This window comes from Nocardia aurantiaca, from assembly GCF_009708175.1.
GTDB classification, from domain to species: domain Bacteria; phylum Actinomycetota; class Actinomycetes; order Mycobacteriales; family Mycobacteriaceae; genus Nocardia; species Nocardia aurantiaca.
Map to the genome: position 1 here is coordinate 1 of NZ_WMBB01000004.1, position 115,343 is coordinate 115,343.

At 68.7% G+C, this 115,343-nt stretch carries 103 protein-coding genes and 2 pseudogenes (1 of these 105 running past the window's edge); 33 read left to right on the plus strand and 72 right to left on the minus strand.

Features of this window, described 5'->3' with window-relative positions; translation table 11 throughout:
- Positions 1-202: 202 nt before the first annotated feature.
- The 7 genes from GLP40_RS08780 to mqo all read right to left on the minus strand — a co-directional run bounded on the left by GLP40_RS08780 (position 203) and on the right by mqo (position 7,385).
- On the minus strand, positions 203-571 hold the full coding sequence (locus GLP40_RS08780; protein ID WP_154787392.1) for a cobalamin biosynthesis protein: 369 nt from the start codon (positions 569-571) through the stop codon (positions 203-205).
- A complete protein-coding gene (locus tag GLP40_RS08785; RefSeq protein WP_154787393.1) occupies positions 558-1,943 on the minus strand; it encodes a cobyrinate a,c-diamide synthase in 1,386 nt (461 codons plus the stop codon). The genes GLP40_RS08780 and GLP40_RS08785 overlap by 14 nt, the downstream gene beginning before the upstream one ends.
- Positions 1,937-2,557, minus strand: coding sequence for a cob(I)yrinic acid a,c-diamide adenosyltransferase (cobO, locus tag GLP40_RS08790; protein WP_154787394.1), 621 nt, complete (start codon positions 2,555-2,557; stop codon positions 1,937-1,939). Before cobO ends, GLP40_RS08785 begins: the two co-directional genes overlap by 7 nt.
- A gap of 75 nt (positions 2,558-2,632) precedes the next feature.
- Positions 2,633-2,851 carry a hypothetical protein gene (locus GLP40_RS08795; protein WP_154787395.1) on the minus strand — a complete coding sequence of 73 codons (219 nt, stop codon included), beginning with the start codon at positions 2,849-2,851 and terminating at the stop codon, positions 2,633-2,635.
- Positions 2,852-2,905: 54 nt separating this feature from the next.
- Entirely contained in the window at positions 2,906-5,023 is a 2,118-nt protein-coding gene (locus tag GLP40_RS08800) for a magnesium chelatase subunit D family protein (protein ID WP_328289892.1), read from the minus strand.
- A gap of 370 nt (positions 5,024-5,393) precedes the next feature.
- Positions 5,394-5,843 carry a GNAT family N-acetyltransferase gene (locus tag GLP40_RS08805; protein ID WP_154787396.1) on the minus strand — a complete coding sequence of 150 codons (450 nt, stop codon included), beginning with the start codon at positions 5,841-5,843 and terminating at the stop codon, positions 5,394-5,396.
- A gap of 18 nt (positions 5,844-5,861) precedes the next feature.
- Complete coding sequence (gene mqo, locus GLP40_RS08810; protein WP_328289893.1) at positions 5,862-7,385, minus strand: malate dehydrogenase (quinone); 1,524 nt, start codon at positions 7,383-7,385, stop codon at positions 5,862-5,864.
- 197 nt (positions 7,386-7,582) lie between these two features.
- On the opposite strand from mqo, the gene GLP40_RS08815 reads away from it, so the two are divergent.
- Positions 7,583-8,587 (plus strand): alpha/beta hydrolase, encoded by a 1,005-nt coding sequence (locus GLP40_RS08815; protein WP_154787719.1) that lies wholly within the window; start codon positions 7,583-7,585, stop codon positions 8,585-8,587.
- On the opposite strand, the gene GLP40_RS08820 is transcribed toward GLP40_RS08815, so the two are convergent.
- The 3 genes from GLP40_RS08820 to map all read right to left on the minus strand — a co-directional run bounded on the left by GLP40_RS08820 (position 8,567) and on the right by map (position 11,912).
- Positions 8,567-9,130, minus strand: coding sequence for an alpha/beta hydrolase (locus tag GLP40_RS08820; RefSeq protein ID WP_154787398.1), 564 nt, complete (start codon positions 9,128-9,130; stop codon positions 8,567-8,569). The two genes, GLP40_RS08815 and GLP40_RS08820, sit on opposite strands and share 21 nt — an antisense overlap.
- A 66-nt stretch (positions 9,131-9,196) precedes the next feature.
- Positions 9,197-10,738 (minus strand): cobyric acid synthase, encoded by a 1,542-nt coding sequence (locus GLP40_RS08825; RefSeq protein ID WP_328289894.1) that lies wholly within the window; start codon positions 10,736-10,738, stop codon positions 9,197-9,199.
- A 310-nt stretch (positions 10,739-11,048) separates the two neighbouring features.
- Positions 11,049-11,912, minus strand: a complete 864-nt coding sequence (gene map, locus GLP40_RS08830) for a type I methionyl aminopeptidase (protein WP_154787399.1) — start codon at positions 11,910-11,912, stop codon at positions 11,049-11,051.
- Positions 11,913-12,041: 129 nt separating this feature from the next.
- On the opposite strand from map, the gene GLP40_RS08835 reads away from it, so the two are divergent.
- Positions 12,042-13,055, plus strand: a complete 1,014-nt coding sequence (locus GLP40_RS08835; protein WP_328289895.1) for an LLM class flavin-dependent oxidoreductase — start codon at positions 12,042-12,044, stop codon at positions 13,053-13,055.
- 9 nt (positions 13,056-13,064) lie between these two features.
- Here the strand turns inward: GLP40_RS08835 and GLP40_RS08840 are convergent, their stop codons facing one another.
- Positions 13,065-13,757, minus strand: a complete 693-nt coding sequence (locus GLP40_RS08840) for a GntR family transcriptional regulator (protein WP_154787721.1) — start codon at positions 13,755-13,757, stop codon at positions 13,065-13,067.
- Between the two features lie 199 nt (positions 13,758-13,956).
- On the opposite strand from GLP40_RS08840, the gene GLP40_RS08845 reads away from it, so the two are divergent.
- The 7 genes from GLP40_RS08845 (at position 13,957) to GLP40_RS08875 (ending at position 22,037) form a co-directional block, all read left to right on the plus strand.
- Positions 13,957-15,072 carry a TIGR03364 family FAD-dependent oxidoreductase gene (locus GLP40_RS08845; RefSeq protein ID WP_154787401.1) on the plus strand — a complete coding sequence of 372 codons (1,116 nt, stop codon included), beginning with the start codon at positions 13,957-13,959 and terminating at the stop codon, positions 15,070-15,072.
- A gap of 9 nt (positions 15,073-15,081) precedes the next feature.
- Positions 15,082-15,768: a phosphonatase-like hydrolase gene (locus GLP40_RS08850; protein ID WP_154787402.1), complete on the plus strand. Its 687-nt coding sequence runs from the start codon at positions 15,082-15,084 to the stop codon at positions 15,766-15,768.
- An 81-nt stretch (positions 15,769-15,849) separates the two neighbouring features.
- Complete coding sequence (locus tag GLP40_RS08855) at positions 15,850-16,920, plus strand: 2-aminoethylphosphonate ABC transporter substrate-binding protein (RefSeq protein WP_407671558.1); 1,071 nt, start codon at positions 15,850-15,852, stop codon at positions 16,918-16,920.
- Between the two features lie 28 nt (positions 16,921-16,948).
- Positions 16,949-18,136, plus strand: a complete 1,188-nt coding sequence (locus tag GLP40_RS08860; protein ID WP_154787403.1) for an ABC transporter ATP-binding protein — start codon at positions 16,949-16,951, stop codon at positions 18,134-18,136.
- Between the two features lie 313 nt (positions 18,137-18,449).
- Positions 18,450-19,343 (plus strand): 2-aminoethylphosphonate ABC transporter permease subunit, encoded by an 894-nt coding sequence (locus GLP40_RS08865; protein ID WP_154787404.1) that lies wholly within the window; start codon positions 18,450-18,452, stop codon positions 19,341-19,343.
- Positions 19,344-19,346: 3 nt separating this feature from the next.
- Positions 19,347-20,144 carry an ABC transporter permease gene (locus GLP40_RS08870; RefSeq protein WP_328289896.1) on the plus strand — a complete coding sequence of 266 codons (798 nt, stop codon included), beginning with the start codon at positions 19,347-19,349 and terminating at the stop codon, positions 20,142-20,144.
- Between the two features lie 189 nt (positions 20,145-20,333).
- On the plus strand, positions 20,334-22,037 hold the full coding sequence (locus tag GLP40_RS08875) for a phosphotransferase (protein WP_154787405.1): 1,704 nt from the start codon (positions 20,334-20,336) through the stop codon (positions 22,035-22,037).
- Positions 22,038-22,168: 131 nt separating this feature from the next.
- Here GLP40_RS08875 and GLP40_RS08880 read toward each other — a convergent pair whose 3' ends face one another.
- Positions 22,169-22,531, minus strand: a complete 363-nt coding sequence (locus GLP40_RS08880; protein WP_154787406.1) for a hypothetical protein — start codon at positions 22,529-22,531, stop codon at positions 22,169-22,171.
- A 352-nt stretch (positions 22,532-22,883) separates the two neighbouring features.
- Positions 22,884-23,327, minus strand: a complete 444-nt coding sequence (locus GLP40_RS08885) for a DUF4254 domain-containing protein (RefSeq protein WP_154787407.1) — start codon at positions 23,325-23,327, stop codon at positions 22,884-22,886.
- Between the two features lie 179 nt (positions 23,328-23,506).
- Here GLP40_RS08885 and GLP40_RS08890 point away from each other — a divergent pair, with 179 nt between their 5' ends.
- The 8 genes from GLP40_RS08890 (at position 23,507) to GLP40_RS08925 (ending at position 42,202) form a co-directional block, all read left to right on the plus strand.
- Positions 23,507-24,370, plus strand: coding sequence for a helix-turn-helix domain-containing protein (locus GLP40_RS08890; protein WP_154787408.1), 864 nt, complete (start codon positions 23,507-23,509; stop codon positions 24,368-24,370).
- Positions 24,371-24,517: 147 nt separating this feature from the next.
- A complete protein-coding gene (locus tag GLP40_RS08895; RefSeq protein WP_154787409.1) occupies positions 24,518-24,925 on the plus strand; it encodes an AMP-binding protein in 408 nt (135 codons plus the stop codon).
- A 39-nt stretch (positions 24,926-24,964) separates the two neighbouring features.
- Positions 24,965-38,446: a non-ribosomal peptide synthetase gene (locus tag GLP40_RS08900; RefSeq protein WP_154787410.1), complete on the plus strand. Its 13,482-nt coding sequence runs from the start codon at positions 24,965-24,967 to the stop codon at positions 38,444-38,446.
- A 65-nt stretch (positions 38,447-38,511) separates the two neighbouring features.
- Complete coding sequence (locus tag GLP40_RS08905) at positions 38,512-39,552, plus strand: ATP-binding cassette domain-containing protein (protein WP_328289990.1); 1,041 nt, start codon at positions 38,512-38,514, stop codon at positions 39,550-39,552.
- On the plus strand, positions 39,549-40,382 hold the full coding sequence (locus GLP40_RS08910; RefSeq protein ID WP_154787411.1) for an ABC-2 transporter permease: 834 nt from the start codon (positions 39,549-39,551) through the stop codon (positions 40,380-40,382). The genes GLP40_RS08905 and GLP40_RS08910 overlap by 4 nt, the downstream gene beginning before the upstream one ends.
- Positions 40,383-40,414: 32 nt before the next feature.
- Positions 40,415-41,203 (plus strand): ABC transporter permease, encoded by a 789-nt coding sequence (locus GLP40_RS08915; RefSeq protein WP_407671570.1) that lies wholly within the window; start codon positions 40,415-40,417, stop codon positions 41,201-41,203.
- A 77-nt stretch (positions 41,204-41,280) separates the two neighbouring features.
- Positions 41,281-41,790 carry a peroxynitrite isomerase gene (locus GLP40_RS08920; protein ID WP_230329430.1) on the plus strand — a complete coding sequence of 170 codons (510 nt, stop codon included), beginning with the start codon at positions 41,281-41,283 and terminating at the stop codon, positions 41,788-41,790.
- 211 nt (positions 41,791-42,001) lie between these two features.
- Positions 42,002-42,202, plus strand: a complete 201-nt coding sequence (locus GLP40_RS08925) for a hypothetical protein (protein WP_154787414.1) — start codon at positions 42,002-42,004, stop codon at positions 42,200-42,202.
- Positions 42,203-42,229: 27 nt separating this feature from the next.
- Here the strand turns inward: GLP40_RS08925 and GLP40_RS08930 are convergent, their stop codons facing one another.
- The 3 genes from GLP40_RS08930 to ispG all read right to left on the minus strand — a co-directional run bounded on the left by GLP40_RS08930 (position 42,230) and on the right by ispG (position 46,295).
- Positions 42,230-44,017, minus strand: coding sequence for a penicillin-binding transpeptidase domain-containing protein (locus tag GLP40_RS08930; RefSeq protein ID WP_154787415.1), 1,788 nt, complete (start codon positions 44,015-44,017; stop codon positions 42,230-42,232).
- An 88-nt stretch (positions 44,018-44,105) separates the two neighbouring features.
- Entirely contained in the window at positions 44,106-44,969 is an 864-nt protein-coding gene (locus GLP40_RS08935) for a GNAT family N-acetyltransferase (RefSeq protein ID WP_328289898.1), read from the minus strand.
- 168 nt (positions 44,970-45,137) lie between these two features.
- Positions 45,138-46,295, minus strand: a complete 1,158-nt coding sequence (gene ispG, locus GLP40_RS08940) for a flavodoxin-dependent (E)-4-hydroxy-3-methylbut-2-enyl-diphosphate synthase (RefSeq protein WP_328289899.1) — start codon at positions 46,293-46,295, stop codon at positions 45,138-45,140.
- 183 nt (positions 46,296-46,478) lie between these two features.
- Here ispG and GLP40_RS08945 point away from each other — a divergent pair, with 183 nt between their 5' ends.
- Entirely contained in the window at positions 46,479-47,177 is a 699-nt protein-coding gene (locus tag GLP40_RS08945; protein WP_328289900.1) for an endonuclease V, read from the plus strand.
- A gap of 14 nt (positions 47,178-47,191) precedes the next feature.
- Here the strand turns inward: GLP40_RS08945 and GLP40_RS08950 are convergent, their stop codons facing one another.
- The 3 genes from GLP40_RS08950 to dxr all read right to left on the minus strand — a co-directional run bounded on the left by GLP40_RS08950 (position 47,192) and on the right by dxr (position 51,387).
- Entirely contained in the window at positions 47,192-48,832 is a 1,641-nt protein-coding gene (locus GLP40_RS08950; RefSeq protein WP_328289901.1) for a TerD family protein, read from the minus strand.
- 190 nt (positions 48,833-49,022) lie between these two features.
- Positions 49,023-50,225 carry a M50 family metallopeptidase gene (locus tag GLP40_RS08955; protein WP_154787418.1) on the minus strand — a complete coding sequence of 401 codons (1,203 nt, stop codon included), beginning with the start codon at positions 50,223-50,225 and terminating at the stop codon, positions 49,023-49,025.
- Between the two features lie 22 nt (positions 50,226-50,247).
- Positions 50,248-51,387 carry a 1-deoxy-D-xylulose-5-phosphate reductoisomerase gene (gene dxr, locus GLP40_RS08960; RefSeq protein WP_328289902.1) on the minus strand — a complete coding sequence of 380 codons (1,140 nt, stop codon included), beginning with the start codon at positions 51,385-51,387 and terminating at the stop codon, positions 50,248-50,250.
- A gap of 206 nt (positions 51,388-51,593) precedes the next feature.
- Here dxr and GLP40_RS08965 point away from each other — a divergent pair, with 206 nt between their 5' ends.
- Complete coding sequence (locus GLP40_RS08965) at positions 51,594-51,878, plus strand: DUF2631 domain-containing protein (RefSeq protein WP_328289903.1); 285 nt, start codon at positions 51,594-51,596, stop codon at positions 51,876-51,878.
- Positions 51,879-52,420: 542 nt separating this feature from the next.
- Here the strand turns inward: GLP40_RS08965 and GLP40_RS08970 are convergent.
- The 5 genes from GLP40_RS08970 to GLP40_RS08985 form a co-directional block, all read right to left on the minus strand.
- On the minus strand, positions 52,421-53,116 hold the full coding sequence (locus tag GLP40_RS08970; RefSeq protein WP_154787420.1) for a hypothetical protein: 696 nt from the start codon (positions 53,114-53,116) through the stop codon (positions 52,421-52,423).
- A gap of 260 nt (positions 53,117-53,376) precedes the next feature.
- Positions 53,377-53,502, minus strand: coding sequence for a hypothetical protein (locus GLP40_RS34390; RefSeq protein ID WP_268867089.1), 126 nt, complete (start codon positions 53,500-53,502; stop codon positions 53,377-53,379).
- 162 nt (positions 53,503-53,664) lie between these two features.
- Complete coding sequence (locus tag GLP40_RS08975; RefSeq protein ID WP_328289904.1) at positions 53,665-54,651, minus strand: cytochrome c oxidase assembly protein; 987 nt, start codon at positions 54,649-54,651, stop codon at positions 53,665-53,667.
- Between the two features lie 63 nt (positions 54,652-54,714).
- Entirely contained in the window at positions 54,715-56,400 is a 1,686-nt protein-coding gene (locus GLP40_RS08980) for a metallophosphoesterase (protein WP_154787422.1), read from the minus strand.
- Positions 56,401-56,501: 101 nt separating this feature from the next.
- A complete protein-coding gene (locus tag GLP40_RS08985; protein WP_328289905.1) occupies positions 56,502-57,197 on the minus strand; it encodes a TetR/AcrR family transcriptional regulator in 696 nt (231 codons plus the stop codon).
- 100 nt (positions 57,198-57,297) lie between these two features.
- Between GLP40_RS08985 and GLP40_RS08990 the strand changes: the two genes are divergently transcribed.
- Positions 57,298-59,469 carry an MMPL family transporter gene (locus GLP40_RS08990; protein ID WP_154787423.1) on the plus strand — a complete coding sequence of 724 codons (2,172 nt, stop codon included), beginning with the start codon at positions 57,298-57,300 and terminating at the stop codon, positions 59,467-59,469.
- A gap of 27 nt (positions 59,470-59,496) precedes the next feature.
- Here GLP40_RS08990 and GLP40_RS08995 read toward each other — a convergent pair whose 3' ends face one another.
- From GLP40_RS08995 to GLP40_RS34750, 4 genes and pseudogenes are all read right to left on the minus strand, one after another.
- Positions 59,497-60,159, minus strand: a complete 663-nt coding sequence (locus GLP40_RS08995; protein WP_154787424.1) for a DedA family protein — start codon at positions 60,157-60,159, stop codon at positions 59,497-59,499.
- Between the two features lie 14 nt (positions 60,160-60,173).
- Entirely contained in the window at positions 60,174-61,496 is a 1,323-nt protein-coding gene (locus GLP40_RS09000; RefSeq protein WP_154787425.1) for a hypothetical protein, read from the minus strand.
- 119 nt (positions 61,497-61,615) lie between these two features.
- On the minus strand, positions 61,616-61,831 hold the full coding sequence (locus GLP40_RS33685; RefSeq protein WP_230329476.1) for a type 2 periplasmic-binding domain-containing protein: 216 nt from the start codon (positions 61,829-61,831) through the stop codon (positions 61,616-61,618).
- A gap of 116 nt (positions 61,832-61,947) precedes the next feature.
- A pseudogene (locus GLP40_RS34750) lies at positions 61,948-62,028 on the minus strand (hypothetical protein); the annotation flags it as partial.
- A gap of 13 nt (positions 62,029-62,041) precedes the next feature.
- Here GLP40_RS34750 and GLP40_RS34755 point away from each other — a divergent pair.
- Complete coding sequence (locus GLP40_RS34755; RefSeq protein ID WP_328290001.1) at positions 62,042-62,347, plus strand: Rossmann-fold NAD(P)-binding domain-containing protein; 306 nt, start codon at positions 62,042-62,044, stop codon at positions 62,345-62,347.
- A 156-nt stretch (positions 62,348-62,503) separates the two neighbouring features.
- On the opposite strand, the gene rlmN is transcribed toward GLP40_RS34755, so the two are convergent.
- On the minus strand, positions 62,504-63,613 hold the full coding sequence (gene rlmN / locus GLP40_RS09010) for a 23S rRNA (adenine(2503)-C(2))-methyltransferase RlmN (RefSeq protein WP_154787426.1): 1,110 nt from the start codon (positions 63,611-63,613) through the stop codon (positions 62,504-62,506).
- A gap of 76 nt (positions 63,614-63,689) precedes the next feature.
- Here rlmN and GLP40_RS09015 point away from each other — a divergent pair, with 76 nt between their 5' ends.
- Positions 63,690-64,082, plus strand: coding sequence for a LapA family protein (locus GLP40_RS09015; RefSeq protein ID WP_154787427.1), 393 nt, complete (start codon positions 63,690-63,692; stop codon positions 64,080-64,082).
- Positions 64,083-64,104: 22 nt separating this feature from the next.
- Here GLP40_RS09015 and GLP40_RS09020 read toward each other — a convergent pair whose 3' ends face one another.
- The 6 genes and pseudogenes from GLP40_RS09020 to rpsB all read right to left on the minus strand — a co-directional run bounded on the left by GLP40_RS09020 (position 64,105) and on the right by rpsB (position 69,149).
- Entirely contained in the window at positions 64,105-64,989 is an 885-nt protein-coding gene (locus GLP40_RS09020; RefSeq protein ID WP_154787729.1) for a phosphatidate cytidylyltransferase, read from the minus strand.
- Between the two features lie 150 nt (positions 64,990-65,139).
- Positions 65,140-65,697, minus strand: a complete 558-nt coding sequence (gene frr, locus GLP40_RS09025) for a ribosome recycling factor (protein WP_328289906.1) — start codon at positions 65,695-65,697, stop codon at positions 65,140-65,142.
- Between the two features lie 36 nt (positions 65,698-65,733).
- Entirely contained in the window at positions 65,734-66,468 is a 735-nt protein-coding gene (gene pyrH / locus GLP40_RS09030) for a UMP kinase (protein WP_154787428.1), read from the minus strand.
- Between the two features lie 157 nt (positions 66,469-66,625).
- Positions 66,626-67,110, minus strand: a pseudogene (locus tag GLP40_RS35030) (MmyB family transcriptional regulator).
- 242 nt (positions 67,111-67,352) lie between these two features.
- A complete protein-coding gene (gene tsf / locus GLP40_RS09045; RefSeq protein WP_154787431.1) occupies positions 67,353-68,168 on the minus strand; it encodes a translation elongation factor Ts in 816 nt (271 codons plus the stop codon).
- A gap of 108 nt (positions 68,169-68,276) precedes the next feature.
- Positions 68,277-69,149 carry a 30S ribosomal protein S2 gene (gene rpsB, locus GLP40_RS09050; RefSeq protein WP_154787432.1) on the minus strand — a complete coding sequence of 291 codons (873 nt, stop codon included), beginning with the start codon at positions 69,147-69,149 and terminating at the stop codon, positions 68,277-68,279.
- A 306-nt stretch (positions 69,150-69,455) separates the two neighbouring features.
- Between rpsB and GLP40_RS09055 the strand changes: the two genes are divergently transcribed.
- The gene (locus GLP40_RS09055) at positions 69,456-69,923 is read left to right on the plus strand and encodes a GNAT family N-acetyltransferase (protein WP_196054597.1); all 468 of its coding nucleotides are present in this window, start codon (positions 69,456-69,458) and stop codon (positions 69,921-69,923) included.
- Here GLP40_RS09055 and GLP40_RS09060 read toward each other — a convergent pair.
- Positions 69,893-70,231: a DUF202 domain-containing protein gene (locus tag GLP40_RS09060; protein ID WP_154787434.1), complete on the minus strand. Its 339-nt coding sequence runs from the start codon at positions 70,229-70,231 to the stop codon at positions 69,893-69,895. The genes GLP40_RS09055 and GLP40_RS09060 overlap by 31 nt on opposite strands.
- Positions 70,228-70,575 carry a YidH family protein gene (locus tag GLP40_RS09065; protein WP_154787435.1) on the minus strand — a complete coding sequence of 116 codons (348 nt, stop codon included), beginning with the start codon at positions 70,573-70,575 and terminating at the stop codon, positions 70,228-70,230. Before GLP40_RS09065 ends, GLP40_RS09060 begins: the two co-directional genes overlap by 4 nt.
- Before the next feature lie 118 nt (positions 70,576-70,693).
- On the opposite strand from GLP40_RS09065, the gene GLP40_RS09070 reads away from it, so the two are divergent.
- Together GLP40_RS09070 and GLP40_RS09075 are read left to right on the plus strand one after the other, a co-directional pair.
- Positions 70,694-71,191, plus strand: a complete 498-nt coding sequence (locus GLP40_RS09070) for a M23 family metallopeptidase (RefSeq protein ID WP_154787436.1) — start codon at positions 70,694-70,696, stop codon at positions 71,189-71,191.
- Positions 71,192-71,228: 37 nt separating this feature from the next.
- A complete protein-coding gene (locus tag GLP40_RS09075) occupies positions 71,229-71,744 on the plus strand; it encodes a DUF1990 family protein (protein WP_154787437.1) in 516 nt (171 codons plus the stop codon).
- Positions 71,745-71,781: 37 nt separating this feature from the next.
- On the opposite strand, the gene GLP40_RS09080 is transcribed toward GLP40_RS09075, so the two are convergent.
- Both GLP40_RS09080 and GLP40_RS09085 read right to left on the minus strand, forming a co-directional pair.
- Positions 71,782-72,147: a GatB/YqeY domain-containing protein gene (locus GLP40_RS09080; protein WP_154787438.1), complete on the minus strand. Its 366-nt coding sequence runs from the start codon at positions 72,145-72,147 to the stop codon at positions 71,782-71,784.
- 49 nt (positions 72,148-72,196) lie between these two features.
- On the minus strand, positions 72,197-72,436 hold the full coding sequence (locus GLP40_RS09085; protein WP_154787439.1) for a helix-turn-helix domain-containing protein: 240 nt from the start codon (positions 72,434-72,436) through the stop codon (positions 72,197-72,199).
- Between the two features lie 59 nt (positions 72,437-72,495).
- On the opposite strand from GLP40_RS09085, the gene GLP40_RS09090 reads away from it, so the two are divergent.
- Positions 72,496-72,882 carry a flavin-dependent monooxygenase gene (locus GLP40_RS09090; protein ID WP_154787440.1) on the plus strand — a complete coding sequence of 129 codons (387 nt, stop codon included), beginning with the start codon at positions 72,496-72,498 and terminating at the stop codon, positions 72,880-72,882.
- Here GLP40_RS09090 and GLP40_RS09095 read toward each other — a convergent pair.
- The 12 genes from GLP40_RS09095 to GLP40_RS09150 form a co-directional block, all read right to left on the minus strand.
- A complete protein-coding gene (locus tag GLP40_RS09095) occupies positions 72,852-73,643 on the minus strand; it encodes a siderophore-interacting protein (RefSeq protein WP_154787441.1) in 792 nt (263 codons plus the stop codon). The genes GLP40_RS09090 and GLP40_RS09095 overlap by 31 nt on opposite strands.
- Before the next feature lie 84 nt (positions 73,644-73,727).
- The gene (locus GLP40_RS09100; RefSeq protein WP_154787442.1) at positions 73,728-74,519 is read right to left on the minus strand and encodes an N-formylglutamate amidohydrolase; all 792 of its coding nucleotides are present in this window, start codon (positions 74,517-74,519) and stop codon (positions 73,728-73,730) included.
- A 5-nt stretch (positions 74,520-74,524) separates the two neighbouring features.
- On the minus strand, positions 74,525-75,448 hold the full coding sequence (locus GLP40_RS09105) for a tyrosine recombinase XerC (RefSeq protein ID WP_154787731.1): 924 nt from the start codon (positions 75,446-75,448) through the stop codon (positions 74,525-74,527).
- Positions 75,449-75,565: 117 nt separating this feature from the next.
- Positions 75,566-76,777: a DNA-processing protein DprA gene (gene dprA / locus GLP40_RS09110; RefSeq protein WP_154787732.1), complete on the minus strand. Its 1,212-nt coding sequence runs from the start codon at positions 76,775-76,777 to the stop codon at positions 75,566-75,568.
- Positions 76,778-77,013: 236 nt separating this feature from the next.
- Positions 77,014-78,522 (minus strand): YifB family Mg chelatase-like AAA ATPase, encoded by a 1,509-nt coding sequence (locus GLP40_RS09115; RefSeq protein ID WP_154787443.1) that lies wholly within the window; start codon positions 78,520-78,522, stop codon positions 77,014-77,016.
- 1 nt (position 78,523) lies between these two features.
- Positions 78,524-78,880, minus strand: coding sequence for a YraN family protein (locus GLP40_RS09120; protein ID WP_154787444.1), 357 nt, complete (start codon positions 78,878-78,880; stop codon positions 78,524-78,526).
- 86 nt (positions 78,881-78,966) lie between these two features.
- Entirely contained in the window at positions 78,967-79,272 is a 306-nt protein-coding gene (locus GLP40_RS09125; protein WP_040859817.1) for a DUF2469 domain-containing protein, read from the minus strand.
- 43 nt (positions 79,273-79,315) lie between these two features.
- Positions 79,316-80,071, minus strand: a complete 756-nt coding sequence (locus GLP40_RS09130) for a ribonuclease HII (RefSeq protein WP_328289907.1) — start codon at positions 80,069-80,071, stop codon at positions 79,316-79,318.
- Positions 80,072-80,092: 21 nt separating this feature from the next.
- Positions 80,093-80,890: a signal peptidase I gene (gene lepB / locus GLP40_RS09135; RefSeq protein ID WP_407671560.1), complete on the minus strand. Its 798-nt coding sequence runs from the start codon at positions 80,888-80,890 to the stop codon at positions 80,093-80,095.
- 121 nt (positions 80,891-81,011) lie between these two features.
- Positions 81,012-81,353, minus strand: coding sequence for a 50S ribosomal protein L19 (rplS, locus tag GLP40_RS09140; protein ID WP_033086110.1), 342 nt, complete (start codon positions 81,351-81,353; stop codon positions 81,012-81,014).
- 163 nt (positions 81,354-81,516) lie between these two features.
- Positions 81,517-83,199, minus strand: a complete 1,683-nt coding sequence (locus tag GLP40_RS09145; protein WP_154787445.1) for an alpha-keto acid decarboxylase family protein — start codon at positions 83,197-83,199, stop codon at positions 81,517-81,519.
- A 36-nt stretch (positions 83,200-83,235) separates the two neighbouring features.
- Positions 83,236-84,219: a hypothetical protein gene (locus GLP40_RS09150; protein WP_407671571.1), complete on the minus strand. Its 984-nt coding sequence runs from the start codon at positions 84,217-84,219 to the stop codon at positions 83,236-83,238.
- Positions 84,220-84,384: 165 nt separating this feature from the next.
- Between GLP40_RS09150 and GLP40_RS09155 the strand changes: the two genes are divergently transcribed.
- Together GLP40_RS09155 and GLP40_RS09160 are read left to right on the plus strand one after the other, a co-directional pair.
- Positions 84,385-84,594, plus strand: coding sequence for a TOBE domain-containing protein (locus GLP40_RS09155; RefSeq protein ID WP_154787446.1), 210 nt, complete (start codon positions 84,385-84,387; stop codon positions 84,592-84,594).
- Between the two features lie 155 nt (positions 84,595-84,749).
- Positions 84,750-85,130 carry a bleomycin resistance protein gene (locus GLP40_RS09160; protein WP_328289992.1) on the plus strand — a complete coding sequence of 127 codons (381 nt, stop codon included), beginning with the start codon at positions 84,750-84,752 and terminating at the stop codon, positions 85,128-85,130.
- A 118-nt stretch (positions 85,131-85,248) separates the two neighbouring features.
- Here the strand turns inward: GLP40_RS09160 and GLP40_RS09165 are convergent, their stop codons facing one another.
- From GLP40_RS09165 to ftsY, 15 genes are all read right to left on the minus strand, one after another.
- The gene (locus GLP40_RS09165; RefSeq protein ID WP_328289993.1) at positions 85,249-87,579 is read right to left on the minus strand and encodes a Tex family protein; all 2,331 of its coding nucleotides are present in this window, start codon (positions 87,577-87,579) and stop codon (positions 85,249-85,251) included.
- Between the two features lie 286 nt (positions 87,580-87,865).
- Positions 87,866-88,192 carry a DUF732 domain-containing protein gene (locus GLP40_RS09170; protein WP_154787448.1) on the minus strand — a complete coding sequence of 109 codons (327 nt, stop codon included), beginning with the start codon at positions 88,190-88,192 and terminating at the stop codon, positions 87,866-87,868.
- 23 nt (positions 88,193-88,215) lie between these two features.
- Positions 88,216-88,899, minus strand: a complete 684-nt coding sequence (trmD, locus tag GLP40_RS09175) for a tRNA (guanosine(37)-N1)-methyltransferase TrmD (protein ID WP_328289908.1) — start codon at positions 88,897-88,899, stop codon at positions 88,216-88,218.
- Between the two features lie 4 nt (positions 88,900-88,903).
- On the minus strand, positions 88,904-89,440 hold the full coding sequence (gene rimM / locus GLP40_RS09180) for a ribosome maturation factor RimM (protein WP_154787449.1): 537 nt from the start codon (positions 89,438-89,440) through the stop codon (positions 88,904-88,906).
- On the minus strand, positions 89,441-89,683 hold the full coding sequence (locus GLP40_RS09185; RefSeq protein WP_029930032.1) for an RNA-binding protein: 243 nt from the start codon (positions 89,681-89,683) through the stop codon (positions 89,441-89,443).
- Between the two features lie 2 nt (positions 89,684-89,685).
- A complete protein-coding gene (gene rpsP / locus GLP40_RS09190) occupies positions 89,686-90,132 on the minus strand; it encodes a 30S ribosomal protein S16 (RefSeq protein WP_154787450.1) in 447 nt (148 codons plus the stop codon).
- Positions 90,133-91,356: 1,224 nt separating this feature from the next.
- The gene (locus tag GLP40_RS09195) at positions 91,357-92,457 is read right to left on the minus strand and encodes an amidohydrolase family protein (protein WP_154787451.1); all 1,101 of its coding nucleotides are present in this window, start codon (positions 92,455-92,457) and stop codon (positions 91,357-91,359) included.
- Between the two features lie 196 nt (positions 92,458-92,653).
- Positions 92,654-93,391, minus strand: coding sequence for an MBL fold metallo-hydrolase (locus GLP40_RS09200; RefSeq protein WP_328289909.1), 738 nt, complete (start codon positions 93,389-93,391; stop codon positions 92,654-92,656).
- A gap of 10 nt (positions 93,392-93,401) precedes the next feature.
- Positions 93,402-94,349: a fumarylacetoacetate hydrolase family protein gene (locus GLP40_RS09205; protein ID WP_154787452.1), complete on the minus strand. Its 948-nt coding sequence runs from the start codon at positions 94,347-94,349 to the stop codon at positions 93,402-93,404.
- Between the two features lie 316 nt (positions 94,350-94,665).
- A complete protein-coding gene (ffh, locus tag GLP40_RS09210; RefSeq protein WP_328289910.1) occupies positions 94,666-96,237 on the minus strand; it encodes a signal recognition particle protein in 1,572 nt (523 codons plus the stop codon).
- 142 nt (positions 96,238-96,379) lie between these two features.
- Entirely contained in the window at positions 96,380-96,688 is a 309-nt protein-coding gene (locus GLP40_RS09215) for a hypothetical protein (RefSeq protein WP_328289911.1), read from the minus strand.
- 195 nt (positions 96,689-96,883) lie between these two features.
- A complete protein-coding gene (locus tag GLP40_RS09220) occupies positions 96,884-99,331 on the minus strand; it encodes a [protein-PII] uridylyltransferase (protein ID WP_328289912.1) in 2,448 nt (815 codons plus the stop codon).
- A 277-nt stretch (positions 99,332-99,608) separates the two neighbouring features.
- A complete protein-coding gene (locus tag GLP40_RS09225) occupies positions 99,609-99,947 on the minus strand; it encodes a P-II family nitrogen regulator (RefSeq protein ID WP_154787741.1) in 339 nt (112 codons plus the stop codon).
- Positions 99,948-99,952: 5 nt separating this feature from the next.
- Complete coding sequence (locus GLP40_RS09230) at positions 99,953-101,299, minus strand: ammonium transporter (protein ID WP_154787742.1); 1,347 nt, start codon at positions 101,297-101,299, stop codon at positions 99,953-99,955.
- A gap of 261 nt (positions 101,300-101,560) precedes the next feature.
- On the minus strand, positions 101,561-103,231 hold the full coding sequence (gene ftsY / locus GLP40_RS09235; protein WP_328289913.1) for a signal recognition particle-docking protein FtsY: 1,671 nt from the start codon (positions 103,229-103,231) through the stop codon (positions 101,561-101,563).
- A gap of 217 nt (positions 103,232-103,448) precedes the next feature.
- Between ftsY and GLP40_RS09240 the strand changes: the two genes are divergently transcribed.
- Positions 103,449-103,838, plus strand: coding sequence for a DUF2237 family protein (locus tag GLP40_RS09240; RefSeq protein ID WP_326357779.1), 390 nt, complete (start codon positions 103,449-103,451; stop codon positions 103,836-103,838).
- 40 nt (positions 103,839-103,878) lie between these two features.
- On the opposite strand, the gene GLP40_RS09245 is transcribed toward GLP40_RS09240, so the two are convergent.
- Positions 103,879-104,784 (minus strand): hypothetical protein, encoded by a 906-nt coding sequence (locus GLP40_RS09245; RefSeq protein WP_154787454.1) that lies wholly within the window; start codon positions 104,782-104,784, stop codon positions 103,879-103,881.
- Between the two features lie 163 nt (positions 104,785-104,947).
- Positions 104,948-105,727, minus strand: coding sequence for a TetR/AcrR family transcriptional regulator (locus GLP40_RS09250; protein ID WP_154787455.1), 780 nt, complete (start codon positions 105,725-105,727; stop codon positions 104,948-104,950).
- Between the two features lie 103 nt (positions 105,728-105,830).
- Here GLP40_RS09250 and GLP40_RS09255 point away from each other — a divergent pair, with 103 nt between their 5' ends.
- Positions 105,831-106,727, plus strand: a complete 897-nt coding sequence (locus GLP40_RS09255) for an NmrA family NAD(P)-binding protein (RefSeq protein ID WP_154787456.1) — start codon at positions 105,831-105,833, stop codon at positions 106,725-106,727.
- A 57-nt stretch (positions 106,728-106,784) separates the two neighbouring features.
- Here the strand turns inward: GLP40_RS09255 and GLP40_RS09260 are convergent, their stop codons facing one another.
- From GLP40_RS09260 to GLP40_RS09270, 3 genes are all read right to left on the minus strand, one after another.
- Positions 106,785-107,438 (minus strand): HAD family acid phosphatase, encoded by a 654-nt coding sequence (locus GLP40_RS09260; RefSeq protein ID WP_154787457.1) that lies wholly within the window; start codon positions 107,436-107,438, stop codon positions 106,785-106,787.
- A gap of 90 nt (positions 107,439-107,528) precedes the next feature.
- A complete protein-coding gene (smc, locus tag GLP40_RS09265; protein WP_328289914.1) occupies positions 107,529-111,140 on the minus strand; it encodes a chromosome segregation protein SMC in 3,612 nt (1,203 codons plus the stop codon).
- Positions 111,141-111,506: 366 nt separating this feature from the next.
- A complete protein-coding gene (locus GLP40_RS09270; RefSeq protein ID WP_230329401.1) occupies positions 111,507-111,965 on the minus strand; it encodes a DUF1707 SHOCT-like domain-containing protein in 459 nt (152 codons plus the stop codon).
- A gap of 140 nt (positions 111,966-112,105) precedes the next feature.
- Here GLP40_RS09270 and GLP40_RS09275 point away from each other — a divergent pair, with 140 nt between their 5' ends.
- Together GLP40_RS09275 and GLP40_RS09280 are read left to right on the plus strand one after the other, a co-directional pair.
- Positions 112,106-113,338 (plus strand): acyl-CoA dehydrogenase family protein, encoded by a 1,233-nt coding sequence (locus GLP40_RS09275; RefSeq protein ID WP_328289915.1) that lies wholly within the window; start codon positions 112,106-112,108, stop codon positions 113,336-113,338.
- 1 nt (position 113,339) lies between these two features.
- A complete protein-coding gene (locus tag GLP40_RS09280; RefSeq protein WP_154787460.1) occupies positions 113,340-114,464 on the plus strand; it encodes an acyl-CoA dehydrogenase family protein in 1,125 nt (374 codons plus the stop codon).
- A gap of 120 nt (positions 114,465-114,584) precedes the next feature.
- Here the strand turns inward: GLP40_RS09280 and GLP40_RS09285 are convergent, their stop codons facing one another.
- The gene (locus GLP40_RS09285) at positions 114,585-114,764 is read right to left on the minus strand and encodes a hypothetical protein (RefSeq protein ID WP_154787461.1); all 180 of its coding nucleotides are present in this window, start codon (positions 114,762-114,764) and stop codon (positions 114,585-114,587) included.
- Between the two features lie 228 nt (positions 114,765-114,992).
- On the opposite strand from GLP40_RS09285, the gene GLP40_RS09290 reads away from it, so the two are divergent.
- A protein-coding gene (locus tag GLP40_RS09290; RefSeq protein ID WP_196054598.1) for a carboxymuconolactone decarboxylase family protein crosses the window boundary here: on the plus strand, positions 114,993-115,343 show its 5' portion. The gene runs 90 nt beyond the window's last position; 351 of the gene's 441 nt are visible here — the first part of the coding sequence; it begins with the start codon at positions 114,993-114,995; its stop codon lies beyond the right edge, outside the window.

The window sequence follows — 115,343 nt, forward strand, 5'->3', positions numbered from 1 at the left end:
ATGCCACGACCTCCCCGTCGGAAAACGGGGTCAGGTTCCCATGCAGGACCGATTCGGACAGGGCCGCCACCGCGGCCGCCAATTCGGCGATACCGCACGTGTCGAATGTTTCCCCCTTCGAACCCATACACCAATTCTACCGTTGCAATTCCTGGATGAGAACCCGAAATGTCCAGTATCGCTTGATGTTTCACAACTTTGACTATGAAACACATTCTGCGGCAGCGATAACCATCCCGCATATGACCGTCTTGGCAATGACCAAATCCCCACCCCTACTGCCCAGCACAGCCGCCGCCTCCGCGACGCTCGCAGCCCCCACCGCCATCGATACCTTCCCCGACGGATTGGGAACAGCCACCGCCCCCAACTCCGCGCTGGAGAAGCCGATGAGCTCGACGCCCAACCTCACAGCGGCCGCCGCGATGCCGGGCTCGCGGATCCGCCGGTCAATGGTCGCCAAGCAGCGAATCACCCGATCCCCCACAACCTCATGAACAACGGCGACGATTTCATCGGCCGGAGTTCCAGCGCGTAATCCGACACCCACCGCCAAGTCAGGCGGGGGCATGGGTTCGCGCGAAATCGGCGGCGGCGGAAACGAATCGGCCGATGGCGGCCGGATTGCCGGCGGGATGGGTGTGCAGGTAGGACGCGTGGACGCGATGCACGGCCGCTCCCTCGCGCACGGTCTCTCCGGAGGGCGACCGCCAGGCCCAGGCCGCGGTGGCGGACCCCGGCGTCGTCAGTCGGGTGCGGTGGAATTCGTGGCCGCGTACGCGTTCGCCCGCGTTCCAGAGCGGAGAATCGGTGAGCGCCACGGCATCCCGGTAGCCGAGCGTGAGGCGCGGGCCGAACTCGGCGTCGGCGTCGATCACCCCGGCCATGCGATGCCCGTCGAGGGTGCGGGTCAGGTAGAGGAGGCCCGCGCATTCGGCGTGGATCGGCAGGCCGTGGCCGGCCTGTTCGGCGATCGCGGCGAGCAGACCCGTATTGGCCGCGAGTTCCGCCGCATGTTCCTCCGGGAAGCCACCGGGTACGACCAATCCGGCTGTGCCGGAGGGCAGTTCATCCCGCAAAGGGTCGAAGACGCACACCTGCGCACCCGCCGCTGCCAGCAGCTCGCGATGCTCCGCGTACCCGAAGGTGAAAGCCGGTCCGCCCGCGATGGCAACCACCGGCCCGGCTTCCTCCGCCGTCACCTCCGCGGCGGGATCCCAGCTCTCACCCCGCACGCTCGCCTCGGCCAAGGCGGCCACAGCACGAAGATCGACATGCGCCGCAACGAGATCCGTCATCGCATCCACGGCGGCCTGTGCCGCGGTACCGTGCTCGACGGCCGGAATCAGGCCGAGATGGCGGGACGGCACGGACAATTCGGCGAGCCTCGGCAGTGCGCCCAGCACCGGCAGGCCCACACGGGCGCAGGCCGCGCGCAGCACCTGCTCGTGCCGTTCGCTGCCCACCCGGTTGAGAATCACTCCGCCGAGCCGGATTCCGCTGTCGTAGGTGGCGAATCCGTGCAGCAGCGCCGCCAGGCTCTGGCTGTGCCCGCGCGCGTCGACGACCAGGATCACCGGCGCCCCCAGCATGGCCGCGATCTGCGCCGTCGAACCCTCGGCGATGGGTTCGGTGCTGTGCTCGTCGATGCGTCCATCGAATAGGCCCATGACGCCCTCGACCACCGCGAGGTCGCAGCCCTCGCTGCCGTATCGGTACAGCGGCACCACTCGATCGGCCCCGACCAGCACCGGATCGAGGTTGCGCCCCGGACGTGCGGCCGCCAGCCCGTGATAGCCCGGATCGATGTAGTCCGGTCCCACCTTGAACGGCGCGACCCGATGCCCGGCCCGCCGCAGCGCCCCGATCAATCCCGTGGCCACCGTGGTCTTCCCGCTCCCCGAGGCGGGGGCGGCGATCACGACCGCGGGCGTGCTCACCATTCGATGCCGCGCTGGCCCTTGCGGCCCGCGTCCATCGGATGCTTCACCTTGGTCATCTCGGTGACCAGGTCGGCGACGTCGATGAGGGCTTGCGGCGCGCCGCGCCCGGTGATCACCACATGCTGGTTTCCCGGCCGGTTGCGCAACGTCTCGACGACCTCGTCGACGTCGACCCAGCCCCACTCGAGCGGGTAGGTGAACTCGTCCAGCACATAGAAACGATGCTGCTCGGCCTCCAGCCGGCGACGAATCTCCCGCCATCCGGCCAGCGCCGCAGCCGCATGATCCTCATCGGAGCCCTGCTTCCGGGTCCAGGACCAGCCCTCGCCCATTTTGTGCCACTCCACGGCTCCCCCGACTCCGGTGTCGTCGTGCAACTTCCCGAGCGTCCGGAACGCCGCCTCCTCGCCCACCTTCCACTTCGCGCTCTTCACGAACTGGAACACCGCGACATCGAAGCCCTGATTCCACGCCCGCAGAGCCATTCCGAACGCGGCCGTGGACTTTCCCTTGCCGGGACCCGTGTGCACCGCCAGCACCGGCAGGTTGCGACGCTGCCGGGTGGTCAGGCCGTCGTCGGGGATGGACTCCGGGAGGGGAACGCCTTTGGGCATCGGTGGGGACTCCTTTCGCTGCGGCCTGGCACACCGCACTCGATGTTCACCGTGCCATACGGCGATGGCTCGACCTCACAGCGGCCCGGTCGGAATCGAGCCCGCCACTCGACTCGACATGTCTGGCGTCGAACTGCCGCGGACTCCAACCGCGCTGCCGCACCAGCCAGTGGAATTGCGGACGTCGATTGCCGGCCAGAGCACGTCCACCACCATCTCACGCGAGTAGTCGGTGCGCAGATACTCGGTCGCGACCCGATCGGCGGCGGAGGCGCTCCAGACGGCGATCCTCACCTCCGCCTCGCGGGCATGGTCTTCGCGAGATGCCTTGCGTACCTTGCCAGTAGGCTACGCAGCCCGGGTAGCGCGCACCGCATCCGCGACCGACTCGCCGGTGAGTTCGCCCAGTTGCAGGTAGCCGCCGCGCAATTCGGCGGCCACGTCGCGGGCCAGGCCCAAGCGGATCATGCCGCGTTCACAGTCGACGACCATCGAGGTGACGGCGTCGTTCGCGAGCAGGCGGGCGGCGGTGAGGGCGCGCGGGACCGGATCGGCGCCGCCGGTGGCTCGGCCGTCGGTGAGGAGGACGAGGAGGGGGCGGCGGTGAGGGTCGCGGGTGCGTTCGCGGCGGATGAGGTCGCGGGCCTTCAGGAGGCCTTGGGCGAGTGGGGTTTTGCCGCCGGTGCGGAGGTCGGTGAGGCGGCGGACCGCGATGTCCACCGAGGAGGTCGGCGGGAGGACCAGTTCCGCGGCCTGTCCGCGCATGGTGATGACGGCGACCTTGTCACGGCGCTGGTAGGCGTCGCGCAGTAGCGCCACGACGGCGTTGGTGACGGCGGAGAGGCGGTCGCGGGCGGCCATGGAGCCGGAGGTGTCGACGACGAACACGACCAGGTTGCCTTCGCGGCCTTCGCGATACGCGCCACGCAGATCGTCGGGGGTGAAGGCGAGCGGACCGGTCAGGCGGCCGCGCTCATGTTGGTGCGGGGCCGCGGCGAAGATCGTGCCCAGCAGGTGCAGGCCGGTGGAGGTGTCGTCGGTGGCGCGCACGACGCGGCCCTGGCGAGTGCGAGCGCGGGAACGGCGGCCGGGAGCGCCTTCGCCGACACCGGGGACCTCCCAGCGCGGGGGTTTGGGCAGGGTGGCGGTGGGTGCGGCGACGGGGCGCTCGCGGGCGGGACGGTCACCGGAAGGGTCCCGGTCGCCCCGGTCCGAAGTGTTCGCGCGTGCGTCGCCCGGCGGATTCCGATCTCCCCCAGGGAAATCCGCGCCACGATCCGGGAGATCGGAGTCCAGGCGGTCCGGGGCATCCGGACCGCTCGCGGATGAATCCTGCCCGGTAGCAGGTGAATTGGCGTCGTCCGGGTTCGGGGCGTGGTCCTCGGCCGAGCCATCCGCCGGATCCTGCGGTCCCGCACCGTTGTTCGGCGGGACCGCTTCACCTTTTCCCAGGCTGTCGTCCTCCTCGGCCCGAGCGGCTTGCTCGGCGGCCTGACGCATGGCGTCGTCGAGTTGGTCCTCGCTGATCCCGGGTTCATCGAAGGGGTCGCGGCGACGCCGGTGCGGCAGCGCCAGTTCGGCGGCGACGCGAACGTCGGCCTCGGTCACCGCGGTCGCGCCGCGCCAGGCCGCATGAGCGGTCGCGGTGCGCGCCACCACGAGGTCGGCACGCATGCCGTCGACATCGAAGCTCGCGCACAGGGCGGCGATACGGCGCAGCTCGACATTGTCGAGGTTGACCCCGGCGAGCCGGTCACGGGCGGTCAGAATGCGTTCGGCCACTTCACGATCCGCGGCGGCGTAACGGGTGGCGAAGGCACCCGGATCCGCCTCGTAGTCCAGGCGGCGGCGGACGACCGCCATCCGCACGTCCACATCCCGCGAGGCGACCACGTCCACGGTGAGCCCGAAGCGGTCCAGCAGCTGCGGCCGCAGCTCGCCTTCCTCCGGATTCATGGTGCCCACCAAGACGAATCGCGCCGGGTGCGTATGGGAAACACCGTCACGCTCGATGTGCACCCGCCCCATGGCCGCCGCATCCAGCAGCACATCCACCAGATGGTCGTGCAGCAGATTGACTTCATCGACGTACAGCACGCCATGATGCGCCGCGGCCAGCAGCCCCGGCTTGAACGCCTGCTCGCCATCGCGCAGCACCCGCTCCAGATCCAGTGATCCGACCACCCGGTCCTCGGTGGCCCCGACCGGCAGCTCCACCAGCCGCGCGGGCCGCGCCCCGGACTCGTCCACCACCGGCGGCAGCAGCTGGGCCAGCGCCCGCACCACGGTCGATTTCGCCGTCCCCTTCTCCCCGCGCACCAGCACCCCGCCGATCCCCGGATGCACCGCGCACAGGATCAACGCCAGCTGCAACCGCTCCTGCCCCACGACCGCGGAGAACGGAAACCCGGCCTCATCACCGGCCGCACGAACACTCTCGGAGTAAGCCACAGGGGAAACGGACACGCCCCAACTCTATGCGCGCCCGCAACGCTCACCGGCGCCGCCCCACGCACGCCGAGCCGCCACATCGGCGCCCCCTGCTCCGGCCGGGCCGCACCCCGCCCGCTCCGCCCCTCCCGTCCTGGCCCGACCACCAATCGCCGAGTCCGGCGAATCGCCTCCTCGCCATGCCACGCGGAGAATCTCCCGGCCGGCCCGCCGGATCACTCGGTCTCCGGCAGCCTCTCGCCGCTGCGGCACCGCATCGCGTGTCGGCGAGCGCAATCGCGCGAATCCCGCGCCGGCGCGCCGCCATGCGGTGCGCGGGCCTGAAACAGCCGCGCCCGCTGTGGGTTTCACAGCGGGCGCGGGGGTTGTTCCTAGGGGTGCGGGGTCAGCCGCGACGCATCGGGATGTGCGGAATGCCGTCTTCGATGTACTCCTCGCCGTCGGGCTTGAAGCCGTGCTTGGTGTACATGTCCAGCAGGTAGGTCTGGGCGTTCAGGCGTACGGTCGCCGAGCCGACTTCGGCCAGGGCGGCCTGGAGCAGGCGGGTGGTATAGCCGTGGCCACGGGCCTCCGGGGTGGTGCAGAGGCGGCCGATCCGGAAGGACTTCACGCCGTTCTCATGCTCCTCCATGAGGCGCAGGGTGCAGATGACCTCGCCCTCATCGTCGAGCCAGAAGTGACGGGTTTCCGGCAGCAGGTCGAACCCGTCTAGTTCCGGGTACGCGCACTTCTGCTCGACGACGAACACCTCGACGCGAAGTTTCAACAGCTTGTACAGCGTCGCGGTGTCCAGGTCTTGGGACCACGACCGTTTGAGAGCAACCGTTGACATCATCGCGTCTTGCTATCACATCTAGGCGTGAGAAGCGATAGCAGCGCGCTCGGGCGTGTTGTCCGGATCGAGCCGCAGGGCCTTGACGGACCAGTCCCAGACCTCGCGGTACAGGGCCTGGTTCTCCGAGAGCTTGACGCCCAGTGACGGCACCATTTCCTTGAGCTTCGGCTCCCACGTGGAGAATTCGCGCGGGAAGCACCTCTGCATGACATCGAGCATGGCGCTCACACAGGTGGACGCACCCGGAGAGGCGCCGAGCAGACCGGCGATGGTGCCATCCTCGGCCGCCACGACCGCGGTGCCCAGCTCCAGCACGCCGCCGATGCCCTTGCGGCGGATCATCTGCACGCGCTGGCCCGCGATGATCAGCTCCCAGTCGCCGCCGTCGGCACGTGGGATGAACTCCTCCATGGAGTCCACGCGACCGTGCTGGGACTTGAGCAGCTCCGAGACCAGGTAGTTGACCAGGCCCATCTCCGTGACGCCCACGCCGAGCATGGAGAACAGGTTGTTCGGCTTGACCGACTTGATGAGGTCGGTCATCTTGCCGTCCTTGAGGAACTTCGGCGTCCAGCCTGCGTAGGGGCCGAACAGCAGGCCCTTCTCACCGTCGATGACGCGAGTGTCCAAGTGCGGCACCGACATCGGCGGCGCTCCGACGGCGGCCTTGCCGTACACCTTGGCCTCGTGCTGGGCGATCAGATCCGGGTTGGTGCAGCGCAGGAACAGCCCCGACACCGGGAAGCCGCCGAAACCGCGGATCTCCTTGATGCCCGACTTCTGCAGCAGTGGCAGCGCGCCGCCGCCCGCGCCCACGAACACGAACTTGGCGTTGACGACGCGCACCTTGTGGCTGCGTAGGTTGCGCACCTTGACCAGCCAGGAGCCGTCGGACTGCTTGGTCAGGTTCAGCACCTCATGGCCGAACGCGATGTCCGCACCGGACGCGCCCAGGTAGGCCAGCAGTTCCTTGGTGAGCTCACCGAAGTCGATGTCGGTGCCCGCCTCGGTCCAGTTCAGGGCGACCGGGTCGGAGAAGTCGCGGCCCTTGGCCATGAGCGGCAGTCGCCGGCTGAATTCGGCTGCGTCGTCGATGAATTCCATGCCCTCGAACAGCGGGTGCCGCGCCAGCGCCGCATGGCGCTTGCGCAGGTACTCGACGCCGTCCGCACCGTGGGTGAAGCTCACGTGCGGGATGGGGTTGATGAAGTTCGACGGATTGGCCAGCACGCCGTTCTCGACCGCGTAGGACCAGAATTGGCGCGAGACCTGGAAGCGCTCGTTGATGTCGATGGCCTTGGCGATCTCCACCGAGCCGTCGGCGTTCTGCGGGGTGTAGTTCAGCTCGCAGAGGGCGGAGTGGCCCGTGCCGGCGTTGTTCCACGGGTCGCTGCTCTCGGCGGCGGCAGCTTCGAGGCGCTCGAAAATGGTGATCGACCAGTCCGGCTGCACCTGTCGAAGCAAGGCACCGAGGGTGGCACTCATGATGCCGGCACCGATGAGTACTACATCGGTCTTTTCAATCGTGGCAGCGTTCGACACGGCGTTGATCGACTTCCTTGTCCTTTGTTGGGTCACCAGGTGGTGGTTAGGTTACCCGTCGTTCACTTGGACTCAATTCTGCCCCTGACCATTCCCGAATCCCGCTTCGAAATCCCCGAATGTGAGAGATCCCTCCCAAATGGACAACCGTTGCCGCGGTCTATGTTGGGCGTGTGACCTCCGAAACGTCATCCACCATGTCGTCGACCACCGCCTGGCAGCCCGATGTGCTGGGCGCCGACTACCAGCAGCTGACCATTCCGATAGGTCCGGATCCGGACGGTGAGGGCGACGTGGTCGCCACCCTCGTCCGCTACGCCCCGGCCGACGCCCCGGTCGCCACCGGGGCCGTGCTGTACGTGCACGGGTTCACCGACTACTTCTTCCAGGAACACCTGGCCGAGCACCTGGCCGCCCAGGGCTACGCCTTCTATGCGCTGGACCTGCGCAAATGCGGGCGATCGCGGCGCGCTGGGCAGACCCCGCACTACGTCAGCGACCTGGAGCTCTACGACCAGGAGCTGAACCGGTCGCTGCAGGTCATCCGCGAGGAGACCGAGCTGCCGGTGCTGATCATGGCGCACTCGACCGGCGGCCTGGTGACCGCGCTGTGGCTGAACCGGCTGCAGGCCGTGGGCGGCGCTCGTGCGCAGGGCATCACGGGCCTGGTGCTCAACAGCCCCTGGTTCGATCTGCAGGGGCCGGGCTACTTCCGTTCGGTGGGCACGCCGGTGCTGGAGGGGCTGGGCCGCTTGCGCGCGTTCGCGAAGCTGCCGCTCGGTGTCTCCACCGCCTATGGCGACAGCCTGCATCGGAGCGTCTCCGGCGAGTGGGATTACGACCTGGACTGGAAACCGTTGGGCGGCTTCGCAGTTCACGCCGGATGGCTGCGCGCCATTCGCCGAGGTCAATTCCGGCTGCACAGGGGGCTGGACATCGGCGTGCCCGCGCTGATTCTGCGGTCGAAGGCCACCAAGTTCATGCGCAAATACGGGCCCGCCGCCGACGTGGCGGATCTGGTGCTCGACGTCAAGCAGATCCAGCGCTGGTCGGGCTGCCTGGGTGACCGGACCAATATCGTGCCGATCGAGGGGGCTCGGCACGATGTGTTCCTCTCCTCGGAGAAGCCGCGCACCCAGGCGTTCGCCGAGCTGGATTCCTGGCTGGAGTGGCTGGTGAAATCACCAGAGGCTGGTGCGTAGCACCACTTCGGTGGCCAGCTCATGGCCCGCCTCGGCGGCCACATCGGTGACATCCATGGGGACCAGTCGGAACTCGCCGTAGACGAACCGGCTGGAACCCTCGGCCACCGGGCGCGGCAGACGCTTGGTGGCCAGCAGGGTGGTGGGGATCTCCACCGGCGGGCAGGACGCGTCCTTGACGGCGCCGTCCGCGCCCGGCGCTGCCGGGTGGCCGCCGCCCGCCACGATCAGGCTCATGAAGCGGCCGAAGCCCCGCGCGGCCAGCTGCCAGGCCAGATCCGCGCCCGCGCCGCTGCCGACCAGGTTGGCCCACGGGACCTTCAGCTGGTCGAGGATGGCGAAAACCGTGGTGGCGTCGAGACCGTCGATCGACTCGATGACGATGGTGTGCAGGTCCGAGGTCTGCAGCCGTTCGCAGACCTGGTCGTAAACATCGGTCGGATCGCCCGCATCGGGCAGCAGCAGGACGTGGTGCCGGGTTTCGGGTCCGCCGACTCGCACCGCCCACTCGCGGTCACCGACCGTGATCCGCCGAGATTCCATGGTCATAAACGCTACAGGAGCGGCGGAGTGGCCGGACCCGAGTCGGACAGATCACCGTGACCTAGGTCACTTCTTGACGGTCAGCGTCGGAAGATCCGAGGGTGCGCCGGCCGTGATGAGCTGCTCCAGAGCGTCGGGATCGAGATGTTCTTCCATGAGGTCGGCCAGCAGATCCAGCTGGGCGGAGCGCACGTCGGCGACCGAAACATGGTCGACGACAACGAAATCGGTGCGGCCGGCCCGCTCGGCGACCTGACGCAGCCAGGCACGGCGAAACTCGTCCGATTCCAGGGCGCCATGCAGATGGGTGCCCCAGATCGCCTCGCGCACACTGCCTTCGGGAACCCCGTCGAGCTCGAACCAGGGGGTGTCGCCATTGCGGGTGACGCGGCCGTGGTGGATCTCATAGCCGTGCACTGGGAGACCGCTATCACCTTCGGGCCCAGCATGATTCGAGACACGACCGCTGGAGCGGCACAGCACCTTCGGATCGGCGAATTCGATCTCCAGGTCCAGCAGGCCCAGGCCGGGGACGGCGCCCGCGGCGGATTCGACCGAGTCGACGATGGTGCGGGCCAGCATCTGGTAGCCGCCGCAGATGGCGAGAATGGGGCCGCCCGCAGCGGCGCGGGCGGTGAGAGCGTCGGCGATTCCGGTGCGGCGCAACCACTCCAGATCGCTGACGGTGGATTTGCTGCCGGGAATGACCACCAGGTCGGCTCCGGCCAGCCGGGACGGATCACTCACCCAGCGCACGGAAACACCCGGCTCGCAGGCCAGGGCCTCGACATCGGTGGAGTTGGAGATGCGGGGCAGCCGGAGCGCGGCCACGGTCAGCCAATCCCGGCCCAGCGGCGGGCCGGAGCGGCCGACCGGCGCGTCCGCGACGGTGCCCAGGGAGTCCTCGGCGTCGATCCAGAGGTCCTCGGCGAACGGGATGACCCCGAGCGTCGGGCGTCCGGTCAGCTCGGTGAGCTGATCCAGCCCGGGCCGCAGCAGGTCCACATCGCCGCGGAACTTGTTGACGATGAACCCCGAAATCAACTGCTGGTCTTCGGGTTCCAGAATCGCGACGGTTCCGAACAGATGCGCGAGCACACCCCCGCGATCGATATCCCCGACCAGCACCACCGGCAGATCGGCGGCCCGTGCCAATCCCATGTTCGCCAGATCCGTTGCCCGCAAATTGATCTCGGCGGGCGATCCCGCGCCCTCGCAGATAACCACATCGAATTCCGCGCGCAGCGCGGCCAATTCCTCGGCGACAATGGCCCGCAACTGCTGCCGATGCCGGAAATAATCCTTCGCCCCGACGGTATCGACGACCTTGCCCCGCACGACGAGCTGCGAGCGGCGATCACTCCCGGGCTTGAGCAGTACCGGATTGAACCGCACGCTGGGCTCCAGCCCGCAGGCCCGCGCCTGCAAGGCCTGCGCCCGCCCGATCTCCCCGCCGTCGAGGGTGACGACGGAGTTGTTCGACATGTTCTGTGCCTTGAACGGCGCGACCCGCACCCCGCGCCGCGCCAGCATGCGGCAAAGCCCAGCTACGACAACGCTTTTCCCGGCGTCCGAGGTGGTTCCCGCGACCAGCAGGGCACCCTTCACCGCGGGTTGTTCCCCGCTCGATGACCGCTCGTGTAGGCGTCTCGACCGCCGCTCGTGTAGGCGTCCCGACCGCTGGTCGCGTCGACATCCCGGCCGCGAGTCGCATCGGCGTCCGACCGCTCGCCAGGGACACCGTCCGCGACCGGCAGCTGCCGACCCGCGGCCAGTTCGACGTGCCGTCTCATCGTGGCTCGGAGCGCACCCAGGCCCTCGTCTCGGGGATTCGGCGGGAGCACCCGCGAGATCTTCCGCCGCGGGCCCCGGGAGCCGATTCCCCGAGTTCTGCTACCCCGCTGGGGCATCGAGACTCTCACGGGAGCGTGAGAATCTCTGCGCCCTCGTCGGTGACGACGAGGGTGTGCTCGAACTGGGCAGTCCACTTGCGGTCTTTGGTGACCACCGTCCAGCCGTCGTCCCAGATCTCGTAGTCGATGCCGCCCAGATTGATCATGGGCTCGATGGTGAAGGTCATGCCCGGCTCGATCACCGATTCCACCGAGGGCTGGTCGTAGTGCAGGATGACCAGGCCGGAGTGGAAGGTCGGCCCGACGCCGTGGCCGGTGAAGTCGCGAACCACGCCGTAGCCGAACCGGTTGGCGTAGGCCTCGATGACACGGCCGATGACGTTGAGGGCGCGGCCCGGCTTGACGGCTTTGATGGCCCTCATGGTGGCCTCTTCGGTGCGCTCGACCAGCAGCCGCACCTCCTCGTCCACGTCACCGGCGAGGAAGGTCTTGTTGGTGTCGCCGTGCACGCCGTTGATGTAGGCGGTGACGTCGATGTTCACGATGTCGCCGTCCTCGATCACGGTCGAGTCCGGGATGCCGTGGCAGATGACCTCGTTCAGCGAGGTGCAGCAGGACTTGGGAAATCCCTTGTAGCCCAGGGTCGACGGGTACGCGCCGTGGTCGAGCATGTACTCGTGCGCGATCCGGTCCAGCTCGTCGGTGGTCACGCCCGGAGCGACGGCCTTCCCGGCCTCCTCGAGCGCCTGCGCCGCGATCTTGCCCGCGATCCGCATCTTCTCGATGGTCTCCGGCGTCTGCACCCAGGGCTCGTGTCCCTCCTTGACGGTCTTCTTCCAGACGTACTCGGGCCGCTCGATGTTTTTCGGGACCTCGCGAATGGGCGACTGCGTGCCGGGAACGAGGGGCTTGCGGGTGCGCACAGACATGAGAACAGAGTATCTGCCGGTCCGGACGGCGGTATTTCCGGAGGTCGACGCGCAAGGGAATTGTTCCGGACCATGGTCCGCTTATGCTTGCGGTTGACGTGGAAACAAGACAGGAGAGGGGTTCCGGACGTGGAACTGGGGCTGACGACATTCGCCGAAACGCATCCCGTCGGCGGGGACGGGCCGGTGCCGACCGCGGGCGAGCGGCTGCGACAGGTGGTCGAGGAGGCCGTGGCCACCGAGCGGGCCGGACTCGACGTGTACGGGGTCGGAGAGCATCACCGCAAGGACTTCGCCGCGTCCTCCCCCGCCGTCGTGCTGGCGGCCATCGCGTCGCGGACCGAGCGGATTCGGCTCACCAGCGCGGTGACCGTGCTGAGCTCCGCCGACCCGGTGCGGGTGTTCCAGGACTTCTCGACGCTCGACGGGATTTCGAACGGGCGGGCCGAATTGATGGCCGGACGTGGCTCGTTCATCGAATCGTTCCCCTTGTTCGGGTACGACCTGAGCGACTACGACGAGCTCTTCGAGGAGAAGCTGGCGCTGCTGCTGAAGATCCGCGAGGACGAGCCGGTCACCTGGTCCGGGAAGTTCCGCGCGCCGCTGCGGGACGCCATCGTCTACCCGCGGACCGATGACCGGCCGCTGCCGGTGTGGATCGCGGTGGGCGGCAGCCCCGAATCCGTCGTCCGCGCAGGGCTTTTGGGTCTGCCGCTGGCCATCGCCATCATCGGCGGCCAACCCGCGCGGTTCAAACCGCTGGTGGACCTGTACCACCGGGCGCTGGACGAGGGCGGACACCAGCCGCAGCCGGTCGCGGTGCACGCACACGGGTACATCGCCGATACCGACAACGAAGCGGTCGAGGACTTCTACGCGCCCTATGCGCGGGCCATGTCCGGCATCGGGCGCGAACGCGGCTGGGGTCCGATGACCCGCCGCCAGTTCGACGCCCTGCGCTCGCCGAGCGGCTCGCTGTTCGTGGGCACGGCGGACCGTGTGGCGGAGAAGGTCGCCGACATCCGCGACACGCTCGGACTGGACCGGTTCATGTTGCACACCAGCGTGGGGACGCTGCCGCACGAGAAGGTGCTGCACAATATCGAGCTGCTGGGCGCGAAAGTGGCTCCGCAACTGCGGTGATCGACGATCTCAGCAGTCGCTGAGCTTGGCCTGGAAGGCGATGCGGTCGCCGCGGTAGAGCGAGCGCACGCGTTCGATCGGCACGCCCTCCCCGTCCACACTGCGCCGGTGCAGCAGCAGCATCGGCAGGGCCGTCGTGCATTCCAGCAGGGCGGCCTCACGCGGTGAGGCCAGGACGGTTTCGATGCGCTCGGTGGCGACCGCGTAGACCACGCCCATGCCGCGGGTGGCGGCGTACAGGGAGGTCTCCGGGTTGTAGAACTCGCGCAGGACGGCGAAGCGGTCCAAGGGCATCCAGGTGCTCTCCAACCCGATGCGCTCCCCGTCGGCGAGCAGGATGCGCTCCAGGTGCATGACCGGCGTCCCGGGTTCCACCGCGAGGTCCCGCGCGGTGTCCGCGTCCGCCGGGATATCGGTCCATTCCACGAGCAGACGGCCCGGTTTGCGGCCGAACTTGATGGCACCCTCGGTATAGGACCGGAGCGACAGCGGCTGCACCATCTTCGGCCGCGAAACCACGGTGCCGCGACCCTGACGACGAATGCGGCCCTCCACCAACAGTTCCCGCACGGCCTGGCGCACGGTTTCCCGTGCGACGCCGCAGCGCAGAGCGAGTTCGCGCTCCGACGGCAGCGGGTCCCCCTCGGCGAGCTCGCTCAACAGCGCTTCCAGTTCCGCGCGCACCCGGTACGACTTGGGCATGCGCCCCGTGGGCGCGGAATCGGCTCCGGCGCTGGGCGTTTCGCCCTGCGGACGACCCGGCTCCACCTGGTCCTGCACCCCGACAGCCTCCCTCGTGTCCATGGCCCCAGCCTACACAAGATTGGTCTATACCAATTATTAACCTATCGTTTCCACACGAAACACTCGTAGGTCTAGACCATTGCTCACGATGATCCCCATGCGATTGGTCATCATCGGCGGAGGAATCCTCGGTACCGCCCACGCTCTCGCCGCCGTCGGGCGCGGCCATGAGGTCGTCCACCTGGAGCGCGAGGTCGAGGCGCGCGGCGCGACCGTGCGCAATTTCGGTCTGGTGTGGGTATCGGGCCGCAGCGCAGGCGAATTGGCGCTCACCCTGCGCTCGCGGCAACTCTGGGAGGAGATCGGCGGCAAGGTGCCCGGCGTCGGCTTCCGGCCGGCCGGTTCCATCACCCTGGTCCGCTCGGAGCACGAGCTCGCCGTGGCAGAGGCCGCCGCCGCCCACCCCTCGGCCGCCGAGCGTGGCTTCGAACTGCTCGATGCGGAGCGGGTGCGGGCGCTGAACCCCGCGTTGCGCGGCACATTCCTCGCGGGCCTGCACTGCTCGACCGACGCGGCGGTGGAATCGCGGCAGGCGCTGCCCGCGCTGCGCCGCTACCTGGAGGCCAGCGACCGCTACACCTTCTTCGCCGGCACCGAGGCGCGCACCGTCACCGGCACCACCGTGATCGACGACCGCGGCCGCCGCCACACGGGCGAGCTGGTGCTGGTCTGCCCGGGCGCCGCGCACACCGGCCTGACCCGCGAACTGGTGGGCGACATTCCGGTGCGCCGGGTGCGGCTGCAGATGATGCAGACCGCTCCCCTGGGCGAGCCGCTCACCACCGCCATCGCCGACGGCGACAGCTTCCGCTACTACCCCGCCTTCGCGGGCCCGGAGCTGGACCGCCTGAATCGTGAAGAGGCACAGCCGTTCACGGCCGCCCAGCACAAGATGCAGCTGCTGGCCGTGCAGCGCCTGCACGGCGGACTCACCATCGGCGACACCCACGAATACGACGAACCGTTCACCTTCGACGTGGACGAGGCTCCCTACGAGCACCTCACCGGGGTGATGGAGCGGCTGCTGGGCCGCAAGCTGCCGCCGATCGTGCGGCGCTGGGCGGGCGTGTACAGCCAGTCCATCGATCCGGGCACCATCGTCACCCGCGTGCAGGCATCCGACGGCGTCTGGGTCGTCACCGGGCCCGGCGGGCGCGGCATGACGCTGGGCCCGGCGCTGGGCGAAGAGACCGCCGACCTTCTGAACCTCTGAGGAATCACCATGTCCGACCAGCAGATCGAACTCGCCGTGCTCGACATGGCGGGAACCACCGTCGCCGATGACGGCCTCGTCGAGCGCGCCTTCGAGACGGCCATCACCGCCGCGGGCGTGCCCGCCGAGGGCCCGGAGCGCGACGCGGCCCGGACGTTCGTGCAGAACACCATGGGCCAGTCCAAGATCTGGTGCTTCCGCACTCTGCTCGGCGACGAGGACCGCGCCCAGCTCGCCAATCGCGCCTTCGAGGCCGCCTACGCCGAATTCGCCGACGCCGGGGTGAGCCCGATTCCCGGTGCCGCCGAGGCCATTTCGGCCCTGCGGGAAGCGGGCATCAAGGTGGCGCTGACCACCGGATTCAGCCGGGAGACCCAGGACAGGCTGCTGAACGCCCTGGGCTGGAACGAGATCGCGGACCTGACCCTGGCTCCATCCGATGCCGGACGCGGCCGACCCTACCCCGACATGGTGCTCACCGCGCTGCTGCGGCTCGAGGCCACGGCCGTGGATCGCGTCGCGGTGCTGGGCGATACGACCAGTGATATCGCCACCGGCCTGGCCGCGGGGGCGCGCATCGTCGCGGGCACGCTCACCGGCGCGCACGACGAGCAGCGGCTGCGGGCCGCGGGCGCGACCCACGTGGTTGCCTCCGTGGCCGAGTTCGCGCAGCTGCTGCTGGCCGAGCGCGACTAGAGAATTCCGCCGCCCTGGGCGGCGGAGTACCCCCTGTTCCTACGAGCCGTCACGTCCCCTGAACTGAAAGTTGCAGTCACCGTGCGTAATCCGAACAACCGCCTCGCACGCACCATCGCCCGCACCGCCCTGATCCTGACCTCCGCCACCGCGGTCGCCCTCAGCCTCACCGCCTGCGGCGGCACCGGCAGCGACTCGAACGACGGCAAGACGGTCACCGTTTACTCCGCCGACGGCGTCGGCGACTGGTACAAGACCCAGTTCGCGAAGTTCAAGGACCAGACCGGCATCTCGGTCAACCTGGTCGAGGCTGGGTCCGGCGAGGTCGTCAGCCGCGTCGAGAAGGAACAATCCAACCCGCAGGCCGACGTGGTCGTCACGCTGCCGCCGTTCATGCAGAAGGCCGACAGGTCCGGTCTGCTGCAGGCCTCCGGCGTCGACACCGCCGCCGTCGCCGCGGCCGACAAGGACGCGGGCGGCAAGTGGGTCACCCTGGCGGGCAACTACCTCTGCTTCATCGCCAACCCCTCGGTCGACTCGGCCAAGCTGACCTGGGACGACCTGCTCAAGTCCGAGTACAAGGGCAAGATCCAGTACTCCACGCCCGGCCAGGCCGGTGACGGCACCGCGGTGCTGATCCTGCTGCAGCAGCTCATGGGCAAGCAGGGCGCGCTGGACTACCTGACCAAGCTGCAGGCCAACAATGTCGGCCCGTCCTCCTCCACCGGCAAGCTGCAGGCCAAGGTCGACAAGGGCGAGATCCTGATCGCCAACGGCGACGTGCAGATGAACCTGGCCACCGTGAAGGAGAAGGGTTCCAAGTTCACCGTCTTCTTCCCGGCCACCGCCGACGGCAAGGTCAAGACCGTGGCGCTGCCGTACCTGATGGGCTTGGCAAAGGGCGCACCGCACTCGGACGCCGGCAAGAAGCTCATGGACTTCCTGCTGTCCGCCGACGCGCAGAAGACCCTGCCGGACGCCTACGCGGTTCCGGCCCGCCAGGACCTGAAGGACGCGCCGGCCTCCACGCCGGGCGCGGTGTCGCCGTCCTCGGTGGTGAAGAACGTCGAGATCCTGCACCCGGATTGGACCACCGTGCTGGACAGCCTGGACGCCGACGTCGCGGCGTACTCGAAGGCCACCGGTAGCTAGACACCGCACATCCCAGGAGCAGCCAACCATGTCCTCTCCGACGACGACATCCGCGGTGGTCACCGATGCCACCGCCGAACCCGCCATCGTGTTCGACCGGGTCGGTGTCACCTACGGTCGTGGCCGACGGAATTCCATTGTCGCACTGGCCGATTTCAACCTGCGGGTCGCCGCCGGGGAGACGGTCGCGCTGCTCGGGCCCAGCGGGTCCGGCAAGTCCACCGCGCTCAAGGCGCTGGCCGGATTCGTCCGGCCCACCTCGGGCGCGGTGCGGCTGGCCGGCCGCGACGTCACCGACCTCTCCCCCGCCAAGCGCGGCATCGGGGTGGTCGTCCAGTCCTACGCGCTGTTCCCGCACATGCGGGTGCGCGACAATGTGGCCTTCGGACTGAAGGCACACCGCGTGCCGCGCAACGAGATCGGGGCCCGGGTGTCCGAGGCCCTCGAAATGGTCGGTATGGGCGCCTACGCCACGCGGCTGCCGCGTGAGCTGTCCGGCGGACAGCAGCAGCGGGTCGCCATCGCGCGGGCGCTGGCCATCCGGCCCAAGGTGCTGCTGCTGGATGAGCCCCTGGCGGCGCTGGACGCCCAGCTGCGCCAGAACATGCTCGGTGAACTCCAGCAGCTGCGAAAGGCACTGCCGGGCACGGCCATGCTGTACGTCACCCACGACCAGGCCGAAGCGCTGGCGCTGGCCGACCGCATCGCGGTGATGCGCGACGCGCGGCTGGTCGACATCGACACCGCGCACAATCTGTGGCAACAGCCCGCCACGGAGTTCACCGCCTCCTTCCTGGGCGGCGCGAATCTGCTTGCGTGCGAGGTCGAACACGTCTCCGGCACGGCCGCACTGGTCACCGTCGGCGAGCACACCCTGCGCGCCGCCGCCCCGCCGCCGGGTATCGGCCGCCCCGACTGGGCGCCCAATGCCGATGCGCGATTGTGCGTCCGGCCCCACACCGTCGAGATCGTTCCGCTGACCGAACGAGATGCCCTGCGCGCCACCGTGATCGCCAACGTCTGGAAGGGCGCCTCGACCCGCCTACGCCTCGACGTGGCGGGCATCGGCGCCGAGATCACCGCGGATGTCCCGGGCCACACCGAGATCACCCCCGGCGACCATGTCGGCGTCCGCTTCCCCGATCCGGCGGGTGTGCTCATCCCGCCGGGCATCGGAACCGCCGCCGCTGCTTGCGAACCCGAGGTGCGCGCATGATCCCCAGGCTCACCCTCGTGACCGAACGACCCGCCGCGCCAGTGCTTCTACAGCGCGTCGGGGATGAATTCGCTCGCACTACACCGCTGTTCCGGGGCCCGGCCGACAGCCCTCTCCGTCATCGCGGCGCGCTTGCGACCGGAAGCCACCACACCGCCATAAATCCCGACCACAAGCATGCCGGGATGGGAAGTGGGACCTTCGACCCACCGGGCGGGAACCAGCGGCCGACGACCATGCGGTGCCCGGTCGGCGGGGATGTCCGGGCCGAGCTGTACGACGGCGTGGCGTCGGCCCGCGATGGGCGGGCGTCATGACCGCGCTGCTCGAAACTCCCTCGGCGGCTCAGCCTCCCGAAGAGCGGCAGCCCCGGCGGTCATGGCGGCCGGTGTTGTGGACAGTGCCGCCGGTGCTGGTCGTGCTGCTCATCGCGGTGTACCCGATCATGCGGGTGCTGTCGGAGTCGACGAAGACCAAGTCCGGGCGAGGGGCCGGCACCTGGTCGAAGGTGCTGGCCGAGGAATCGTTCCGGAATGCGCTGTGGCGCACCGTGACCATCGCGGTCAGCTCCACGATCGGGTGTCTGCTGCTCGGCACGTTTCTCGCGATCGTGCTGGCGTTCGTGCCTTTTCCCGGCTCGCAACTGGTGGGGCGGCTCATCGACTCGGTGCTGACAGTGCCGTCTTTCCTTGTGACGCTCGCCTTCACATTCCTATACGGGACGGCGGGCGCGGTGAATGCGCTGATCACCCAGATCACCGGTGACAAGGAGCCGGTGCTGAACTTTCTCAGCACGCCGTGGAGCGTGATCCTGGCCGAGATCACCTTCTTCACGCCGTTCGTGGTGCGGCCGCTGCTGGCGGCCTTCGCGCAGCTGCCCCGCGAGCAACTCGATGTGGCGTCGAGCCTGGGGGCCTCGCCGTGGCGGGTGCTGCGGCAGGTGGTCATGCCCGAGGCGTGGCCCGCGCTGGCGGCGGGCGGCAGCCTCACACTGCTGTTGACGCTCAACGAGTTCGGCATCGTGCTGTTCACCGGGGCCAAGGGCGTGATCACACTGCCCGCGCTGATCTATACACGCGGCATCGTCGCCTTCGATCTGCCGGGGGCCGCCGTGCTGGCCTCGGTGCAGGTGCTGCTCTCGCTCGGCCTGTACCTCGGATACCGACTGCTGTTCGCGCGCCTCACCAATGCGCGCAAGGAGGGCTGACCCGTGCTGGTGTGGACGCGTCGCGGGCGGGCCCTGGTGCTCGCCGTGTTCGGGATCATCGTCACCGTCGTATTCGTCGCGCCCATCGCGACCGTGGTGGCCGCGGGACTGGCCGGACACTGGACCGGGCCGCTGCCGTCGGATCTCGGGTTCGCCAACTTCTCGCGGGTGTTGTCGGGGGACGAGGCCGCGAGCCTGTCGGTGAGCCTGCAGACCGCGCTGCTGGCCGGGCTCCTCTCACTGGTGCTCGGCACCTGGGCGGCGCTCGCCTCGGCAGAGGCCCCGGCGTGGCCGCGGCGGGTCACCGACGCGGTCTTCCACGTGCCGGTGGCGGTGCCATCGGTGGCGATCGGCCTGGGCGTGCTCATCACCTTCAACGACCGGCCGCTGCTGCTCGGCGGCACCAAATGGATTGTGATCCTGGCCCATACGGTGCTGGTGCTGGCGTACGCGTTCAGCGGGGTCTGCGCGGCGCTGGACCGGCTCGACCCCGGCTACCGGCAGGCCGCCGAATCGCTCGGGGCAGGGCCGGCGCGCGTGCTGTTCCGGATCACGCTGCCGCTGCTGCTGCCCGCGCTGGGGGCGGCGGCCGGTCTGGCCATCGCACTGTCCATGGGTGAGCTGGGGGCGACCATCATGGTGTACCCCGCCACCTGGAAAACCCTGCCGGTGGCCATTTTCGCGGCCACCGACCGCGGCGCGGTCTTCGATGCCGCGGCCGGCACCACACTGCTGGTGCTGGTCACCCTCATCGCCCTGGTCATCCTGGGCCGCTTGAAAGGTCGTGCGGCGCTGCGCTGACTGCCGGGTCAGCATCGGGTCGCCGCACCACACCGCTGACCGCGTATGAGGGGACGGTCAGCGGTGTCTTGCGCTCGTGGGCGGGCGTGACGGACAGTGGTAACGGTATGCTCGCCGCGTTGTTGGAGTCGTTGCCCTTTTTGAAGTTTCTGTCTTTCTTGGAGTTTCTGCTCGGGCGGGGGAAGTTCGATGGTGGTCGTCGCAGGGTTGTCCGGTGAGTCCTATGACGTGGACAGCGAACCGTTCTACGCCGCGGGCAGTCGGTCGATGCAGTATCTGTGCCGGGACCCGCGCGGGCAGCAGCGGCTCTACAAGCAGTATCGGACGCCGGTCACGGCTCCCGACGCCATCGAACGAGCCCGGCAGGTCATGCTTTTCGGGCGGCAGACCGTGGTCGCCGCCGAGACGGGCGGCGCCACAGGCAATGCCGCGGAGGCCGTGAACTGGCCGATCGACCTGGTGATGCACGACGGGATGGTCGCCGGGACGGTGCTGCCGCTGATCCCGATGGACTATCTGCAACCCGACGGACGGCCACGCACGCTGGACCAGCTGTGGGCCACGCCGGGGCAGGCGGGGTCGTATTTCCGTGCCGGACTGGCCATTCGGGTGTGCGACATCGTGCGGGTGCTCGAGGATCGGCAGCTGGTGCACGGGGACCTGTCGGCCAAGAACGTGCTGTGGCAGGCGGCCGCGCCGCTGGTCTACCTCATCGACACCGCGGGGCTGACGGCGGTCGACGCCGCCTACGATCGGTTCAAGGATCGGTACGACCTGGCGGTGCTGGTGTATCGGACCCTGCTCCCGGACGCCGGGGGCGCGGCGGCGCCCGGTGCGCCGTGGCGGCCGTCCGGGGTGCCCGCCGATCTCGATCCGCGGGTGCGGACGCTGTTCGACCGCGCCTTCGGCAATGGCGGATTCCGGCCGGACGCACGGCCTTCCGCGTTGGAGTGGAGTGATGCGCTGCGGGCGGTGTATTTGACGCCGGATGGTGCGAACTATGTGCCGGAGGCGCTGGCGGTGCTGGATCGGCTCGCGGCACAGCGGCCGGCCAGTGCGCCCGCCACGCCGACGGTGGCCTTCGGACCGGCCACGGCCCCGGCGGCGCCGACAGGTTGGTCCACGCCGCAGCAGCCGGCGGTGTATCCCGTCGGCCCGCAATCGGATTCGTCCAATACCGCGCTGAAGGTGATCCTCGGCGTGCTGCTCGTGGTGCTGGTCATCGCCATCGCGGTGGGCGCGGTGGTGCTCACCGGCAAGGACTCGAGCAAGAACTCGGCGTCCGGGACGTCCACGACCACCACCACGACCACGACCGCCCCGCCGACGACCACCGCGACCTTCGACAAGACCACCCTCAACCAGCAGGCCACCGACAAGACGCCGTTCACCGCGGATGCGCTGCTGCCGCAGACCTTCACCGACACCAAGGGCGTCGTGTTCAACCGCCGCTCCTCCGGCGCCAAGGACTGCATCGCCAGCAATATGTCGCAGAACGTGAAGACCGCTCTGCAGACCAACAAGTGCCAGCAGATGATGACCGGCGTCTACATCGACCAGTCGGAGAAGATCCTGACCTCCCTCGAGGTCTTCGCCTTCCCCTCCAACTCCGAGGCCGAGACCATCTACCACGGCCTCGAGGGTCAGAACCAGACCTGGGACGTCTGGTGCCCCACCCAGGGCGTCGGTTCCAGCGTCTGCCAGGCCAACCTCGACACCATGTTCAACGCCACCTATTCGAGCTGGGGCCGCCAGCAGTACCGCTACCTCTACGAGTCCTATTCCCTCTACATCAACCTCGCGGTCGACGCCTCCCTCGAACCCAACCTCGAGGCCCCCGCCCGCACCGTCCTCCAGCTCGTAGGTCCCGACAACTACTGGAAAACCCGCTGACCCCAACCCATTCAATCGGTGAGCTTCGGCCGGGGCATCGCCGGCGGCCCGGCCGACAGCAGTCGGGCCGGTATCCGGGAGCGGATACCGGCCCAACCTTCTCCGGGTGAGGGATCAACAAACCCGAAGTCTCAGAGGCCGGCGGTGGCGGCCAGGAGGAGGCGGGAGTGGGCTTCGTCGGTGGCGTGGATGAGGCCGGCCGCCAGGAGGTAGGCGGCGGCCATGTCGAGGGCGGAGTGCTGGAGGGTGGTGAGAGCCCGGGTGAGGTGGTGGCCTTTGGTTTCGAAGCCACGGCGGAGTTGGTGGGCGGAGTCGAAATCGCCGAAGCCGGTGAGGGTGTGGGTATCGCGGCTGCGGTCGATTTGCGGGTCCAGTGCGTCTGCGAACCGCAGGAAGTCTGCCGCGCAGGCGCGAGCCGTGCCGGCATCCAGGCGGAAAGTGCCTTCCTGGGCACGTCGGTAGAGCTCAGAGGCGGTTGCCTCACCCGTGTTCATGACGAACTCCCTCCCTCGCATTGTGAAATGCCGTATTACACCCGCACTTTGCGAATTCGGCACATTGTGAACAAAACACAGCGTTAACGAAACACGGCAGTAAGGAAACGTAGCTCAATAAAGAAACCGCGCGGATGGTTTTGGGACGCTCCGCCACTCATGCAGGGCGGGCGTGCCGCGCCAGTCGACCACGCGGCACGCCGGGCGGGGCGGCCCGTTGCGCCCGCCGTCTCGGGCGGGCGACGTCCGACGGTTCGAGCGAGCTATTGTCCGATAGCACTACTCGGCTGACGTCACCGCTGACGATCAACGATCCGAGAGCGATACATCAATTGTGTCAATGCATTTGGAATCATTGTTCTGGTAAACGGCGACGGCCGCCGGCCACGTCGATTACGAGATCAGTGTAGCCGTCGACCAGTTCGGCCAGGTGGTACCAGTGTTTATGGGTGCTATCGCTGGCCGCGCCCTCATGGTCGATCGCCTGATTGGCTTCCACCCAGCTCCGGGCCATGCGGTCCACGACCGCGCCCAGGCTCTCGGTGTGCAGCGTGGCTCCGTTGCGGTGTTGCGGCAACTCCTGTTCCACCCAATCGTTGATATCGTCAACGAGTTCGCCGCGGCGGCAATCGATCTCACCGACCATCATGGGATCTCTTACCTGGGCGCGACGTTCGTGCAGTTCGGCGAGAGCGTGCGCCGACCGCAGTAATACACGATCTTGAAATCGTCGTCCCTGGAACGCACAGAGCAATTGCGGAGCGGTCGGCAGGACACCGGCTATCGACATGGTCATCGCGACTCCCTATACGCACCTGAAAGCATCACTAATCGCACCAACATGATTGGTCTCCGGATTCAGCTATACCGGTCATCAGATCGGTTGTTCACGAATAGGCTAGCTGGATCATGCTCTTACAAATGCAAGAACGCAATACTGCGTTCTAGCAAGTGCGCCAAGGCGAAAGGGTTGTCATGGCAGGCAAGCGCACCGTGCTTACCGTCCGTTTGCGGCGGCTCGCCGCGATGCTGCACGAGATGCGCGAGAACGCGCAACTCAGCAAAGAGGTGGTCAGCGCAAGGACCGGCATCAACGTGACCACGCTCTACCGCATCGAAACCGCTCAGGCCAGGCCACAGCGCCGCACCCTGACGGCCATGCTGGACCTCTACGGCATCGGCGAGCCGCAACGTTCAGATGCCTTGCAGTTGCTGGTGGATGCGCTCCGCCCCGGCATGGCACGGTCTTTCGAGGATGCCGTGTCGGAGGTCTACGGTGCGTACATCAACTTCGAGGCCGAGGCGCTGTCCGCCCGCTTCTTCCAGTCGACCTATGTCCCCGGCCTGCTACAGACCGAGGCGTACGCGAACGCGGTCTACCAGACCACCATGCCCAAGATCTCGGATCAGGTTATCGAGCAACGCATCCGGGCTCGCCAGGAGCGGGCGAATGTGCTCACCAAGGACGATCCACTGGAGCTGTGGGTGGTGCTGGACGAGGCCGTCATCCGCCGACTGGTGGGCGGACCGGAGGTGATGCGCCAGCAGTTCGACCAATTGCTCGAGCACACCGAGAAGCGCAACGTGATCCTGCAGATCCTGCCCTTCGACGCCGGCGCGCACCCGGGCATGCTGGGCTCCTTCACCCTGCTGGACTTCCCCGACCCCGCCGACCCGGAACTGGTCTACGTGGAGGGCATCGCCAGCGACGAGTTGATCGAGGGCCACCCGGAGGTGCGCCGCTACGGCGTCATGTTCGACCAGCTCAGGGCCATGGCCCTGAGCCCGCGGGACTCCATCGGCATGATCTCCCAGACCATGGACGGTCTCGGCGGCTGATCCTCCACCCACCCCAGGGTGGGTTCGACCGCACCCTCGGAGCGGATTCCGGCAGCACTGAGGTCGCTATCGGACGCGGCGCGCGGCGGCGACAGTGGATACATACCGAACGCCACCGCAAGCGCCCCTCCGAGAGGATGATGTTCGATGTGCAAGCCGGTCGATTCGCCCGCCGCCATCGTGGTGACCACCGCCGACTGCGAGCTGAACTACGCCGAGCTGGATCGCTGGAGCAACCGCTTGGCGCGGATGCTGCTGCGCCTCGGAGCCCACCCCGGCGCCCACATCGTGATCGCGGAGACCCCGCAGCTGGAGGCCGCGGTCTCCCGTCTGGCCATCATCAAGACCGGCGCGATCCCGGTACCGCTCACCACCGAGACCGCGGTGGCCCGCGCCGACTTCGGCATCACCACCAAGGCCGGCCAGGAGCTGGTCACCGATGTGAACCGCTGGCTGGTGCTCGACGACCGGTCGACGCTGGTGCAGTACCTCACCGGCTCGGACGCCCCGCTCACCGAGGCGGAACTGAATCCGGCGCGGCAGGTGGCAGCCTGACGCACCGAATCCTCGTAGCCCGCAGAATATCTCAGTAGAATGGCCTCCAGCAGCACCCTGTCCGCATCCGCCCCTGATACGTCCGCGGCCTTCGCCCTCTCCGCGGCGCAGCGCGGCATCTGGTTCGCCCAGCAGCTGGCGGGTGACACACCCGTCTCGATCGCCCAGTACGTGGAGCTGACCGGGCCCATCGACGTGGCACTGCTCGCCGACGCGGCTCGCCGCGCCGGGCGCGAGTTCGGCACCGGCTACCTGCGCCTGATCGAGGTCGACGAGCTGCCCTGGCAACTCGTCGATACCACCCTCGACGACCGGATCGAGACCGTCGACCTGACCGGCGCGCCCGACCCGGAGGCAGCCGCGCAGGCCTGGATGCGCGCCGAGTACACCGCACCCCTGGACCTCACCCGCGACCGCCTGTGCATCATGGCCATGCTGCACGTGGGCGAGGACCGCTGGTACTGGTATTCGCGCTTCCACCACATCCTGCTCGACGGCGTCGGCGCGCTCACCATGCTGCAGCGCACCTCGGAGATCTACAACGACGCCGCCGCCGGGCGCGAGATCCCGCCCGGCAAGGCCGAACCGCTGCAGCGCATCGTGGAAGCCGATGCGGCATACCGGAACTCGGACAAGCTCCAGGCCGACCGCGAGTACTGGCGCGAACATCTGGCGGGCCTGCCCGAACCGGCGCAGCTGGGCAAGCGCACCGGTGCGGTGGACGCCCATCCGCGCCTGCTCAGCGGCGCGCTACCGGAATCGACCGCGGCCCTGCTGGATTCGCTCACCGCTGTCCTGTCCACCAGTCCGGCCCCCGTCGTGGTGGCGGCCTTCGCCGCCTTTGTCGGCGCCATGACCGGCGCGGGCGAGATCGTGCTGAGCCTGCCGGTGTCCGGCCGCACCACCGCCACCCTGCGCCGCTCCGGCGGCATGGTCGCCAATGTGGTGCCGCTGCGCCTGCGCCCCTCCCCCACCGCCACCGTCGGCGATCTCGTCCGCGCCACCCAGGGTGAGCTGACCGCGGCGCTGCGCCGCCAGCGATACCGGCAGGAGGACATCATCCGCGACCTCGGCTGGTCCATGGACGAGGTGGGGGGCTTCGGCCCGACGGTCAACCTCATGCTCGCCGACACCCGGATCCGCCTGGGCGGGGTGACCGGACAGCTGCACGTGCTGACCTCGGGACTCATCGACGACCTGTTCGTGAACGTCTATCCGGGCGGCGGCGGGGAACGCACCCACATCGACTTCCAGGCCAATCCGAACCGGTACGACGAGCCCGAGCTCGCGGTGCTGCACGCGCGGTTCCTGGACTTTCTGCACCGCTTCCTGGCCGGGGGCGTCGACCAGCCCCTCGCGACGGCGACCGCGCTCTCCGAAGAGGAACGCACCGCGCTGGCGCCCGCGCTGGGACGCGACGGCTCCCGGCCACACACGCTGCCCGAGATCCTCACCTCCGGCGCCGGCCGCGCCCCCTCGGCCGTCGCCCTGCGCGTCGACGGGACCGCCTACACCTACCGGGACCTCACCGACTACGCAAATCGACTGGCCCGGTTGCTGATCGCCATGGGCGCCGGACCCGAACGCGCCGTGGCGATCTCGATTCCCCGCTCAGCGGAATCGGTGCTGGCCATGTGGGCGGTGGCGCAGACCGGCGCGGCCTTCGTCCCCGTCGATCCCGGCTATCCGATCGACCGTATCGAGCACATGCTCAGTGACAGCGGCGTGGTCGCCGGTGTGACGGTGTCGGGTTCCCGCGCGGCGCTGCCGGACCGGGTGGAGTGGTTGGCGCTCGACGACCCGGCCGCCGAGAAGGCCATCGCCGCACACGATCCCGGCCCGCTCACCGACTCCGACCGGCGCGCGCCCCTGCACCTGGACCAGGTCGCCTACCTCATCTACACCTCCGGCTCGACCGGCCTCCCCAAGGGTGTCGCGGTCACCCATCGCGGCCTGACCAACCTCGTCACCGGTTCGGGCGCGGCGTTCGGCGTCGGCTCGGATGCCGTGGTGGCGCACGCCGTCTCGCCGAGCTTCGACATCTCGGTGGAGGAGTTGCTGGTCGCCTTCGCGGTCGGCGCGACGGTGGCCGTGGTGCCCCCGGCCGCCTACGCGGGCGACGAACTGGCGCGGGTGCTACGGAAATTGGAGGTCACGCACCTGAATGTGACTCCGGCCGTTGCGGGTTCGCTGGAACCGGACACGCTGCCACGGCTGCGCACCGTGGTGGTGGGCGGCGACTCCTGCCCGCCCGAGCTGCCGGTCCGCTGGGCCGGGCGATGCGTCATCAATGGCTACGGCCCGACCGAGGCCACCGTCACCGCCACCCTGAGCGCCCCGCTCGCCCCGGGTGATCCCATCACCATCGGCGCGCCGTCGCGAGGCGTGGCGGCGATCGTGCTGGATCCATGGCTGCGCCCCGTGCCGCCCGGCGTGATCGGCGAACTGTATTTGAGCGGACCGGGTTTGGCGCGCGGATACCACCAACGCATCGGCCTGACCGCCGAACGCTTCGTGGCCAGCCCGTTCGATCCCGGCGCGCGCATGTACCGCACCGGCGACCTGGTCCGCTGGCGGCGGCGCACCGGACGCTGGGAGCTGGAGTATCTGGGCCGCGGCGACACCCAGGTGAAGGTGCGCGGCTTCCGCATCGAACTCGGCGAGGTGGATGCCGCGGTGGCGCGGCATCCGGGCGTCGAGATGGCGGTCACGGTGGGCGCGACCACGCCGGGCGGGGCGACCGCCCTGGTGTCCTACGTTGTGGCTGCCGAATCGGTGGTCGCGCCGGAAGACGTGAAAGCGACCGTGGCCGAGCAGCTTCCGGCGCACATGGTGCCGTCGGTGGTGATGGTGCTGCAAATGCTGCCGCTCACCCCGGCCGGCAAGGTGGATCGCCGCGCGCTGCCGCGCCCCGACTTCGGTGCCGGGCCACGCGCCGGTCGAGCGCCCGCCACCGACAAGGAACGCGCGCTCGCGGCGATCTTCGCAACGGTGCTGGGCGTGGAATCGATTGCGGCGGACGATAATTTCTTCGCCCTCGGCGGCGACAGCATCGTGGCCATCCAGCTGGTGGCGCGGGCCAAGGCGGCCGGACTCGGACTGCGCGCCCGGGATGTGTTCGAACACAAGACCGTCGCCGCGCTAGCCGCCGTCGCCACCGAGGTGACCGCGCCGATGATCGAGGAGCTGCCCGGTGGCCCGGTGGGCCCGGTGCCGCTCACCCCGATCGTGCACGCCATGCTCGAACAGAGTGACAACTGGCCCCGATTCGCGCAGGCCGTACTGATTCCGCTGCCCCGCGATATCGACCGCTCCCGGCTCACCGCGGCGGTGCAGGCCCTGGTCGACCGGCACGACCTGCTGCGCAGCACCCTCACCCATCAGCCCGCGAACGGCACGCGCCCGTGGGAGTGGCGAGTCGGCGCGCCGGGCGCGGTGGAGGCCGGGGCCCTGATCGAGACCGTGACCGCCGCATCGGACAGCGACGGCGAGGACGAATTGCAGCGCGCCGCCGATCTGCTGGATCCCGCGGCCGGTATCGTGGCCCGCTTCGTCTTCATCGACCGCGAGGACGCGCTGCCGCTGCTGTGGGTGGTGCTGCACCATCTGGTGACCGATGGCGTGTCCTGGCGGATTCTGCTGCCGGACCTGGCCACCGCGTGGGCGGGCGGCACGCTCGCGCCGGTCGGCACGTCTTTCCGCCGCTGGGCCCACGGACAGCTCGAACAGACCCCGGCCCGCGCGGCCGAGATCCCGCAGTGGCGCACGATCCTCACCACACCGGACCCGCGCCTGGGCACCCGGGCCTTGAACCCTGAACTCGACACCGTGGCCACCATGGGTCAGCTGCGCACCGTCGTCGACGCCGACACCGCCACGGCCGCACTGGAACTCATTCCGGCGCGCTTCCACTGCGGTCTCGACGACGCCCTGCTGACCGCGCTGGCCCTGGCCTCGAGCCGCTGGCGGCGCACCCGCCGGACGCTGCTCACGGTGGAGGGCCACGGGCGCGAGGACGCGGTGCTGCCGGGCGCGGACATCTCCCGCACCATCGGCTGGTTCACCAGTGTGTTCCCCGTCGCGCTCGACCTCGGCGACCTCGATCTCGACGAGGCCTTCCGGGGCGGCCCCGCGGCGGGCGCGGCGCTGAAAGCGGTGAAGGAGCAGCTGCGGGCCATCCCCGACAAGGGCGTGGGCTTCGGCATGCTGCGCTACCTCGACGCCGGGACCGCGGCCGAGTTCGACGGCATGCCGACACCGCAGATCAGCTTCAACTATCTCGGCCGCACCGGCACCGGCGTCGAACACCCGGGCGGCGCGGAAACCCCGTGGGTGCCGGTTCGATTCGCCGCCACCCAGGACGATCGGGCGCCGCTGGCGGCCGTCGTCGACATCAATGCCTTCCACACCGCCGCCGGTATCGAGGTCACGTGGGCGTACGCGTCGCGGCTGCTCACGCCGGGGCAGGTGCGCGAATTCGCGCAGCTGTGGGGACGGGCGGTCACCGCGCTGGTGACCCATGCCCGACACGCCGGGTCCGGTGGACACACGCCCTCGGACTTCCCGCTGGTCACCGTGGACCAGGCGCAGATCGACGCGTGGGAACGCGAATACCCGGACCTCACCGAGGTCTGGCCGTTGTCGCCATTGCAGTACGGCCTGCTCTTCCACGCCCGCTACGACACCGACACCGCCGACGGATACACCGTCCAGACCCGGCTGACGCTGGCCGGGCGGGTCGACGCCGCGCGGCTGCGGACCGCCGCGACCGCCCTGACGGCCCGGCACGAGGTGCTGCGGGTCGCCTACGTCGAGACCGCCGACGGTCCCCGCCAGCTGGTGCTCGGCCATACCGAAATCCCTTGGCAGGAAGTCGATCTCACCACGATCACGGAACCGTCCGAACGGCAGCGGGAACTGGACCGCCTCATCGCGGTGGACGCGGGCACCCGCTTCGACCTCACCCGGCCGCCGCTGCTGCGCTTGTGCCTCATCCGCACCGAGCCCGAGGCGTACACGCTGCTGATGACCAATCACCATCTGGCCCTGGACGGTTGGTCCACACCGCTGGTGGTGCGCGAACTGCTCGCCGGATACCTGGCCGCGGTCACCGGACACGAGATTCCGCGGACCCACGCCCACTCGTATCGCGAATTCCTGTCCTGGCTCGGCCGGCAGGACGACGCCGCGTCGCTGGCCGCTTGGACCGAGGCGCTGGCCGGTGTCGATTCGCCCACCCGCGCGGTGCCCAGCCTCGCGGGCATCACCTCGACCGAATCCGGCATGGTCTCGGTCGAATTCACCACCGCGCGACTGGAACGCTTGACCGACACCGTGCGTACCGCCGGGGCCACGGTGAACACGGCGGTGCAGGCCGCATGGGCACTGCTGCTGGCCATGCTCACCGGCCGCACCGATGTGGTGTTCGGCGGCACCGTCTCCGGGCGGCCACCGCAGCTGGCCGGAGTCGAGGAGATGGTGGGCCTGTTCATCAACACGCTGCCGGTGCGGGTGCGGCTGGATCCCGCGGAGCGCGTGGGCGATCTGCTGGCACGGGTGCAGGCCGAGCAGGCGCGGCTGCTGGACCATCAGCACATCGGGCTGGCCGTCATCCACCAGGCGGTCGGGCTGCCCGAGCTGTTCGACACCCTCACCGTCTTCGAGTCGTATCCGATCGACCGCGAAACCCTTTCGCGCGCACTGGATATCGCGGGCATGCGGATCCTCGACGTGTCCGGCACCGATGCCACCCCGTATCCGTTGAACCTGATGGTGATTCCGCAGCGCGCCGCCGACGGCAGCGAAAGCCTGCTGATCACCGTGAAATTCCTGACCGACGAGCTGCCCGAGACGGCGGCGCGGCGGCTGCTGGAACGGTTCGTGCTGCTGCTGAACCAGATCGCCGACCACCCCGAGCGCCGCACGGCCCAGGTGCAGCACTGCGATCAGACCGAACGCGCGCAACTGGTGCCGGTCCGCGGCGGCACGCCCACACCCCTGCGCACGCTGCCCGACATTCTGGCCGCGGGCGCACGGACCAATCCGGACGGCATCGCGGTCAGCTCCGGCACGCTCGGCATGACCTATCGCGACCTCGACGCCTGGTCCAACCGCTTCGCGCGAATTCTGTTGCGGCGCGGGGTCGGTCGCGAGACCTTCGTGGTGCTGGCGCTGACCCGATCGGTGGAATCGGTGGTGGCGGTGTGGGCGCTGGCCAAAACCGGCGCGGCCTTCCTGCCGCTGGACCCCAACTATCCGGTCGAGCGCATCGAGCACATCCTCACCGACTCCCGCGCACCCATCGGCGTGACGGTGTGCGCGGTCGGCGATACCCTGCCCGGCACCATCGACTGGCTGCTGCTCGATGACCTCAACACCATTCGCCGGGTCATGACGGTGTCCGACGCGCATATCACCGACGCCGAACGCGGCGGGCCCATCAACCTCGCCCAGACCGCCTACCTCATCTACACCTCCGGCTCCACCGGCAAGCCCAAGGCGGTGCTGCTCAGCCATCGCGGCCTGGCCAATCTCGTGGCCTCCCAGCAGACTCTGCTCGATCTGGACGAGACCTCCAGCACCCTGCAGGTGGCCTCGCCGAGCTTCGACGCCTCGGTGCACGAGCTGCTCATGGCGCACGGCGCGGGCGGACGGCTGGTCCTCTCGCCGCCGGATGTTTACGGCGGCAACGCGCTCGAAGAACTGCTGCGCACCGAAGGGGTCACGCACGCGGTCATCACGCCGTCGGTGCTGGCCACCATGAACCCGGAGGGACTCGACGACCTCAGCTGCCTGTCGGTGGCCGGTGAAGCCGCCGGGCCCGAGCTGGTGGCCTCCTGGTCCGCCGGGCGGCGCATGGTGAACCTGTACGGCCCCACCGAATTCAGCGTGTGGGCCACCGGGCCGGGTGAGCTGCTGCCCGGAGAGCCCATCACCATCGGCGCGCCCATTCGCGGCGCGGCCGCCCTGGTGCTCGACAGTTGGTTGCGCCCCGTACCCCTCGGAGTGACCGGGGAACTGTATCTGGCCGGACCAGCGCTGGCGCGCGGCTATTTCAACCGATTCGGGCTCACCGCCGCGCGTTTCGTCGCCAACCCGTACACCGCGCCCGGCGCCCGCATGTACCGCACCGGCGACATGGTGCGATGGGTGGAGGTCGAGACCCCCGATGGCGCGCAGCTCGAGCTGGAATACCTGGGCCGCAGCGATTTCCAGGTCAAGATTCGCGGATTGCGCATCGAACTCGGTGAGATCGACGCGGTGCTGTCCGCCGACGAGCAGGTCGACTACGCCGCCACTCTCGGCTGCCCGGGACCCGGCGGGCAGACGGTGCTGGTCTCCTATGTGGTCGCCGCACCGGGTCACCGCCTCGACACCGAACTGCTGCGCACCCGCATCGCGGCCGCGCTGCCCGGCTACATGGTGCCCAGCTACCTCATCGAACTCGATGACGTCCCGCTCACCCCCGTCGGCAAACTCGACCGGAACGCCCTGCCCGCACCGGATTTCGCGACGCTCGACCAGCGCTACCTGGCCCCTCGCACCCCCGTCGAGACCGCCGTGGCCCAGGTCTTCGCCGATGTTCTCGACACCGAGCGGGTGAGCATCGACCGGTCCTTCTTCGAGCTCGGCGGCAACTCCCTCACCGCGACTCGTGTGGTGGCCCGGGTGAACGCCGCACTGGGCGCGACCATCGCCCTGCGCGACCTCTTCGACGCGCCCACCGTCGCGCAACTCTGCTCCCGCATCGTCCCGGGTACCGAGATTCCGGGCCTGCCGACACTGGGCCCGCGCATCCGACCGGACCGAATTCCCCTGTCCCCGGCCCAGCAGCGCATGTGGGTCCTCAACCGCCTGGACCCGGACTCGGCCGCCTACAACATCACCGTGGCCCTGCGCCTGACCGGTGAGCTGAATGTGGAGGCCCTGCGCTCGGCGGTCGGCGATGTGGTGGCGCGGCACGAATCGCTGCGCACCATTTACCCCGCGGACGCCGACGGCCCCCGCCAAGTGGTGCTCAACGCCGAAGCGGCCGCGCCGGAGATCAGCTTCGCCGAGACCGACGACGGCCCGGCCCTGCGCGCCGCCATTGCCGAAAGCACCGGGGCGGGCTTCGATCTCACCCGCGAGGCCCCATTGCGGGTCCGTGTACTCCGCCTGACCGAGCATGCCGGCCGAACCCGGGCGGTAGCGGGAGTCGCGGCAGCCGAGCCGTCGTGGCCTAGCGAAGCCGTCGACACGCGCTCCGCGACGGACGAACCGGCACGACGCGGATCCGAGGTTGTGTCCGAGCGCCCGGCCGCGGAGACGGCCGCTCCGCCCAGCGAGCCATCCGGCCGCCCCGTCGCGGCTTCCGGCACCGTTCCGCTGGCCGAGTTCTCCCGCGCCACAGCTGATTCCGACTGCGAGGACGCCGACTCGACCCCGCGAAACCGCGCCACGGCCTCCCCCGTGCATGTCGTGGTGCTGGTCGTACACCACATCAGTGCGGACGGGGCCTCCATGGCGCCGCTCGCCACCGATCTGGTCACCGCGTATCTCGCGCGCAGTAGCGGCGCGGAGGCCGAGCGGCCGCCACTGCGCGTGCAGTACGCCGACTATTCGATCTGGCAGCGGGAGCTGCTGGGCGAGGAGAAGGACACGCAATCGCGGGCGGCGCAGCAGATCCGGTACTGGCAGCAGCAGCTGGCGGCAACGCCGGACGTGCTGGAGCTGCCCACCGATCGACCGCGGCCGGCGGTGCAGAGCCTGCGCAGCGCGGACCTGGAATTCCGGCTGGATGCCGGATTGCACGGTGCGCTCACGGAATTGGCGACGGCGACCGACACCAGCCTGTTCATGGTGCTGCACGCCGCGCTGGCGGCACTGCTGTCGCGGCTGTCGGGCACGCCCGACATCCTGATCGGGACCGCGGTGGCCGGGCGCGGCGAGGCGGCGCTCGACGATCTGGTGGGAATGTTCGTCAACACGCTCGCCCTGCGGACACCGGTGGATCCCGCCCAGGGTTTCAAGGAGTTCCTGGCACAGGTGCGGGCGACCGATCTGGATGCCTTCGCGCATGCCGACGTGCCGTTCGAGCGGCTGGTGCAGGTACTGGACCCGCCACGGTCGACGGCGCAGCATCCGCTGTTCCAGGTATCGCTGTCCCTGCAGAACTTCCAGCTGCCGACCGTCGAATTCCCCGGACTGCGGGTGAGTGTCGAGCCCATCGAGCGGGGCGCCTCGCAGTTCGACCTGACCTTCGACCTGCGCGCACCCCTGCCCGGCGCCGACGCCGCCGGGCTGGACGGCACCCTGACCTTCGCCACCGACCTGTTCGACAAGGCGACCGCCGCCCGGATAGCGACCCGGTGGCAGCGGATTCTGATTGCCGTCGCCGCCGATCCCGAAGTTCGGTTGTCGGATATCGATCTGCTCGACGAGGCCGAACGCACCGCGCTGGTGCCGCTGCGCGGCCCCCGGCACGGCCGGATCACCACGCTCGCCCAGGTATTCCGCGCCGCCGCGACCGCACACCGCATGTGCCCGGCCGTCATCGCCGACGGACGCGCGGTGTCCTACCGCGAGCTGGACACCGCGTCACAGCGGCTCGCCATGCAACTTGCGGCGGCCGGGGCCGGACCGGAAACGATTGTGGCACTGGCGCTTTCCCGCGGCATCGAACTGATCACCGCCATCTGGGCCTGCGCCAAGGCCGGGGCCGCCTTCCTGCCCATCGACCCACGCCACCCGCTGGACCGCATCGACCACATGCTGACCGACTCGCGCGCGGTCCTCGGGCTCACCACCAGCGCGCACCGGGCGCCGCTGCCCGACACCATCGGGTGGCTGGTCCTCGACGATCCCGCCGCCTCCAGCGTGCGGATCACGCCCGGGCGGGGCCGCGTTCGCGCCATGACCACGCACCCTGATCAGCCCGCATGGCTCATCTACACCTCCGGGTCCACCGGCACGCCCAAGGGCGTCTCGGTGTCACATCGCGGCATCGCCGACCTCGTCCAGGCGCAGCGCGAACTGCTGTCCCTCGGCGAACACTGCCGGGTACTCCAGGTCGCCTCACCGAGTTTCGACGCCTCGGCCTTCGAGGCGCTCATGGCCTTCGGGTCCGGCGGCACCGCCGTGGTGGCCCCGCCGGATGTCTTCGGCGGCGAGGCGCTGTCGGATCTCATCGCGGCGCAGGGTGTCACACACCTGGTGATCACTCCCTCGGCGCTGGCCACCCTCCATCCGGAGGCCATGTCCAGTGTTCGGGTCCTGGCCGTGGCCGGCGAGGCCATCGGGCCGGACCTGGTGGCCCGCTGGGCGTCCGGCCGCACACTGATCAATCTCTACGGACCCACCGAATTCACCATCTGGGCAACAGCTTCCGAACCGCTGGTGGCGGGACAACCGGTCACCATCGGCGCCCCGATCCGGGGCGCGGGCACCCTCGTCCTCGACGACCGGCTGCGACCGGTGCCGATGGGCGTGGCCGGGGAGCTATACCTGGCCGGACCGGCCCTGGCGCGCGGCTACCATGCCCGCCCCGGTCTCACCGCTACACGCTTCATCGCCAACCCGTACGGGCGGCCCGGCGAACGGCTCTACCGCACCGGTGATCTGGTGCGCTGGACCGGCTACCTCGACGAACCGCGCCTGGAATACCTGGGCCGCACCGACTTCCAGGTCAAGGTGCGCGGCCAACGGATCGAACTCGGCGAGATCGACGCCGCGCTGTCCGCCGCCGAGGGCGTCGAATTCGCCGTCACCCTCGGTGTTCCCGGCCCCGGCGGGGCCACCGCCCTGGTCGCCTACCTGCTGCCCGAGCCGGGCCACGAAGTCGATCTCGCCGCCGTCCGCGCCCACGCCGCCGACCGGCTGCCCGGCTATATGGTGCCGTCCGCGTTCATGGTGCTCGACGCCATTCCGCTCAACGCCGTCGGCAAGCTGGACCGCAAGGCCCTGCCCCCACCGGTCTTCGAGGCCGAAACCGAATACCGCGCGCCCAGCACCGATCTGGAAACAGTACTCGCCGAGATCGTCGCCGAACTGCTGGGCCGCGACCGGGTCGGCGTGCACGACTCGTTCTTCGCCCTCGGCGGCGACAGCATTCTCGCCATCCAGCTGGTATCGCGCGCACGACTGCGCGGCATCGAACTCACCCCGTTGCAGATCTTCGAGCATCGCACCGTCGCCGCGCTCGCGGCGCTCGCCGCGGCGGCGGGCGAGACCATCGTCCTGGAGGAACTGCCCGGCGGCGGTATCGGCGAGCTGCCGCTCACCCCGATCGTGCACTGGATGCTCGAACGCGGCGGCGATCACCGGAGATTCGCGCAGACCGCCGTGCTGGAGCTGCCGCAGGGCATCGACCGCGCGCGACTCGTCGCGACCGTCACCGCGGTCGTGAACCACCACGACGCCCTGCGCGCCCAGCTCGCCCGCGAGGACGACGCGTGGCGAATGAGCATCCGCGAGCCCGGCGCGGTCGATGTCGACACACTGCTGCACCGCATCGAATTCGACACCGCCGATGCCGTCGAACTGCGCGAATACGCCGTCACCGAATTGGATTCCGCGCTCGGCCGCCTCGACCCGGCCACCGGGACCGTGCTGCAACTGGTCTGGCTGGATCCGGCCCCGGGCAGCCCGGCCGACCGCCGCGGCCGCCTCATCCTGGTGGCCCACCACCTGGTCATCGACGGCGTGTCCTGGCGCATCCTGATCCCCGACCTGATCGCCGCCTGGGCACAGGTCAGCGGCGACGCGACACCGATCCTGCCCGAGACCGGCACCTCACTGCGCCGCTGGGCGCACGCGCTGGAGGAGGCGGCACACCGCGAAACCCGCACGGCCGAACTGGATTACTGGCGCGAGGTGGCCGCCACCCCGGACCCGGTGATCGGGCCGCGCGAACTCGATCCGGCCGTCGACCGGGTCCCGGCGATTCGCTCCGTCGACATCGAGCTGGACACGGACATCACCACCGCCCTGCTCACCACCCTGCCCGCGCTCTTCGACGGCACCGTCGAGGACACCCTGCTGGCCGCCCTCGCCCTCGCCGTCATGCGCTGGCGGATGGAACCCAGCGAGGCGGTACTGATCCGGCTCGAAGGACACGGACGGCAGCAGGAGATCATTCCCGGAGCCGATCTCTCCCGCACCATCGGCTGGTTCACCACCATCTACCCGGTGCGACTCGCCCTGTCGGACATCCCGATTCGCGACGCCCTGGCGGGCGGACCGGCCATGGGCGCGGCCATCCGCGCGGTCAAACACCAGCTGATGTCCGTGCCGGACAAGGGCATCGGCTACGGCATGCTGCGCTACCTCAACACCGAGACCGCCACGGCGCTGCCCGAGCGGGTACCCGGCCGCATCGGCTTCAACTACCTCGGCCGCTACGCCACCGCCGATATTCCGGCCGGGCTCGAGGACCTCGGCTGGCTGCCCACCGACGACTTCGGCGACCTGCACGCCACCGAGCACGCGGACGTGCCCGTCACAGCGGAGATCGAGATCAACGCGGTCGTGGTCGGAGATCGGCTCCAAGCCCGCTTCACCTTCCCCGAAACCCTGCTGCCCCGGCACGAGATCACCATGCTGGCCCATCTATGGACCGACGCGCTCTCCGCCGCAGCGTATTTCGCCACCTCGCCGGCGGCGGAGTCCGCCGCCGCCGCGGAACGCCGGTACCTGACGGAGCTGCGGGAGCAGCAGGCCGCCGCCGAACTCGCTGCCGCCCACAGCGATTCCTCTCCCGGCCTCGGCCTGGACGTGGTCCTGCCCATCCGGCCCGGCGGCGATGAGCCCGCGCTGTTCTGCATCCACCCGTCCTCCGGCATCGCCTGGACCTACCTGGGCCTGGCCGACACGCTGAGCGCCGGCCGTCCCATCTACGGTCTGCAAGCACCGGACCTCTCCGGGGGACCGCACGCCCGCAGCATCGCCGACTTCGCCGAGCGGTATGTGGCCGAAATTCGCCGACTGCAACCGCGCGGGCCTTATCATCTGCTCGGATGGTCCTTCGGCGGCCTGATCGCACACGCCGTCGCCGCCCAGCTCGAGGCAACCGGAGACGAGGTTGGCACCCTGGCCCTGCTCGACGCGGACAGCACCGATATCGACGGTGACAGCATCGACAAGCTCACCGCCGGCTCCTTCGTCGCCACCTTCGGCTCGGTCTTCGGCATCACCGACATCCCCGCCGACACCAGCGCCGAGCAGGCCGCAGCCATGATCCGCGACCGCATGGGCGGCGTCGACCTGGTCGACGCGCAGACCCTCGAACGCATGGCCGCCTCCTACAACGCCTCCGCCGACACCCGCACCGGCTACCAACGGCCCGTATTCCACGGCGACGCGCTCTACTTCAGCGCCACCGTGCACACCTCCGAGATCTTCGGACCGGAGGGCTGGCGGCCCTACATCACCGGGACCATCACCAATCACGACATCGACGTCAGCCACGAAGAACTGACCGCACCGCACGCGCTCGCGGCCATCGCCCGCATTCTCGACGCACATCTGGGAGGGAAGCCGTGAACACCGACACTGGCAAACCCGATACAACAAGCGTGGAAACCAGCACGATCGCACCCCCGAGCTTCGTGAGCACCGGCGTCGACGGCGTCGTCGTCGAGGGCGTCGAGAAATCCTTCGGCGCGGTCCGTGCGCTGCGCGGCATCACCTTCAAGGCCGCGCCCGGCGAGGTGCTCGGCATCCTCGGCCCCAATGGCGCGGGTAAGACCACCATGGTCAACATCCTGTCCACCCTCATCGCCCCCAACGCCGGGCGTGCCCTGGTCGCCGGGCACGACGTCGTCACCGATGCCGCCGCGGTCCGCCGATCGATCATGTTGACCGGGCAGTTCGCCGCCCTCGACGACGCCCTGTCCGGGTACGAGAACCTCGTCATGTTCGGGCGCCTCATGGGCCTGCGCAAACGCGCCGCCCGCGCCCGCGCCGACGAACTCGTCCAGGAATTCGACCTGGTACAGGCCGCCGGACGCCGCGTCGGCACCTACTCCGGTGGCATGCGGCGGCGCATCGACATCGCCTGCGGACTCGTGGTCCGACCCGAGGTGGTCTTCCTCGACGAACCCACCACCGGCCTGGATCCCCGCAGCCGCCAGGGCGTCTGGGACCTGGTCGGCGGCTTCCGCAAGCACGGCATCACCACGCTGCTCACCACGCAGTACCTGGAAGAGGCCGACGCGCTCTGCGACCGCATCATCGTCATCGACCACGGCCTTGTCATCGCCGACGGCACCGCCGACGAACTCAAGGCCCGCACCGGCGGCAGCTACTGCGAGATCGTGCCGCTGCGCTTGGAGGACCTGCCCGCCATCGCCCGCGCCCTCGGCGACCTGCTGCCCGCCGCTAATCGCGAAGCGCTGACCGGGGATTCGGACCGGCTGGCCATCCCCGCGCCGGAGGGGGCCAAGACCCTCGCCGAGGCGCTGCGGCGACTCGACGCCGCCGGTATGGAACTGGTCGACATCGCGCTGCGGCGGCCCTCCCTCGACGACGTCTTCCTCGGACTCACCGGGCACATCGCCAAATCCGAAGAGGGCGAAGACGATTCACCGTCGGTCCGCTTCCGAACCACCAACGGGCGCTTGGGCTCCGAGGATCGGACCCGGCCATGACCACGGTCGACGCCGCGCCCACCGGCTGGCTCACCAACGTCCGCGCCGCCCCCGCCACCCTCACACAGTGGTGGGTGCTCACGGTGCGGCTCATCGTGCCCTCGGTCAGGACCGGCGAGATCATCACCGCCATCCTGGCGCCCATCACCTTCGCCGCCAGCTTCTACATCCCGCTCAACCGCGTGATGTCCTTCGCCGGACTCGGATTCAGCAGCTACGGGCAGTTCATGGCGCCCATCGTCATCCTGCAGGCGTCCGCGTTCACGGCCGTCTCGGCCGCCTTCCGCGCCGCCACCGACGCCGTCTCCGGACTCGACCGGCGCTTCGACGCCATGCCCATGCATCCGCTGGTGCCCGCCGCGGCGCGCATGTCCTCCAATGTGTTCCGGCTGCTCATCGGGCTCGTCGCGGCCGTGGTCAGCACCCATGTGATCGGGTTCCGCTTCGTCGACGGTACCGCGCACACCCTCGGATTCCTGGCCTTGGGCCTGCTCATCGGCATCTCGTTCTGCCTCGGCGCCGACGCCATCGGCACCTTCACGCGCAGCCCCGAGGCCACCACCCAGATGCTGGTGCTGCCGCCCCTCATCCTCGGCATGCTCTCCACCGGCCTCGCCCCCGCCCACCAATTCCCGCGCTGGGTGCAGCCCTTCGTGCGCAATCAGCCCGTCTCCCAGTTCGCGGAGGTGCTGCGCGCGCTCGGCGGCGACACCTTCGGCAAGGTCCACCCGGTGACCTGGTCGCTCGTGATGCCATCGCTGCTGTGGATCGCGGGCAGCATGGCGTTGTCCTGCTTCTCCATCGCCCGGCAGAACCTGAAGAGGTCGTGATGGCCACCCTCGATCGCCCCGACATCGCCGACATGCTCGACTATCGCGAAAGCTCGGCCCCGGCGCTGCTGCGGCACACCTGGATTCAGACCCAGCGGCTGCTGCTGCGCTGGGTGCGCGACCCCGTCACGCTCCTCGAAACCCTGATCGTGCCGTGCCTGCTGCTGCTCATGCTCGACATCGTGGTGGGCTCGCAGATCCAGAAGTTCTCCGGCACCAGCGCGCTCTACGGATCCGCGCCCATGGTGACACTGGTCGGCGCACTGTCGGGGACCGTGGCCAGCGGCGTCATGCTCGGGCGGGAAAGGGAGGCGGGCATCCTGTCCCGCTTCTGGGTGCTGCCGGTGCACCGCGCCTCGGGGCTCGCGGCGCGCATCCTCGCCGAGGGCTGCCGCATCTTCGCGGGGACGGTCGTCATCATCCTGTTCGGCATGGCCCTCGGCTTCCGCTTCCGGCAGGGACCGCTGCAAACGTTCGCCTTCCTGTGGATTCCGGTGCTTTTCGGACTGGCATTCGCGACCATGGTCACCGCCATCGCCGTGTTCACCGCCAAATCCACGCTGGTCGAGGCCGTCGCACTGCTGTCATCGCTGCTCATGTTCTTCAGCACCGGATTCGTGCCAATTGGGGCCTACCCCACGTGGATTCAGCCGGTGGTGCGGAATCAGCCCATGTCGGTGGCCGTCGACACCATGCGTGCGCTGGCCAACGGCGGACCGGTGGCGAGCCCGCTGGTACAGACCCTCGCCTGGTTGGTCGGCCTGATCATCGTGTTCGCGGTCCCCGCCGCCTGGGGGTACCGCCGGGCCAGCCGCCGCTGAGAGATCAATCCCCCTTTCCGTGAATGTCGGCGCGCGGGAGGACCGACCTCCCGCCACCGCGCGCAAGGCGGATTAAGCTGTCCGCCGTGCTCGAACCCCAAACCGCCGTCGCGCCCCACCCCGATATCGCCCATCTCGCCCCGCTGCTGGGCACCTGGCGCGGTCGTGGCCACGGCGAATACCCGACCATCGAACCGTTCGAATACCTGGAGGAAGTGCACTTCGGCCACGTCGGCCGCCCCTTCCTCACCTACCGGCAGCGCACCCGCGCCGCCGACGGCAGCCGGCCCATGCACAGCGAGACCGGATACCTGCGGGCCGTCGGCCCCGATCGCATCGAGCTGATCCTGGCCCATCCCACCGGCATCACCGAGATCTGCGAGGGGAGCCTGGTCCACGAAAACGGCGAACTGCGCATGGAACTCGCCTCCACCTCGATCGGGTTGAGCAGCACCGCCAAATCGGTGACCGCACTCGGCCGCACCATCACCGTCGCGGGCGACACCCTCGAGTACTCACTGCGCATGGCGGCGGTCGAGCAACCGCTGGCCCACCACCTCGCGGCGACCCTGCAGCGCGAAAACTGAAGGTGAACTTCTAGTTCCAACTCTGCCCATGAACTGCCGATCTCCTGTCGAAGCGGAGTGCGGCAGCACATTTGCGGGGTTGCCTCGGCATAAGTGACCGATTACCGTTTCTCGCATTGGCTAATAGTCAGCCAACTCTCAATGAGCACCGGGCCACCGAAACAGACCGTTGAGGTCTCCCACACTCGTCCCCAAAGCAAGGGAGAGGGATATGAAGCGCTCGGCCCTTTTGCTGATCACCACCGCCGGCATGATCCTCGCCGGGGCGGGCGTCACCGAGATCATCGGCGACCCGTCCGACGATGGACCTCCCGCGAAAGCCCTCGCCGATCAACGTTACGTGACCGACACCGTCGGCGGCCTCTATCCCTCCGCCTGCACGCGGTTCGACAGTTTCGCCGGTGAACGCTGACCCTCGGTAGCCCGGAGGCGGATTCGCTCAGTAGCCAGGAGGCAAGGCCGCGAGCATGTCCCGCGTCACCGCCACCGCGTTGTCCGAACTGCCGCCGCGCACCAGCAGGGTCGCCCAGGCCAGATCACCGCGGTAGCCGATGAACCACGAGTGCGAACCGCCGTCCACCTCGGCCTCACCGGTCTTCCCATAGACCTCACCCTGATCGACGATGCGCTCCGCCGTACCGCCGAGCACCACCTTGCGCATCATCAGCCGCAGACCGTCGATGACGGCGGGCTTCAACTGCGGCCGGTCACCGGACACCTGGGTCTGATGGCCCGCGATCAGATACGGCACCGACGTCGCGCCATTGGCGACCGTCGCCGCCACCATCGCCATGCCGAACGGACTGGCCAGCACCTTGCCCTGACCGATGCCGTCCTCGGCCCGCTGCACCATATTGTCGTCCCGCGGCACCGAACCCGACACCGTCGTCAGGCCCGCCATCGTATAGTCCGGGCCCAATCCCAGCGCGGCCGCGGCCGTGCGCAGATCCTCCCCGCCCAGTTCCGAGGCGAGCTTGGCGAAAGAGGTGTTGCAGGAACGCTCGTAGGCCGTGGCCATGGCCACGCTGCCGACGCTGAAGAGGTCGTAGTTGGGAATCGTGCGCTCCCCCACCACGATCTGACTGGGGCACGGCACGATGGTGTCCGGCGTGGCGTGGCCGGCGGTCATGGTCGCCGCCGCGGTCACCGTCTTGAAGGTCGAACCCGGCGGGTAGAGGCCGGTCGCCGCCACCGGGCCGGCGGCGTCGGCCGCCTCGTTCTGGGCGATGGCCAGGATCGCGCCGGTGGAGGGCTGCAGCACCACCATCATGGTCTGCTCGGTGCGGGCGTCCACCGCGCGCTGGGCCGCATTCTGGATATTGCGGTCAACGCTGAGCGAGAAGGACGGAGAGGTCTGAGGGTCGACCTCCTCGAGAACGTCGGTGTCGACGCCATTGGCGTTCACGGTCACGACACTCCAGCCGGCCTTGCCGTCCACCTCGTCGATCACGGTCTTGCGGACCTGGGTCATGAGGTCCGGGGCGAAGCGGCGATCGGTGGGGACCAGATCGGATTCTTTGCTGAAGGTGACGCCGGACAGGCCCAGCACTTGCGAATTGACCTCGCCGAACTCCCATTCGGAGAGCAGGGCCGCGGTGTAGGCGCCGTCCGACTTGCGAGCCGCGCGCAGCAGGGAGTCGGGGGTGATGCGGTCGTCGAAGCGGTGCAGGGCATTCGCGAGAGCCAACGAGACGCCGACGGGGTCGGTCGATGTGGACGGTTTGAACATCACCCGGTACAGCGAGCCCGGCACCAGCACGTCGCTGCCCGAACGCTCGTTCACGCGGGCGCGGGGCGCGGGATTCGAACGCAGTTGCAGTGTCTGGGTATTGCCCAGTTGCGGGTGGATGTCGGCGGAGGACCAGCGCACCTGCCATCGGCCGTCGGTGCGGCCCATCTGCAGCTGGCCCCTGTAGGTCCAGACGCGATCCTTGGGCAGATGCCATTCGTAGGTGTAGTCGACGATGGCGGTGTCACCGGTGACGCGGGCGGCGCCGGTAGTCGCCACCAGCTTCTCCGCCTGGAGCTGATCCCATGCCGAACCCAGTGCGGCACGGGCCTTTTCGGGCTGGCTGGTGCGATCGGCGGCGGCTTGCACGTCGTGGTCGGCGAAGTCGGTGACGAAGGCCTCGGCCGCCTGGGCGGGCCCCTGCGGACCCGACGAGCAACCGGCCGCGGCGACGGCGACCGCGGCGGCGACCAGCGTGGTGAAGACCCGTGTTGACATCGGGTCAAATCGTAGAGCCAACTACCGGCAAACCGGCGCGACACACTGCACCGGAACGGATTTCACGCTCACATCACAGCAAAACCGCTCAATCGAGCAGCACGGTCGCGAAGGTGGCGACCTGCCGGAAACCCACCTTGCCGTAGGCGCGGCGCGCAATATTGTTGTAGCAGTTGACATACAGGCTGGCCGTGCGCCCGGAGGAGACCACCACATTGGCCACGGTCGCGGTGCCCGCGGTGCCGTAGCCCTGGCCGCGTTTATCCGGGTGGACCCATACGCCCTGAATCTGTCCGGTGCGTCGCGACAACGCGCCGACCTCCGCCTTGAAGGCGACCTCGCCGTCCTCGAATCGCGCCCAGGCCCGACCGGATTCGATGAGCCCGGATACCCGGCGGCGATAGCTACGCCCGCCGTCGCCCACGCGCGGGTCGACGCCGATCTCCTCGGTGAACATGGCGACCGCGGCCACCAGATACCGGTCGATCTCCTCGGGCCTGACGCGCCGCACCCGCAAATCCGGCGCAATACTCGCGGGCCGATCCAGCGCGAGTAGCGGCTGATCCTCGCGCACCTCCCGCGGCGTCCCCCAGTGCTCGACCAGCAACTCCCACAGCGGCAGTGCCAGCTCACGCCGGCCCACCACCGACGAGCACAGCCGAGGGCCCTTGATCGCCCGTTCCGCGAATGCCTTCAGATCGTCACGGCCACCGCGCAGCGGCACCAGATTCGCGCCGGAGAAGCACAACGACTCCCCCGGCCCACCCCGGCTCCACAGTTCGCCGTAAGTCCCGCGCGGGTCCAGTCCATACTCCTGCAGGCGCGCGGCCACCATGCAGGTCGCCACCGGATCGGTGTCGAGCACACGCAAAACCTGCGTCAGATCACGGTTTGCGAGCTGACGGGCCCCGGACGTCCGGCCACGGCGGGTCGGCTCCAGCACACTCCGCACGCTGACAGCCTGCCAGAACTTCCCGGCCCGCGCCGCCCGATTACCCCCAGCCGCCCACCGACCAGGGAAAACACCCCCACCCATAAAGGCCGAACAGTCGGTAGGTGAATAGTGAAAGGCCCGGTCACCCGGCGACATGCCGGGAACCGGGCCGTGGTCGGGGGCAGGTCAACCCGCGGTGACAACCGGCGCGCCGGATCCCGCGGCGTCGCCCATCTCCTCGGCGAGGCGCATGGCCTCCTCGATGAGGGTTTCGACGATCAGATGCTCGGGGACGGTCTTGATGACCTCGCCCTTGACGAAGATCTGGCCCTTGCCATTACCGGAGGCGACACCCAGATCGGCCTCCCGGGCCTCACCGGGACCGTTCACGACACAGCCCATGACGGCCACGCGCAGGGGAACCTCCATGCCCTCGAGGCCCGCGGTGACCTCGTTGGCCAGGGTGTAGACATCGACCTGGGCGCGACCGCAGGACGGGCAGGAGACGATCTCCAGCTTGCGCGGGCGCAGATTCAGCGACTGCAGGATCTGGGTGCCGACCTTGATCTCCTCGGCGGGCGGGGCCGAGAGCGAGACGCGGATGGTGTCACCGATACCCTCGCTCAGCAGCGCGCCGAAGGCGACGGCCGACTTGACGGTCCCCTGGAAGGCCGGACCGGCTTCGGTCACACCCAGGTGCAGTGGGTAGTCACACTTCGCGGCGAGTTGGCGGTAGGCCTCGACCATGATCACGGGGTCGTTGTGCTTCACCGAGATCTTGATATTGCCGAAGCCGTGCTCCTCGAACAGGCCCGCCTCCCACAGCGCCGATTCCACCAGCGCCTCGGGGGTGGCCTTGCCGTACTTCTCCAGCATCCGCTTGTCGAGGGACCCGGCATTGACGCCGATGCGGATCGGGATGCCCGCGTCACCGGCGGCCTTGGCGACCTCCTTGACGCGGCCGTCGAACTCCTTGATGTTGCCCGGGTTCACCCGTACCGCGGCGCAACCCGCGTCGATGGCGGCGAAGATGTAGCGGGGCTGGAAGTGGATGTCGGCGATCACCGGGATCTGCGACTTGCGGGCGATGGTCGCCAGCGCGTCCGCGTCCTCCTGACGCGGACAGGCCACGCGTACGATGTCGCAGCCGGACGCGGTCAGCTCCGCGATCTGCTGCAGGGTGGCGTTGACGTCATGGGTCTTGGTGGTGGTCATCGACTGAACCGAGACGGGGAACTCACTCCCCACTCCGACATTGCCCACCATCAGCTGGCGCGTCTTGCGCCGCGGCGCGAGGACGGCCGCCGGTGCGGCCGGCATCCCCAAAGTGATGGCACTGGTCACGATCGGCTGCCTACTTTCGACTAAGTCCTCACCCTTACCGGCTCCGAGCTTACCGAGGCTCGAATACCGGTCGCCCTGTGACGGCGGCGACAACGCTACCCGCGCCGAGTGCGGGACGCGGAATCGACCCGGGTCTACCGTTCATACTCGTTACCGTCGACGCAGAGGTTTACGCTCCGACGAGTGAAGGTAGCGAATCCAGATCCGTGGCCACGCACCCCGGAAGAGGCGGTGGCACTGCAAGATCGGCTCCGGTCCCGGGTGATCGCCGCCAACCCCCGGCCACCGGAATTCCGGACGGTTGCGGGGCTCGACTCGGCCTATGACGACGACGGCAATGTGGTGGCAGCCATCGTGGTCCTCGACACCACCACCCTCGAAACCATCGAGACCGCCACCGCCCGAGGCACCACAGATTTCCCCTACGTCCCCGGCCTCCTCGCCTTCCGAGAACTTCCCACCACCCTCGCCGCCCTCGAAACCCTCACCGCCGCACCAGATCTCTTCATCTGCGACGCCCAGGGCCTCGCCCACCCCCGCCGGTTCGGCTTCGCCTGCCACCTCGGTCTCCTGACCGGCATCCCCACCTTCGGCGTGGCCAAGAACGCCTGGGGCGAGTTCGAGGAGCCCGCCCGCGAACGCGGCGCCTCCTCCGTCATCACCATCGACGGCGACCCCGTAGGCCGCGCCCTGCGCACCCGCACCGACGTCAAACCGGTATACGTCTCGGTAGGCCACCTCATCGACCTGGAGACCGCCTGCGCCCAGGTCCTTTCCCTCACCCCCGAATACCGCCAGCCCGAAACCACCCGCCGCGCCGACCATCTCTGCCGCCAACTCCTCCGCGAAATCGGCGCCGCGGGAACAACTTCACGGAATTGAGGTGCGGGACGCCGTCATATGCGTGCGCCCTTGGCCAAATTGCAGCCCCGGCACAGGATCTGGAGATTGTCGACACTGGTCGCGCCACCCCGGCTCCAGGGAATGACGTGGTCGAACTCGAGGTACTCCTGGGCGCCGCACTCGGCACACTTCCCGGCGTCGCGCTGCCAGACCTGCGCCTTCATATCCTGCGGAATCGAACGGGAATCGCGTTGCCCCGGAGCGAGCACCAGACGTTTGGCGACACGGAGTGTGCCCTCCAGCACGGCGGCGACATACTCGGCGTCCCGCACCCGGTAGCTACCGCCACCCCGGGCCGTCGTCGCATCGATCACCACCGTGTCGTACTCGTGCCGAACCGAAACGATCTTGGCCCACGCCAGTTCGCTCCCCGCGCCGGCACCGATGAAACGCAGCTTCCTGCTACTGCCGATCAAGCGCCCCGAGCTCTGCTTCGGACCGCTGGCCAGGTATCTGATCTGCACCGCGTCGACGTCCACGTGCAGCAGTTCGTCCGCCTCGAGGTGCAGATCGGGCCGGCTCACCCGGGGTAGGTCCCCGGCCCTCACCTGGGTGAGCGACCGGCCGCGGAGCATCCTTTGCCGCAGACCGTGGATGAGCGATCCCGCGGCGGACAGATCGGCGGCGGCGCGCAGCTCGGAGACGGTCCGGTCGAAGTCGTCCAGCTCCTGCTGGTCGATCTGGTTGTCGGCGAAAGCGAAGGCGACCATCCGCTCCAGGTGAGCGACGGCCAGCGGCCGCAGCGCCTCGCGCCCGGTGTCCTCGCTGACCATATGGAACCGAAGCATCACCCACAGTTCGTCCCAGCGCGGCCCACGGGGCCCGTCCGCGGTGAGTACCTGCCAGGCCTGGCCGCGCCAGGTCTCCATCAGCTGGTGGACCTCGCGCAGGCACCATTGACACGGCGGCGCACCGCCCATTCGACGCACCGCTCTCGGCCGACCGCAGCGGCCGCAGGTCGCGCGATCGTGCGGCGGATGCCGCGGTCGGCGGTCCTCGGTCCAGGCCGCCCCGTTCCACCACTGCACCTGGCCCGCGTTCTGCGGCGTTACGTACCACCCGGGTGCCATGACGGGTGCGGGCGCCGGGGCAACTGCCGCGGGAGGCGTTACCGCTGGGATGGGCGGCGGCTGATCGTCGTCCACCGCAACGCCGAACTCCTCGGCGAGCCCACGCAATCCACTCGACCAGCCCTGTCCGACCGCACGGAACTTCCAGCCGCCGTCACGGCGATAGAACTCACCGAACACCATGGCCTGCACCGATTCCGGGCTCGACACGCGATAGTCGAACAGCCGACGGCCGGCGTCCAGAACGCTGACCACCAGCGCGGGAACGTCCTGGAAGGAACCGGCCGCGACGGATCCCGCGATCACGACGCGATCCACCTCGGGTTCGATCTCGCTCAGGTGCACCGACAGTCCGGCCCGCCCGGCTGTGATCTGTTCCAGCACAACGGCACCGGACGGATGGCGGGGCGCGTTGAAGAAGACGAAATCATCATCGGATCGGATCTTCCCCGTCGTGGCCAGTAGCAGAGCATGGGGGTCGACTTCCCGATCGCCATCCCATTCCAACACCAGCGATACCGCCGACGCGACCACGAGCGCATTCGCACCACGCGCCAACTCCACGACCCAGACCCCGTTCCTTCGTGCGCAGTCGATTCCGAGCCACGCTCTGCGCCAGGAACTTTGGATTCGCGATCCCACCCGAGCCCAGTTGCGGCCTCGACCGGACACACTACCCAGCCGCACCGACACCATCAGCGGACCGCATCGGTCAACCGACACCGGTTATGTTGAAAGCCAGCGGCTTTCGGGCTCAGGGGAACAGCTTGACGGGGTTCACGATGTCGGCGACCAGGGTGAGAATCATGTAGGCGCCGCCGATCACGACCACCACGTAGGTGGCTGGGAGGAGCTTGAGGTAGTCGACCGGCGCGCCGTCCGGCAAGCCCTTGCGGTTGCGGAAGAGGTTGCGGAGCTTCTCGTAGACGACTACGGCCATGTGGCCGCCGTCCAACGGAAGCAAGGGGAGGAGATTGAAGGCGCCGAGGAAGAAGTTGAGGCTGGCCAGGGTGAGAATGAACAGGGGCCACGCGCCGTGTTCGGCGGTTTCGCCGCCGATTTTCGAGGCGCCGTAGACGCTGACGGGGGTCTCCGGGTCGCGGGTGCCGCCGGTGACGGCGTGCCAGAGGTCCACGACCTTGGACGGCATCTGGGCCAGCGACTCGACGGTGCGTACCGCGATCTGGCCGGTGAAGGCTCCCGCGGCGGGGATGGCGGAGAGGATGTTGTGCTGGACCGGGGCGTAGTAGTCCTGGCCGACGCCGACCTTGGCGACCGTCTTCGGGGTGCCGTTCTTCTCCGCGTACACGGTGGCCAACTGCGGGGTGACCGGGATCTGGAGGGTCTGGCCGTCGCGGTCGACGGTGTAGGTGAAGGTGCCGGTCTGCTTCTCGGTCTCGGCGCGGAACTCGTTCCAGGTCTTGATCTTGGTGTCGTTGACGGCGGTCACCCGGTCACCGCGGCGCAGGCCCGCCAGCTGTGCCGGGCCGTCGCCGGTACAGGGCAGGTACGACAGGTCGGGGGCCTGGTTGGACACGCAGCTCATCTTGCCGAGCTGAGTGGCCGGCGGCTGGTCGAAGCGCGGCAGCCCCCAGGCCGCCGCGAGCAGCACGATGAGCAGATAGCCGATGAGGAAGTTCATCAGGATGCCACCGGACATGACCAGCAGCCGCTTCCAGGTCGTCTGCCGGTACATGGCCCGGTCGAGTTCCTCGGGTTCCAGCTCGTCGAGGGCGGTCATGCCCGCGATATCGCAGAAACCGCCCAGCGGCAGCGCCTTGAGACCGTACTCGGTCTCGCCGCGCCGCCATGAGAAGATCTTGGGTCCGAAACCGATGAAGTAGCGCCGCACCTTCATGCCGGTTGCCTGCGCGGTCCACATGTGGCCGCATTCGTGCAGGGCGACCGAGGCCGTGATCCCGAGGGCGAACAGTACGAAGCCGATCGCGTAGACCATCCGGTTCCGAGCCCTCCTGGTGTCAGCCGCGCACGATCGTGCGTGCGGTGTCGCGCGCCCACGTATCGGCCGCGAGCACCTCGTCCAAGCTACCGGGTTCGGCGCTCCAGCGGTCGGCGGACTCCACGACGCGCGCGACAGTGCGCACGATGTCGGGGAATCGGATGAGCCCGTCGAGGAAGGCCTGCACGGCGATCTCGTTGGCGGCGTTGTAGACCGCGGTCACGCAACCGCCGGCCATCCCGGCCTGCCGGGCCAGCTCGACGGCCGGGAAGACCTTGTTGTCGACCGGCTCGAAGGTCCAGGTCGAGGCGATGGAGAAGTCGCATGCGGCGGCCGCGCCGGGGACACGGTCCGGCCAGCCCAGGGCGAGCGCGATGGGCAGCTTCATGTCCGGCGGGCTGGCCTGGGCCAGGGTCGAGCCGTCGAAGAAGGTGACCATCGAATGCACGATGGACTGCGGGTGCACGGTGACGTCGATGCGGTCGTATCCGATGCCGAACAGCAGATGGGTCTCGATCAGTTCGAGGCCCTTGTTCACCAGCGACGCCGAGTTGAGCGTGTTCATCGGTCCCATGGACCAGGTCGGATGGGTCTTGGCCTCGGCCGGATTCACCGACTCCAGCATCTCGGTGGTCCAGCCGCGGAACGGTCCGCCCGAGGCGGTGAGCACCAGCTTGGCCACCTCCTCCGCGCGTCCGCCGCGCAGGCACTGGGCCAGCGCCGAATGCTCCGAGTCCACCGGCACGATCTGCCCGGGTTTGGCCGCCTTCGTCACCAGCGATCCGCCCGCCACCAGGGATTCCTTGTTGGCCAGGGCGAGCCGCCGTCCCGATTCCAGGGTGGCCAGGGTGGGTTCCAGCCCGAGCGAGCCGACCAGCGCGTTGAGCACCACGTCCGCGTCGGTGCGCCGCACCAGCTCGGTCGCCGCGCCCGGGCCCGACAGCGCCACACCCAATTTCGCGGCCGCCGCCTCATCGGCCACCGCCACGTTGGTGGTCCCGGTCGCCGCGATCTGTTGTGCCAGCAGTTCCGTATTACCGCCGCGCGCCGCCAGACCGACCACTTCGAAGCGGTCGGGGTTGGCGGCGATCACCTCCAGTGCCTGCGTACCAATCGAACCGGTGCTGCCCAGCAGCAGAACTCTCACAACGTCGGACACGCGCCCATTGTCCCCCGCCACGATCTCGGACCCGCCCCGCCCCGATGCCCGCTGGATCGGGTCTGCGCGACACGCCCGACCGTCTCCGGGGTTTCGAGGGCTGGCCCCCGAGAGCTACCAGAGTTGTCAAACCCCTGTTGGCTACGACAGTGGGTCGTATGTCACGATATTGGCCAGCAATCGATTCGAGCCGTAAAGGAGCCACAGTGGCCGCCACGGAACTGGAACCCGCGCACCCCTCTGAGGTTGTCACCAAGGTCGACACCGCCGAGGTTCCGTCCGCCGCGTGGGGCTGGAGCGGGGAGTCGCGCCGTACCGCTCGCACCGCCGGCTGGGTCGTCGTCGCGATCCTGCTGGCCATGCTGTTCGAGAACCAGCAGGGCAGCTCGTCGGGTACCGGCAATGTCGGCTACATCTTCCTGGTGCTGTTCGCGGTCGGCATCGCGTTCATCCTGATCCGCGACTCCATCCTGTCGCGCCGCCCGCGCTAGTTCGACACGAATTCCCTTGCCCCGCGGACATGTCCGTGGGGCGTTCGGGTCTTGTCGGCCCCTTCCGAGACACTCGCGACGTCAGAACGACGTAGCTGGAACCGGACAGATCCTCATCCTGTCGTCCGCCCCGCCGGCGCCGCCCGGGCTCAGTCCGCCGCCTGCGGCACCGCGACCGATCTGATCAATGCCGCCGATCGGCGAGTAGCTCAACGGCATCGACAACGACGGGCAGAAGGCGTCTGCCGCCGAGTTGCTCGGCATCGATCGTGCGCGGACAAGGCCCCCAATGCCGCCGTCGCGACAGCGCTGATCGATGACGATGTGACCGGCCTGACCGACGCCGTCGACTGGTTCAACACGTCCTGCTCGCAGCAAGAGCGGTAGTACCGCAAACAGATTCGGGCCGGACCGCCCCCAAGCGGTCCGGCCCGAATTCTGTTGTCACGCAATGCCTCCTGCACCGGCACCGCTACTCGCCGCGGGTGCGCGCCACTGCCGCGGCGAGGCCGGATCGTGGTGGTCCGGCCGTCCGCTGCGGCTCAGTTGGCGGCCGGGGCGGAGTCCGGTGCGTTCAGGCGGTTGAACAGGCCGATGCCGACCGCGATGGCGGCGGGCACGCCGACGCCGACCAGACCGGCGGCGGCGCCCAGCGGGATGCCGATCGCGGCGCCCGCGACACAGCCCGCAATGCCGGTCGGAACCGACATGACCACGACACCGGCGATGGCGCCGCCCGCGGCGCCGATGGCGCAACCGGCGACACCGCCGACCAGGGTGCCGATCAGGGTGCCCATGGAGCTGGCGATGCCGAACTGGTTGACCGCGGCACCGAAGGCGGCGTCCTGGTCGGCCTGGCTGGCGACGTCCTTGACGACAGGGGCGGGGAGGGCCGGGGCCGGGACGGCAGCGGCCGGGTCCATGTTCGGGGTGAAGGTGGCCGTGTTGCCGTCGATCTTGGCCGCGACCGGGTGGGCGACGTCACCGGTGATGAAGCTGAGCGGGAACTGGGTGACCAGGCCGCCGTTGCTGTCCCGGACCTGGAACTGGCCGTCCTGGGTGGTCAGCGAGCCCGCGTCGGTCTTCAGCACGACCGAAGCGCCCTCGATCTTGGTGTCCCAGTGGATGCCGGGAGCGGCGGGAGCCGCGGCGGCGGGATCGGCGTAGGCCGTGCCGGCGGAGACGCCGAGAGCCGCGATGGCGAGGGCCGAGGTGGCAGCAAACTTCTTGAAACGCATTACTTATCGTCGCTTTCTTGAACGGGCACTTCCCTCTTGGGAGCGAGGTCCTCATCGAGCACCCGGAACAGGATAAGTCAGCAAATGTTGCCTACTTGTTGCCAAACCGTAGCGAAAACACTTCCTAAAGTGCGTTTTGCGTAAAGATGGCGTTCGCTGACCTTTGAATATGTGATCCAGGCAATTAACAGCACACAAAGAGGTATGCCTCACACCGCCACGGAGCGGCGATCGAGCGGGCCTTCTTCGCGAACCGATGGCTACCTGTTCGCCGGATGGTTGATGTGCTGGACGAAACCGGTGCGATCGGCGTGCACGGTTCCCGCCGTGCCACCGAGGGCCGCGATGACCGGCGCCGATATGGCGGCGAGCTTGCTGAACTGCATTGATACCGGCTTTCTAGAGGCGCACTTCCCACTGCGGGGGGACGCTTCACGCGCCCTGGTCGAGTGTCCAGCAATTGGAAGCTGATAGGTAGCCAAGAAGGCGCATCGATAGCAGAGATCACCGACCACCGAGATTGGTGAGACGGCTCACCTGTGGCGCGGTCAGCGGCGGAAGCGGTGGCGCAACTGCGGGTCGTTCTCCCACCACAGGCCGGTGGACACCGGCTCTTCGTCCGCCTCCACCACCTGGGCCCCGGTGCGCGCGACCGTTTTCCGCTTCGCCCGAGCCTCCTCGACCGCATCGAGTTCGGCATCCATCTCACTGGCCCGGCGCTTCTCGTCCTCGGCGAAGGCGCGCATGACGACCAGCGAATAGATCAGGCCTAGGAAATCGCCGAGCAGCCAGAGGATGCCCGCACCGATGGTCTGGTCGAGGCGCGCGTCCGGACCCCAGGCGCGGCCGAGCGAACCGTAGTAGCCGGTGGCGATCAGCGGCCCCAGCCACAGCACGATGCCGAGAATGCCGTCGGCGAGGGACTCCGCGATGGTGATGAGCAGCGACAGGCCCTGCGTGAAGTGCTTGGGCACGGGATCGATCTGCAGGCGCGAGTAGAAGTACAGGAACCCGATGGCCACCACGATGATTCGCGTGACCGCGTCGACGCCCCCGTGCCGCAGCACCGCCTCGTACCAGGGCGACAGGAACAGCGCCCAGGGCAGCAGCAGGATCAGCATCGAGGCGGTGGCGGGATGGGTGAGCAGCCGCGCGACACCGCCGGAGAGCATGGCGTCCAGCCGTTTCCGCCCGGCCGGGCCCAGCGCCGCGCGCAGCACGGTGAACGGCGCTCCGGCCGCGAGCGCGAAAGGCACGACATACAGCAGCAGAAGCACCTGCAGCGCGCGCACCCAGAACAGCGTGCCGGAGTAGACCCCCACCATGCCGATGCCGGAGTACAACCACACCCCCAACCCGGCCGCGCCGAAGATGATGGCCCGGGTCACCGGGAGGTGCTCACCGCGTCGCCGGGCCTTCGCGAAGCAGACCGCGTACCCGAGTCCCAGCAGTGCGGTCACCAGCACAGTCGCGGTGTCCCAACGCCATGAGCTGACCACGCTGCTCAGCTGCAGAGGTGTTTCGATCTGTGCCACGGCACCAAGTATGCGCCGCGCCGCCGCGGGGGTCGGCACGGCTACCGGGAAAGGCGGCAGACCCTAGCGGGAGACCAAGCGGCGATAGGTCACCTTGTCGAATTCGCGCCCGTGCTCGTCGACCGCGACCACGTCCATCTCGCTGGAGAAGACGCCGGGCCGCACATCCACGCGAATGAACGAGTAGCGGCTGAACCGCACCCGCGACCACGCGGCGGCCTCCTTGCCCTCCTTGCCGTCGGAGCCCCACAGGGTGCTCTCCGGCACGAAGGTGTCAGGCTTCTCGTTGCCGCGGTAGGTGTCGCCGGCGGCGAAGGTTCCGTGCGCCGCGCCGCCACCGCCGACCACGTAATAGACGGTGCCGTCGGTGTCGGGGTAGACGATCGAGTTGTCGGGTGCGGCCTTGGTGGGCCGCCCGCCACGCATCGGGTCGGTGCGCTCGAAGTTGTGGTTGTGGCCCTGCAGCACCAGATCGACCTGGTGTCTGTCGAACAGGTCGGCCCAGGCCCCGCGCACGCCGCCGTCACTCGCTCCGCCGATGCCGGTGGCGTAGGCGCACTCGTGGAAGAAGCAGACGATGAAGTCGATGTTCGGGTCGGACCGGTAGGCGGCCAGGGTGGATTCCACCCAATTGTTCTGCGCGCCACCGGAATAGCCGAGGTTGGCGCGGACCTGCCAGCTCACCTCGTTGGCGTCCAGTGACAGCACCGCCACATTGCCGTAGGTGAAGGAGTACACCGACGGGCAGCCCGCGGGCCCGTTGTCGGGGAAGTCCATGCGGGCCATGAGGCCGCCATAACCGTGGTTGCCGTAGACGGCTTCCATGTCGTGGTTGCCGGTGGCGAACATCCACGGCACATGGCCCGCGCTGCTTTCGATGGCCTGCAGGTAGGTGTCCCACACGAACGGGTTGTAGGCGTCGATGTCGTCGGTGTCGGCCTTGCCGTTGGGCACGAACCAGTCCGGGCCGCCGCCGTGCGAGGTGTCGGCGTAGCAGATGTCGCCGGCCAGGATGTGGAATTCCGGGTTGCTGGCGACGATCTGGCGCTGGATGTTCTCGGCGTTGCGGGAGCCGGGGGCGTCGCCGTCGCCGTACTTGTTGCGGTAGGCCCCGGACGGCATGCCGGTGGGCAGGGTCGGGGTGTCGTCGACGCCCTGGTCGCCCATCATGGTGAAGCGGAACGGCAGCAGCGCCGCGCGCGAGCTCGGCATGGCGGTATTGGCCGAGAGCACATCGGTGGTGTAGCCGTCGGCGGTGCGCCAGCGGTAGAAGTGCGGCAGGCGCCCGGGCAGCCCGTCGACGGGTGCGTGCACGTAGAACTGTTCGGCCGACAACACTCCCCCATCGGTGCGCGGGAGATGGGTGACCAGGTTGCGGACCTCTGCTTCGAGGGTGCCGCCCAGGGCGGGGGTCGGGCCGTGGTCGAGAAAGACCTTGGTGGCGCTCGGATTCCGCGACAGTTGGGCGGAGAAGCGCAGCTGGCTCGCGGCATCGGTGCCGTAGCCGACACGGCGGCCGCCGACGGTCAGCGGGGCGTCGTCGGCGTAGGCGACGCCACGGCCGCCGAAGGCGGAACCGAGCCCGGCGGCTATGGCCGCGGCGGCGCTGCCCCGGAGGAAGTTGCGCCGGCTCACCCGATGCCGCTTCAGATACGAACGGTGCCATTCGTACTGCTCGTCCATTGTCATCTGCGCGGCGAGCTGTGCCGGAATGCCCGTGCGGGGCACCGTGCCGAGGGGGTTCAGCATCGAGAAAACCTTGTCACCATGAGTCCGTGTGCGAGGTCATCAAAACGCCGCAAGCTTACGGGCTCGCGACATGGCGGTGAACACAGGACAATTCGCGCGAATCAGCCGGGGAGTGCGATATTCGGGTCCGTGGAGCGGTACGGCTCGGCGTGCGGGCCGGTGGCGAAACCGCGCAGCACGGTGGCGATGGCGTGATCGACGGCCGCCTCGCGGTCGGGGGCCTCGGCATCGGCGAGCGGGCCGTCGACGATGAGCGAGGCCAGCCCGTGCACGACCGCCCACGCGGTGAACTCCGCGCCAGGGCGCTGACGCGCATCCATGAATCCCACCGCGACCAGGGCGTCGATGCCGACGCCGATGAGCTGGAAGATGGGCTCCTCGTACACGTCCTTGTGCATGTCGATATCGCTGGCGCAGAAGGCGGTCCGGAACAGGCCGCGCTCGCGGTCGGCGTATTCGATGTAGGCGCGCCCGGCGGTGGCCAGCCGGGCGATGGCGGTGGCGGCCGGATCCGCTTGGTCCGGAACGTTTTTCATCGAGCTGTCGAGCGCGTCGAAGAGGGCGTCGGCGGCGTGGTCGCAGACCGCGGCGAGCAGTTCCTCGTGGCCTTTGAAATGGCGGTAGGCGGCGGTGGCGGTGACGCCGACCGCGCGGGCGGCGGCGCGGACGGTGACGGCGGCGGGCCCGCCGATCTCGGCGAGTTGCGCGGAGGCGCGTACGAGGGCATTACGCAGGTCGCCGTGGTGGTAGGGACCTTCGCGAGCTGGTCGTCGCGCCGCATCGTCAGTGATGGCCACAACACCAACGTTGACACCTGTACAGATTCGGTGGCAAGTTAACACCCATAAAGTTCACGCATGTCAACATTCGCGTGCTCGCCTCCGAGAGGAATCACCCTTGAGCGCATTACTGGGGCGGATCGGCGATTTCGCCTTCCGACGCCGCGGCCTGGTCGTCTCGATCTGGGCCGTCCTGCTGATCGCCGTCCTCGGCGCCGCCGCGCTCGCGGGCGGCCGCCTCGACGACCGCTTCACGGTGCCGGGAGCCGAATCGCAGCGGGCCCTGGACACCCTGTCCGAGACCGCGCCCGACGCGGCCGGAGCCAACGCGCAACTGGTCTTCACCGCGCCCGAAGGCCATCTCATCACCGAAGCGACCTATCGCGCGGCCATCCAGCACACCCTCGAGGTGGCCGGGACCGTGCCGGGAGCGATCGGGGTGACGACGCCGCAGCAGGCGGGAGCCGTCTCTCCCGATCAGCGCACCGCCGTCGGGGTCGTGCACTTCGACGGTGATCGCTCCACGGTGAGCAAGGCCGCGCGCGAGGCGGTCGAGCGATCAGGCGACTCGGCGCGCGCGGCCGGGCTGGATGTGTCGGTCGGCGGATCCGCGTACGGGGCCGGGGAGATGCATCCGGGCCTCACCGAGGTCATCGGGCTAGCGGTGGCGGTGCTGGTATTGCTGATCACCTTCGGCTCTCTACTGGCGGCCGGAATGCCGCTTCTGTCGGCGGTTTTCGGTATCGCCGTCACCGTGGGCGGGCTGTCGGCGTCATCCACCCTGGTACCGGTGTCGTCGACCGCGCTGACGCTCGCGCTCATGCTGGGCCTGGCGGTCGGGATCGACTACGCGCTGTTCATCCTGTCCCGGCACCGGTCGCAGCTGGCGGCCGGGCTGACGCCGCGGGAATCGGCGCGCCGGGCCAATGAAACCGCGGGCAGCGCAGTCGTTTTCGCGGGCACGACGGTGATCATCGCGCTGGCGGCGCTGAGCGTGATCGGCATTCCCTTCCTGACCGTGATGGGCCTGGCCGCCTCGGGCGCGGTGCTGGTCGCGGTGGCCGTGGCGCTCACACTGCTGCCCGCGCTGACCGGATTCGCCGGCACCCGGCTGAAGCCGCGGGAGGGCACGCGCGCTCACCGGCGGACCACCGCCACCGGATCCGACAGCGTGGGCGCGCGCTGGGCGCGACTGGTCACCGCGCGCCCGCTCGCCACCGTCGTGGCCGTGGCCGGGGCGCTGATCCTGCTGGCACTGCCCGCGGCCTCGCTGCGAATGGCCCTGCCCGACAACGGTTCCGCGGCCACGGCAACGGGTCAGCGGCAGGCATACGACACCATTGCCGAGAAGTTCGGTCCCGGCCTCAACGGCCCGCTGGTGGTGGTCGTGGACGCGGCGAACGGCGACGCGCAGGCCGCCGCCATGGTCGCCGACTCGGTGCGCAAGCTGCCCGACGTGGCCTATGTCGCGCCGCCGCGGGCGACGCAGCGGGCGGGCCAGTCGCTGATCATGGTGATTCCGGCCGGCGCGCCGGAATCACAGCAGACCGCCGATCTCGTGCACGCCATTCGCGACCGGGCACCTGGTGTCGCGCCAGGGTCCGAGGTGGTCGTCACCGGCGACACCGCCGTCACCATCGATGTCTCGCAACGGCTTTCCGCCTCGCTGCTACCGTTCCTCGGCATCGTGGTCGGTCTGAGTCTGGTGCTGCTGGTCGTGGTGTTCCGGTCGATCGCGGTGCCGGTGAAGGCGGCGCTGAGCTTCCTGCTGTCGGTCGCGGCGGCACTGGGCACGACGGTGGCGGTATTCCAATGGGGTTGGGCCGCCGACCTGTTCGGTGTCTCGAGGGTCGGGCCAGTGGTGAGCGTGCTGCCGATCATCCTGGTTGGCGTGTTGTTCGGGCTGGCCATGGACTACCAGGTGTTCCTGGTGTCCGGAATTCGCGAAGAGTGGCTGCGCCACCGTGACGCCGCGGCATCGATCGTGGAGGGCGCCCGCCACAATGCCCGGGTGGTGACGGCGGCGGCCACCATCATGGTGGTCGTCTTCGCCTCCTTCGTCTTCACCGATGACGCCCTGGTCAAGCCGATCGCGTTCGCCCTGGCGGTGGGTGTGCTGGTGGACGCCTTCGCGGTGCGGCTGACGCTGGTCCCGGCGGTGCTGGCGCTGCTCGGCCGGCGCGCCTGGTTGCTGCCGCACCGTCTGGATCGGGTGCTGCCGAAGCTGAATATCGAAGGGCCGCAGCAGTACAGCGCACCGGTGCCGCGGCGCGAGCACGCTTCGGTCTGAGCCGCGGACGCCCGAAATCGAGTGGACTCAATCGGTTTCGGGCGTCATCAGTCCCTCGTGGGTTGCCTCGTACTCGGCTTCGAAGGCGCGTTCGCGGCGGCTTTCGCGCAACTTCCACACGATCAGAGCGAGGACCACGACGGCGGCGACACCGATGGCCAGGTCTCGGCCGACGGTCTTGGCCGCCGCCTCGTAGGACTGCCCGGCCACGAAGCCCAGCACCACGAACGTTGTGCCCCAGACGATTCCACCGGCCGCGTTGAAAATCAGGAAGCGCCCGTAGGGCATGCGGGAGGTGCCGGCCAGCGCCGGCATCATGGCCCGGAAGAAGGCGGTGAACCGGCCCAGGAACACCGCCCAGCCGCCCCGACGAGCCAGGTAGTCCTGGGCGCCGTCGAGACGGCCGCGATGCCGATCCAGCATCGAGGTCTGCAGCAGACGCGGGCCCACGTGCTTGCCGACCTCGTAACCCACGCTGTCACCGACGATGGCGGCGGCCACCACCAGCAGGATCATCAACCACAGCAGGACGTGTCCCTGGCTGGCGGCCACGCCGCCGAGCACCGCCGCTGTCTCACCGGGGATGACGAAGCCGACGAAGATCGCGTCCTCGGCGAACACCAGCACGGTGACGACCAGGTACACCCAGACCGGGGCGATATCCAATATCCGGTGCAGCAGCGAGTTCATGTTCGCCACGGTACTCACGGCGCTCGCACGGGATCGTGTTCCGGTCGCCGTCGCAGCAACCCCCACAGGCCCAAAGCACAGCCCACCGCGAGGGCGGTCGCGGTCCAGCCGGGGATGAAGGACGTGAAATCGGAGATGGTGCAGGACTTTCCGAGCTCGCTCTGCGGGCAGTGGCCGCGCCGGGTGTAGCCGCGCACCGCGAGCACCGGTGAGGGCACGTAGATGAGGGCGATGCCGAGGACCCGGGTGGAGCCGTGGCGCGGGGCGACCGCGCCGAAGCAGTATCCGGCCAGCAGTGCGAGCAGCACCTGCCCGAGGCCGATGAGGACACCGGGGTGCCCGGGGGCCACCGCGAGCACCGTGTAGACGGACAGCCCGATGACGCCGACCGCGGCGGTCCGCACACCGGGCCAGCGAATGCCCGCCAGCAACCCGAGGGCGATCAGCACCATGAACCCCGGAATCGACCATCCCGGAATGCTCGTCGCGAGGATCGCGCTGCCCGCCCCCGCGAGCGCGACCGCCAGCAGCACCTGGGCGCCGTCGCGGCCGGGCAGCATGAGAGCGACCAGGATGGCGGCTATCGCCGTGGCGGCGATCGTCACCGCGATGGCCGGCAGATTGTCGCCGTGGCGGGCCAGCACCCGCGAGCCGAGCAGGCTCACCCCGATCATGAGCGCACCCGCGATGATCGGGAGGATGGGCAGCTGAATCGAATGCGGTTCCGCCGGTTGGGCGCCGGGCTCCCGCAGGAACCGGAGCCCGATGACGAGCAGCGCCAGCGCGATGAGCCAGAGCGGCGGCGTGTCGAGGCCGGGCCAGTTCTGCGGGAAGTGCTGTTCGACCACCTTGGGGTGCGCTTCCGGAAGAGTTTCCTCGGCGACCACGCCGCAGATCGCGCCCAGCAGCCATGCCGGGGTGGCCCACGAATACCGGGATTCGACACGGCTGCGCGACAGCGCCCCCGCCCCCGAACCGCCGAGAATGAGCCCGCCGGCAATGGAATCCAGGAAGTTCAGGGTCGCGAGCGAAGTGCCGAGCACGGCGTGCCGCCCCAGCAGGTGGTTGACGAACAGCAGCACTGCCCCGCCCAGCGCCACGCCCCACCGCAGGCTCTGCCCGCCCAACGCGCTGGACAGCACCGCGGTCGCCACCGCGATCAGCGCGCCGGCGCCGATGGCCTGCGGCAGGCTGAAGACGAGCAGGTCCAGGCGTAGCACCGAACTGCGTGAGGTCCAGGCGAAGTCGATGGGCACCATGAGCGACAGCCCGGCTATGAGGGCCGCCAAGAAGGCAGTGCCCGCCTCCGCGGCCTCCCGGCTCCGCGGGACCCTCATCGGGGCCCGGGCAACCGCGACCCGTCCCGCCGTTGACCAGCACTCATGGCGCCAGACTAGCAATCGAAGAGCTATCGATCGAGCAGATATGCGGCCCGGCTCCCCCGCCTGCGATTCGCTCACTCCGGGCCGGTGAGCATGACCTGTGCGTATTTGCGGAAGGCGGCCACCAGGCGGCTGCGGTCCTCGGCGCGGCTGACCACCACGACATGGCTGGGCGCGACGCCAGCGAGCGGGATGGCGGTGAGGTCGGGGCGCAGCCGTACGCCGATCTCACCACCCGGAACGATGGCCACCGCCTCCCCGGCCGCGATGAGCTCCAGCTTGTCCTCCATGACCGCCACCAGGGGGCGTCCGGCGCGGGACGGCCATCCGGGCGAGGATCGATGCGCCAGAAGGCATTCCACTCCGGATCCGACAGCCGCGGCAGCGGTTCGTCGGCGATGTCGTCGAGGGTCACGGACTCCTTGCCCGCCAAGCGGTGATCGAGCGGGACCAGCACGGCCCGGGGCTCGTCGTAGAGAACCGTCACGCGCAGCCGGTCGGTGGGAAACGGCAACCGGGTGACCGCGCTGTTCCTGGCCGCGCGGGAGTCCGCGCCCGCCGGGTCGCGCCTGCACGCGGTCGGCGGCGAAGGCGTCCCCTTCCGCGCCATCGCCGAGGTCATCGGCAAGCACCTGGACCTGCCGCTGCTGAGCCTGTCCCCGGAGGAGGCCGAGGGGCACTTCGAATGGCTGGCCCACTTCGCCGCATCCGACCTCCCGGCCTCCAGCACACTGACCGGTGAGCGATTCAACTGGCAGCCGAGGCTGCCGGGTCTGCTCGCCGATCTCGACGCCGGCCACTCGTAATCCGGCCTAGCTCAGCCGGTTTCGCCGATCACGATTCGCCGTGCCGGCTGCCGCCGCTGGCGGCCCAGCCGCGAATCCCGCACGACACCGGGATTCGGGGATCGATCCCCGAGCACACGCCGGCGAACCCGCCCGAGCAAGTGACGGAACGAGCCGTTATGCCTCCGCCGCGAGTTGGCCACAGGCCGCGGCAATCTCCTGACCTCGGGTGTCTCGTACCGTGCACGGCACACCCTGCGCCTGCACCCGCCGAACGAACTCCCGCTCAACAGGTTTCGGACTCGCGTCCCACTCGCTACCCGGCGTCGGATTCAACGGGATCAGATTCACGTGCACCCGCGAACCCAACGCCTGATGCAGCTTCTTACCGAGCAGGTCCGCTCGCCACGGCTGATCGTTGATATCGCGGATCAACGCATACTCCACCGACACCCGCCGACCGGTCTTGTCCGCGTAATACCGTGCGGCATCGAGAACCTCGGCCACCGGCCAACGATTGTTCACCGGCACCAATGTATCCCGCAGCTCGTCATCCGGAGTATGCAGCGACACAGCCAAAGTCACCGACAAGCCCGTGTCGGCGAGCTTGCGAATCGCCGGCGCCAAACCCACGGTCGACACCACCACATTCCGCTGCGAAATCCCGAACCCGTCCGGTGAAGGCGACGTAATCCGTTGCACCGCAGCCAAAACCCGCTTCATGTTCGCCAGCGGCTCGCCCATGCCCATGAACACGATATTGGAGAGACGACCGGGGCCGCCCGCCACCTCACCGTCGCGCAGGGCGGCCGCGGCCGCGCGGACCTGGTCGACGATCTCGGCGGTGGACAGGTTGCGGTTGAGACCGCCCTGGCCGGTGGCGCAGAACGGGCAGGCCATGCCGCAGCCCGCCTGGCTGGAGATGCACAGGGTGTTGCGGTCGGCGTAGCGCATGAGCACGCTCTCGAGCAGGGTGCCGTCGCCGGCGCGCCAGAGCGTCTTGCGGGTGGTGCCGTCGTCGCAGACGACGTGACGGACCTCGGTGAGCAGCGGCGGGAACAGCGCCTCGGCGACCTTGCCACGCATGGCCTCCGGCAAGTCGGTCATTTTGCCCGGGTCGGCGACCAGGCGGCCGTAATACTGGCGGGCGATCTGATCGGCGCGGAACTTGGGAAGGCCGAGCTCCTCGACCACCGCCTTGCGCTCCCGCGAATCGAGGTCGGCGAGATGGCGCGGGGGCATACCGCGACGAGGGGCGTCGAAAACGAGGGGCAAGGGGGTAGTCATAACCCTTCCAGTGTTCCATCCGAAACGCGCGTTCGGGGCCGCGGGGTGCGATGCGCCCGTCACATACGATCTGGCTATGACAACCGCCGGATCAGGCTCCGGGGCCGAACCGACCCCGGGCCAGAACAATCCACCCCCCAGAAATCCGCCCCCGAGCCTCACCAACCGGCCCCCGAGCAGCCAGCCCCCGAGTCACGGCGCTCCGAAGCAGCCGGGAGAGGGCGTCCCCAAGACCCGAGCCGGCTATGCGTGGGTCGGCCTGGTCATTGCCGCAGTTCTCGGCATTCTGGTCCTGGTCTTCATCCTGCAGAACCTCGAGCAGGTCAGCATGAATGTCTTGGCCTGGGAATGGAATCTGCCCAAGGGCATCCTGGTGCTGCTGTCGGTGATCGCGGGCGCCCTGTTCACCGCCCTCGTCGGCAGCACCCGCATCGTGCAATTGCGCCGGGCCGCCAAGAAGACCCAGTAGGCCACTGGCAAGCCCGGCAGCCTCAGAGCAGCGCGGTCAGCACCAACCAGGCCACGAAGGCCGAGGGCAGCATGGAGTCGAGCCGGTCCATGATTCCGCCGTGGCCGGGCAGCAGCGTGCCCATGTCCTTGATACCCAGCTCCCGCTTGACCTGCGATTCGATCAGGTCGCCGCTGGTCGCCACCAGCACCAGGCCCACGCCCAGCAGCACGCCGATCATGGAATTCGCCTGTAGCAGCAGGGTCACCGTGAGCAGGCCGCCGATCACACAGAACACCAATGATCCGCCGAAGCCCTCCCAGGACTTCTTCGGGCTGATGTGCGGCACCATCGGATGCTTGCCGAACAGCACCCCGGCCACATACCCGCCCACGTCGGAGCAGACCACCAGGATCATGAAGGACAGCACACGCAGGTTGCCTTTGTCCTCCTGCAGCATGAGCACCGCGAACGACGCCAGCAGCGGAATCCAGGCCAGTACGAAGACCGCGATCGCGGTGTCACGCAAGTAGTTTCGCGGCGTCGCTCGCAGGCCGTGGTCGAACAACCGCCACACCATGATGGTCAGCACGGTCGCGCCGAACGCGCCCAGCACCCCCTGCGGCCCCGACGGCCAGGCCAGCCACACCACCGCCTGCCCGCCGACCAGCAGCGGAATCCGCGGCACCAGCACATCGGCCTCGCGCAAGCGCTTGGCCACCTCCCAGGTGGCCACCGCGACCGCCACCGCGATCACGCCGACGAGTACCTTGGGCGCCCACAGCAGAATCGCGATGAGGGACAACCCCAGCCCGAATCCGACCGCCAGCGCCGCCGGCAGATTGCGGCCCGCCTTCGACGCGGGCGCTTTCGGCTGCCCGTCCGGCGCGGCTCCATCGTCCGCGCCAGGTAGGGCCCCGCTGGCCATGTCCGATGCCGCCGAATCCGCGCCCTCACCGCCGGCCGGTGCGGTGGCTTCCTCCGGCACCTCGCCGGTGGCGGCGTTCTTCTCGGCCACGATTGTCCCGTCGCTCACTTCTCGTCCGTTCGTCCCTACCCCCGGCCGGCGTCGGCCGTCCTAGACCTCGAGCAGCTCAGTTTCCTTGTGCTTCACCAGTTCGTCGACGTGCGCGACGTACTTCTGCGTGGTCTTGTCGAGTTCCTTCTCGGCACGGCCGACCTCGTCCTCGCCGGCCTCACCGTCCTTCTGGATGCGGCCCAGTTCGTCCATGGCCTTGCGACGCACATTGCGGATGGCGATCTTGGCGTCTTCGCCCTTGGACTTGGCCTGCTTCACCATTTCCCGACGACGCTCCTCGGTGAGCTGCGGGACGGTGACTCGAATGATGTCACCATTGTTGGTCGGATTCACGCCGAGGTCCGAGTTGCGGATGGCGGTCTCGATCGGCTGCAGCTGGGCCTGCTCGTACGGCTTGATGACCAGCATGCGCGGCTCGGGCACGGTGATGGAGGCCATCTGCGTGATCGGCGTCGGCGAACCGTAGTAGTCGACGACCACCCGCGAGAACATGCTCGGATTCGCGCGCCCGGTCCGAATGGAGCCGAGGTCGTCCTTGACTACCGAGACGGCCTTCTCCATCTTTTCCTCGGCGTCGAAGAGCGCTTCTTCAATCACGGCGATTCCTCCACTGCGTCATCGTTCTTGTCTCGGTCATGACCGGACCAGCGTGCCGATCTTCTCACCGGCGACCGCGCGGGCGATATTTCCCTTGGTCAACAGATTGAACACCAGCATGGGCATCTGGTTGTCCATACACAGGCTGAAGGCGGTGGCATCGGCGACCTTCAGGCCGCGCTCCAGCGCTTCCTTGTGGGTGATCTCGGTGAACATGGTGGCGTTGGGGTCCTCCCGCGGATCCGCGGTATAGACGCCGTCCACAGCCTTGGCCATGAGCACCACCTCGGCGCCGATCTCCAGGGCGCGCTGTGCGGCCGTGGTGTCGGTCGAGAAGTACGGCATGCCCATGCCCGCGCCGAAGATCACGACGCGGCCCTTCTCCAGGTGCCGCTTGGCGCGCAGCGGCAGATACGGTTCGGCGACCTGCCCCATGGTGATGGCGGTCTGCACCCGGGTGTCGATGCCCTGCTTCTGCAGGAAGTCCTGCAGCGCAAGGGAATTCATGACGGTGCCGAGCATGCCCATGTAGTCCGAGCGGGCCCGCTCCATACCGCGCTCCTCGAGCTCGGCGCCACGGAAGAAGTTGCCGCCGCCGATCACGACCGCCACCTGGACACCGTTCTCGACGACCTCGGCGATCTGCTCCGCGACCATCTGCACCACATCGGGATCGAGACCCACGCGGCCACCGCCGAACATCTCGCCACCCAGCTTGAGGAGCACTCGGCGGTAGCCCTCGCGATCGGGGGCGGTATCCGGGTCCGTCATCGGTCTCCTTGTCTCGCGGTCGAGCGTGCGCAGGCACATGAAAAGACCATCCCGGCCGATGAATTGCACGGGACGGCAATAAAGCTTCATCTATCCTGCCTCACGACCGGTGACGAGCGTGACCCGACCCTCGATTCAGCCTGCCGATTCGCGACATTTACCCGATTTGTTCAGCCGCCAGGACCGCGGCGATTCGCCCGGCGGCGACCGGCGTGGCGGGAGCCTGCACCGCCATCAGCAGGTTCGGGTACTCGACCGGACGCAATTGGAATACTTCGAGTTCGATCGGTCCGGCCCTCGGATGGCGCACGGTAATGGTGGCGGGCCGGAATCGGCGCACCGGATACTCCGACCACCAGCTGCGGAATTCCGGGCTCACAACGGACAATTCCGACACCAGCGCGGCCAGTCGGGGATCGTCGGGCCGACAGCCCACGGCATCGCGCACTTGACCGACCACCGCCCGCGCCGCACGCTCCAATGGGCCATGCGCACGCGATTCGCGTTCTCGGTGAACATCATCCAGAGCAGATTGCGGCGTTCCGGCGGCAGAGCGAGGGGATCGTCGCGGACCAGCACATAGGCCCGATTCCAGACCAGATAGTCGAATCCGGCGCCGTACGCGCTGGCCGGACTGAGCATGACGGCGTCCACCAGGTGCTGCAGCCGAGACCGGTCGACCTCGGGCTCGGCGTCCTCCGGCTCCGCGAGACCGGCCAGAAACCGCAGGTGACGAAGTTGATCGGGGTCCAGCCGAAGGGTGCGGGCCAGGGCGTCGATGACCTGCCGGCCCGGCCGCCAACTCCCGCCCCTGCTCCAGCCACGAAGGCCCCTCGCGCATCGGAATCCGATGGGCGAGGGGCCTTTTCGAACATGTCAGGCGATTACGCCTGGCCGACCTCGAAGCGAGCGAAGCGGGTGATGGTGACACCGGCCTCGTCCAGCTGCTGCTTGACGGTCTTCTTGGAGTCGGTGACCGACGGCTGCTCCAGCAGAACGACGTCCTTGTAGAAGCCGTTCACGCGACCCTCGACGATCTTCGGCAGGGCGGCCTCCGGCTTGCCCTCCTCCTTGGCGGTGGCCTCGGCGATCTCGCGCTCCTTGGCGACGAGCTCGGCCGGGACGTCCTCGCGGGTGAGGTACTTGGCCTTGAGGGCCGCGACCTGCATACCGGCGGCGCGAGCGGCGTCGGCGTCGCCGCCCTCGTACTCGACCAGCACGCCGACGGCCGGCGGCAGGTCGGTCGCACGCTTGTGCAGGTAGACGGTGGTGGTGCCGTCGAACACGGCCACGCGGCGCAGCTCGAGCTTCTCGCCGATCTTGGCGGCCAGTTCCTGCAGCACCTGATCGGCGGTCTTGCCGTCGACCTCGACGGCCTTCAGGGCGTCCAGGTCGGCCGGGCGGGCCTTGGCGGCGGCGGCGACGATGGCGCTCGCGACGTCCTGGAACTCCTGGTTCTTGGCCACGAAGTCGGTCTCGGAGTTGATCTCGACCAGGATGCCGTCCTGCGCGGCGACCAGGCCCTCGGCGGTGGCGCGCTCAGCGCGCTTGCCGACATCCTTGGCACCCTTGATACGCAGGAACTCGACGGCCTTGTCGAAGTCGCCGTTGTTCTCCTCGAGCGCCTTCTTGCAGTCCATCATGCCGGAGCCGGTGAGCTCGCGGAGCCGCTTCACATCGGCGGCGGTGTAGTTCGCCATCTCGGGCGAGCCTCCCTTTGTGAGTGAAAGTCTGTGGGGGTCACACCTTGCCGACCGTCATCGAACGAGAACGGTCGGCAAGGTGAACAGATGCCTCGCGGCTGGAAATCAGAAGTCGGCCGGGGTCTTGGTGGCCGGCTCTTCCTTCAGCTCGGCCTCGGCCGCGGTCTCCACGGTGGCCTCGGCGGCCGGCGCGTCGGCGGCGGGGGCGGCCTGAGCCAGCAGTTCCTGCTCCCACTCGGCGAGGGGCTCGCCCGCGCCGGCCTCCGGCTTCGACTCGCCACCGGCACGCGAGGCACGAGCCTGCACACCCTCGGCGACGGCGGAGGCGACGACCTTGGTCAGCAGCGCGGCCGAACGGATCGCGTCGTCGTTGCCCGGGATCGGGTAGTCGACCAGGTCCGGATCGCAGTTGGTGTCCAGGATCGCGATGACCGGGATGTTCAGCTTGCGAGCCTCACCGACGGCGATGTGCTCCTTGTTGGTGTCGACAACCCAGATGGCCGAGGGAACCTTGGCCATGTCCCGGATGCCGCCGAGGGTGCGCTCCAGCTTGTTCTTCTCACGCGTCAGCATGAGGATTTCCTTCTTGGTGCGACCCTCGAAACCGCCGGTCTGCTCCATCGACTCCAGCTCCTTGAGGCGCTGCAGCCGCTTGTGGACGGTCGAGAAGTTGGTGAGCATGCCGCCCAGCCAGCGCTGGTTCACATAGGGCATGCCGACGCGAGTCGCCTCAGCGGCGATCGACTCCTGGGCCTGCTTCTTGGTGCCGACGAAGAGGACGGTGCCGCCGTGGGCAACGGTCTCCTTGACGAACTCGTAGGCCTTGTCGATGTAGGTCAGCGTCTGCTGCAGATCGATGATGTAGATGCCGTTGCGGTCGGTGAAGATGAATCGCTTCATCTTCGGGTTCCACCGACGGGTCTGGTGACCGAAGTGCGCGCCGCTGTCGAGCAGCTGCTTCATTGTTACGACAGCCATGGCTCCGTAACTTCCTCTCGTTGCTGGTTGACACAGGAATCGGCGATCCCTGCCCTGGCGCCCACGGCCACCGGAACCCTCCGAGAACGAATCAGGGGGGACCAGCCGGCGACACTCACTGTGGACGCGCGAAGTCGGCTCGCGTTAACGCAAACCGCTAGGCCAGTTTACGCAGCGGTTCCGTCAGATCGAAATCGGGCCATGGGACCACCGATAACCGGGTACGGAACCGCAGGTGAGGGGCCTACCGCGAGGGAATGCCGCGGACCGCGCGACGGACACTTTCAGCACTGGGCGCGAGTGACCATGACGGGTCGTCGAGACTGCGGCGGAAACCGAGAGTTCGCGAGTTTCTGTTCGACGACGTTGTCCGCCGAACAGGTGACAGAGATCATCACCAAATCCGAAAAGGATTTCGCCGCCGCGAATTTCGGATTCTGGGGGTTGCGCGAGACCGGCGCGGACGGACTTCTCCTCGGCACGGCCGGGCTCCGGCGACTCGGCGACGGACCGGAATTGGAGGCCGTCTACAGCGTCGATCCGCACCACCGGGGTCGCGGACTGGCGCGCGAGGCGGTGGTGACCTCCGCCTTCGAGGTGCTCGGGCTGGACCGCGTGCTCGCCGAGATCGACGAGGGCAATACGGCGTCGATCGCGGTGGTCGAGCGGTTGGGGATGCGGCCGTTCGAGACCGTGCCCGGCGCACTCGGGCCGATGATCCACTACTCGCTCACGAACCCGGATCAGGTCACGGAAATCGAAGAAATCGAATAGGCGACCGCGATCACCAGGGCGGTCGCCACCACCGCGGAGATCGCGACGGCGAAGGCGGTGATGGAACGTTTTCCATTGCTCCAGTCGCCCTTTCGATGCGAATGCAGGACGGCGCTGCGCTGGACCGCGATGACGGTGACGACGGCCAGCGCCACCATGGCGACGAAGGCGAGCACGGTGACCGGCCAGTATTCGCTGGTAAATGCGACGCGGATGAAGAGCAACAGATTGGCCATGCAGCCGATCGCGGTGCGGCGCCAGGCCAGTGCGGTGCGCTCGGCCGCCAGTCCGGTTTCCGGGCTGATCACGAGATCAGCAGACCGAAGCTGGCCAGCACCGCGATGATGGCGATGCCGAAGGCGAGAATCGGCACCATGACCGTGTGCGGGAGTTTGTCGCCGTGTTCCATCGCGGACTGCACATGCCGCCAGCGGCCATACGCGCCGACGGCGATGACGGCCGCCAGCACGATGCAACTCACGGCGACCGCACTGCGCAGCCCGTGATGCCGGAAGGGTCGAACCAGCTCGTGCACGGCCACACCACCCGCCAGCAGCCCCAGCGCGGTACGCATCCACGCCAGAAAGGTGCGCTCATTGGCCAGCGTGAACCGGTAATCGATCGCCGGCGCTTCGTTTTCCGAGGAGCTCATCACGGGTGTCCTCCAGGGGCGTTCAAGTGGCATTGGCGCTGTTCACAACCGGGCGTGTCATCCACACTCGCCGGACACGGTATCCCGCAGCCGCCTTCGGGAGCACACGCTGATCCTCATGCGACTGATCACGTTGACTCCAGCCGCCCTGTGCACGGTGTTCCTGACCGCGCCCAGCACCGCAGCGCCCATCGGCGACTTCGATTGGCCGCTACAACCCCGCCCCGCCGTGGTGCGGCCCTTCGACAACCCCGAGCACGACTGGCTCCCGGGCCACCGCGGCGTCGACCTGGCGGGCAGCGACGGCCAATCCGTGCTCTCGGCGGGTGACGGCATCGTCGTGTTCGCCGGAACCGTCGCCGATAAGCCGGTCATCTCCATCGACCACCCGGGCGGCCTGCGCACCACCTACGAACCGGTGTCCGCGGCAGTTCCCGTGGGCCGCCGCGTAACTCGCGGCGCCCCCATCGGCATTCTGCGCCCTGGCCACCCGCCCTGCTCCCCGTGCCTGCACTGGGGCGTCCGCCGCGAGCGCGAATACCTCGACCCGCTGGGCCTCATCCGCCACGCCCCGGTTCGTCTGAAGCCACTGATCATCGAGCCCCAACACGCCTGAATACCTTCCCAGCACCGACCAGAGAGAGGATGGGAGCATGCCAGAGCAGCCCGCCACCGTTCCCTTCAGCTACGCCGAAGTCGGCGGAACCCAGGGCGACCTCCCGCCGGGCTACGACCACTTCCACCTGCGCCGCCGAATCGGTTCCGGCAAAGCGCTTTTCGACCGGGCAGCCGACCACATCCTCAGCTTCGGCATGCAACGCGACACCGGCATCTTCCAACAAGCCACCACCCCCACCGCCCAACCCGGCACCGAACTCACCGTCCGCCTGGGCCTGGGCCCACTAGGCGTGACCGCCCCCTGCCGAGTCGTCTACCTCCTCGACGAGCCGAACCGTCGCGGCTTCGCCTACGGCACCCTCCCCGGCCACCCCGAAAGCGGCGAAGAACTCTTCGCCGTCGAGTGCGACCCCACCGACGACTCCGTCTACGGCGTCATCACCGCCTTCTCCCACCCCGGCACCTGGTACACCCACCTAGGCGGCCCCCTCGTCCACCTCATCCAACGCTGGTTCGCCCACCGCTACATAGCCACCATCCGCCCGCACTGATCGACCCACCCGCCAATCGGTTTCGGGAATCGGGGTATCAGCGCGGATCCAGGTGAACGGCCAATGCCGCGGCTTCAGCGCGAAGAGTTGCGGCTCGGTCGACTCCGCCGGACATGGCCTCGTAGTCCTGTGCGGCGGTGCGGCGGTCGTCGATTTCCGCCCGGACGATGGCGAGGATGCCGGCCTCGGTCAGGGCGCGGCGAGCTCGTTCGGCTGCGCCGAGACCTGCCGCGCTGTTCTCGATCGCACCGGCTCGGATATCGGAGCCGTCCACTGCTTCGGCATTGTCGATGGCCGCCAGGGCCGAGCGCAGCGCCGCGACGGCATCGCGGTCGCGCTGCTTCATCGCGGTGGGGAGGGCGGCGCGCAGACGGTCGCGGAGTGGCTGGGTCTCGAGGGACATGATCGGGACGGTACGGCGGCAAACCGATCGCGTCGAACATATTTCGCGGTCAATCGGCGGTGAGGCGAGCGATGGCCTCATGGTTGATCTCGGTGATGCGGACCGAGAAGTCGAGGATGGTGCGAAGTTGGGCGTCCGTGTAGCCGGCGAGCAACTGTTCCGTCTGCTGCGCGAAATCGACGAAAAGGCGTGCGCCGCTGGACATGTAGTCCTCGTCGACCTCGATCAGGATCTTGCGGCCGTCGTCGGGGTGTTTGCGGCGGCGGACGAAACCCCGATTGGCTCGCACCGTTTTTCGCCAACGACACCGGCCCGGCCGCCCGCCTCATCGCGGCGGGCGAGGAGCTCATGCCGCTGACCGATATCTACTACCTGCCCCACCTGCCGCACTGGCACAGCGACCGCATGGTCGTGCTCGGAGATGCCGCGCCCGCCCCGTCCAGCAGTTCGGGGCAGGGCGCGTCGCTGGCCATCGAGGACGGGGTCGTACTGGCCCGTTGTCTACGCGATCTACCGATCCCGGAGGCGTTGCGGCGCTTCGAGGCGTTGCGCAAGCCACGCGTCGAGGAGATCATCGAACGGGCCGCCAGGGTGAACCGCAGCAAGGCCGCCGGACCGCTGAGCCGCGCGTTCATGGCGATCTTCCTGCCGATCGTGATGCCGCTCGTGGCCCGCGGCAAGTCCATGCGGCGGACCTACGAGTATCACCTCGACTGGGATGAGCGCGTGGTCTGAACGCCTGCGGGAGCGGTTTTCTCGCGTTCGGCGAGCTCGGACTTCCAGCGGCGGAAGCCCTCCTCGGTGTGGCCGCGCCGCCAGTAGCCGGAGATGGAAGAGGCCCATTCGGCGGGAACGCCGCGCTCCTTGCGAATATACGGCCGCAGATCGTGCATGACGGCCCCGGCCTCGCCGTGAATGAAGACCTGGACTTGGCCGTCACGCCAGGGTGCGGAGCGGACGGCCGCGGCCAGCCGCTCCCCCGGTTCGGCCGCGGCGCGGTGAATCCAGGTGAGCTCCACGCCTTCCGGGTGTGTGAAGGCGAGTTCGTCGGCAGAACCGGCGACTTCCGCGAACACCTGACCGACCGCGTCGGCGGGCAGGGCTGCGCAGGCTGCCGCGATAGCCGGGAGCGCGGATTCGTCGCCGGCCAGCAGATGCCAGTCCGCGTCGGGGCGTGGGGCGTAGGCGCCGCCCGGGCCCATCAGGTCGATGCTGTCGCCCGGCCGAGCCGCGGCGGCCCACGGTCCAGCAATGCCCTCCTCGCCGTGGTAGACGAAGTCGATGGCGATCTCCTGCGCCGCGCGGTCCACCTCGCGCACGGTGTAGGTGCGCGTGACATCGCCGTCGGCGCCCGGGAAGACCAGCTTGACGTAGGCGTCGGTGCGGTCGTTGGGCTGGAAGGACGCGAAACCGGGGCCACCGAGCCGGACGCGAATCAGGCGATCGGTCAGGCGGATTGTGTTCTGGACCACCAGCGTTGTCCGTATACGCGCCAAGAGGACACCTCCATACTTAGGGTTACCTAAGTGACGCTACACGAATTCCGATAGGTCGTCGATAGTATTTCGATAGGAAGTCGGTCAGTGGATACCGGCGATGAGCGCCGCCACAGCGGCGGCCAGGCGATCCAGTCCGGGGCCGGGTGGGCCGCCCGGCTCGGTCATGTAGAGGTCGCGGCGGATCTCCACCATCACAGCGGTGACGCGAGGCTCGCGGCGATAGAAATGCAGGGGCACATAGGTTCCCGCGAACGGGCTGTTGACGCCGACCTCGCCGAAATCGATGAAGGCCCCGGCCGCACGGGTGAGCAGTTCCGCCGGGGTGTGGAAGACGTCCGCGCCCAGGCAGATCGGCGGCCGGGGGCCATCGCCGTGCAGTTCGTAGGGCAGTCGGTGGGTCGGGTAGGAGTGGACATCGATGATCACGGCGCGGCCGACCGCCGACAAGCGATCGGAAATCAGTTCGGTCATGGCCTGCGCGTACGGGTGAAAGTAGCGGTCCAGCAGGGGCGACGGGTCGAAATCATCTGCGCGCAAGGGCATCCGATCCGTTGTAGCCGTGTACACCGCGCCCATGCCGACCGCAAGCATCTCCTCCCGCTCGTCCGGGAACCGCTCCGGGTCGACGACCAGGCGTGACAGCCGGTTCACGAATCGCCATGGCCGCGTGGGTGACAGCCGGACAGTTTCGGCGGCCAGTCTCGCGGTGTGGGCGTCGGTGATCATGTCGAGTTCACGGTCGAGCGCCCGGTCATCGAGCAGCAGGTCCGCTCGCACCGATGCGGGAATCTCGCGGGCCGAGTGCGGAACATGCAGCACCACAGGCGAATCGGGGGCACCGGACAGCAATTCGGCGGAGTCAGGGATAGGCATGGTGGTCAGGCGCGTGGATGAGCTTGGTCGTGCACCTTCTTGAGCCGATCGATCGACACGTGGGTGTACAGCTGGGTGGTGGCCATGCTGGCGTGGCCCAGGATCTCCTGCACCACACGCAGGTCCGCACCGCCTTCCAGCAGGTGGGTGGCGGCGGTGTGCCGGAAACCGTGCGGCCCCATATCGGGTGCGCCCGGAATGGCGGAGACCACCTCGTGCACAACCGTTCTGGCCTGCCGCTGATCGATCCGGCGCCCCCGGCGGCCGAGCAGCAATGCCCGCCCCGACTCCGCGGTGGCGAAGGCCGAACGCCCGTACCGCAGCCAGGCGTCCAGGGCCCGTTCAGCGGGCGGCCCGAACGGCACCGACCGCTCCTTGTTCCCCTTGCCCAGCACCCTGACCAGCCGCCGCTCCCGGTCCACGTCCTCGATATCCAGCCCGCACAGCTCGCTCACCCGGATCCCGGTGGCATACAGCATCTCGACAATCAGCCGGTCCCGCAGGGCCATCGGATCCTGCTGCGCCGCCCCCGATTCCGCCGCCTCCATGGCCTCCTTCGCCTGCTCCCGCCCCAGCACCGAGGGCAGCACCCGATGCGCCCGCGCCGACCCGAGACGTGGCCCCGGATCCACCGCCAACCGCCCGGTATGGGTCAGCCACGCCGTGAACGTCCTAGCCGATGAAGCCCGCCGCGCCATAGTGGTCCGCGCCGCTCCCCCCGCAGCCTGCGCTGCCAGCCACGACCTCAGCAACTGCAAATCCACCTCCCCCACACCGGAATCCACCGCACGCCCCAGCAAGTGCTCCAGCAACCCACGCGCATCCCCCACATAGGCCCGCACCGTATGCTCCGACCGATTCCGCCCCAACCGCAGATGCCGCCCATACTCGGCCAGCAACGCCTCCAGATCCTCGGGCATCTCACGCATCATCCACCCACGCTGACCCCGATCCCGCCGCATATCAAGCGCCCTCGCCGCTCGCGCCCGTCACACCATCCCATCGTGACCGGGACTGCGGCTTCCCCTACAGCATCTACACCGGGGTCACCGATGTCGTTCCTGGGCGGCCACGACGGCGGAGGTCGTGGACGGGTTCGTGCGATACCAGCCATTGCTGTCGCAGGCGACCAGGCCCACGATCTCCAATGCGGACAGGGTTGCCCGAACCGCAGACATCGACAGGCCGGTATCGGCGACCACGGCCCGGGGCAGCCGAGATCCGGCACCCGGAAGGGCAGCGAAGACCAGCGCCTGCTCACCGGACAGGTTGTCCTCCGGATTGGGCGGAACAACGCCCGGAAGCGAGAGGCGAAGCGGACCCGCCTCGTCGAGGATGTCCTCAGCTCGGGTGACGATGAAGGCCTCGCCCTCGCGGATCATGCGATGGCACCCGACAGAGGCCGCGGATGTGACCGGCCCCGGCACCGCCATGGCCGGGCGGCCCAAGCGGCGGCACCATTTCACCGTATTGCGCGCCCCGCTGCGAATCCCGGCCTCCACCACCACAACACCGTCCGCGAGCGCGGCGATGATCCGATTTCTGGCCAGAAAGTGGTGCTTGCGCACGGATGTCCCAGGCGGGTACTCGGTGACGACCAAACCGGTGTCGACGATCTCGGCCAGTAGTTGGTCGTGCTGAACGGGATACGGCCGATCCGGCCCGCAGGCGAGTACCGCGATCGTCATGCCACCGACAGCCAGCGCGGCCCTGTGTGCCATCCCGTCGATCCCGAATGCCGCACCGGAGACAACGGTCCACCCCCGCGCAGCCAGTTCCCCGGCGATCTCCCCGGTCGCGTGATTGCCGTATCCGGTGCTACACCGCGCTCCCACCACGGCGATCGATCGCTCGGTGGCCTCCACCAGCGACCGCTTCCCCCGCACCCACAACACCAGCGGCACAGCCGCATCCGCATCCTGCGCCGGATCAAGCTGCCCCAACCCGAGCATCCGCCAGGCGGGCCACTCCGCATCATCCGGTGTCACCACCCGCCCACCCAGCCGCTCGATATGCGCCAGGTCCCTTTCCGCTCGGTCGATCCCGCGCCGCAGTTCGGTGGGGCCCCGCAGCGCCTCGGGCAGAGCGCACTCCCGCACGGCCCGCGCCGCCTCCACTACCCCCACCGACCCGATCAACGCCGACAACGCCGCACAGGGTCCCTCGACCACTCGCGACAAGTACACCCACGCCAACCGCCGCTCATCCGTATCGCTGCGGCCAACAGTTGCTGCTGCGGGGCTTTTCGCGCCGTGCATCGCGCCTGTCCAACCGGAGCCCCTGCCGAATTCGCTGCCGTAGCCGGGCGGGCGGCGCGACTCGGAACGGGTTACACCGTCGGACCCGGGCTGGTCGACAGGCCCGGGGCCGGTCGCGGGGGCGGCACGGCCATCAGTCACCCGGATGGCGGCGTGGGCCGCCGTGTCCTCGGAGGCCGAGACGGATTCGCGGGGTCCGGTGCGCGGCGTCGGAGCGTGGCTGTTCGTCGTCTCACTCATGCTCCACCTCGCTGCCGGAAGCTCAAAGCCTGCAGGACGTCCTGGGCGTTGGGTAAGTCGCCGCCGCGGAGGTCGCAGACGGTCCAGGCGACTCGGATGGCGCGGTCGGCGCCGCGGGCGGACATGCGGCCGTGCTGGAGGGCGTTCTCGACCGGGGCAAGGGCCTGGTGAGGGAGGCGGAAGCGTTGGCGGAGAACGTGTCCGGGAACCTCGGCATTGGTGGTCATGCCGAGTTCGATCCATCGCTTCGCGGCCGCCTCGCGGGCCGCGGTCACGCGGGCGCGGACCACCTCGCTGCTCTCGACCTCGTCCCCGGTGAAGGCCCCGGCGGCCTGGGCGTGCATTTGGACCGAGAGATCGATGCGGTCCATCAGGGGGCCGGAGAGTTTTCCAAGGTAGCGGCGGCGGGCCAAAGGCGCGCAGATGCAGTCGATATCGCGAGCGGGGGCGCACGGGCAGGGGTTGGCGGCCAGCACGAGTTGGAAGCGCGCCGGGAAGCGGAACACCCCGTCACGGCGTGCGATCCGAACTTCGCCCTCCTCCAACGGAGTTCGCAGTGCTTCGAGCACTTTCGCGCCGATTTCGGCACACTCGTCGAGGAAAAGGACGCCGCGGTGGGCGCAGCTCACCGCCCCCGGTCGCGCGGAACCCGAGCCGCCGCCGATCATCGCCGTGACCGACGACGAGTGATGCGGTGCCACGAACGGCGGTGCGGTGATCAGCGGAGCGTCGTCGGAGAGCGTGCCCGCCACCGAATGAATCGCGGTCACCTCCAGGGAATCCTGTTCCCGCAGCGGTGGCAGTAGACCCGGGAGGCGTTGTGCCAGCATGGTCTTCCCGATGCCGGGCGGACCGGTCAGCAGCAGGTGATGTCCGCCCGCCGCGGCCACTTCCAGTGCCCAGCGCGCCTCGTCCTGGCCCACCACCTCACGCAGGTCTCCGATCGAGGGCGCGGCCGCGGGCTGGACCGGATCCGGAAGGGTGAGCTCGCCCCCGCCGCGCAGCCAATCCAGCAGTTCGAGCAAGGTCGAGGCACCGAGCACGCGTATGCCGCCCACCAGACCCGCCTCGGGCAGGGCGGCTGTCGGGACGATGACGGTGCGCTGGCCCGCGCGGCGGGCGGCAAGGACGGCCGGGAGCACGCCCCGTACGCGCCGTACCCGGCCGTCGAGGGCCAGCTCACCGAGCAGAACCGATTCGGCCAGACGATTCGACGGGATGGCGCCGGCCGCGTCGAGAACCGCACCGGCCAGGGCCAGGTCGTAGACGCTTCCGACCTTCGGCAGCGTGGCCGGGGAAAGCGCCAGGATGACCCGCCCATCCGGCCATTTTTCACCGGTATTGGTGACAGCGGCTCGAACTCTGTCTCGGGATTCCTGCAGGGTGGTGTCGGGGTGACCGACCAAGTGGACCGAGGGGAGGCCCTGGCCTATGTCGGCTTCTATTTCTACGAGTTGGCCTTCTACGCCGTTGACCGCCACGGAATAGGCCCTGCCCAAAGGCATTTCAGAACACCGCCTTCAGGTGGCGGATGTCCGGGGCATGGCCGGGGCGCAGGAGGACGGCGATCACGTCGAAGCGGATGCGCTGGTATGAGCCGTCCTGTTCCCGCAACCAGCGGGCGGCGAGTTCGCGGATGCGGCGCTGTTTGAGGTAGGTGACGGCTTCCTCGGGTGGGCCGCAGGTCAGGTTGCGGCGGGTTTTCACCTCTATGAAGGCGGTGACCTCGCCCTCGCGGGCTATGACGTCGAGTTCGCCGAAGCGGCATCGCCAATTGCGGGCGAGGATCTGCATTCCGGCCTCGGACAGATACCGCGCCGCCAGTTCCTCGCCCTGCGCTCCCAGCGCCAGATGCTGTGCCATTCAGCCAGCATGGCCGGGCCCGTGACGGACCCGGCCATGCCGAACTGGGAAAACGGTGGGCCTGTGGATAGCTTGCGGGCTGTGGACTAGTCGGGAAGCCGCAGGTCCGTCTTCTCCAGCTCCTCGATATTCACGTCTTTGAAGGTGATCACGCGAACGTGCTTCACGAAGCGCGCCGGCCGGTACATGTCCCACACCCATGCATCCGACATCCGCACCTCGAAGTACACCTCGCCATCGGCGTTCTGCGGCCGCAGCTCGACGGAATTGGCGAGGTAGAAGCGACGCTCGGTCTCCACCACGTACGAGAATTGCCCGACGATGTCCTTGTACTCGCGGTACAGGGATAGCTCCATCTCGGTTTCGTACTTCTCGAGGTCCTCGGCGCTCATCGGGTGGAACGTCCTCCTTGTCGCCCAACTGGGTGTAAAGACATCATCCCGCATACGCGGTATCGGTAGCCACTCGGCCGGTCTCCCGGACGTTTCGCCACGACCGGCGGTGCTCGGGGGTGATGCCGAGGCGGGTCAGCGCCTCATTGTGCTCGGGGGTGTTGTAGCCCTTGTGGGCAGCGAACCCGTAGCCGGGGTATTGCTCGTCCATCTGGACCATCATGCGGTCCCGGGTCACCTTGGCCAGCACACTGGCCGCGGCGATGCAGGCCGCCGACGCGTCGCCGCCGATCACCGGCAATGACGGCACCGGAATGCCCGGCACCCGGAAACCATCGGTGAGCACATAGCCGGGCGCCGGATCCAGCCCCGCCACCGCGCGCCGCATGCCCTCGATATTGGCCACGTGAATGCCGATGGCGTCGATCTCCCAGGCCGGGATCACCACCACCTCCCACGCCAGCGCCAGCCGCTTGATGATCGGGAACAGCTGCTCGCGGGCGTTCTCGGTGAGCTTCTTGGAGTCGTCGAGTCCGGCGAGAGAGGCGTAGGCCTTGGGCGGCAGCAGGCAGGAGGCCACCACCAACGGGCCCGCCGCGCAGCCGCGCCCGGCCTCGTCCACGCCCGCGACCGGGCCCAATCCGCCGCGGATCAAGGCGGCCTCCAGCGTGCGCAGGCCGCCGGCCTGCCGCATGACCACGCGCGGCGGCCAGTCACCGCGGTCGATCCGCTGAATCTTCTTGCCGCCGCGCGCCTTCCGGTTCACGCCGGGCTCGGCGGCACTCGCCATCTTCCCCACCGGTCGATTATCCCGCTGTTCTCAGTTCGTCTGCGGGTCCTGCGCCCGGACCGGACCGATCCGGCTCGGCGGCCAGATCTTGAACACGGCCTTGCCGCGCACATCCTTGACCGGGACGGTGCCCTGCAGCTCGTCCCTCATGTGGTAGCGGGAATCGGCGGACTCGGCACGGTTGTCACCCATCACCCACAGGTTGCCGTCCGGCACCTTGATCGGGCCGAAAGCGCGACCGCCCGCGTTGAACTGCACATCCGGGTGCGCGGGGTCGAAGGGGTTGTTGAACTTCACGTACGGTTCGTCGAGTGGCTTGCCGTCCACCAGGATCCGGCCCTGGGCATCGCAGCACTGCACGGTCTGGCCGCCGGTCGCGATGACCCGCTTGACCAGATCATTCTCATCCGGCGGCACCAGGCCGAAGAAGGACAGGAAGTTCTGCACGCCGCGAACCGCGGTGTTCGAGCTGCGGATCGACTTGTAGTGGCGGTTCCAGTCGTCGGTCGGGCCGACGAAGACCACCACATCGCCCGGTTCGGGATCACCGAAGTAGTAACTCAGCTTCTCCACGTAGATGCGGTCACCGGTACAACCCGCGCAACCGTGCAGGGTGGGCTCCATGGACTGCGATGGGATCACGTAGGGCCGACCGATGAAGGTCACCAATAGCGCCACGATGAGCGCGGCGAAACCGACCAGGATGGGCAGCTCCTGCCAGAACGGGCGCTGCTTCTTCTTCGGCTTCGGCTGGGGGGTCTCGGGCGTGTCCGCCCCGTCGTTATCGCCCGACCCGGACATCGTCACCGACTCGCTCTCGTCTGCCACCGGAACAGAGTAGCCCGGCACCGCGAAGAACCATGCGGTGCCGGGCTACCGGTTGTCGGGCGAGCCGACAATGCCACTGTGCGGAACCTGCCGTCGGCCGGGGGCCGAGGCGGCTGCTACCTCAGCGCTTCTCCTTGATCTTGGCGGCCTTGCCGCGCAGATCGCGCAGGTAGTACAGCTTGGCGCGACGCACGTCACCGCGGGTCACGACCTCGATCTTGTCGAGGTTGGGGCTGTGCACCGGGAAGGTGCGCTCCACGCCGACACCGAACGACACCTTGCGCACGGTGAAGGTCTCGCGGATGCCACCGTTCTGGCGGCGGATGACGACGCCCTTGAAGACCTGGATGCGCTCCTTGTTGCCTTCGATAACCTTCACGTGCACGTTGACCGTGTCACCCGGGCGGAAGTCCGGGATGTCGCTGCGCAGCGAGCTTGCGTCGACGAAGTCGAGGGTGTTCATTTCCGTCCTTATTGGAGTTCGCGCGAACAGAGGAACCTGGCGGCTACCCGCGAGGGTGCTCTACCGGTTCGTGCTCCGGATATTTGGGCGGTGCCCGGGGCGAAGAGCACCCGAGGCAACCTGAGCATTGTGCCAGACTCCCGGATCAGGCCGTTAATCGACCCTACGTGCGGGTATTCGCCCGGGTTAGGGCGGAGGCGATATCCGTGACCAGGGGCGGGTAGTCGGTGGCGCCGGTGACCACGTGCAGGAAGACCAGTCGATCCTGCTCGTCGGTCGCGGCTTTCAGACAGTGTCGCAGCCCGCCGACCGTGGTCGCGCGGAGGGTGAGGACGGACTCCGCGTCGCCGCCGAACGCGTGCGGAAGTTCGGACCAGCGCCACGGGGCGATGTCGTTGTACGGGGCGGCGGGACCGTGGATGGCGCGTTCGATGGCGTAGCCGTCGTTGTCGACCAGGATGATCACGCCGTTCATCCGCTCCCGAATCCAGGTTCCCAACTCCTGGATCGAGAGTTGAGCCGCGCCATCGCCGATGACGAGCACCGCACGGCGATCAGGGCAGGCGATGCCCGCGCCGAGCGCGGCCGGCAGGGCATATCCGATCGAGCCCCAAAGCGGCTGGCCGAGGAATGTGATGCCGGTCGGCATGCGCAGCGTGGCCAGGCCGAAGAAAGCCGAGCCCTGGTCGGCCACGACGATGTTGTTGTTGCCCAGCGCTTCCGCGACCAGAGGCCAGAGGGCTGCCTGGGTGAGCGGGGTTTCCGCAGCCGGCAATTCGACGGGAGGGGTGGTCGTCGGCGCGGGAATCGTTGCGGGAGCGGTGAATTCGGGGGCGATGCCGGTGAGGATCTCGAGGGCGGCGGTGAGGGACAGCGGCGCGAAGGCGTCCACTCCCCCGATGACCGTGCGCTCGGGACCGATGTCGATGGTCCGACGGGGATCGATGCGGTGACTGAAGCCCGCGGTGATGCTGTCGGTGTACTGCACACCGACGGTCACCAGACGTTCGGCGTCCTCGACGGCGGCGCGAATCTGCGGCGGGGAGGCCGCGCCGGTGTAGACGCCGAGGAAGTTCGGGGCGGATTCGTCGACCACGGTCTTGCCCCAGGCCAGCGTGGCGTGCGGGAGGCCTTGTGAGTGCCCCGAGGCCGGGCCGACCAGGGTCCGCAACCGATCGGTCGCTCCGACCCGGTCGACGAAGATATCGGCCAGCACCGCGACCCGGCGACCGCTCAGGAATTCGCGAGCGGCCTGCGCGAAAGCGGCACGCGCGCCCACGCTCGAGAAGTCGGCGGGCGGAGCCAGCGGCATCGCGGGCCGGGACACCTCCACCCGCGCCGTATCGGTGGCCAGCATGAGATACCCCGGACGGCGTTGCACGCGAACCGAATTCAGCACCCGGTCGATCTCCTGACAGGCGTCGGCGGCCCCGAGATCGGCCTGCGCGCAGGTGACCTCGGCGGCGATGCGGCGGAAATGGTGGAAGTCCCCGTCACCGAGGGTGTGGTGGATGACGCGGTGGTTGGCCTGGATGTCCTTGGCCGGGACGCCCACGATGTGCACCACCGGGACATGCTCGGCGTAGCTGCCCGCGATGGCGTTGACCGCGCTCAGCTCGCCCACGCCGTAGGTGGTGACGACCGCGCCGATGCCGCGCAGGCGGGCGTACCCGTCGGCGGCGTAGCCCGCGTTCAGCTCGTTGGCGCTGCCGATCCAGCGGATGTCGGGGTGCGCGATGACGTGGTCGAGGAACTGCAGATTGAAATCGCCGGGGACACCGAAGATTTCGGTGACGCCCAGTTCCCGCAGCCGATCGAGCAGGTAGTCGCCGACAACGTAGCCCATGGATCAACACTGGCACGCCGATCGACCATCAGCAACCTATTGGCTATCGACAGACTCCGAGGGCCGCTCCATGGACCCGAACTCCACGGCCGGGTCCGCGGACCTGGGCTCCGCGGCCATGTCCGGCGGGTTCGGCTCCGACGGGTGCTCCGCGAACATGCGACCGGGGATCAGGTGCAGATGGGACGAGGGCGGCGCGGGCGGGGCCGGGACCACGGTGCGGGCCAACTCCTCCTCGGCGGCGCGCAGCACGTGGGCGGCATCGGGCTTGCCCGCCAGCAGGTCCTGCACGAAGATCTTGGCGCGGATCATCGGGCGGCGGTAGCGGCGTTCACGCCGCACGGCACGGCGCATCAGGCCCGGGCGTGAGGCGTAGCGCCAGCGCGCCCAGGGTGCGCCCGGGCGGCTCAGCCGGAGGGCTCCGATGACCAACAGCGGCGGGAAGAACATGCCGAACAGACCGGTCCAAATCTTGCCCTTGGCAATGACAATGGCCGCCAACAGCAGGTTCATCAACGCGAACGCGATCGTGAACAATCGCTCGGGCACGTTCGGATCGGACCGGAGATCACGAATCTCGCCGATGTCCAGCAACCACAGCGGATGGAAACCGAGCAGCAGCAACCCCGTCACCGCGAAGGCCACGAAGACCGCGTCCACCGAGGTGCGGCCCTGCTCTTCCCAGTACACGTCACGCAGGTAGTAGATGAGCGCGAACTCGTCGAGCACCAGCGCCGCGCCGACCCCGAAAACCGCGGCCAGCGCGCTGATCACGTCGATCGTGCTCTGATACAGCACCACCAGACCCATCCCGGAACCGAGCACCAGGATGACGCCGAACACCATGTGGTGGATGTGCACGTCACCGGCCCGCACATTGCCGGGCCACCAGCGCACCTGTTTGCGGATGAGCCGCACACTGATTCGGATCAGCAGGAATCCCACGATGAAGCCGAGCAGCAGACATGCCAGCGGCAATCGGCCGTGCGCCACCACGACATCTTCCCACCACCGACGCACATCATGCATGCCCGTGTCGCCTCCGAACCCTCGCGCGAACGCCAACCCCACGCCACGCTACCTGTGCGAGCGACCGGCGCGCGGAGATCGCATCCACTCGCGACATGGTGGAGCAACCGTCCAGCCACCATCGAAACGGCGGCGCCGGTAACTAGGCTCACCACCATGCGACTGAGTACACGAAACCAGCTCGATGGAACAGTCACCCAGGTCACCCGCGGTGAGGCCATGGCCGTCATCCATATCCGGCTCACCGGCGGTGACGAGATCACCTCCTCCATCACCCGCGACGCCGCCGACGATCTGGGTCTCGCCGAGGGCAAGCCCGTGAAGGTCCTCATCAAGTCCACCGAGATCACCCTCGCCGTCGAATAGCCGGCAGGCGGCCGAGGCAGTCTCACTCCGGACCGCCTCGGCCCCTTCACCTTCGACAAACCTCCCCACCTGCACCAACGGTCGGCCGGTCAGTCGGTCCAGGTATGGTCGCGTGCATCGCAGCGTCACGAACGGGAGCCCCCATGCCGAACGACATCGTCTTCGAGAGCGTCGCCCCCGTCATCCCGGTCCTCGACCTCGAGGCCGCCCTTTCCCGTTATCGCCGCCTCGGCTTCACCGCCCATGCCTACGACAGCGACGCCCGCTACGGCTTCGCCGACCGCGGCGGAATCTCGCTCCATCTCACCGAATGGGACGAACACGACCCACAACGCACCGCCGCAGCCATCTATCTCTACGTCTCCGACGCCGATACCCTCCACCGGGAATGGTCAGCCGCGGCCCTCCCCGGCCGCCTCACCACCCCGGTCGATACCGAGTACGGCCTACGCGAATTCGCTTATGTGGACCCCGACGGCACTCTGCACCGGGTCGGCTCTGCGCCGGCTCAGGCGCAGGCACCGCATGAGCTGTGAGAACACGCCGATCGGTGCGTGGTTGAGGGTGCCGCGCTGATTTCCGGAGGTGGAAAACCCCGTCCGGCCGCACCCAGGGTGCGGGTGCGGCCGGACGGGCGGGGTGGAACGGGAGTTGTCAGCCGCCGAATCCGGCGCGGCGCAGGGCGTCGGCCATCGAACCGCTCGGGGCGGGCTGGTTGCGGCGGTCCTGGTTACGGTTGCCGCCGCCCTGTCGTTGGCCGCCCTGGCGGTTGTTGTCGCGGTTGCCGCCGCGGTTGCCGCCATGATTCGTGCGGGGGGCGCGGTCATTGCGGTCGGGCTTGGCGGTGCCCGGCTCGTCGTCGAGGCGCAGGGACAGGCCGATGCGCTGACGCTGGACGTCGACCTCGAGGACCTTGACCTTCACGACATCGCCGGACTTCACAACCTCACGGGGGTCCTTGACGAAGTTGTGGGACATGGCGGAGACGTGGACCAACCCGTCCTGGTGGACGCCGATGTCGACGAAGGCGCCGAAGGCGGCCACATTGGTGACGACGCCCTCGAGGACCATGCCGGGCTTCAGGTCGGCGACTTTCTCGATGCCCGCGGCGAATTCGGCGGTCTTGAATTCGGGCCGGGGGTCGCGGCCGGGCTTCTCGAGCTCGGCGATGATGTCGGTGACGGTGGGGACACCGAACCGCTCGTCGGTGAAGTCGGCGGGGCGCAGCGCGCGCAGCGCCGAGGTGTTGCCGATGATCTCCTGGATGCTGCGGCCACTGGAATCGAGGATGCGACGGACCACCGGGTAGGCCTCGGGGTGCACGGCGGAGGTGTCGAGCGGGTCGTCGCCGCCGCGGATGCGCAGGAAGCCCGCGCACTGTTCGAAGGCCTTGGGGCCCAGGCGCGGCACGTCCTTGAGGGCGGCGCGGTTGCGGAACGGGCCGTTGGCGTCGCGGTGCGTCACAATGCTTTCCGCGACCGAACCGGAGATCCCGGACACGCGCGACAGCAGCGGCACCGAGGCGGTGTTGACGTCGACGCCGACCGCGTTCACCGCGTCCTCGACGACCGCGCCCAGCGAACGGGCCAGCAGCGTTTCGGAGACGTCGTGCTGGTACTGGCCGACGCCGATGGACTTCGGGTCGATCTTCACCAGCTCGGCCAGCGGATCCTGGAGGCGGCGGGCGATGGAGACCGCGCCGCGCAGCGAGACGTCCATGTCGGGCAGTTCCTGCGAGGCGTAGGCCGAGGCCGAGTACACCGAGGCGCCCGCCTCGGAGACCACGATCTTGGTGGGCTTGTTCTCCGGGATGCGCGAAATGAGTTCGGCGGCAAGGGCGTCGGTCTCGCGGGAGGCGGTGCCGTTGCCGATGGCGATGAGTTCGACATTGAAGCGGGCCACCAGCGCGCCCAGCACCGCGAGAGACTTTTCGGTCTGGCCCTGCGGCTTGTGCGGGTAGATGACCTCGGTCGCGACCGCCTTACCGGTCGAGTCCACCACGGCCACCTTCACGCCGGTGCGGTAGCCCGGGTCCAGACCCATGGTGGTGCGGGTACCGGCGGGCGCCGCGAGCAACAGGTCACGCAGGTTGGCCGCGAACACATCGACGGCATCGCGTTCGGCGGACTGCCGCAACCGCATGCGGGTGTCGATGCCCATGCTCACCTGCAGCTTGGTCCGCCACGCCCAGCGCACGGTGTCCAGCAGCCAGGAATCGGCGGCCCGGCCCTGATCGGCGATGCCGAACTTGATCGCGATGCGGCCCTCATAGATCGAGCGCTGCCCGTCTTGGAGCTCCTCGGTGTCGGGCTCGAGGTGCAGGTTGAGCACCTCCTCCTTCTCGCCGCGCAGCAGTGCCAGGATGCGGTGCGAGGGCAGCTTGCTGAACGGCTCGGAGAATTCGAAGTAGTCGGCGAACTTCGCGCCCACCTCTTCCTTGCCGGCGCGCACGGACGAGCTCAGCTGTCCGCGCTCCCACATGAGCTCGCGCAGTTCACCGACCAGGTCGGCATCCTCGGCGAAACGCTCCACCAGGATGGCTCGGGCGCCGTCGAGCTGTTCGGCGCTGTACTGCGCGGGATCGGTGGTCGGGTCGTTCAGTAGCGCGTCGGCCACCGGCTCATGCCCGGCCTCGCGGGCGATCTGCGCCTTGGTACGCCGCTTGGGCTTGTAGGGCAGGTAGATGTCCTCGAGGCGGGCCTTGGTATCGGCGAGCATGATCTGCGCGTGCAGCTGCTCGTCCAATTTGCCCTGGCCACGGATGGATTCGATGATCGAGGCCCGACGATCGTCGAGTTCACGCAGGTAGTGCAGACGCTCATCGAGGGTGCGTAGCTGCGCGTCGTCGAGTCCGCCGGTGACTTCCTTGCGGTAGCGGGCGATGAACGGCACGGTCGAGCCGGCATCCAGCAGTTCGACGGCGGAGCGCACCTGCTCCTCGCGCACCCCCAGCTCGTCGGCGATGCGCCTGCCGATGCTGGCGATGCGGACGGTGCTCGCCGCACCTGTGGATGCTGCACCTGTGGATGCTGCGCTGACGGTTTCGGAGGCTGTCGTCACGCCCGCAGACACTACCGCCGCCACCCGACAGCGCGTGCAAGGCCCACGCACTGTCCGCCACACGATTCCGCTTTCCCAGGACCCCAGCGCCCGGCCAGAGACGTCACCGATTGCGCATACGCGCCCGCGATGGATGCCGAAACACTTCCGCACGCGCCCGGAAAGTCGCCCCGATCCTCACGAAATCAATTGTTGCGTAGCGAATTTCAGCTCAGCCGAAATCTCTTGGGGAGGCCTTGAATTCGGGGCAGTACACAGAGACGGCGGCACGGATGAGGGCGGACTCGTCACCCCACTGATCGGTCGCCACAACCGGCGTGCCGACGCGCAGGCGGGCGCAGACGTCCTTGCCCGCGGCGATGAGGCGCTGCCCGTCCTCGGTGTTCTCGTAACCCGGCGACGCGACCGTCTGGTCGCCCAGGCGGCTCAGGAACAGCGAGTCGAGGTTGTCGGCGACCGCCTTGCCGCCGCTGAACAGGGCGGCGAACAGGGCCAGCCCGGCCAGGGCCGCGCCGAGAAAACCATTGGGTTTGCGCATGATTGCTCCTCTTCGCGCAGGTCCTACTGCTCCGGTAGGAGGTCGGGCCTGCGTTCGGCCGTGCGGCGCAGCGACTGTTCGTGCCGCCACTCGGCGATCTTGGCGTGATTGCCGGACAGCAGGATGTCGGGCACGTCGAGGCCGCGCCAGCTCACCGGCCGGGTGTAGGACGGGCCTTCCAGGAGTCCGTCGGAGAACGAATCCTGTTCATGGGATTGCTGATTGCCGAGGACGCCCGGGATCAACCGGACGATCGCCTCGGTCATGACCAGCACCGCGGCCTCGCCGCCGATGAGCACATAGTCGCCGATACTGACCTCTTCGACCCGTACGCGGCGCCGGGCATCATCGAATACACGCTGGTCGATGCCCTCGTAGCGGCCGCACGCGAACACGATGTGCTCTTCGGCGGACCACCGCTGCGCCGTCTCCTGGGTGAACGGCACACCGGCGGGAGTCGGCACCACCAGCAGTGCGTCGTCCGGGCACACCTCGTCGAGGGCGTCGCCCCACACGGTCGGTTTCATGACCATGCCCGGCCCGCCGCCGTACGGGGTGTCGTCCACGGACTTGTGCACATCGTGGGTCCACCGGCGCAGGTCGTGCACCTCCACCTCGAGCAGACCCTTGTCGATCGCCTTGCCCAGCAAGGCCGCTCGCATCGGCTCGAGGTATTCGGGGAAGATCGTGACTACGTCGATTCGCACGCCGCTACTCCGGGTCCAGCAGGCCCTCGGGCGGGTCGATGACGATCAGACCGTCGGCGACGGACACCGTCGGCACGATGGCCAGCACGAACGGCACCAGGATCTCCCGGCCCGCGGGCGGGAATGCCTCCCCCGCTTTGATCGAAAGCAGTTCTCCCGCAGCCGAATGCAGCACCTCGTTGACAGTGCCGACAACAGTGCCGTCACCGAGTTCGACGCGCAGACCCTCGAGTTCGTGATCGTAGTACTCGTCCGGGTCCTCCGACGGCGGCAGATCCGCGGTGTCGACCACGAACAGCATGCCCCGCAACGCATCCGCGGCGGTGCGGTCGGCGACGCCGTCCAGACGCAGCAGAAGCCGACCCGAGTGCTCCCGGGCCGACTCCACTTCGAATTCCCGCGTCCGTTCGGCGCGCGGCAGCCTCCCCTTCAGGACGCTGCCGGGCGCGAACCGCAGTTCCGGCTCGTCGGTGCGGACTTCGACGACGAGTTCGCCACGCACACCGTGCGATTTGGCGACCCGCCCGACGACCAGTTCCATCTACTGATCCGTGTCGACCACGTCGACGCGAATGCCCTTACCGCCGATCCCGGCGACCAGGGTGCGCAGGGCGGTCGCGGTACGACCGCCGCGACCGATCACCTTGCCCAGATCGTCGGGGTGCACGTGCACCTCGACGGTCCGGCCACGTCGGCTGGTGATCAGCTCGACATGGACGTCATCCGGATTGGCGACGATGCCGCGAACCAAGTGTTCGACGGCATCGGCGACGACGGCACTCATGATTACTCGGCAGCTTCGGTGGTGGCCTCGTCAGACGCAGCCTCGGCAGCGTCTTCCTTCTTGGCGGCCTTCTTCTTCGGGGTGACGGCCTCGGCGACCGGCTCGTTGTCGGCGGCGGCCAGGGCGGCGTTGAACAGGTCCAGCTTGGACGGCTTGGCGGCCTTGGTCTTCAGGGTGCCCTCGGCGCCCGGCAGGCCCTTGAACTTCTGCCAGTCGCCGGTGATCTCCAGCAGACGCTTCACCGGCTCGGTCGGCTGCGCGCCGACACCCAGCCAGTACTGAGCGCGCTCCGAGTCGATCTCGATGAGCGACGGCTCTTCCTTCGGGTGGTACTTGCCGATGGACTCGATGGCGCGGCCGTCACGACGCGTACGGGCGTCGGCGATGACGATGCGGTACTGCGGGTTGCGGATCTTGCCCATACGGGTCAGCTTGATACGAACAGCCATGAGCTGATGCCTTTCCAATGGTTGGTCACGTCGCAATTCAGCAGCCCACACATGGTGGACCCGGTTTTGCGTCAAGTGCTGTGACCGCCGCGCGGTACGGAACCGGAGACGGGCTGACACTGTCCTCGATGAGGACGGTCGTCCATTCTGCCAGACCCTCGACCGCCCGAAGAAATCGCCCCGATCCGGACCCCGAACGACAAACAGCCCATCGGGGACGACCCCGATGGGCTGCATCCTACGGCGGCTGCCGCGCGTGCGATCTACTGCGGCTGCGACGAGCTGCCGCTGGTCAGCAGCTTCACGATCAGGCCGGCCAAGATATCGATCGCCAGGGCTTCGATGGACCCCACGGTCATCTCCTCATCAGGTTGAACAACAAACGTCTGAAGCATGACCGATTCACTTTGGTTGCGCAGCCGAATCGCCAGACCGGTCCGGCCGAACCCTCATCTGCGGCGCATGCAGATCGTGGTGCCCGTCGTGGCGCCGGGGTTGTCGGTGAGGCTGACGACGGTGCCCGGCGGGACAGACATTGTCGTTCGACGCGTGGCGATCGGTGACCTGGTACACGGCTCCGGGGTCACCCACCACCGCCGCTTCCGAGGCGCCGGAGCCATCGGCATCCCCACCGCCCCATACGGCGACACCGAGCCTCCACCCGGCGGATACCCGTTCATGCCCTGGGGCCACGCCACCTGCCTGCCCGAGGGAACAGGCTGCCCCCAGCCGGAATTCACCCCTGACGCCTGCACCGAATACTGCGGCGCACTCGGCGGGATAGGCGTAGGCATAGGCCACCCAGGCCGCACCGGACCAGCCGCGGCGACGGACGGAGCCTCGGGCTCGGACAGATTCGGGCCGATCGACGACTCGGGCGACGCCGCAGGCGCCGCAGCAACCACTGTCCCGGCCGCGGCGGCCGATGCCGAATCACCAACGGGCGCAGACGCGGACTGTGCAATGGAAGCGGCCGGAACCTCAACCGGGGCGGCGGGCGACGGATCGTCCAGGGGGCAGGCCGGTCCGACGGGAGAGTCGAACGGTCGGTGAATTCGGATGGTTCGGGCACGGTGTCCTGCCACGGAGCGGGTGCGGCGATCTCTGCAGCCACGCAGGAGGCGATCGTAGAATCCGGCAATTCAAGTGCCGGACAGACGGATTCGATTACCTATTCGCGACGGCGACAGGCTGCCTACGGACGGCGCCGGCCGGCGCTCGACGTCAGCGATGATCGGTGACCGGGCCGCGGCGGTCGTAGACGCGGCCACGGAGGACTACCCAGGAGGGATTGGCGACCACGGTGAGGTCGCGGCTGGGATCGTCTCGATAGACGACGAAATCGGCGGGGGCGCCGGGGATGATGCCTGGGTGGCCGAGCCAGGTGCGGGCGTGCCAGGAGGAGGCGCCGAGGGCGGCGTGGGGGGTGAAGCCGGAGCCGGCGAGGGCGAGGATTTCGTCGGCGATGCGGCCATGGCGGATGGAGCCGCCGGCATCGGTGCCGGTGTAGATGGGGACTCCGGCCTCATGGGCCTTCGCGACGGTGTCACGGGAGCGGCGGTGCAGGTCCCGCATGTGGGCGGCGTAGGCGGGGAATTTGGTTGCGCTGTCGGCGATTCCGGGGAAGGTGTCGATATTGATGAGGGTCGGGACGAGAGCGGTGCCGTGGGCGGCCATCAGGGCGATGGTGTCGTCGGTGAGCCCGGTGCCGTGCTCGAGGCAGTCGATGCCGGCGTTGAGGAGACCGGGCAGGGCGTCCTCGCCGAAGACGTGCGCGGTGACGCGAGCGCCCTCGCGGTGGGCGGCGTCGATGGCGGTCTTCAGGACGTCATCGGACCACAGGGGCGCGAGGTCGCCGACCGAGCGGTCGATCCAGTCGCCGACGATCTTGACCCAGCCGTCGCCGCGGCGCGCCTGTTCGGCCACGATCTCGGGCAGGTCGCGCTCGTCGTCGAGTTCGATGCCGAGTTCGCGGATGTAGCGCTTGGGGCGGGCGATGTGGCGGCCCGCGCGAATGATGCGCGGCAGATCCTCACGCTCGTCGATGAAGCGGGTATCGATGGGCGAGCCCGCGTCGCGCAGCAGCAGCGCGCCCGCATCGCGTTCCACCTCGGCCTGGGCGATGGCGCCCTCGGAATCCTCGTGTCCGCCACCGTATCTGATGCCGACGTGGCAATGGGCGTCGACGAGCCCGGGCAGGATCCAGCCGGCGGCGTGCACGGTCTCGGCGTCGCGAATCGGCTCGGCGCTGATCACGCCGTCGTGCACCCACAGGTCGCGGATTTCGTCGTCGGGAAGGACTACGCCGCGGAAATGCAGCCGCATGCCGCCTCCTCGCTGTGGACGGTATGTCTCGACACAAACCTGGCCGCGTCCACTATCGCACCGGTCGTCCCGCACGGTGATGTCGGTCCGCTCCCGGCATACCTCGCGAATTGCGTGCAGCCCGTCCGCGATGACGGGATGCCGGACGCTCCCCCGCCGCTACGCCGCCCGATACCGCCGGATGCGCTCACCGCGATCATGAGCGCGCGAACTCACCCATCAGAGTGGACAGATCGTGACGGATCGGCAGCCCGTGCCCGGGGACGAGAACTCCGGCCTGGAGGGCGCTCAGCGCGCGGGCGCTGGCGAGAGTGCCTTCCTCGTCGTGGTTGAACACTCCCGGCAGCAGTTGCAGACCGTTTTCCAGCAGCAGGGGGTGACCGGTGACCAGGGCATCGCCGGAGAACAGCACACCCTCCGACGGCATGAGATACGCGGTGTGACCGTTGGTGTGACCGGGAGTGGGCACCGCGACGAAACCGCCGGGCAGCGCCGCCAGGGTGTCGGCGTCGGCGGTTGCGGCCGTCGGCACGCTCATGCCGATGTGACCGGCCACCGCGCGCAGGGTCTGCGCCACCCAGACGGCGCCACGCCGGGTCCGCAGCTGCCGGACCATGCCCACGGGCGTGATCTGCTGCAGATATTCGCGTTTGGCGTGCCGGACCTCCTCGGCGCCGGTGTAGACCGGCACACCCAGTCGCTCGACCAGGGTCGGAATGGCGCCGATGTGATCGAGATGCGCGTGCGTCAGCAGCACCGCGACGATATCGCCGAGCTCGTGCCCGATCTGGCGCACCGAGTCCAGCACCGAAACGGTGTCGGAGGGATATCCGGCATCCACGACGGTCACACCGCGATCGTCACTGATCAACGCCCAGTTGACGTTCGTGCCCGCCACCACGTAGACGGAATCGGAAACCTGATCGATTTTCACGTCGCTGTCCTCAGTGTTGGATTCTATGTTCGATCACGCCGATGCCGTCGATCTCCAAGCGCAGTTCGTCGCCTGGAGCCAGCCAGCGGCCCACTTCCATTCCGCTGCCGCCGGGCAGCGTGCCGGTGGCCAGCAGCTCGCCCGGGTACAGCTGCTCGGAGCGCGAGGCGTGCGCGATGGCCTCGCCGAGGGAGAAGCGCATGCCCTGGGTGCCGGTGCGGGACACCGTTTCACCATTGATCGCCACCGTGGCCGCCAGCCGGTCGAGCCGGTCCGCCACCGCCGCACCCGCGACCGCGGTCGCGGACATCGAACTGGTGAAGTGCTTGGACTTCTGCGGGCCGAATCCGGACCGCATTTCGGGCAATTGCACGTCGCGGGCCGAGAAATCGTTGATGACCACCACCGCCCCGATCGCGGCCAACGCCTCCTCCGGTGACGCGTCGCGCAGCGCGGCCCCCAGCACCACCCCGAGCTCGAGCTCGAAATCCAATGCGCGACTGTAGGCGGGCGGCGTGATCGGGACGCCCGAGGGCACGATGGTCAGCGCGTTGGACATGTAGTAGATGGGCTGCGCGTACCAGAGCCGATTCGGCCGGTAGGCCGGGAACGTCCGGCCGGTCAGCGCCTCGAACGCCTGCCCGACACGGTATCCGGCGGGCAGGAACCGGCGGGCCATCCCGCGCGCCGCGTCGACCGCGTGCTTCTCGTAGAGCATGAAGTCCCGGAACGAGGCCGGGCACACCGGCAGCACCGTGGCCCCGTCGGCGACGTCCAGGCGCTCGTAGCGGGTCACCTCGAACTCCTCGGTCCAGACCGATGGCACGAAATCGGCTGCGCCGGAACCGGATTCGTCGACCGTCGTCCAGCCGCCGCCGGTGTCGATCTGGCGGAGGATGCGTCGCTGACCGCGGTCGAGGGTGCGGCGCAGGCGCGGGAGCGGGGTCGGCTGTGTCATCGCATCACCCGTTCTGACGCGTCGGAGGGAACCAAGTGGTCACGCAGGAACCGTACCGATAATTCCGGCCTGTGTACGGCATGACCCATGGCACAGCGGTCATCGTCGGCGTACAGGACCGGTCGCGCGTTCGGCCTGTGCCAGGAACAGGACCGACGTCCAGGTCGAAGCCGGCCGCGCCCGCGAGAGTGGCGTCCTGGCTCATGGCCCGGCCACGACCGGGGGGAGTGGCACGCGGACGTCGAAAAGGGCTGTGCGAGTGACGAAATGGCGCGGCCCCGCCCGAGTGGGGCGGTGCCGGCGAGGTGTCAGCGGTTCAGTGCTTGGGGAACTTCAGCTTCGAGAGGTCGAAACCTTCCAGGCCCGGCGGCAGTTCGTTGAGACCGGCCGGGAGGTTGGAGATGTCGGGCATACCGGCGGGCATACCGCCCGGGAGGCCGGGCATGCCGGGGAAGCCGCCGCGCACCTTCGGCGGAGTCGGGCCGCGTCCGCCCTTCTTGCCCTTCTTGCCCTTCTTGGCGTTCTTGCCACCGCGGCCCGCGCCCGGCAGGCCGAACTGGCGGCTCATCGCGCCCATCATCTTCTTGGCCTCGAAGAAACGGTCGACCAACTGGTTGACGTCGGAGACCGAGACGCCGGAGCCATTGGCGATGCGCAGGCGGCGCGAGGCGTTGATGATCTTGGGGTTCGCGCGCTCCGCCGGGGTCATACCGCGGATGATGGCCTGTACGCGGTCGAGCTGCTTGTCGTCGACCTGCGCCAGCACGTCCTTCATCTGGCCCGCGCCGGGGAGCATGCCCAGCAGGTTGCCGATCGGACCCATCTTGCGGATGGCCAGCATCTGCTCGAGGAAGTCCTCGAGGGTGAGCTCACCGGAGCCGATCTTGCGGGCGGCCTCCTCGGCCTGCTTGGCGTCGTAGACCTGCTCGGCCTGTTCGATCAGGGTAAGCAGGTCGCCCATGCCGAGGATGCGGCTGGCCATGCGGTCGGGGTGGAAGACGTCGAAGTCCTCCAGCTTCTCGCCGGTGGAGGCGAAAAGGATGGGCTGGCCGGTGATCTCGCGCACCGACAGCGCGGCGCCACCGCGGGCGTCGCCGTCGAGCTTGGTGAGCACGACACCGGTGAAGCCGACGCCGTCGCGGAAGGCCTCGGCGGTGGAGACCGCGTCCTGACCGATCATGGCGTCGAGGACGAACAGGGTCTCGTCCGGATTGACGGCGTCGCGGATGCCCGCGGCCTGCCGCATGAGCTCCTCGTCGATGCCGAGGCGGCCCGCGGTGTCGACGATGACCACGTCGTACTGCTTCTGCTTCGCCTCTTCGATACCGGCGCGCGCGACGTCGATGGGGTCGGAGGCCGAGACGCCCAGCGGGTTCTCGCCGCCACCGATGGAGGTGCCCGGGTGCGGCGCGAAAACCGGCACCCCGGCGCGCTCGCCGACCACCTGCAGCTGGGTGACCGCACCGGGGCGCTGCAGGTCACAGGCCACCAGCAGCGGCGTGTGTCCTTGACCCTTCAGCCATGTGGCGAGCTTGCCCGCGAGGGTGGTCTTACCGGCGCCCTGCAGACCGGCCAGCATGATGACGGTCGGCGGGTTCTTGGCCAGCCGCAGCCGCCGGGTCTCGCCGCCGAGGATATTGATGAGTTCCTCGTTGACGATCTTGACGACCTGCTGCGCCGGGTTCAGGGCCGCCGAGACCTCGGCGCCCTTGGCCCGCTCCTTGACCTTGCCGATGAACCCGCGCACCACGGGCAGCGCCACGTCGGCCTCGAGCAGGGCCAGCCGGATTTCGCGTGCGGTCGCGTCGATGTCCGACGGCGACAGTCGTCCCTTGCCACGCAGATCCTTGAGGGCACCGGCCAACCGGTCGGAAAGGGATTCGAACACCGATGCTCCTGATCTCGAGGGACGTCACTCGAGATACCAGGGTAGTGGGATCCGCACCGCGCCGTTGCGCCAGGCTCGGACCTGCGTGAACGGGGCGCGGCCGCAGGCAGATTCGGGACGCCCGACGCCACCGGTTCGGCGGCTATTCCAGCGAGCGCGGGCGCGGCGCGGGCCGGCGCAGGTCGTGCTGCTCGGTGGCGACCATGCCAACGGCCTCTCGGGCGGTGAGGCCGAGGGCGAGGGCGAGCCCGTCGAGCATCGCCCATTCGGCGTCACCGAGGCTGTGGCCGGCGACCGTGGAGGCAATCGTCATGGCGGTCACCGCCTGCTGGCCGCTGAGGGTGCGCCCCGGCAGCCAGGAGACCACCCAGCGATCGCCGCCGACGCAGCGGGCGATGTGCGCGGTCAGATCGCTCGTCATCATCGACGCGGACACGACTTCGATTGCCACCGACCTGCTCCCCTCATGCTCGCGACAGCTGTGATCTTCAGTTCGACCCTGCACGCGAATACTAGGGTGTGACGCCGATCACCGACCGCTGTTGCAGCAAATCTCCTGCAACATTCTGATTAATTGGTGAACGTGCGGTTTGTCAGCTATGACGGGTTTCGGGCAACCGACTGGAAAACGACGGGAAGATCCGATTCAGCTGTCCGCTTCAGGAGGCTTCTTCGGTTGTTGCGGTGGCACGACCGCCAGCACCGCCGCCGCGATCTCGGCGCGGCGCCCGGGCGTGTCGGCATCGCCCAGATCCAGGCAGAAGGTGTCGATCACCGCCGAACCCATGGTCATCACCTTCGCCCAGCAGACGTTCACGCCGGCCTCGGCCAGCGCCGCGGCCAACCGGCTCAGTAATCCGATGCGGTCCTCGGCGCGCAGTTCCATCAGCACACGGCCCGGATCGGCGGTCTCATGCCAGAACACCCGCGGTTGCGCCTGCGCGAAGGGACGCGGCTGGGTGCCGATTGCGTCCCGCTCCTTGCGGGCCAGCACGGAGGCCAGATCCAGATCGCCGTTGATGGCGCGGATCAACTCCTGGCGCAGCAGGCCCGGGTCCGGCGGATCACCGAAACGCGGTGCGACGACGAAGGTGTCGATGGCCGAGGAACCCACGCTGGTGAGTTCGGCGGACAGCACCCGCAGTGAGTGCACGGCCAGCACGCCCGCCGCGTCGGAGAGCAATCCCGGACCATCGGGCGCGACCACGGTGACGATGTGGTGGTAGCGGCCCTCCCCCGGCTTCAGATCCACATGCACGCCACCGGATTCAGCGCGGGCGCGCAGGTCGTCGGGTATCGGCGTCGGCTCGGGCAGCGGCTCGCCGGCCATGGCGGTGCGGCAGTTGCGCACGAGTTCGCCGATGAGCGAGGCCTTCCAGTCGTTCCACACGCCGGGCCCGGTGGCCAGCGCATCGGCCTCGGCCAGGGCGTGCAGCAGCTCCAGCAGGTGCGGGTCCTCGTCGAGCGCGTCGATCACCATCTTCACGGTGTCGGAGTCGGTGATATCGCGGCGCGTGGCGGTATCGGGCAGCAGCAGATGGTGGCGCACCATGGCGGCGAGCGTCCGCACGTCGGAAGGCCAGAGCCCCAGGCGATTTCCGATGGAGACGGCCAGTTCCGCGCCGACAAGACTGTGATCCTCGGTACGTCCCTTGCCGATATCGTGCAGCAGCGCGCCCAGCAGCAGTAGGTCCGGGCGGGCGACACGGGTGGACAGCGCCCCGGCCTCGGCGACGGTCTCCATGAGGTGGCGGTCCACGGTCCAGGTGTGCATAACGTCGCGCGGCGGCAGGTCGCGCACCACACCCCATTCCGGGAACAGCCTGCCCCACAGGCCCGTCCGGTCCAGCGCCTCGACGGCGTCGACGGCGCCGCGGCCCGCGCCCAACAGGACCAGCAGGTCGTTGAGCGCCTCCTTGGGCCACGGCTCGCGGAGCTCGGGCGCATCCTCGCCGAGGCGGTTGAGCGTGGTGGCCGACATGGGCAGCCCGGTCTGGGCCGAGGCCGCGGCCACCCGCAGGATCAGCCCGGGATCGCGCTGCGGGCGGGCATCGCGGGCGAGCACCACCTCCCCGGAATGCTCGACCACCCCCTCATCGAGTGGTCGGCGCACCGGGACGCGGCGCAAGCGCGCGAGCCCGCGCCGGGGCAGCGCGTTCCCGGCGGTCCGCAGCCCGACGTCGGTGGAGTAGCTGACCGTACGGGCCGCATCACTGAGCATGCGGGCCAGATCGAAGCGATCCCCGATGCGAAGGGCCGCCCCGATCTCGTCGGCGTCCTGGGCCCGCAGCTGGTCGCGGGCCCGGCCCGCCACCCGGTGCAGCTCGGTGCGTACATCCAGCAAGCGGCGGTGCGACTGCTGCAACCCGCCGCCGGGCACCTCCGGACCGAGCCCCGGCATGGCGTCGGTCAGCTGTGCGATGGCGAGGGCGTCCAGCAGCTGGATGTCCCGCAGCCCGCCGCGCCCGTTCTTCAGATCGGGCTCGGCGCGGTGCGCGACGTCTCCGCTTCTGCGCCAGCGGGTTTGGGCCTGGTCGATCAGGGCGTCGAAGCGGGACCGGATTCCGGCGCGCCAGTCCCGGCGCACGCCGCTGATCAGCAGGTTGCTCAGTCCTTCGTCGCCGACGATGTGCCGAGCCTCGAGCATGCCGAGGGCGGCGGCGAGATCGTCGGCGGCCACGCGCAGCGCCTGCGGGACGGTGCGCACGCTGTGATCGAGCTTGATGTGGGCGTCCCACAGCGGGTACCAGAGCTGATCGGCGACCTCGGCGACCCGCTGGGGGTCGACGTCGTCGTAGAGCAGCACCAGATCCAGATCGGAGTAGGGCATCATTTCCCGGCGACCCAGGCCGCCCACCGCGACCAGGGCCAGCCCGCTGTCGGGGGTGATGCCGACCTCATGTCCCTTGGTGGTCAGCCACAATTCGTACAGGTCCACCAGCGCTTCCCGCAGCGCCTCGGGGTCCAGGCGGACCGAGCGACCGGTCGAATTGTGCTCTCCGAGCAGTTGGTTGCGGGCCTGGACCAGGTCCAAGGCTCCGTTGGAGACCTTCTCGCCCTCGGCCCTGTCATCGCGTGCCTGCTGGAAACCCACAACCCACCACCTGTGTCTGATTTGCCTCCGCTGCGCTCCGGCAGGGTCACGGCCCCGGAGGTCTCGAACTTCCTTCCTCCACTCCGCCGCTTCACGGCGGATGTCTATCGAGCCGCGGTCCAGAACGATTGCTCCGCCTCCCCGCGCTCGGCCGCGGCCCAGAGCGTGAACGCACCGGATATGCAATTGGATTGGTTCGATCCGCACCGAGCGTGGCGGCGGCCCGCCCCGTTCCGATTCTCGGGCGGGGAGCGGGCCGCCGCTCGGTTCTCTTCGGTTACAGAGCGTCGGACCCGCGTTCGCCGGTGCGCACGCGGACGATGGTGTCGACCGGGGTCACCCAGACCTTGCCGTCGCCGATCTTGCCGGTGCGGGCGGCCTCCACGATGACCTCGACGACCTTGTCGACGGAGGCGTCGTCCACGACTACCTCGACCCGGACCTTCGGGACGAAGTCGACCGAGTACTCGGCACCGCGGTAAACCTCGGTGTGGCCCTTCTGACGGCCGTAACCCTGAACCTCGCTGACGGTCATGCCGAGCACGCCCGCCTGCTCCAGGCCGGTCTTCACATCCTCCAGGGTGAACGGCTTCACGATCGCAGTGATCAGTTTCATTTTCGTCATGCCTCCTTGACGGCGGTGGTGCGCGCCGCACCACCCACAGCAGCGAAATCGTATGCCGTTTCCGCGTGGTCCGACTCGTCCATACCCACGAACTCCTCTTCCTCCGTAGCGCGGAGGCCGATGACGAACTTGATGGCGAAGGCGATGATCAGCGTCACGATGAACGAGAAGGCCAGCACCACACCGGCGCCCACGGCCTGACGCCACAGCTGGTTGAAGCCGCCGCCGTAGAACAGACCCTGGACTCCGGCCGGAGCCTCCTTGGTGGCCACCAATCCGACCATCAGCGTGCCGATGATGCCGCCGACCAGGTGGACGCCCACCACGTCGAGCGAGTCGTCGAAGCCCAGCTTGAACTTCAGGCCGACCGCCAGGGCGCAGGCCACACCCGCGACCGCGCCGATGGCCAGCGCGCCCAGCACGTTCACCGAGGAGCAGGACGGGGTGATGGCGACCAGACCCGCGACGATGCCCGAGGCGGCGCCCAGCGAGGTGGCGTGACCGTCGCGAACCTTCTCGACGAGCAGCCAGCCGAGCATCGCGGCACAGGTGGCGAAGGTGGTGGTCAGGAAGGTGGAACCCGCCATGCCGTTGGAGGACAGCGCCGAACCGGCGTTGAAGCCGAACCAGCCGAACCACAGCAGACCGGCGCCGAGCATGACGAAGGGCAGGTTGTGCGGGCGCATCGGGGTCTTGGGCCAGCCTTTGCGCTTGCCGAGGACGAGGCACAGCGCCAGGCCAGCGGCACCGGCGTTGATGTGGACGGCGGTACCGCCGGCGAAGTCGATCACCTTGAGCTTATTGGCGATCCAGCCGCCGGCGTGGATGATGGTGCCGTCGGTGTCGGTGGCGTTGAAGTCGAAAACCCAGTGTGCGACCGGGAAGTAGACGATGGTGGCCCACACCGCGGCGAACAGCGCCCAGGCTCCGAACTTCAGGCGGTCGGCGACCGCACCGGAGATCAGGGCGACCGTGATGATCGCGAACATCAACTGGAACGCGACGAACACCGTCATCGGGATGTGGGTGTTACCGGCCAGTGGGATTCCGACGGCGTCGGCGTGATCGATGCCCTTGGACGGGTCCGCCATCACCTCCGGCTTCGCGTCGGATCCGATCAGGCCCTTGAGCCCGAAGAATTGGGTTGGATTGCCGATCACTCCGAATTTGTTGTCACCGAACGACGCTGAGAATCCGAAGATCGCCCAGAGCACGCCGACGATGCCCATGGCACTGATGCTCATCATGATCATGTTGAGCACGTTCTTACTACGGACCATACCGCCGTAGAAGAATGCGAGCCCGGGGGTCATCAACAGCACCAATGCCGAGCTCGCGAGCATCCATGCCGTGTCGCCGGTGTTCGGCACATCAACGATGGGATACGCCACCTTTTGTCCTCCTCATCTACGGCCCCGCAGCAACCTGCGAATAAGCCTGCAATGAGGTTCGTCAGTCGGTGTTTCAGCCGTGATCCTGCGGCGTTTCGCGTACGTGAACGGATGAGATTGCAGTGTTGCGGTCGCGTTTCCGAGCCCGCACCACTGTTACGGCGACATTGTGAGGATGATGTTGATTTCGGTATCGGCGCAGTTCAGTGCCGATTAACCGAGCAGGGCGTCGACGAAGGCGCCGGGTTCGAAGGGAGCGAGATCATCCGCGCCCTCGCCCAAACCGACCAGTTTGACCGGAACGCCCAGCTCATGCTGGACCTGGAACACGATGCCGCCCTTGGCGGTTCCGTCCAGCTTGGTCAACGCGACACCGGTGATGTCCACGACATCGGCGAAGACCCGCGCCTGCATCAAACCGTTCTGACCCACCGTCGAGTCGAGCACCAGGATGACCTCGTCCACCGCGGCCTTCTTCTCGACCACCCGCTTGACCTTGCCCAACTCGTCCATCAGGCCGGTCTTGGTGTGCAGGCGCCCGGCGGTGTCGATGAGCACCACGTCCACGCCGCGATCGATACCGGCGGACACGGCGTCGAAGGCGACGGCCGCGGGGTCCGCCCCCTCCTTGCCGCGCACGGTCTCCGCGCCCACGCGCTCACCCCAGGTCTGGAGCTGATCGGCGGCGGCGGCGCGGAAGGTGTCGGCCGCGCCGAGCAGCACGCGGCGGCCGTCGGCCACCAGCACGCGCGCCAATTTGCCGGTGGTGGTGGTCTTTCCGGTGCCGTTCACGCCGACGACCAGCAGGATCGACGGGTGATCGGCGTGCGGTAGCGCGCGGATGGAGCGGTCCAGCTCGGGCCGTAGCGCGTCGATGAGCACCTCACGCAGCAGGGCGCGCGCCTCAGCGGCGGTGCGGACGCTGCGGGCGGCCATCTCCGAGCGCAGCCGCTCCACGATGGTGGAGGTGCTGGCGGTGCCCAGGTCGGCCATGACCAGGGTGTCCTCGACCTCCTCCCAGGAGTCCTCGTCCAGGTCACCGCCACCCAGCAGGCCGAGCAGCGACTTGCCGACGGCGTTCTGGGAGCGGGAGAGCCGGCCGCGCAGGCGGGTCAGGCGGCCCGCGGTGGGCTCGATCTCGGCGATGGCGGGCGCTGGAGCAGCGGCGGGAGGGGCGGTTTCGGGGGCCACGGCCGGAGCACCGGCGTGCGCGGCCACGGCGGCCTCGGCGGCGGCCGCCACCTCGGCGGCGGCCACGGCCGCCTCGGCGGCCTCCTCCGCGGCGGCCTCCTCCGCGGCGGGGCGCTCGACGACATCGCCCGCGCCCTTGCCGGCCGCTTCCTCACCGGCCTGCCCAGCGGCTTCGACCGCCTCGGCGCGCGCGGTGCCCTCGGCGCTGTCGTCAGTCCGTGTGACCGTGTCGGCCGCTGACGTCTCGGCGGCCGAGGTGGATTCGGTGGCGACCCGCTCGGCGGCGGCCGGGGCCTGGTCCGCGGCGGTGGCTGTGGATTCGGTGGGTGTGACGGACTCGGGGGCGGGCTCAGGGCCCTGGACCGGCTCGGGCAGGCGCACCTCGGTGATGCTGCGTTTGGCCGAGTCGCGCGGGATGGCGGCGTCGTCGCCGACGTGGGGCTGCCCCTCGTCGTCGGTGCGCTCGGGCGGGAGCGGCTGCGGTGTGGGTTTGGGCGCGATGCCGCCCTGGCTGAAGCTGAATCCGCTCGCCGCCTGGTATCCGCCCGACCTGTCGGTCACCTCCTTGGTCTCGGTGACCTCCGGGGTCAGCGAGATCCGGCGGCGCTTGTTCAGGGCATATCCGGCAACCAGCGCCACGAGCAGCACCGCGGCGATCGCGGCGATGAGAATCCAAACTTCTGCAGTCGTCACTCCCCCATCCTTTCAGAGGCAGTTGTATTGCCCGATTCACATACCTACGGACGCGTCGGAGGGCAGTGTCATGTATCACACTGCCGTGTCGAGCGAAGCGTCGACACGCCGGGGTACGGCTCCGAGAAGCCCAGCTTCTACCGACCGGTCTGCTCGGGAAGGTGCCACAGTGCGGAAGGAGCGGCGAATGCGACACCGAGACAATAGGATCGGCGACGTGACCGATCGAAATGTGCTTGGGGGACCGCTGGAGGAGTGTGGCACCGATCCTCTCACCGGCTTCTACCGGGACGGATGCTGCAGCACCGGCCCTGAGGATCTTGGCAGCCACACCGTCTGCACCGTGGTGACGGCGGAATTCCTGGAGCACCAGAAGTCGATCGGCAACGACCTCGTCACGCCGCGTCCCGAGAACAACTTCCCCGGCCTGCAACCGGGCGACCGATGGTGCGTGGTGGCGGTGCGCTGGCTGCACGCCCACGAGGACGGCGTGGCCGCACCGGTGGTGCTGGCCGCGACCCATGAGAACGCTCTCGAGGTCGTCCCCATGGAAACGCTGCGCAAGTACGCCGTCGACGTCCCCGACGACGTCAGCGACCTGCTCTGACCTCGGGCCCGCGCCGAACCGCGCGGGCGTCCGGCGCCGCTCAGCCGCCGGTGTGCAGCCCGTTGTCACTACCCTTGCGCAGCAATGCCTCTGTGGCGCTGCGCAATTCGATACGGGCCGCGCACAGCTGCGGATCCGAGGCGAAGGCCACCCGGTCGGCGCCGACCTGCAGCAGACGGTTGAGGACCTGCAGGGTGATGGCGGCGGCGACCGCGCCGAAGAACAGCGCCACCAGGACGGGGCGCTCGCCCACCAGGGTGAGGGCGAGCGCGGCCTGGCCGCCGAACACGGCCGCGGTGGCGCCCGAGACCACCAGCGAGTGGATCATGTCGGCACGCAGCCCTTCGCCCTCGTCGTACGCGTCGAGTACCGCGATGCCCAGGCCCAGCACCACCAGATCGGCCGCGATGACCGACAGCATGGCCGTGCGCGGCAAGACGTTGAGGCCCAACAGGATCAGGGCCGTGCTCAACCCGAGCAGCAGCGCGCCCACGGTCAGCAGCCCGGCTGCCGACCGGCGCGAATCCTCGGACCATTCGGCGTGCTGACCGAGCATGCCGAGCATGGTGCCGAGCAGGGCCAGCAGGGTGAGCGCACCCAGCAGATACCCGGCGGGTAGGAAGCCGCCCGCCGCGGGCATGGCCAGCAGCGCGCACAGCGGCAGTAGCCCGACCCGCCACCAGCGGTCGACGCGCTCCACGGCGCCGCGGGGCAGCAGTCGCACGAACGCTCCGCTGAAGGCCAGCACCGGCGCGCACACCAGCACGATCCGCGCGCCGCCGAACCAGGGGTCAGCCCCGGCCAGCCGATCGGCCACCACGGCACCGGCAAACGCCAGCAATCCGGCAGCCGCCCTGCGCAACAATGGCTTTCGCGGATCCCGCGCCAACAGATACAAACCGAGCCACCATGCGACACCGAACGCCGCGGCCGACACCCAAACCACGCAGGGAGCGTACTGCCACATTGCCCGTTCGGGGGTCCATACGAAGGCGACGTATATGGCCTTCTACCAGTATTTTTCAGCTCTGGACCCCCCTCGTCACACCTTCGCATCCGTTCGGACACACCCAGGTCACGAAGTGCCCCAACAGCTTTCATGGGGGGGTTCAACAGGGGCCGGGCGCGGCCGCGCGACGTCGTCGGTGGGCCTTCTGCCGGCAGGCGGCGGAGCAGTAGCGGGCGGGGCGGCCGGTGCCGGTGGAGCGGATCGGGGAAGCGCAGATCGGGCAGTGCGATGCGGCGGTTTCGTTACGGGACGGGGTTTCGTCACGCGGGATAAACCGATTTCGGTCTTTCGTTACGCGCGCCGCGGGTCGCGCGCGCATGGAGTCCAGCACCAGGGCGGCGGGACGCGCCAGCTCGTGGTCCGAGGTGAGGCGTTGGATGGCGACGCATCCCGTGAAGAGGGCCAGGACGTCGGCGAGGGTGAGATCGGCGCGGACCGCGCCCTGGCGCTGGGCGGCGATGAGCAGATCGTCGAGGGCGGAATGGAAACGGGCGCCCGCGTCCCGCACCAGCTCACGCGGCCAGCCGTCATTGCTGACCATGTCGCAGACGGCCTGGTTGCGATGCGTGGAGGTGATGACCTCGGTGCAGAACGCGAAGAACGCCCGCCCCGCGTCGGGGGCGTCGCGCAGGCGGTGGGCCAGACCGGTGAGGCGGTCGATGCGCTGCTGCATGACCGCTTCCAGCAGTGCGGTTTTGGTGGGGAAATGCCGATACACGGTGCCCGCGCCGACGCCCGCCCGCCGTGCGATCTCGGCCAGCGAGACCGTGACCCCGCCCTCGGCGAGGGCACGGTGCGCGGCGGCGAGCACGAGGGCGCGATTGCGGCGAGCGTCCGAGCGGGTGTTCGGCGTGGCGCGGGGCAGGGTCGGCGTGGGCATTTCGTTACGCGGGTCCTTTCCGGTGTCGGCCAACGGAAATGGCTGGTTCTAGCGTGTGTATTCGGGTCGACCGACCCGAATACTACTGAACGAACGGGCGACAATGTCTTCTCGCAATGATCTGATCCTGGTGACCGGCGCGACCGGCAAACAGGGCGGCGCGACCGCGCGGCGGCTGCTCGCCGTCGGCCGTCGAGTGCGCGCGCTGGTGCGCGATCCGGAATCGCCTGCCGCACAGGAGCTCGCGGCGGCGGGCGCGGAACTGGCCGTCGGGAATTTCGACGCTCCCGACTCCCTCACCGCCGCGCTGTCGGGGGTGGGTTCGGCGTTCCTGGTGCCGCCCGCGACCTTCGGCCCCCATGGCTGGGACGTCGGCATGGAGGTTGAGCGCGGTACCCGGTTCATCGACGCGGCACGCGCGGCCGGGGTGGAGTACATCGTGTTCACCACCGTCGCTTCTTATACCGAGGACGGCAAGTGGGGTGCCCAGGGCAAGCGGCAGGTGGAGGAGGCGCTGCGCGGTAGCGGCCTGCAGTGGACCATCCTGCGTCCGGTCCGGTTCATGGAGAACTACTTCATGCGGGGCTTCCCGATCGACGGCATCAATGACGGTGTGCACCGGCAGCTGTTCCCGGCCGATCGGCCCGTACAGGCCATCGCCGTCGACGATATCGCCGTCTTCGCGCAACTGGCCTTCGACGATCCGGCTCGATTCCACGGCGAGATCCTGGAATTGGCCGGGGACGATCCCACCATGCCCGCGGCCGCGGCGGCGATCAGCGCCGCCATCGGGCATCCGGTCCGCTATGAGGAGGCGAGCGAGGCCGAAGCCGAGGCGATGGGCCCCGAGGTGGTGGCGGCCTGGCGGCTGTCGCGGCAGGGCCAGGGCTGGCACGCCGACATTCCCGCGCTCCGCGAAATTCATCCCGGCCTGCGGACTCTCGACGCGTGGCTGGCCGAAACCGGTGCGGCACGGCTGAAGTCGCTGCTGGGCGGGTGAGGGTCGGAGGGGAGGAGGATCGAGGCCTCCTCGCCCGCGGTCACCGGAAGCGGCCGATCACGCCAGCGCGCCGTTGTAGTCGGGCAGCTTGAAGGTCTGCTGGGCATGGCCGCCGGACAGGTCCGAGGCGCTGTTGCCGATATTGGCGACGATGGTGTAGCCCTGGGCCTCGATCGAGGCACGGGTGGCGGTCTTGTAGTCGGCGAGGGCGCCCGCGCCGCTGGACCCGGTGGTGAGGCCGCCGCCATAGAGGCCGTCCACCGGGTAGCCGACGGTGCTCAGGTTGATCTGGCTGTAGACGTTCATGAGCGCGGGCCGGCCGGTGACGAAGATGAGGGACGCCCCTTGGCTTTTCGCCCATTGCGCCAGCTTCAGGATGGGCGGGATGGCCGGAATGATCGGTCCCGGATGGTAATTCGTCTCCAGCACCGTGTTGTCGATGTCGAAGACGATGGCGGGCTTGGTGGTTCCCGGCAGCGCCGTCGTCAGATAGGTCTGCGCGGCCGCGGCGATCGGGGTGATGTCGCTGATCCACTGACTGTAGGGCGGCAGATTGCCGGTGCCGCCCGAGCCGGACAGGGATCCGGTGCCCGAGCCCGAGCCCGATCCGGATCCGAGTGCGGAGGATCCGGAGTCGGCCACGGCGACGGGCAGCGGGGCGACGATACCGACGGCGATGCCGGCGGCCAGTACGGCGATGGAGCGTCTCATGAGCCCGGACGCTAGCGCCCCGCCGGTGCGACGCGCAGGCATTTCACTTTGCCGTGTACCGGGATCCCGCTCAGCGGGACGCATCCGGAATCACGCTTGCGCGCCGACGAGATTCTCACCGCGCAGGCGCTGCGAGATCACCTGCGTGATGCCGTCGCCACGCATGCTGACGCCGTACAGCGCGTCGGCGATCTCCATGGTCGGCTTCTGGTGGGTGATGACGATCAGCTGGCTCTTCTCACGCAGCTGCTCGAACAGGCCGATGAGTCGGCGCAGATTGGTGTCGTCCAGCGCCGCCTCGACCTCGTCCATGACATAGAACGGGGACGGGCGGGCCCGGAAGATCGATACCAGGAAGGCCACCGCGGCCAGGGACTTCTCGCCGCCGGAGAGCAGCGATAGCCGCTTGACCTTCTTACCCGGCGGGCGGGCCTCGACCTCGACGCCGGTGGTGAGCATGTCACCGGGATCGGTGAGCAGCAGCCGGCCCTCGCCGCCGGGGAACAGGCGCGAGAACACGCCGGTGAACTCGCGTTCGACGTCCTCGTAGGCCTCGGTGAAGACCTGCAGGATGCGGGCGTCCACCTCGGCGACCACGTCCATCAGGTCCTGGCGGGCCTTCTTGACGTCCTCGAGTTGGGTGTTGAGGAAGGTGTAGCGCTCCTCGAGGGCCGCGAACTCCTCCAGCGCCAGGGGATTCACCTTGCCGAGGGTGGTGAGGTCCTTCTCGGCGCGCTTGGCGCGGCGCTCCTGTGTGGTGCGGTCGTAGGGCATGGGCTGCGGTTCGCTGACGGCCTCGCCGCGGTCGCGGGCCTGCTCGTACTCCATCATCTCCAGCGCGGTGGGCGGCATGGGGACGTCCGGGCCGTATTCGGAGATGAGGTCCTCGAGGCTGATGCCGAACTGTTCGGCAATGTTCGTCTCGACCTGCTCGATGCGCAGCGCCGCCTGGGCACGGGCGACTTCGTCGCGGTGCACGGCGTCGGTGAGCTGAGCGAGCTGGGTGGTGAGAGCCCGCGAGCGCTCCTTGGTCTGCTCCACCTGGGCCGCGAATTCGCTACGGCGGCGCACCAATTCGTCGCGGCGGGTGGCGGCTCGAGCGACCACCCGCTCGAGTTCGGCGGCCACCTGCTCCGCGGACTCGGCGACCACGGCGGCGACGGCGGCGGCGCGGCGGCGGGCAGACTGGGCGCGTTCGGCGCGGGCCCGGTTCTCGCGTTCGGCGTGGGCGGCGCGGCGCAGCGAATCCGCCTTGCCGCGCACCGATTCCGCGCGCTCCTCGGCGGTGCGGACGGCCAGGCGAGCCTCGACCTCCATGGACCGGGCCTCGGCGAGCGCGGCGGCGGCCTCCTCGCGGGCGTAACCCGCGGTCTCGGTGCCCGCGGCCTCCGGATCCATTTCGGCCTGTTCGAGTTCGGCATGGCGCAGCCGGTCCTCGAGTTCGGCCAGTTTGGAAAGCGTGTCCTCGCGGCCGGTTTCGGCGTCGGCGCGCTGGGCCAGCAGGCGGTCGCATTCCTGCTGCGCGGTGCGGGCGGCGTGGCCGAGGCGGCCGAGACGGTCATAGATGGCGAGCAGGGCCTGATCGGATTCGTGCAGGGCGAGCAGGGCGTGGTCGACGGCTTCCTTGCGATCGGTCTGCTCGGCCAGCGCACCGGCGAGGGCGGCCTCGAGCTCCTCGGCCTGACGCTGCCAGGAGGTCAATTCGTCCTTGGCGGCATCGATGTCGGCCTGCACCTCGAGTTGGCTGGGGGCGCGGTCGGAGCCGCCGAGGAGCCAGCCGCTGCCGGTGAGGTCGCCGTCGCGGGTGACCACGCGCAGTTCCGGGCGTTCGGCGATGACCAGGGCGGCGGTGGCGAGATCGTCGGCGACGGCGATGCCCGCGGTGAGGGCGGCGATGGCGCCGCGCAGGTCGGCCGGGCAGTCCACCACGTCGGTGAGCCAGCGAGCAGTGCTCGGCAGTCGCGAATCTGCCTGCGCCACAGGAATATTCGCAGCGTCGGCGTAGACCAGGGCGGCGCGGCCGCCGTCGGCCTCCTTCAGCGCGCGCACGGCGGCATGCGCCGAGGGGCCGGTGTCGGCGGCCACGGCGTCGGCCAGCGGGCCCAGCGCGGCGGCGACCGCGGCCTCGAAACCACCGTGCACGCGGATCAATCCGGACAGCGGACCGAGCAGGCCGTCGGTGCGGTGCTCGAGCAGCCAGGCCGCGCCGTCCTTGCGGCGCAGCCCCATGGTGAGGGCCTCGATGCGAGCGCCGAGGGAGGCAACGCGTTGGCCCGCCTCCCGGTCCTTTTCCCGTAGTTCGGTGACGCGCTGGTCGGCCAGGGCCAAGGCCTGGGCGGCGTGTTCGTAGGCGTGGTCGAGACCCTCCTCGCCCGCGTCGAGTTCGCTGAGTTCGCCCTGGACGGCCTCGAATTCGGCATTGGCCTCCTCGCCGCGGCGGCGGGCCTCGGCGATGGCGGCGGACATGCGGGCGATCTCGCCGTCCACCGATTGGGCGCGGATGCGCAGGCTGTCGACCTGGCCGGACAGGCGGGCCAAGCCCTCGCGGCGGTCGGCGATGGCGCGGACGGCGGCCAGGTGGGCCTGTTCGGCGGCCTTGGCGGCCTGTTCGCGTTCGTGCAACTGGTCGCGGGCGACTTCCAGGGTTTCCGAGGCGATTTCGACCGCTTCGCGCAGTTCGGCCTCTTCGGCCTCGACCCGATCCGCCTCGCGCTCCAGTTGTTCCGGGTCGCGGCCGGTGCCGGTTGGTTGCTCGATGGTGAGATTGCGGGCGCGATCGCGGGCAATACGGATGGTGGCATTGACGCGTTCGGTCAGCGCCGACAACTGGAACCAGGTCTGGGCGGCGGCCTCGGCGCTGGGGGTGAGCTTGGACAGCTCGAATTCCTGTTGCGCCAGGGCGGCATTGGCGGCGTCCAGCTCGGCCTGCACGGTGACCTGCTGTTCGCGCGCGTAGGCCTCCTTGCTCTGCTGGCTCTCGAGCTCGCGGCGGCGGGTCACCAGGTCGTCGGCGGCCAGGCGCAATCGGGCGTCCCGAAGCTCGGACTGGACGGTCGCGGCGCGGCGGGCCACCTCGGCCTGCCGGCCCAGCGGCTTCAACTGCCTGCGCAATTCGGTGGTGAGGTCGTTGAGGCGGGCCAGATTCGCCTGCATGGCGTCCAGCTTGCGGACCGCCTTCTCCTTGCGCCGCCGGTGCTTGAGCACGCCCGCGGCCTCCTCGATGAAGGCCCGCCGATCCTCCGGCCGCGATTCCAGAATCGCCGACAGCTGGCCCTGACCGACGATGACGTGCATCTCCCGGCCGATGCCGGAGTCGCTGAGCAGCTCCTGCACATCCATGAGCCGGCAGGAGTTCCCGTTGATCTCGTACTCACCCGCGCCATCGCGGAACATACGGCGCGTAATGGACACCTCGGAGTACTCGATGGGCAGGACCCCGTCCGAGTTGTCGATGGTCAGTGTGACTTCGGCGCGACCGAGCGGGGCACGGCCCGCGGTACCGGCGAAGATGACGTCCTGCATCTTCCCGCCCCGCAGCGCTTTCGCGCCCTGCTCACCCATCACCCAGGTGAGCGCGTCGACGACGTTCGACTTCCCCGACCCATTGGGCCCGACCACGCACGTGATCCCCGGTTCGAATCGCAATGTCGTCGCGGACGCGAAGGACTTGAACCCCTTCAGCGTCAGACTCTTCAGGTGCACAGCGGCCCAGAGTACCCGCTCCCCCAGGATTGCCTGGAGTATGCCGGAGCGGCGCCCCTGCTCTATGCGGGACCAGCGCCCCCGCTGCGCCACCCCGTTCCGGCAACCCCATCGGGGCACCGGACAGAAAACTCTCGAGTCTCCGCCAAGGGGAAGCACGAAGGTTGACGCATGGACTCGCGTGGAACGTTATCGGCAGCTGGTTGCCACCATCAACGCCTGGCCCCAACCCCCCGACTTGGGCCCGGCTTTCGATTGGTTCGCCTCGAGCTATCCGAGCCCACCTGAACCGGCAGTAGCCGCGGTTGTCAGCGGCTCGCCATCTGACACGCGGCGAGGTCACGGTGGCCGGGTGGGCCGCCCTGTTCAGCGGGTGCGGTAGCGGTTCCAGGCGGCGGATTCCCAGCCCATGACTACGCGGAAGACGAGGACCGCGCCCCAGGGGGCGATGACCCAGATCGGCCAGGGGTAGGTGAATTCGCCTGTGGCCAGGCAGATTGCGGACCAGATGACGAGGCAGAGGAGGCTGACGCCGAGCCAGGCGCCGCCCTCGATCTGCTGCCAGATGGGCAAGCGGGCGCGGGAACCGGGTTGGACCGCAACGGGCTTGGGCAGCTTCGGGAGGTCCGCGAGGACCACTTGGAGGCCTTCACGAGTGGCCGTGGCGTAGACCTGGGTGAGGCGCTCGGTGTATTCGGCCAGGTCGAGGCGGCCGTCGGAAAGGTGGCGGCCGAGGAGGTCGGCGGTCTGGGCGCGTTCGGCGTCGGAGGCGCGGGTGCCGGTGGTGATGTCCATGTCGATCCTCTCGGTCGATGGCTTCCACATGTTCCATAGTGGAACGTAAATCCAGAATAAAACTCCACAATGGAATGTCAAGCTAGTAAAGTGAAGGCAGGTGCCAGCACATTTGCCAGCAGGGGCGAGCGATGAGATGGTTAGTGCCAGTTCTCGGACAAGGAGTCATCGTGGACCTCGACTGGTCGCCTGCCGATCTGGCGTTTCGTGATGAAGTGCGCAGCTTTCTCGACGAAAAGTTAACCGACGATCTTCGCCGCGCCGGACGCCTGGCGACCAGCGTCTACCCGGACCACGAAGCCAGCATGGCGTGGCAGGCCATCCTCCATGAGCGCGGCTGGGCCGCCCCGGCATGGCCGGTGAAATATGGCGGCTGCGACTGGAGCCTGACCCAGCACTACATCTTCGGCCGCGAATGCACCCTGGCCGGCGCACCGAGCCTGTCCCCCATGGGAATTCGTATGGTCGCGCACGCCATCATGGCCTTCGGCACCTCGGCGCAGAAGGACTTCTTCCTGCCGCGCATCCTCACCGGCGAGGTCTTCTTCTGCCAGGGCTATTCGGAGCCCGAGGCCGGTTCGGACCTGGCCTCGCTGACCATGGCAGCGGTCCCCGACGGCGAGGACCTGGTGGTCACCGGCTCCAAGATCTGGACCACCCACGCCACCGAGGCCAACTGGATCTTCGCCCTGGTCCGCACGTCCAAGCGGGCCAAGAAGCAGCAGGGCATCACCTTCGTGCTCATCGACATGAGCACCCCGGGCATCGAGATCCGCCCGTTGGTCATGACCTCCGGCGAGCAGGTGCAGAACCAGGTGTTCTTCGACCAGGTCCGGGTGCCGCAGGCGAACGTGCTGGGCAGCATCGACGACGGCTGGACCGTCGCCAAGTACCTGCTCAACTTCGAGCGCGGCGGCGGCGCGGCGGCCCCGGCGCTCCAGGTCATGGCCGAGGGGCTCGCGCGGGCCGCGCAGGAGCAGGTCGGCCCGAACGGCGGCGCGCTCATCGACGACCCCGCCTTCGCCGCCAAGCTGGCCGACGCCCGCCTGCGCGCGGACGTGCTGGAGATTCTCGAGTACCGCACCCTCGCACTGGTTTCCAGCGGCAAGGACCCGGGCCCGGCCGCGTCCACCATCAAGATCCTGGGCACGGAGCTGAGCCAGGCGCTCACCGAACTCGCCCTGGAGGCCGCCGGTCCGCGCGGTCGCGTCTATCAGCCGCACGCGACCATGCCGGGCGGCCCGATCGCGGATTTCACCCCGCCCGCCGACGGTTTCGTCGTCGGCGCGGACTGGCAGGCGGTCGCCCCGCTACGGTACTTCAACGATCGCGCCGGCTCGATCTACGCCGGCAGCAACGAGATTCAGCGCAACATCATCGCCAAAGCCACCTTGGGACTGTGACATGGACTTCTCTTTCACCGCCGAACAAGAGCTGCTCCGCGACACGGTCACCGAATTCCTCGCGGCGCGTTACCCGCTCGAGGCCAGCCGGGCCGCGGCGCGCACCGGGGCCGGGTGGCAGCCGGAGATCTGGCGCGGATTGGCCGAGGAGGTCGGGATTCTCGGGGCGAGCCTGCCCGAGTCGGTGGGCGGCATCGGGGGCGGCCCGGTCGAGACCATGATCATCGCCGAGGCGCTGGGCGGAGCGCTGGTGCTGGAGCCGTACGTGGACACCGTGGTGGTCGGCGGCGGCCTGCTGCGGCGCAGCACCGGCAAGCGGGCGGAGGATCTGCTGGCGGGCATCGCCGCCGGGGATGTCGTCACCGGATTCGCCGCGCTGGAACCGCACTCCGGCTACGACTACACCGCCGTCGCGACCACCGCGGTCGCCGACGGCGACGACTGGGTGCTCACCGGCGAGAAGACGGTGGTGACCACCGCGCCGCTGTCCACCCACCTGCTGGTGACCGCGGCCATGGACGGTGGGATCGCCCTGTTCGTGGTCGATGTCGACGCCGCCGACCCGCCCGCCGGGCTGACCGTGCGCCCGTATCGCACCATCGACGAGCGTCAGGCCGCCGACCTGACCTTCGAGGCCCTGCGCGTGCCCGTCGACGCCCTGCTGCTGGCGAACGCGGGCGCGGCGATCGCCGCCACCCTGGACGAGGCCATTGCGGCGGTGTGCGCGGAGGCGGTAGGGGCCATGCGCAAGGTGGTCACCGACACCGTCGCCTACGCCAAGCAGCGCCAGCAGTTCGGTGTCCCGATCGCCAGCTTCCAGGCGTTGCAGCACCGCATGGTGGACATGCTGCTGGAGCTCGAACAGGCCGTGGCCGCAACGTATCTGGTGACGTTGAAGCTGGGCGCTCCCGCGCCCGAGCGGGCCCGCGCCGCCGCGGCCGCCAAGGCCACCATCGGCCGTGCCGCCCGGCGCATCGGCCAGGAGTCGGTGCAGCTGCACGGGGCCATGGGCATGACCGAGGAGCTGGCCATCGGCCACTTCTTCAAGCGCCTGACCGCCGTGCAGTACGAGTTCGGTACCACCGACCAGCACATCGCCCGCTACGCCGCAATGACGCGGCCGTAGCGGTTTCCCGCGCACCGGCTCAGGGGTTACCGGTGCTCGGCCGGGTTCCGGTGGATCGCCTGGGGGATCCATCGGAACCCGGCCGCCGCGCAGTCGATCCCGCGCCGCCGCGGCGCCCGATTACCGGCGATGGCCGTAGTCGGCGGTGACGGGTATCCGCGCGGCATCACGGGTTCCGGACCGGCGCTCGGTGGCGGCGCCTCGCGCCGAACCTCGTACGGCGAGCACGATAACCAGCGCCAATGCGGGTCCGGTGACGAAGCACAGCAGACCCAGCGCGATCAGCAGAACTGTTCCCACGTGCGGATTATTGTCCGCCGACCCGCATTTCGCACAATTACGGCAAACCAAATGGCTCGGACCTGACAGGCCGAGCGGTCCAACTGCGATGCCCCCACGAACCCGCCGGTAACCACCGCCACGACCACCGTCATCATGATGTGACCGAGGCCACAGCACCCGCCCGTCACGTCCGCGGACGCTGTCTCGTCCCTGTTGTGGATACGAACCGCAGGAAAGGACGACACCATGTCGCGATTGAATATGCACGAGGCAGCTCCCGAGGTCTACAAGGCCTGGGTCGCAGCCGAGACCGCCATCCGTCGCGGACCGCTCGACGCCACGGTGCGGGAGCTGGTCAAGGTCCGGGTCTCACAGATCAACGGCTGCCTCTTCTGCATCGACATGCACTCGACCGAGGCACGCAAGGAGGGCGAGACCGAGCAGCGGCTCTGGCACCTCAACGCCTGGCGGGAGTCGAAGCTGTTCAACCCGGCCGAGCAGGCCGCGCTGGAATATGCCGAGGCCGCAACGGAACTCGGCCCACACGGGGTGAGCGACGAGATCTGGGCGGGCGTGGAGAAGCACTTCGAGGAGGGC

What these genes read in the sequence shown, in the direction of transcription:
- GLP40_RS08780 (WP_154787392.1), bottom strand. Translation starts at nt 571, where the DNA reads ATGCCCCCGCCTGACTTGGCGGTGGGTGTCGGATTACGCGCTGGAACT.
- GLP40_RS08785 (WP_154787393.1), bottom strand. Translation starts at nt 1,943, where the DNA reads ATGGTGAGCACGCCCGCGGTCGTGATCGCCGCCCCCGCCTCGGGGAGC.
- cobO (WP_154787394.1), bottom strand. Translation starts at nt 2,557, where the DNA reads ATGCCCAAAGGCGTTCCCCTCCCGGAGTCCATCCCCGACGACGGCCTG.
- GLP40_RS08805 (WP_154787396.1), bottom strand. Translation starts at nt 5,843, where the DNA reads ATGATGTCAACGGTTGCTCTCAAACGGTCGTGGTCCCAAGACCTGGAC.
- GLP40_RS08815 (WP_154787719.1), top strand. Translation starts at nt 7,583, where the DNA reads ATGTCGTCGACCACCGCCTGGCAGCCCGATGTGCTGGGCGCCGACTAC.
- GLP40_RS08820 (WP_154787398.1), bottom strand. Translation starts at nt 9,130, where the DNA reads ATGGAATCTCGGCGGATCACGGTCGGTGACCGCGAGTGGGCGGTGCGA.
- map (WP_154787399.1), bottom strand. Translation starts at nt 11,912, where the DNA reads ATGTCTGTGCGCACCCGCAAGCCCCTCGTTCCCGGCACGCAGTCGCCC.
- GLP40_RS08840 (WP_154787721.1), bottom strand. Translation starts at nt 13,757, where the DNA reads ATGCCCAAGTCGTACCGGGTGCGCGCGGAACTGGAAGCGCTGTTGAGC.
- GLP40_RS08845 (WP_154787401.1), top strand. Translation starts at nt 13,957, where the DNA reads ATGCGATTGGTCATCATCGGCGGAGGAATCCTCGGTACCGCCCACGCT.
- GLP40_RS08850 (WP_154787402.1), top strand. Translation starts at nt 15,082, where the DNA reads ATGTCCGACCAGCAGATCGAACTCGCCGTGCTCGACATGGCGGGAACC.
- GLP40_RS08860 (WP_154787403.1), top strand. Translation starts at nt 16,949, where the DNA reads ATGTCCTCTCCGACGACGACATCCGCGGTGGTCACCGATGCCACCGCC.
- GLP40_RS08865 (WP_154787404.1), top strand. Translation starts at nt 18,450, where the DNA reads ATGACCGCGCTGCTCGAAACTCCCTCGGCGGCTCAGCCTCCCGAAGAG.
- GLP40_RS08875 (WP_154787405.1), top strand. Translation starts at nt 20,334, where the DNA reads ATGGTGGTCGTCGCAGGGTTGTCCGGTGAGTCCTATGACGTGGACAGC.
- GLP40_RS08880 (WP_154787406.1), bottom strand. Translation starts at nt 22,531, where the DNA reads ATGAACACGGGTGAGGCAACCGCCTCTGAGCTCTACCGACGTGCCCAG.
- GLP40_RS08885 (WP_154787407.1), bottom strand. Translation starts at nt 23,327, where the DNA reads ATGACCATGTCGATAGCCGGTGTCCTGCCGACCGCTCCGCAATTGCTC.
- GLP40_RS08890 (WP_154787408.1), top strand. Translation starts at nt 23,507, where the DNA reads ATGGCAGGCAAGCGCACCGTGCTTACCGTCCGTTTGCGGCGGCTCGCC.
- GLP40_RS08895 (WP_154787409.1), top strand. Translation starts at nt 24,518, where the DNA reads ATGTGCAAGCCGGTCGATTCGCCCGCCGCCATCGTGGTGACCACCGCC.
- GLP40_RS08900 (WP_154787410.1), top strand. Translation starts at nt 24,965, where the DNA reads ATGGCCTCCAGCAGCACCCTGTCCGCATCCGCCCCTGATACGTCCGCG.
- GLP40_RS08910 (WP_154787411.1), top strand. Translation starts at nt 39,549, where the DNA reads ATGACCACGGTCGACGCCGCGCCCACCGGCTGGCTCACCAACGTCCGC.
- GLP40_RS08915 (WP_407671570.1), top strand. Translation starts at nt 40,415, where the DNA reads ATGCTCGACTATCGCGAAAGCTCGGCCCCGGCGCTGCTGCGGCACACC.
- GLP40_RS08925 (WP_154787414.1), top strand. Translation starts at nt 42,002, where the DNA reads ATGAAGCGCTCGGCCCTTTTGCTGATCACCACCGCCGGCATGATCCTC.
- GLP40_RS08930 (WP_154787415.1), bottom strand. Translation starts at nt 44,017, where the DNA reads ATGTCAACACGGGTCTTCACCACGCTGGTCGCCGCCGCGGTCGCCGTC.
- GLP40_RS08955 (WP_154787418.1), bottom strand. Translation starts at nt 50,225, where the DNA reads ATGGTCTACGCGATCGGCTTCGTACTGTTCGCCCTCGGGATCACGGCC.
- GLP40_RS08970 (WP_154787420.1), bottom strand. Translation starts at nt 53,116, where the DNA reads ATGCGTTTCAAGAAGTTTGCTGCCACCTCGGCCCTCGCCATCGCGGCT.
- GLP40_RS34390 (WP_268867089.1), bottom strand. Translation starts at nt 53,502, where the DNA reads ATGCAGTTCAGCAAGCTCGCCGCCATATCGGCGCCGGTCATCGCGGCC.
- GLP40_RS08980 (WP_154787422.1), bottom strand. Translation starts at nt 56,400, where the DNA reads ATGCTGAACCCCCTCGGCACGGTGCCCCGCACGGGCATTCCGGCACAG.
- GLP40_RS08995 (WP_154787424.1), bottom strand. Translation starts at nt 60,159, where the DNA reads ATGAACTCGCTGCTGCACCGGATATTGGATATCGCCCCGGTCTGGGTG.
- GLP40_RS09000 (WP_154787425.1), bottom strand. Translation starts at nt 61,496, where the DNA reads ATGAGGGTCCCGCGGAGCCGGGAGGCCGCGGAGGCGGGCACTGCCTTC.
- GLP40_RS33685 (WP_230329476.1), bottom strand. Translation starts at nt 61,831, where the DNA reads ATGGAGGACAAGCTGGAGCTCATCGCGGCCGGGGAGGCGGTGGCCATC.
- rlmN (WP_154787426.1), bottom strand. Translation starts at nt 63,613, where the DNA reads ATGACTACCCCCTTGCCCCTCGTTTTCGACGCCCCTCGTCGCGGTATG.
- GLP40_RS09015 (WP_154787427.1), top strand. Translation starts at nt 63,690, where the DNA reads ATGACAACCGCCGGATCAGGCTCCGGGGCCGAACCGACCCCGGGCCAG.
- GLP40_RS09020 (WP_154787729.1), bottom strand. Translation starts at nt 64,989, where the DNA reads ATGGCCAGCGGGGCCCTACCTGGCGCGGACGATGGAGCCGCGCCGGAC.
- pyrH (WP_154787428.1), bottom strand. Translation starts at nt 66,468, where the DNA reads ATGACGGACCCGGATACCGCCCCCGATCGCGAGGGCTACCGCCGAGTG.
- tsf (WP_154787431.1), bottom strand. Translation starts at nt 68,168, where the DNA reads ATGGCGAACTACACCGCCGCCGATGTGAAGCGGCTCCGCGAGCTCACC.
- rpsB (WP_154787432.1), bottom strand. Translation starts at nt 69,149, where the DNA reads ATGGCTGTCGTAACAATGAAGCAGCTGCTCGACAGCGGCGCGCACTTC.
- GLP40_RS09055 (WP_196054597.1), top strand. Translation starts at nt 69,456, where the DNA reads ATGACGGGTCGTCGAGACTGCGGCGGAAACCGAGAGTTCGCGAGTTTC.
- GLP40_RS09065 (WP_154787435.1), bottom strand. Translation starts at nt 70,575, where the DNA reads ATGAGCTCCTCGGAAAACGAAGCGCCGGCGATCGATTACCGGTTCACG.
- GLP40_RS09070 (WP_154787436.1), top strand. Translation starts at nt 70,694, where the DNA reads ATGCGACTGATCACGTTGACTCCAGCCGCCCTGTGCACGGTGTTCCTG.
- GLP40_RS09075 (WP_154787437.1), top strand. Translation starts at nt 71,229, where the DNA reads ATGCCAGAGCAGCCCGCCACCGTTCCCTTCAGCTACGCCGAAGTCGGC.
- GLP40_RS09080 (WP_154787438.1), bottom strand. Translation starts at nt 72,147, where the DNA reads ATGTCCCTCGAGACCCAGCCACTCCGCGACCGTCTGCGCGCCGCCCTC.
- GLP40_RS09090 (WP_154787440.1), top strand. Translation starts at nt 72,496, where the DNA reads ATGCCGCTGACCGATATCTACTACCTGCCCCACCTGCCGCACTGGCAC.
- GLP40_RS09100 (WP_154787442.1), bottom strand. Translation starts at nt 74,519, where the DNA reads ATGCCTATCCCTGACTCCGCCGAATTGCTGTCCGGTGCCCCCGATTCG.
- GLP40_RS09105 (WP_154787731.1), bottom strand. Translation starts at nt 75,448, where the DNA reads ATGCGTGAGATGCCCGAGGATCTGGAGGCGTTGCTGGCCGAGTATGGG.
- dprA (WP_154787732.1), bottom strand. Translation starts at nt 76,777, where the DNA reads ATGCACGGCGCGAAAAGCCCCGCAGCAGCAACTGTTGGCCGCAGCGAT.
- GLP40_RS09115 (WP_154787443.1), bottom strand. Translation starts at nt 78,522, where the DNA reads ATGCCTTTGGGCAGGGCCTATTCCGTGGCGGTCAACGGCGTAGAAGGC.
- GLP40_RS09120 (WP_154787444.1), bottom strand. Translation starts at nt 78,880, where the DNA reads ATGGCACAGCATCTGGCGCTGGGAGCGCAGGGCGAGGAACTGGCGGCG.
- GLP40_RS09125 (WP_040859817.1), bottom strand. Translation starts at nt 79,272, where the DNA reads ATGAGCGCCGAGGACCTCGAGAAGTACGAAACCGAGATGGAGCTATCC.
- rplS (WP_033086110.1), bottom strand. Translation starts at nt 81,353, where the DNA reads ATGAACACCCTCGACTTCGTCGACGCAAGCTCGCTGCGCAGCGACATC.
- GLP40_RS09145 (WP_154787445.1), bottom strand. Translation starts at nt 83,199, where the DNA reads ATGGGCTACGTTGTCGGCGACTACCTGCTCGATCGGCTGCGGGAACTG.
- GLP40_RS09155 (WP_154787446.1), top strand. Translation starts at nt 84,385, where the DNA reads ATGCGACTGAGTACACGAAACCAGCTCGATGGAACAGTCACCCAGGTC.
- GLP40_RS09170 (WP_154787448.1), bottom strand. Translation starts at nt 88,192, where the DNA reads ATGCGCAAACCCAATGGTTTTCTCGGCGCGGCCCTGGCCGGGCTGGCC.
- rimM (WP_154787449.1), bottom strand. Translation starts at nt 89,440, where the DNA reads ATGGAACTGGTCGTCGGGCGGGTCGCCAAATCGCACGGTGTGCGTGGC.
- GLP40_RS09185 (WP_029930032.1), bottom strand. Translation starts at nt 89,683, where the DNA reads ATGAGTGCCGTCGTCGCCGATGCCGTCGAACACTTGGTTCGCGGCATC.
- rpsP (WP_154787450.1), bottom strand. Translation starts at nt 90,132, where the DNA reads ATGGCTGTTCGTATCAAGCTGACCCGTATGGGCAAGATCCGCAACCCG.
- GLP40_RS09195 (WP_154787451.1), bottom strand. Translation starts at nt 92,457, where the DNA reads ATGCGGCTGCATTTCCGCGGCGTAGTCCTTCCCGACGACGAAATCCGC.
- GLP40_RS09205 (WP_154787452.1), bottom strand. Translation starts at nt 94,349, where the DNA reads ATGACACAGCCGACCCCGCTCCCGCGCCTGCGCCGCACCCTCGACCGC.
- GLP40_RS09225 (WP_154787741.1), bottom strand. Translation starts at nt 99,947, where the DNA reads ATGAAACTGATCACTGCGATCGTGAAGCCGTTCACCCTGGAGGATGTG.
- GLP40_RS09230 (WP_154787742.1), bottom strand. Translation starts at nt 101,299, where the DNA reads ATGCTCGCGAGCTCGGCATTGGTGCTGTTGATGACCCCCGGGCTCGCA.
- GLP40_RS09250 (WP_154787455.1), bottom strand. Translation starts at nt 105,727, where the DNA reads ATGCCCACGCCGACCCTGCCCCGCGCCACGCCGAACACCCGCTCGGAC.
- GLP40_RS09255 (WP_154787456.1), top strand. Translation starts at nt 105,831, where the DNA reads ATGTCTTCTCGCAATGATCTGATCCTGGTGACCGGCGCGACCGGCAAA.
- GLP40_RS09260 (WP_154787457.1), bottom strand. Translation starts at nt 107,438, where the DNA reads ATGAGACGCTCCATCGCCGTACTGGCCGCCGGCATCGCCGTCGGTATC.
- GLP40_RS09270 (WP_230329401.1), bottom strand. Translation starts at nt 111,965, where the DNA reads ATGTGGAAGCCATCGACCGAGAGGATCGACATGGACATCACCACCGGC.
- GLP40_RS09280 (WP_154787460.1), top strand. Translation starts at nt 113,340, where the DNA reads ATGGACTTCTCTTTCACCGCCGAACAAGAGCTGCTCCGCGACACGGTC.